The organism is Pseudomonas sp. RIT-PI-o (assembly GCF_001297215.1).
GTDB classification, from domain to species: domain Bacteria; phylum Pseudomonadota; class Gammaproteobacteria; order Pseudomonadales; family Pseudomonadaceae; genus Aquipseudomonas; species Aquipseudomonas moraviensis_A.
Genome location: NZ_LHPA01000012.1, coordinates 1 through 114,816, shown reverse-complemented (window position 1 = coordinate 114,816; position 114,816 = coordinate 1). Strand labels below are relative to the sequence as shown.

Sequence of the window (114,816 nt, the reverse complement as noted above, 5' to 3'; positions counted from 1 at the left end):
GAGTAGGCCAGGTGCGGTATGTCAGAGTACGCGGTGGGCGTAGCCGGGTGGTGGTGTGAAGGAAGCAGCGGACTGGGGCGGTCCCCCTCTTAAAAGGTAGACCACCTTAGCACCTCGGCGGGAGGGGGCATGCACCGGTGTGGGAGAGGAGCCCCCACAAAATCCTTGGGGCTGCTGCGCAACCCAGCGGGAGCAAGCTCCCTCGCCACAGGGGGCGTGTAGATCATGAGTCGAGTAAACGTATCTAAACCGCCGCCGAGCCGACTCGGCCCTTGCGCAGTGCATCGATGACCGCTTCTTTCGGGCCGTCAGCCACGACCCGGCCGTTGTCCAGCACCAGCAACCGGTCCACCAGGCTCAGCATCGAGGTGCGGTGAGTGACCAGCAGCAGGGTTTTGCCTTGCATCCAGCCATGCAGTTTCTGCCGCAGCGCATCTTCGCTGCTGTTGTCCATGGCGCTGGTGGGTTCGTCGAGCAGCATGATCGGCGGATCGAGCAGTAATGCCCGGGCCAGCAACACTGCCTGGCGCTGGCCGCCGGAAAGCAGTTGCCCGCGTTCGCCCACCGGCCGGTCGAAGCCTTGCGGATGTTGCCTGGCCAGTTCGGTGACGCCGGTCAGTTCGGCGACTTCGAGCATGCGTGAATCGCTGATGTAGCGCGCACCCAGGGTCAGGTTGTCGCGCAGGCTGCCGGCCAGCAGCGGCAGGTCGTGGGCGACATAACCGATCTGCTGGCGCAGGTCAGCCACGTCCAGTTGGCGCAGGTCGAGGCCGTCTAGCAAAAGTTGGCCTTCCTCCGCTTCGTAGAAGCCCATGACCAACCGCGCCAGGGTACTTTTGCCCGAGCCGCTGCGGCCGATGATGCCGACCCGCTCCCCGGGTTTCAGGCTGAAGCTGACCTCGCTCAGCGCTGGCGCATTCTGGCCGTGGTAATGAAAGGTCACGCCGCTGACATCCAGCGCACCCTGCAACTGCGTGCGCTCCAGTGGCCGGTGTTTGCCGTCGCGTTCCTGCGGCAGGGCCATCAGCGCATCGGTGCTTTTCATGGTCAGTTGCGCTTGCTGGTAACGGGTGATCAGCCCGGCGATCTGGCCGAGCGGGGCGAGCACACGGCTGCCGAGCATGTAGGTGGCGACCAGTGCGCCGACGCTGAGGTTGCCGGCGATGATGCTGTAGACCCCGGCGACAATCGTCGCCATCCCGGAAAACTGCTGAATGAACAGGGTGCCATTGGTGGCCAGCGCCGACAGGTTGCGCGCGTGGCTGTCGAGGCGGGTGAGGGCGCCGTGGGTGCTTTCCCATTTGTGCTGGCGCTCGCTTTCGGCACCGCAGGCCTTAAGGGTTTCCAGGCCGCCGAGGGTTTCGATCAGCAGCGCCTGACGCTCGGCGCCGAGGCTCAGGCTTTTCTGCACGGTGTCGCGCAGGCGCACCTGAATCGCCATGGCGAAGATGATCGTGATCGGAAACGCCAGCAGCGGAATCACCACCAGCCAGCCGCCGAGCAGGCCGATCACCACCAGCATCAACACCACGAAGGGCAAGTCGATCAGGCTGGTCAGAGTCACGGCGGTGAGGAATTCACGCAGGCCCTGAAAGTCATGAATGCTTTGGGCGAATCCGCCGATGGTCGCTGGCCGCGCTTTCATCGACATGCCGGTGATGCGCTCGAACAAAGTGGCCGAGAGGATCACATCGGTTTTTTTCCCGGCGGTGTCGAGCAGGTGTGCACGCACCACGCGCAGCACCAGTTCGAAACCGGTGCCGATCAGCAAGCCGATCGACAGCACCCACAAGGTCGAGGTCGCCTGATTCGGTACCACGCGGTCGTAGGTCTGCATGACGAACAACGGCACCATCAGGCCCAACAGGTTGATCAGGAAACTGGCGAGGATCGCATCGCTGTACAGCCATTTCGACAGTTTCAGGGTGTCGCGAAACCACGCATGCACCCGTGGCACGAGCGGCGCGCGCAGGTCTTCGAGTTCGTGGCGCGGGCGGGCGAACAACGCCTGGCCGCTGTAGTGCTCGTTGAGCTCTTCGTGGCTGACCCATTGCTCGCCGCCATCGGCTTCACTGGGCAGCAGCAGGGCTTTGCCGTCCTCGCCAAACCGGCGCAGCACGGCGGTGCGGCCATCGTTGAGCAGCAACAGGATCGGCAGGTTCAGCGGCGAAATGTCTTTCAAGTCACGCCGTAACAACCGCGCCTGCAACCCGGCCCGCGCCGCCGCACGGGGTAGCAGATCCAGGCTCAGGCGTTGTTTGTTCAACGGCAGCCCGGCACTCAGGCTCGCACGACTGACCGTGGCGCCGTGCAGCTTGCAGAGGATCAGCAGACCGTCGAGTAACGGATCATCGAAGCTCAAGCGCGGATCGACCCCGGTGGCGCCGGGTTCCATGCTGGTCATAGTGATTGCCTCTCCTGAAGACGACTCGATAACTCTGTGGCGAGGGAGCTTGCTCCCGCTGGGCTGCGCAGCAGCCCGAGACTTCAGTCATGCGCAAAGAATGAGCGCTGCGCACTCAAGCGGGAGCAAGCTCCCTCGCCACAATTGATCGTTTCCACGGTCTGCGTGGGAACGATCAGAGATCGCAGCCTTCGGCAGCTCCTGCACGGGGCTATTTCAACTCGGGCAGGCGCGCCTGGTTTTTCACTTCGGTGGTGGCAATCGCATCAGCCGGCAGCACTACGCGTTGTTTGCTCAGCAGTTGGCCCATGTTCGCCAAGACGCGGTACATCGAGTATTCCTCGGTGTAGCGGATTTCGGTGTAGCGACGGTTGGCGTTGTACAGCTCGTTTTCGCTGTCGAGCAGGTCGAGCAGGGTGCGTTGGCCGAGGCCGAACTGGTCCTGATAAGCGGCGCGTACGCGTTTGGTGGTCTCGGCGTATTCGCGGGCGGTCGGCGTCTGCTTCTTGGCGTTTTCCATGGCGTTCCAGGCCAGACGGATGTTCTCGTTGAGCTGACGCAGGGCGTTGTTGCGGATGTCCATCGCCTGGTTGATGTCGTGGGCATTCGCGGCCAGACGTGCCTTGTCGCTGCCGCCACGGAACAGGTTGTAGTTCATCACCACGCCGACCCGCCATTCGTTGTCGTGGCCTTCATCGCCCTGCACGTTGTTGTTGGCGCCGACTGCCGCCTCCGCGTCAAAGCGTGGATAGAACGGCGACTTGGCCACTTCGTACTGGCTCTCGGCGGACTGCACGTCAGCCTGGGCCGATTTCAGGTACGGGTTGTTGTCGACCATGCTCTGCTGCGCTTCACGCAGGTCCGGCGGCAGTTCGCCACGGGTCGAGGCCGGGGTTTCCAGCTCGTCGGGCATGCGTCCGACCACACTGTAGAAATTCGATTCGGCATCGGCCAGATCGACCTCGGCGGTGTCGAGGTTGTTCTGCGCCAGCGCACGACGGGCGACCGATTGATCGGAGTCTGCGGTGCTGCCAATGCCGCGCTCGGTGCGCAGGCCGATCTGATCGTTGACCCGCAAGTGCGCCTGCAGGTTGTTCTTGGCCAGCGTCACCAGCTCACGACGCTTGAGCACTTCGAGGTAGACCTCAATGGTGCGCAGGGCCAGATCCTGTGCGGTGCCTTGCGCGTAATAGGCGCGGGAGTTGGACACGCCCTTGGTGCGCTCGACCTCGTTGGCGGTGTTGAACCCGTCGAAGATCATCTGCCGCAAGCGCAGCTCCGATTGGGTGTAATTGAGAATTTCGGTGTTGTGATTACCGAAGGCGCGGGTGTTGGTGTTGTCGCTGTAGCCGCGACCGTAGGCAGCGTTCAAGTCGACCGACGGATAGAACCCGCCCTTGGCCACTTTCACCTGTTCATCTGCCGACAGGCGAGCGTCCACGCGCGAAGCCAGTTCCGGGTGGGTGGCGATAGTGCTTTGAATCGCCTCGGTGAGGTTCATCGCCTGGGCTTGGGAAGTGCAAGCCATGGCCAGCAAAACCGCGCTGCAGAGGGGGGTTAAAACGCGCATGGGTGCATCTCCCTGGATCTCAATGTTGTGTTACCGTCGCCAAATATTTGACGTAAATTTAGGGTGTAAGCGTTTCACTCTTGTAACAACAGAGCTAAGAACATCCTAGAGCGTAGCTAAGAAAAAATTTTCATAAGGCTTATTCCAAAAAAAACTTATGCGGTTTTTCAAAAGCAGCACATTGTTCAGCTCGAAAGCCTTTGTTTTATGCGCTTTAGGGAGCTCGATAAGGCTTGAGGAAAGTTCCATTCACTTTGCGAGACACTGCGAAGTACTGCTGAAGGGGAGGGACGCGTAGCGGCAAATGAGCGACAGATTTTTGTCACTTGGGTGAGTCACCGCCGTTACGTAGCGCTAGTGGGTCGATGAATTGAACAGGGTTGGCAAGTGCTTGATGGCGCTGGCAATTCTCTTCAAAACGGGCCTGCGAAACGAACTGTCGAGGGTGCGAGCGTCGCCCCCGGCAACCCGATTGAGCCATGGGCTGCTTCGCGAACGAGTGCCGACGGTGGTCGGCAGCGGAGGATTTCACATGGCAACGCTCATCGGTACGGTCACAAAAGTCATTGGTCAGGTGTTCGCTCAAGCGAGCGATGGCATCAAACGTCCGCTGTTCGAAGGCGATCGTTTGTACGCCGGCGATCAACTGATCACCGGCGCGGAAGGCGCGGTGGCGGTGAAACTGCAAAATGGCGAGGAATTGACCCTCGGCCGTGGCAGCAGCATCACCATGACCGGGCAACTGCTGGCCGATCAGGCTGTGCCGCTGAACGTCGACGAAGCGCAGACCCCGAGCCAGGCGCAACTGACCGATGTCGAGCAGATCCAGAAAGCCATCGCCGCCGGTGAAGACCCGAGTAAAACCGCCGAAGCCACCGCTGCCGGCCCCAACGCGCCCACCGGCAATACCGGTGAACTGGGCGGCGGGCACAGCTTCGTTCTGCTGACCGAAGTCGGCGGCCGGGTCGATCCGGTGATCGGTTTCCCAACTGCCGGTTTCAATGGCATCCCCGAATTTCCCGATTATCGCCGCGACGCGGACAACGACACTGGCGACGACACCCCAGCGCCGATCGTGGTGCCACCACCAGCGGTGAACAATCCGGTCATCCTCAATGGCCTTGACGCAGCGGGCGGCGAGCTGAACCTCAATGAAGCCAATCTGCCTGCCGGTACAGCGGCCAATCCGGGCGCTCTGACCCAGAGTGGCAGCTTCACCGTCTCGGCACCGGATGGCTTGAACAGCCTGAGCATCGGCGGCATCAACGTGATCGTTGGCGGCGTGCCGATAGCCTTTCCGCAATCGATCACTACGCAGCTCGGCAACACCCTGACCATCACCGGCTACAACCCGGCGACCGGCACGGTCAGCTACAGCTACACCCTCACCGGCAACGAAACCCATGCGGCCGGCGATGGCGTGAACAACCTCAGCGAACAGTTCACCGTGATCGCCACCGACAGCAATGGCGACAGCGCCACCGGCACGCTGGACGTGAACATCACTGACGATGTGCCCAAAGCTTTTGATGACGCCAACGGCGTTGCCTCGGAAACCTTGCTGACCCTGACCGGCAACGTCCTCATCAACGACATACAAGGCGCTGATCGCGTACCCACCGGCCCAGTCACGCCCGGCACCTTCACCGGTACTTACGGCACTTTGGTTCTGAACGCTGACGGCACCTACACCTACACCCTCAATACCAACGACGCCGATTTCAAAAACCTGCACGGCGGCGGCAACGGCACGGAAACTTTCGCCTACACCATCACCGATGCCGATGGCGATACCAGCAGCGCCAATCTGGTTCTGCAGATTCATAACAACGACGACCCGGTGATCATCGACGGCCTGAACGTCGCTGGCGGCGAGCTGACGGTTTACGAGAAAAACCTCAGCGACGGCAGCGCCCCGGAGGCTGGTGCGCTGACGCAAAACGGCACGTTCACCATCACCGCACTTGATGGTGTCACCACGCTGACCGTCGGCGGTATCGCCGTGGTTACCAACGGCGTGGCCGCAGGCTTTCCGCAATCGATCACCACGCCACTGGGCAGCACGCTGACCATAACCGGTTTCAACGCGGCAACCGGTGTGGTCAGTTACAGCTACACCCTGGCCGACAACGAAGCCCATCCGAATGCCAATGACGCCAACAATCTGCCTGAGCAGTTCGCGGTCACGGTAGTCGATGACAACGGCACGACGGCCACTGGCACCCTCGACGTCAACATCGTCGACGACCTGCCGAAAGCCATCGACGACAGCAACGGCACCGCTTCAGAAAGCCAACTGACCCTGACTGGCAACGTCCTGACCAATGACACACAAGGCGCTGACCGGGTGCCCACCGGCCCAGTCACGCCCGGCACCTTCACCGGTACTTACGGCACTTTGGTTCTGAACGCTGACGGCACCTACACCTACACCCTGAACACCAACGACGCCGATTTCAAAAACCTGCACGGCGGCGGCAATGGCACCGAAACCTTCGCCTACACCATCACCGATGCCGACGGCGATACCAGCAGCGCCAATCTGGTTCTGCAGATTCACAACAATGACGACCCGGTGACCATCGACGGCCTGAACGTCGCTGGCGGCGAGCTGACGATCTACGAGAAAAACCTCAGCGATGGCAGCACTCCGGATGCTGGTGCGCTGACACAAAACGGCACGTTCACCATCACCGCACTTGATGGCGTCACCACGCTGACCGTCGGCGGTATCGCCGTGGTCACCAATGGCGTGGCCGCAGGCTTTCCGCAGTCGATTACCACACCACTGGGCAGCACGCTGACCATCACCGGTTTCAACGCGGCAACCGGTGTGGTCAGTTACAGCTACACCCTGGCCGACAACGAAGCGCATCCGAATGCCAACGGCGCGAATAATCTGCCTGAGCAGTTCACGGTCACGGTAGTCGATGACAACGGCACGACGGCCACCGGCACCCTCGACGTCAACATCGTCGACGACCTGCCGAAAGCCATCGACGACAGCAACGGCACCGCGTCAGAAAGCCAATTGACCCTGACTGGCAATGTCCTGACCAATGACACACAAGGCGCTGACCGGGTGCCCACCGGCCCAGTCACGCCCGGCACCTTCACCGGTACTTACGGCACTTTGGTTCTGAACGCTGACGGCACCTACACCTACACCCTCAATACCAACGACGCCGATTTCAAAAACCTGCACGGCGGCGGCAATGGCACCGAGACTTTCGCCTACACCATCACCGATGCCGACGGCGATACCAGCACTGCCAATCTCGTATTGAACATCCACAACAACGACGACCCGGTGCTGCTCAATGGCCTCGACGTCAACGGTGGCGAGCTCACCGTCTACGAGAAAAACCTCGGCGACGGCACCAGCCCTGACACGCCCGCGCTGACCCAGAACGGCACCTTCACCGTCAGCGCCCTCGATGGTCTGCAGACCCTCACGGTCGGCGGCATCGCGGTGATTACTAATGGCGTGGCCGCAGGTTTTCCGCAATCGGTGATCACGCCGCTGGGCAGCACCTTGACCATCACCGGTTATGACCCGGCGACCGGCGTGGTCAGTTACAGCTACAGCCTGGCCGACAACGAAGCCCATCCAACCGCCAACGGCGCCAACAGCCTCACCGAAAACTTCGACGTCGTCGCGACCGACACCGATGGCAGCACCGCCAGTGGCCAGATCAACGTCAACATCGTCGACGATTTGCCGACCGCCCATGCAGACGCGGCTTCGGTGACGGAGGGCGGCACCGTCAGCGGCAATGTGCTCAACAACGATATCGGCGGCGCGGATGGCCCGGCGGTCACCGGTGCAGTGGTCGGCGTGCGCGCCGGTGCCGACACCTCGACGTCGGCCATCGGTGGACTCAATTCGCAGATCAACGGCACCTACGGCTACCTCACCCTGGATGCCAACGGCAACGCGGTTTATCACAGCAATCCCAACACGGTGAACGGCCCGGGCGCGGTGGACGTATTCACCTACACCGTGCGCGATGCCGATGGTGATGAAAGCACTACGACGATCACCATCGATGTCTACAACAGCTGCCTGAAAGCGGTCAGCGACACCGACGTCACCGTCTACGAAAAAGCCCTCGACCTGAACAGGGACGGCCAGGATCTGGCGGCGGGCAGTGTGGTCGGCAGCGATCCGAACAGTACTGGTGAAACCGCCGCCGGCACGCTGGTCGGTTCGGTCACTGGCGCGGTCGGCGCGATCAGCTATGCGCTGGTCGGCAGCGCCACCGGCAATTACGGACAGATCGTTCTCAATGCCAATGGCACTTACACCTACACCCTGACTTCACCCGCGACGACCACGCCGCATGCCGACGACGGCGCCAACAGCCTGAGCGAAACCTTCCCCTATCAGGCGACCGATTCGCTGGGTAACGTCGTCACCAGCAGCATCGTTGTGAGCATCGTCGATGACGTGCCGAAAGCGCTGAACGACAGCAACGCCAATAACGCGACCGAAGCCCAGTTGACCCTGACCGGCAACGTCCTCGACAACGACGTGCAAGGCGCCGACCGCGTCGCCAGTGGCCCGGTGACCGCCGGCACCTTCATCGGCACCTACGGCACGCTGGTACTCAACGGCAACGGCACTTACACCTACACGCTGGATGCCAACGACGCTGACTTCAAAAACCTCCACGGCGGCGGCAACGGCACGGAAACCTTCGCCTATACCATCACCGACTCCGACGGTGACACCAGCACCGCCAACCTGGTGCTGAACATCCACAACAACGACGATCCGGTGTGCCTCGACGGCCTCAACGTAAAGGGCGGCGAACTCAGCGTCTACGAGAAAAACCTCAGCGACGGCAGCACTCCCAATGCCTCGGCGCTGACCCAGAGCGGCAGCTTCACCGTGACCGCTCTCGATGGCCTGCAAACCCTGACGGTCGGCGGTATTGCCGTGATCAGCAATGGCGTCGCCGCCGGTTTGCCGCAGTCCGTGGTCTCGCCGCTGGGCAGCACCTTCACCATCACTGGTTACGACCCGGCTACCGGTGTGGTCAGTTACAGCTACACCCTGGCCGACAACGAAGCCCATCCGAACGCCAACGGTGCCAATAGCCTCAGCGAGAACTTCGACGTGGTCGCCACGGACACCGATGGCAGCACGTCCAGCGGTCAGATCAACGTCAATATCGTCGATGATCTACCGACCGCGCACGCGGATGCCGCTTCGGTGGCGGAGGGCGGCACCGTCAGCGGCAATGTGCTGGACAACGACATCGGCGGTGCTGACGGCCCGGCGGCCACAGGCGCAGTGGTCGGCGTGCGCGTCGGTGCCGACACCTCGACGTCGGCCATCGGCGGACTCAATTCGCAGATCAACGGCACCTACGGCTATCTGACCCTGGATGCCAACGGCAACGCGGTCTATCACAGCAATCCCAATGTGGTGAACGGCCCGGGTGCGGTGGATGTGTTCACCTACACCGTGCGCGATGCCGATGGCGACGAAAGCACCACGACGATCACCATCGACGTGCACAACAGTTGCCTGACCGCCGTCAGCGACACCGACGTCACCGTCTACGAAAAAGCCCTCGACCTGAGCAAGGATGGCCTGGATCTCGCCCCCGGCACAGTCACCGGCAGTGATCCGGGCAATACCGGCGAAACCGCCTCCGGCACGCTGGTCGGTTCGGTCAGCGGCGGCAGCGGCGCGATCACGTACACCTTGGTCGGCAACGCCACCGGCAGCTACGGACAACTGCAGCTCAACGCCGACGGTACCTACACCTATACGCTGACCTCGGCGCCGAAAACCGCGCCGAACGCCAACGACGGGCCGAACACCCTCAGCGAAACGTTCACCTACAAAGCCACCGATGCGCTGGGCAACGCCACCACCAGCACCCTCGTGGTGAACATCGTCGACGATGTGCCGAAAGCCGTTGTCTCGGATCGTTCGGTGACGGCGGTGGAGATCGATTCCAACGTGCTCATCGTCCTCGACATCTCCGGCAGCATGGCCGATGCCTCCGGTGTACCTGGTCTGTCGCGGCTGGCGCTGGCCAAGCAGGCCATTGGTGCCCTGCTCGACAAGTACGATGATCTGGGCGATGTGAAAGTGCAGTTGGTGACGTTCAGCAGCAATGCCGCCGACCGCACCACGGTGTGGGTCGATGTCGCCACCGCCAAGACACTGCTTGCGGGTCTGAATGCCGGCGGCGGCACCAACTACGACGCTGCCGTGGCGGTGATGCAGAACGCGTTCAACACCTCAGGCAAACTTACCGGGGCGCAGAACGTCGGCTACTTCTTCTCCGACGGCAAGCCCAACGAGGGCGACATCGGCAGCGCTGACGAAGCCGCGCTGAAAAACTTCCTCGATGCCAACAACATCAAGAACTACGCCATTGGCTTGGGCAACGGCGTGAGCAACGCCTACCTCGATCCACTGGCCTACGACGGTATCAGCCACACCAACACCAATGCGGTGGTGGTCACCGATCTCAACCAGCTCAACTCGGTATTGTCCGGCACCGTGCAGGGCGCGCCGGTCACCGGTTCGCTGCTGGGCGAGGGCGGTTCGTTCGGCGCCGATGGCGGTTTCATCAAATCCATCATGGTCGACGGCACCACCTACACCTACGATCCCAAAGCCCTCAGTGGCCAGGGTTCGTTGACCGCGAGCGGCGGCGCCAACCACGGCACCTTCAACACGGCGAACAACACCGTCAGCATCGCCACCAACAACAGCGGCACGCTGGTGATCAACCTGGATACCGGCGAATACAGCTACACCTCGCAGAAAACCACCGCCGTGGTGATCACCGAAAACATCGGCTTCACCGTCAGCGACAACGACGGCGACCTCGCCAGTTCCACGCTGACGGTGAAAGTGATTCCCAACGCGCCGCCCGTGGCGATGGACGATCACGTCATCACCAACGTGCTCTCGGGCAACATCGTGGTGCCGGGCGAGCTGTTGCTGGCCAACGACACCGATCCGAACGGCGACGCCCTCAGCGCCACGCCAACCAGTTTCAACACCGGGTGGGTGTCGAAAGCGGCGGACTTCACCGGCAGTGGCCTGATCGGCTTCACCGGGCAGACCAATAACTCGGCCAACCAGAACCTGGCCAATGTGCGCAGCGCCTTCAGCGCCAATGCCGCGACCATGACCGCCGTGCTGGTAGTCAGCGGTTATCTCGGCATGGTGAGCAACAGCAACGCCAACGATGAAGACCGCATCACCGTCCACCTGCGTCAGGGCGAAACCCTCAATCTGGATCACAACCTCGCTGCCGGTCATGTCGGCATGGAGTACTCGCTCAACGGCGGCGCCTGGATGGCACTGGCGGACGGGCAAACCCTGACCGCGTCGGCCGATGGTATCTATCAGATCCACATCACCAACATTGCCAATCCTACGGGCACCGGCAACCCGAACGCGGGGGAAAACTATCAACTGACCATGACCCTCAACTACGCCGGGGCCCATGACATTACGCCGGACTATCACGGCACTTACACCGCCAACGACAACCACGGCGGCAGCGACACGGCCAACGTCAGCATCAGCTATCAGGACGGCCACACCCTGACCGGCACGGCTGGCGACGATGTCTTGGTGGCGGGCAGCGGCAACAACGTGATCAATGCCGGCGATGGCAACGACGTACTCAGCGGCGGATCCGGCAACAACGAAATGCACGGCGGCGCCGGCAACGATTTGCTCTACAGCGGCGCCGGCAATGACCTGCTCGACGGTGGCACCGGCAGCGACACCGCCAGCTACGCCCACGCCACGGCTGCGGTCACCGTCAACCTCGGCCTGCTTGGTGCGCAAAACACCTTCGGCGCCGGTACCGATACGCTGACCGCCATCGAAAACCTGCTCGGCTCCAACTTCAACGACAGCCTCACCGGCGATGGCAACAACAACGTGATCAACGGTGGCCTCGGCAACGACTTCCTCAACGGTGGCGCTGGCGATGACTTGCTGATCGGTGGCATGGGCAACAATACACTGACGGGCGGGGCAGGGGCCGACACCTTCCAGTGGCTCAAGGGCAACAGCGGCCACGACCTGATCACCGACTTCACCCCCGGCACCGACAAACTCGACCTGTCGCAACTGCTGCAAGGCGAAAACACCAGCACCGCGTCCCTGGACGACTACCTGCACTTCACCGTCAGCGGCAGTGGTGCTTCGGTGATGACCAGCATCGACATCAGCGCCATGGCCGGCGCCACGCCGAACCAGACCATCGACCTCGCTGGCGTCAACCTCGCCAGCCACTACGGCGTGACGCCGGGGGCGGGTGGGATGGTGGCTGGCGGGCATGACACGGCGACGATCATCAGCGGGATGCTCAATGATCATTCGTTGAAGGTGGATACGGTGTAAGCGCAGTTTGAAACGACAAAACCCGCCGTCCCGGTTGATTCGGGACGGCGGGTTTTGTCTGTCTGCAGAGGTGTGTTGCCTGTGAATCAGCCTTCGCGAGCAGGCTCGCCCCTTGGAACACGGTCAGAAAGGTGGGAGCGAGCCTGCTCGCGAAGGGGGGCGGCCTGAACAGCGCATAATTCAGCCGACCTGCACCAACTCCGGATTATCTGACACCCGATCCACCGCCCAATACCCTTCCCATGCAAATCGCCTTCCGACAAACGGTAGCAATACCTGTAATTTCTGACAGTAGGCAGGTTCATCCCACCCGCATCTAATGAAGCCATTCCGACAGCGCTTGAACGGCGCTGTACCGCCGCTTATCGAGGAACGCTGGAATGGCCAAGCGAAAGAACCCAGTCGGTCAGCCTGATCAGAACACCCCGGTTTCCTGGGGCAGGTCGGTCGAAGTGAAGGTACCGGCCGTGCTTGATCCTGCCGACCCTAAAGGTCTTTTGCCGCTAAGGGCGTTGGGTGATGACCTTATCGTCACATTCATGGATTTTGAACAAGGAGATGCGCCGGACGAGTTGGATCTGGTCGAATTGGGCTTCATGTCCAAAGGTGGAACGTTCAGAAAGGTCGATGAACGCTGGTATCCGACCAATGATCCCATTGCGTTCCCGCAAACCCTGAAGGTGCCTCGCGATTTACTGTCAGAGGGTGTCTACGAAGTCGCAATCCAGATCTCGATCTACGGAAACAACCCGAATGAAGGCCCTCGCAAAACGCTGACCATCGATACCACCAAACCCAACTTCGGAAACAAGCCGGGCGCGGCCGGGTTTCCCCCCGAGCTGAATGGCACCATCACCGAAACCTTCCTGGCTCAGGAGGGGGAGGTCAGTGTGCTGGTGCCTTGGTACGACGATGCCGAGGCGCTGGATCGCGCGCCGTATTACTGGACCAGCGAAGCCATCCCGCCAGACTCTGAAACACCCATCCGCGAGCAGGAGTTCAGCGCTGAAGATATCCGCGACAAACGCTTGAGCATCACCGTGTACGCGGATGAAATTCGATCGTGGGGCTCTGGCACGCGTTATTTTTATTACCACCTGAGGGACAGGGCCGGAAACGAAGGACCGAACTCCTTTCTTTCGGCTATCGAAGTTGATCTGTCGCCTGCACCGGGGGCACTGCTGCCACCCCGAGTGCCGCTGTCATCCCGGGGGCTGGTCGATCGCCAACAAGCCCGTGACGGTGTCGCCGTGGAAGTCGATGAATATGACTTTGCCGATCCCGGCCATTGGCTGGCCGTTTTCTGGGACGATACGCCCCTGCCTGAAATCCCCATCGATCCCTCCGCTTTTCCGCTGTCGGTCCCTGTGCCGTGGTCGACCTTGCATGCAAAAGGCGATGGGCCTTTGCGGGCGAAGATCTATTACAAGATTCGCCAGGGAACAGCCTACGGGCCACCCTCGCCGACCATTTCGGTGGCAGTGAACCTGACGCTGGCAGGTCAGGATCATGCCAAGGCGCCGGCATTGATCAACGAAGATCTTGCACTGGTTGAGGTGTACGGCGAAGAAAGTCAAACCCGCAATACTTTGCTGACGGACGATTTTGGTCTGCCGGCCAGCGTGTTGCTGCCTCTGTACGATGCACCCGAACAGGGGCAGCTACTGGAACTGCACTGGGGAAGCTACCCCGGCGTCGTCGCGTTTTATGAAGTGAAACCAGGCGATGTTGCCGGCAAATCCGTCAGGTTTTCCGTGCCCTGGAATGTTATCGATACCGACAAGGAGAATCCGGCATTGCCGGTTTGGTACACCACCAGCAACGGTGTGAACCAGCAACAGTCGTTACCGACCCGGGTGGCGGTATCGATAGTGGTGATCGAGGGGTTGAAGGAGGTTGTGTTTCCGCATGCAAACAGGGATGGCGTATTGCACTGTTGCAGTCGGCCCAGGCTCTGGAAGGGCGTCACGGTAAGAGTCAAAGCTGACCCGTTTATCGAGCAGGGCGACACGCTGACGGTGTGCTGGCAGGGCAGCACCGGACTCAATGGCAGCGAGCCCATCAAAGGTACTTACGAGGAAATTGAAAAAGAGCTCACAACACTGCTGCCGGGTGAAGACATCGATATTGTCGTCGAGGATTACGACCGGTTGGTTGCGCCCATGGTCAACTACGGTTCTGCGCTGGTTTATTACCGGTTGAAAAAAAGCATGGGCGGTCGGGGGATATCCAAAAAGGAGATTGTGATCATCAATCGCACCCTGCCCAGTGGCGCAGTATGTTCACCTCTCAATGATTTGTGCGAAGAGAACTGAAGTATCAGCAAATTATGCAGTGTGGTTAATTGCCGGCATTTCTCTGGACGTTTGTATTGGGTTGGAGGGTCGGTGCGTTCATAAAACAGGAGAGCTTACAATGAGTAACTTGAAAGTACTGTCCAAGGCAGAGGCTGCCCGTAAAAAAGTTTTTGATTTGCGTCAAGCCCTGAGTACCCGTTCGGGTACTCCTCCTGAAGTTGAAGACTTGCTCCCGCCCCTGCCGGGTGACAATGTCAAGAAACTTCAGGCGGCGCGTCAGGGCACAGACTGCAAGGTGATAATTACCTCCATGGTAGTGCCGCCGGGGTCAACCCAAGGTGACACATATATCGCATTGCAGAAAGACTCAGTAGTGGTTACGGAGTGGATAGTGGTTCCCATCCCCCCGCCTGCAACTTTCGAAATGATTTTGCCTGCAAAGGAAACCGCAACGCCAGGTCCTTTTCGCTTGACTTATATAGTGGATTACGGTGGCAACAAAAATACTTCTGATACCTCTGAGTTCTTCATCGACATTGTCGCACCTAATCATGGTGCACCTGGAGGTAAAGCGGCACCGCCCGACGAAATCATTGATGGCGTGTTGACCCGAGAAATTCTTGATGCGCTGGGTGATATAAAGATGATCATCCCGGTGCCTGACGATGTCAAACAGGGGGATATCTATACGGCGTACTATGGGAAAAGTGATCCAGCGGCACCCGTGGACACTTTTATTGTCGATGAAGATTCGAGTGCGCCAATTGAACTGTTTATCAAGAAGACCCATATCGAAACGTTGGGAGAAGGACTGTTTATCTTTTACTGCAAATATGCAGATCGCGTCGGTAACGTCGGGCCTTCTTCCGACCCTTTTCATTTTGATGTTCGGCTGACACCGGCACCCAGCGGGTTGCTACCCCCTGAGGTGCCGGAAAACGCCGATGGTGTTGTCGACTTGAAAGATGCCTACCCTGATGTCGCCGTGGTCATTCCTGCATTCGCTAATGGTCAGCCGAACGATGTGGCCCGAGTCACCTTCAACGGAAAGTTGCAACCCGACAAGCCGACTGATGGCACCGCTCCGGTCATTGTCGACGTACCGTTCAGGGACGCCGCAGAAGGCGGTGATGGTCCGAAGGATGTGATGGTGAATTACGCGATCATTCGAAACGGCAACCCGTTTCCGGAAGCGACAGGGGCGACCATCAATGTCGATCTGTCGATCCCTGGTCCAACCAATCCTGAGCCTGATCCGGACAAAGGTAATCCGAACCTGGTTGCTTTGGTCGTCAAGGGTTCCACAGGCGATAACACTTTGGTGGTGGATGATGTTGGCAGCTTGATCGACATTGACTTGACTATTCCTGATCTCACGACATTGGATCCCGGTGATATTTTCGATTTGATGTACGACGGTAAAATAGTTTCGCCTCCAGAAGGTCGTTATGAGGTCGTCGGCGATGAGGCCGATGATTTCAAGATTCCATTCAAGCTACCGTCTGAGGTTTTTGTGGCCGCAAAAAACGGGATAAAGACAGCCCGCTACATCATCACCAATCCGGCAAATGGCAGCAACGCGAATCCATCATTGCCGACTCCGGTAGATGCTTATGTTATTGCAGTGACATTGCCAGAGCCCGTTATTCAGAATCTTTATACGAATCCGGGTAATTTGGTGTATCTGAACTGTTCTTCTCTACGCGATATTCCTGTGATAGGTAAGGCCGCAGTTGTGCGTGTCGCGGGAGGCGGGTCACTTGTTGCTGATTTGAAACTGGACTTCGTATGGAAAGGAACCCCGCTTTCAGGAGGGGATGATATTCCCGATTATACGTTCAGCAAGACGTTGCAGGGCAATGAACATACGGCGGGCTTTGAAGTTTACCTGCCCTTCAATGCTGCCCTCAGACCTATCAGGGACGGACGCGGAGTCATTTCATATACAACGGAGATTGATGGCCGTACTCATGACTCCGCGGATCACGACGTCAGAGTGGTTGTGGTTGATAATATAGGGACATTCTGTCCCGGAACTAACGATGCCTAATTAACGGTCAATGCAGGCGGGGACACATCCCCGCCTTCTTTTATTTGACATGCACGGTAAAAATATCCATCGAAGAAAGGGAACTTTCCTACAGAACGAGGTAAGTAATGTCTGTACGGTGCGTGCGGACGAAACTACTTTTGTTGAAATACATCCGCTAAATGTCGAAGGAGTACATATGGGTATCTGTACGGTTCTTTATCCATTGAAGGCATCAAAAACAAAACTGGCTTGGTTCGCCCTGGCGCCAGTCCTCTCCTCAAGCCCGCTGGCCTTTGCCCTCACTTCCATCGAAGCGGGTCAAACATTGACCATTGATAGCACAACCGAACAAGACAACTATCGCGCCCGCGATGGTGGTGTATTGAACGCCAATGCTGCGAATACCTATGAAGTCTTGATCACCACCGGGTCGCAATTGAATGTGGTGGGGGGGACTTATGCCGGGCGTTCGGGCAACGCGGGGATTACCCTCGTCAATGCCCGTGCCGATGTGAGCGACGCCATTGTGACCGGTACCCGAATGGGGATGTCGATCGCCCGGGCGACGGGTACGACCACAGGTTCGACTGCCGTGATCAGCGGCAGCCGGATTACCGGGCAGACGTCCGGAATCGAAACCGGTGGCGGCGCTGATATCCAATTGACTGATACGCATCTGACCGGTACGGGAGCAAACAGCTTTGGTTTGAATTCGTTCGGTGCAGAGGTCAGGGCCAAGGGCGGCAGCATGACCGGAGGCATGAACGGCATTCGCCTGCGTCCCGACGGCGAGGGCATCGGCAACGGTGCCAATGTGTCGCTGGACAACGTTGAGGTACGAGGGGTGGCGGGTGCAGCCATCCTTGCCAATGGCGGGGTTGTGGCACAGATCAACGTGCTGAATTTCACGCGCTTGCTTGCCGGCAACGGCGTACTCCTTGATGTGCAAGGCGCTTCCACCGCAACGATGACGGTGGCTGACAGTACGTTGGAAGGCAACATCAATGTCACCGATAACAGCCTCGCCAATCTGACTTTCAATCACGGCCACATGGTAGGTGATGTCATCGTCGATGGCAGCTCAACGGCGGGTGTCACATTGGAAAATCATTCGCAGTTCACCGGTCGTCTCGATCAGGTCGACAGCGTGAACGTCAACAGCAATTCCAATTGGACACTGACCGGCAATGATTCGATCGGTGCACTGGGCATGAACGGTGGCACTGTCACCTTTGGCGCCCAGGACGCCCCCGGTACGTATTACACGCTCAATGTCGGCTCACTTTCCGGCAATGGGACCTTTGCGATGAAGGGCGATTTCGCCAGCGGTGAGCATGACTTTCTCAATGTCGCCGGGGCTTCCTCGGGCGACTTCGCCCTGGCTGTCGCGGCCTCTGGTCTGAATGCAGCCTCGCCGCAGCAGTTGACGCTGGTACGTACCGGCACCACCGACGCTGCGAATTTTGCTCTGGCCGGCGAGCAGAGGGTTGACGTCGGCACCTGGTCTTACGCTCTGGCCAGCCGGGAAATCGGGGGGGGAGCGAAGGAGTGGTTTCTCGACCCGACCACCGAAGTCATCAGTCCTGGCGCGCGCTCGGTACTCGCCTTGTTCAACACTGCGCCAACCGTCTGGTATGGCGAGCTGTCGTCGTTGCGCAGCCGTATGGGTGAGTTGCGTTTGAACGGTGGCGAGGGCGGAGGGTGGAGTCGTGTTTACAGCAACAGACACGACGTCGCTGATGGGTCAGGTGTCGGTTATCAGCAAACACAACAGGGATTCTCCCTCGGCGCCGATGCGCGGGTGGGCGAAAGCCAGGTGCTGGTCGGGGTGCTCGCCGGCACGAGCGAATCCGATCTGGATCTGAATCGCGGAACCTCGGGTACGGTGAAAAGTTACTACGTCGGTCCCTATGTCACGTGGCTCGACAGTGACACCGGTTACTACTTCGACGGCGTGCTCAAGTTCAACCGGTTTCGTAACGAGTCCAAAGTCAACCTGAGCGATGGCAGCCGCACCAAAGGCGATTACGACAACTGGGGTGTAGGCGGTTCCGCCGAGTTCGGTCGGCATATCAAACTGGCCGACAACTACTTCGTCGAACCGTTCGCGCAACTGTCGGCCGTGCAGATCCAGGGCCAACACTACACGCTGGACAACGACATGGACGCCGACGGCGATCGCATGCGCTCACTGCTCGGCAAGGCCGGGGCCACGGTGGGGCGAAACTTCGGTTTCGCCGACGGCGCTGTTGCCCAGCCTTATGTACGTGCGGCGATTGCTCACGAGTTCGCTTCGAACAACGAAGTGAAGGTCAACAACAACGTGTTCAACAACGATTTGTCAGGCTCCCGGGCGGAGTTTGGGGCAGGGGTGGCTGTGGCGATGTCCGAGCGGTGGCAGATGCATGTCGATCTGGACTATGCCAAAGGGGAGCATATTGAGCAGCCTTACGGGGTGAATCTGGGGTTACGGTATTTTTGGTAAAGAGCCATCGGGATGACCCCAAGTGAAGGCGCCCCACGATTTCTGGGGCGTTTTTTTATCCCTAAGGGTCAATGCCCACTCCCAAGCCGGATCCGTAGTACTGAACGTGCGCTTCTGCACCATTGACCAGGTTTTTTAACCAGTACCGAGCTGGCCAGCCACCTGCGGAGTCAGCGGCCCAGTACCAATAGTCACCCATCGGCCAACGACCACCCCAAGCGTTATGGATTTCCCGCAACTCACCCATTGATGGTAATCGCTTTCCTCGGCCTGCTGCCCTGTCTCTGATCGTGTGCCAGTTTCCACCGTCCAGTCCCACAACGAATTTCACCCCTGTGACATGAACGTTGTAGCTTTTGGACTGGCTTGCGTTGTCGATGACAGTGATTGTTGCGTCTCCATTACCTCTGACAGTCACCAACCCTGAACCGTCTACCGCGGCGACGTTGTTGTTACTCGACGTGTAACGATAGGGAAGAACTCCGCCGCTTGCCGTGTGCTGTACATATGTGCCAGGACCGAAGTTTGGATATGCAGCCCAGTCAGGTATGAGGTAACACCTGCCACTCAATGTCACGCTGCCCGTGTTGAAATGCAACGGCGGAATCGGTGAGATCACAGTGAAGGTTCGCGTATTTGAATCCTGCCCGGTACTCAACGCTTTTACTCTCAGCGAATGCCCGCCCAAACCAACCGACAAGGTAGTGTTCCAGGCGCTGCCCACGGCAGTCACCGTGTGCCTTGGGTTGTTGTTGTCGTAAATCTGGACCTGACGATTCGGTGTGACCGTACCGCGCAGGGTCACCGAAGTGCTTTTGGTTTGCCCGCCATTGCCTATTTCACTGATGCCGTCATGCACAGACGTCAGCGTCGGCGCGATGTGGGCGGCGACGTTAAAGGCTCTCGCCGGGCTCTCTACCGGAACCACGTCATACATGGCCAAGGCAGTCAGGCTGTGCGAGCGGATGGCCAGACCGGTGACAGACGTTGTCCATTGTTTATCGGCATTGACGGTGACCGGCGTACCAACGGGGGCGCCATTGTCGTACATCTGGATCTGCTCGCGCGGGGTGGCTTCGCCCTTGACGGTAACTGAGGTGTCATAGGTCGTTTCGTTCGGTCCCACCGTGCCGACCGAGTCGGTGACCGCGGTAATCGTCGGTGAAATAAAGGCTGCAACTGTAAAGACCCGAGGGGGGCTGGACTCCGGATTGCTGCCGTAATCGCCTCGCGCGGTCAGGCGGTAAGTGCTCAGGTTCAGGCTGCTGAAAACATATTGCCAATCGCCGCTGTTGTTGACACTCACCGTTTCGACGGCCGCACCGGCATTGAGCAGAATGATCTTTTCGTTTGGACTGGCCTTGCCTGTCAGGGTGACGGTCCGGTAGTAGGTCGTACCATTGGCGGCGACTTCACCGCGCAGGTCACTCACACGGGAGATCGTCGGTGTGACCGCTTGCGCCACGACGAAATCCCGCGGCGGACTGGTCGCAGGGTCAATCTCGTACAACGCCTCGGCAGTGAGGCTGTAGCTGCGAACTTGCAGATCGTTGAGGCGGTGGTTCCAGTCACCCTTATCGTCGACGTCAAGGGTAATGAGCGGCTGTTTGTTCTCCAGCAGTTTGACCTGCAGGTTTGGCGTCGCGCTGCCGGCCACCAGCACGCTGTTGTCATAGGTCGTTGCCCCATGGGCAACGTCCCCCCGTGAATCGCTGACCGCAAGAATTTCCGGGGTCTGTGCGAATTTCACGGTGAATGTTCGCGGCTCGCTGGACACCGGGTCGGCGTCATAAAGAGCCTTGGCGCTGATGCGGTAAGACTTCTCGGTCAATGGGCCGATCTCGCAGCTCCAGGTGCTGTCGGCGTCCACTGGCGCCGTACCCATTGATGTCGTCGTTCCATCGAACAGCTCAACCGTTTCGCCACGCGTGGCCGTGCCGGTGACGGTGACTTTTTCGTCACGGGTTTTGCCGCCTTCTTCCACCTCGCCCCGCGAGTCTGTCACACCGGTGATGACCGGTTGCACGTAGTCGTAGCGGGTTCTGATGGTCAGGGGCAACTGTGGAAATACGCAGGCAGTGTCCTCGTTTTCACTGCCATCGAATGCCACTTTGCAAATCACCCTGGCGGGCGTGGAGTGGCCCAGTTTCATCAGATCGCTTCTGAGCAAGCTTTCGTTGAGTCCGCTGCTGACTTGGGTCGGGGTTATTTCCTGGCCGGTGATTAGCGGGATCGTATGGGACGCGCCTGAACTTGTTTGTCCTGTCAGGTAGAACCAGAGGCGCTGTTTCAGTGCAATGTACGGCCATATAGTGAGGACAGCTTTTGCATCGCCGCTGAATGTCATCAGATCCAGGACGTTGTTCTGTGCCTGAGGCACATGCGGGTGGGGCAGTTCGTTTTCTGGGTCCTGGAAGTCTGAAACATACAGGTCGAGCATTTGCGAGGGCGTTGTGAGGGTATAGCGGGTTACTTCGTATTCAACCGACACCGTTTTCGCAATATTGGCGCCAACCACTGAAGCGGGTAAATGGAATTGCACGGTGCCAGTGGGACTGCCCGGCAGCTCCAGATCATCAGAGGTTCCCGCGCCGGGCGCTCCTAACCACTTTAAACGGATCTTGTCCCGGTCCGGGTTCATGCTGGAGTAACTGGCGTTGATGTCTACGCCATTCAACCCATCCATTGGGTTGAGCGTCTTGTCGGGTGCCTGTACCACCTCGGGCGGCGGCAATTCGCCGACGAGTTCGCCTATGAGCAAATTGAGCGTGGCCGAGTGCTCGTATTGTTTGTTCGACGCCCGCAACACCGAGTAGCGCACTTTCACATACTGGCCAATGTTGGGCGTCACGAATTCAGCGTCCACCTGAAAACGTACAGGTTGACCTTCAGTCACTGTGGTGATGGGCAACCAGTCGCTGGTGCTGGCGAAGGGATTGGGACTGCGCCAGTAATACGTAAGAATATCGCCCCTGAGGGTCTTCGCCTCGCTGATATACACATGCACCTTATCGAACACCTTGGACGGGTCCAGCACATCCCCCGGCGGATCGGCCTCTTCGACTTCGGGGGCCGGCAGCGTCGCGCGGACCTTTTCAATCCTGGCCAGCAGCCGCTCCGACTCTCTTATGTCGAGGAGGCCAGGTGCATCGTTTGCCACCACGTAGAACAGGTCGAGCGTGCCGTTTTCAAGCACTTTGATGTGCTCCGCGTCGATGTAGAACGTCACCAGCCCGTCCTTGGCTTCGTTGGCGCTGACGATATGGGAAACCTCATGCAGATAGGTGTCGCCATCGGACTTGATGCCAGACCACCTCAGGCAGATCAGGTCGCCATTTTTCATCGCGTAGCGCACGTCGACCGTAGCGTAAGGCTCGTCCGGTTCGAGGGTATCGCCGATCAGCTCACGAATGTTTGGCTCGGGGAGCATGTTGACGTCGCCCTGTACCATTGCAAAGGCACGCTTTGAAGACAGCGGGTCGTCCCCGTTTTTTTTGTAGAGAATGTAAGACGCATCGGCGCGCCCTTGGGCGATGGCCCTGATCAACTCATAGGGCACGTTGATTTCCAGCACGGAAGGGATGTTGTCGATGTCCCGGGTTTCACTGCAGATGATCGGTTCACCGTTATCCGGCGGTGTGCCGATGAAGGTCATTTTCACGCTGTCGCCCAAGCTGAAGTACTGGCTGCTGACAAAGATCTGAATAGTCACCGGCTGCTTGTTCAAATCCCTGATGATAATGAAGCCGTTGACGGCTTCCTTGATGATCGGTGAATCCAGGCGCCAGCCCCCGGCGTCTACGTCGATGTAGGTGCGTTTGGAGGGGCGGTCGGCCCAGTTCCAGACTTCGTCATTGATGTCGTACCTGATTTCCCGTTTGAGCCCGTCGCCGGCGCCGAGAATGGCGTCCTGATCAATGTGGATCTCGATCGGCTGCAGACCTTCGGCTTGCTCCGGCGTGATGCGGTGCGCCGGAAGCCGGTATTCGCCCAGCTGTAAACGGACCTTGTCGTTGCGCGTGCAGTACACATAATGAGGGACCGTCGCCAGCACGCCCTTTTTGGCCCATTCGGCGTCTATGACGCCCTGTTCGACCAGCTCGGGCGGCAGTTGCACGATGTTCAACTCTGAGTGACCGTCGTCATTATTAGGTTCCCTGTCAAAGTTCCCCGGCCTGTACAGTTTGATCAGCACCCGCAAGGATGCCGACGGCGGGTCTGCTTCGGTTTCACCCACTCGGGTCAGCACATAATGGCAATTTTCGACCCAGCCGGACTTTTCAGGCGTCGGCAAGTAGAAGAACACCCGCTGATTGACCTCGTCGGCCATCACGAAGCGTTCGAGCACTTTCTCGTTGTTCCACCAGATATCCAGCCTGTCCCTCTCGCTCATGAGGCCCAGATAAGGATTGATGACGCACAGCACGCCATCGGGGTCGTCGGTGGCTACCTGGATACTGATCCCGCCATCGCCGTCCTGCACCGGCTCGACCATCCCCGGAATCAGCAGGGGGCGCAGCGCCAGTGTGTTAGAGCCTTCGGTGAGGGGGGGGAAGCGGAAGTTCTTGTGAGAAGGCATCAGGCAAGTCCTCTGTAAGCGAATTCAGGCGTTTTCTGGTGACGACCGGTGCAGTCGGACTCGGTGAGAATCAGGTGAGATTCAGGCTTGAGATGGTTAACGACACGGGAATGCACTCCAGCCGGGTGATGGAGTGATTGAACCTGCATTGACGGGTTAGCGCACCTGTCAGATCTGACAGGTGGATGGGGGTATCCGACGAGTGGTATTAACGGGGTGCCCTGTTTCGCTCTCGTTCAAACACGGTTCAAGGCTTGTGCAGCGTCTTCTGCCGCAAGATATAAACCGTCACCAGCACCGCACTGGTCAACATGAAGCCCCGCGCCCAGACCAGCGGCACCAGATAACAAGAAAACAGAATGCTCACCCACATCAGCCCGATCGCGTAGACCTTGCCTTTGAGTGGAATGCCGTTGCCTTCGAGGTAGTCGCGAATCCATGGACCCAGCCGTGGATGTTCGACCAGCCAGCGATAGAAGCGCGGAGAGCTGCGCGCGAAGCAGGCCGCGGCGAGCAGGAGGAAGGGGGTGGTGGGCAGGACCGGCAGGAAAATGCCGATCACCCCCAATGCCACGCTGAGCCAGCCGATGGCCAGCAGGACGTAACGCAACATCAGGGGGCGGTTGCCTATGGGGTTGTCCATAGGCCAGGTCTTAGTGGTGGCGTGGCTTGAGGATCGCCGGTTTTTCGTCGGGCGCCTGGCACAGCAGGTACAGCGCGGTCAGGGCTTCCGGAATCTGAACGATCATGTCGTCCATCAGGTTGGCATCCTTGGCGATGTCTTCAAACTCCGGTTGTTCGTCGAACAGGCCGGAACCGACCATGATCGGCAGGAGCATCTCGCTGACTTCTTCTTCGGCGGTTTCGAACCAGGCCGCTTCGCGCAGGAACACGCCTTCCATGAAGCCGATGCACCAGCCGCGCAGTTCGGAATCGTCCGGCTCTTCGCCCAGATCCAGTTCGCACGGCAATTCGAATTCTTCATCCGAGGCCAGTTGACGAGCGATGTGGGCCTTGAGACCGATCAGCGTGGCTTCGATTTCGGCACGCTGGGCTTCGTCGCTGTAATGCGGCTCTTCGGCGAACAGCGCATCGATCCACTCGCGCTCGGGGACGTCTTCGGAGCAGATCGACAGTGCGGTCAGGTAACCGTGGGCGGCGACGTAATCCAGCGCCTCTTCGTGCAGCTCGTCGGCGTCGAGGAAGACTTGCAGGCGGGGCAGTTGCTCAGCGTAGGTCATTACGGGGCTACCTTGGGGAATAAACAATGCGGGAATTCTAGGCCTTCTTGCGCGCTCTAGCCAGCCGCTTGGCAGATTTGCCGGTCGCAACACAAAACCCTGTAGGAGTGAGCCTGCTCGCGATGCGGTATACCAGTCACTTCAATGTCCGATGTGCTGACGCGATCGCGAGCAGGCTCACTCCTACAGGGGGCATATGTTGCAAGTCGGGCGATGTCTTCTCAGCGGCACCCTCTGCGGCGAAGGCCTCGGGTATACTGCCGCGTTTTGCGATCCCTGCCGGCGCTGCGCTGGTCATGCAATGTGTTCTTACGTTTTGTTTAAGCAGCCGAGGCTGCTCTGAACCAGCCTGAGCAGGGATGTATCGGTAGATTTTTGGAGTTTTTATGCTCGAACAGGCTCAACGCGTCCTCAAGGACATCTTCGGCTACGACAGTTTCCGTGGCCGTCAGGGTGCGATCATTGAGCGCGTGGCCAGCGGCGGTGATGCGCTGGTGCTGATGCCTACCGGTGGCGGCAAGTCGTTGTGCTTTCAGGTACCGGCGCTGCTGCGCGAAGGCCTGGCCGTAGTGGTATCGCCGTTGATCGCACTGATGGACGATCAGGTCGCAACCCTTGAAGAGCTGGGCGTCGCCGCTGCTGCTCTGAACTCCACGCTGAGCGCCGAGCAACAGCGTGATCTCGCCCTGCGGATCAAGCGCGGCGAAGTGAAAATGCTCTATCTCGCCCCTGAACGCCTGGTGCAGCCGCGCATGCTGGCGTTCCTGCAAAGCCTGGAAATTGCCCTGTTCGCCATCGACGAAGCGCATTGCGTGTCGCAATGGGGCCACGATTTCCGCCGCGAATACCTGCAACTGGGCCAGTTGGCAGAGCTGTTCCCCCACGTTCCGCGCATTGCCCTCACCGCGACCGCCGACAAGCGCACCCGTGAAGAGATCGTCGATCGCCTGCACCTGCAGAACGCCGAACGCTTCCTGTCGAGCTTCGACCGTCCGAATATTTTCTACCGCATCGTCCCGAAGGAGCAGCCGCGCAAACAGTTGCTGGCGTTCCTCGCCGAACGGCGCAGCGACGCCGGCATCGTGTATTGCCTGTCGCGCAAAAAGGTCGAGGAGGTCGCGGCGTTCCTTAGCGAACAGGGCTTCCCGGCGCTGCCGTACCACGCCGGTCTGCCCAACGATCTGCGCGCCTATCACCAGAAGCGCTTCCTCAATGAGGAAGGGCTGATCATGGTCGCCACAGTGGCGTTCGGCATGGGCATCGACAAACCCAACGTGCGCTTTGTCGCGCACCTCGATCTGCCGAAATCCCTTGAGGCGTATTACCAGGAAACCGGGCGTGGCGGCCGTGATGGTCTGCCGGCGGATGCGTGGATGGCCTACGGTCTGCAAGACGTGGTGATGCTCAAGCAAATGCTGCAGAACTCCGAAGGCGACGAACGGCATAAACGTCTGGAGCAGCACAAGCTCGACGCCATGCTCTCGCTGTGTGAAGAGACCCGCTGCCGGCGTCAGGCGTTGCTGGCCTATTTCGATGAGGACATGCCCGAGCCGTGCGGCCATTGCGACAACTGTGTCGACGGTGTGCAGACGTGGGATGCAACAGAGCCAGCGCGCCAGGCCTTGTCGGCGATTTTCCGCACCGGTCAGCGATATGGCGTCGGTCATCTGGTCGACGTGTTGCTGGGCAAGGACAACGAAAAGGTGCGCAGCTTCGGCCATCAGCATTTGTCGGTGTTTGGCGTTGGCAAGGCGTTGAGCGAGAGCGAATGGCGTTCCCTGTTCCGCCAGTTGGTGGCGCGCGGGCTGGCTGATGTCGATCACGAGGGGTATGGCGGTCTGCGCTTGAATGACAGTTGCCGACCATTGCTCAAAGGCGAAGTGAAACTGGAGCTGCGCCGCGACCTGAAACCGCAAGTCACCGCCAAGACCGGCAGCAAGAGCCAGGCCAGCCAACTGGTGCGCGGCGAGGAGCGCGAACAGTGGGAAGCCTTGCGCGCACTACGGCGCAAGCTCGCCGAAGAACACGGCGTACCGCCGTACGTCATCTTTCCCGACTCCACGCTTTTGGAAATGCTCCGCAGCCAGCCGACCTCGCTGGCGGAAATGGCCCGGGTCAGCGGCGTCGGCGCACGCAAGCTGGAACGTTATGGCGAAGCGTTCCTCGAGGTGCTCGGCGGCGAGGCCGAGGCGCCGAAGGTGGTGGCCGATGTCCGTCACGAGCTGATCACCCTGGCCCGCGCCGGCATGACGCCGCTGCAGATCGCCGGGCAGCTGCAGTGCTCGGAGAAGAACGTCTACGCGATGCTCGCCGAAGCCATCGGCAAGCAGCAATTGTCGCTGGAGCAAGCGCTGGACTTGCCTGAGGAGTTGATGGGTGAAGTGCAGGACGCGTTTCTCGATGGCGAGGGCGAGTTGCCGTCCGTCGCCGAAGTCGCCGAATTGTTCGCCGGGCGAGTTCCTGAAGGCGTGCTTTATTGTGTGCGGGCGGCGTTGCAGTCTGAATTCGAGATGTAATCTGGCCCGACCCCTCACCCCAGCCCTCTCCCCGAGGAGAGGGCTGGGGTGAGGGGTCTGGTGTCATATGTCGACCCGCAAAATCGAGTCGATTATGGATTCAGCACAGCGCTTTGACGTTGGCGAATCTCAAAAGCATCCCCCACTCAGTTCCCTCTCCCTCTGGGAAAGGGCTAGGGTGAGGGGCTTTTGATCTTTGCGCAGTTGTAACGATTCAGTACAGAGCGACTCTTGCCTATAACTGCCACCCATGCTTAGCTGACTAATAATTAGATTTTCCGTATTTTCAGTCTGACCGTGAGTGTTTTATGCCGTTAACCGATCAACATCGCTTTGGTATGCAACTGGCCCAGATGTCCCGTGGCTGGCGTGCCGAACTGGATCGCCGCCTCGCCGGGCTGGGCCTGTCGCAGGCACGCTGGCTGGTATTGCTGCATCTGGCGCGCTTTGAAGAAGCGCCGACCCAGCGCGAACTGGCGCAGAGTGTCGGCGTCGAAGGCCCGACTCTGGCGCGCTTGCTCGATAGTCTGGAAAACCAGGGACTGGTGCAACGCCAGTCGGTGATGGAAGACCGTCGGGCGAAAAAAATCGTTCTCTGCGCACCTGCGCTGCCGCTGATCGAACAAATCGAAACCATTGCCACACAACTGCGCCACGAATTGTTCGAAGGCGTCGACGAGGCGGATTTGAAGGTGTGCATGCGCGTTCACGGGCACATTCTGGCCAATCTGGAAAAATCTTGAGGCACATCCCGACGGCGATTTTTTGAGAGATCGCGCTGAGCCGACTATAAGAACTACTGGGCAATATCGTGTTCGTACCGGATGTGCGAACGCATAGAAACCGGTTTTGCTTATTTAAGGGATGCTCATGCTCGCAAGTCGGCACATGCTGCGCGGGGGCGCCAAATGGCTGCTCGCTGCCGGTGTATTCAGCTACTCGACCTGGTCGATGGCATTGGGGTTGGGCGAAATCACTGTTCACTCAGCCCTCAATCAGCCGTTCAAGGCCGACATCGCACTGGTCGATGTCGGCACGTTGACGCAAAACGATCTCTCGGCCAGCCTGGCCTCGGCGGATGAATTCGGCCGCGCCGGCGTCGAGCGGGTGTTCTTTCTCAACGACCTCAAGTTCACCCCGATCCTGCGTGGCAATCGCCAGATGATCCGGGTGACGTCGGGCAAACCGGTCAACGAACCCTTCCTGAATTTCCTCGTGCAGCTCGATCAGCCCAACGGCCGTCTGCTGCGTGAATACACGGTGCTGATCGACCCGCCGGGTTCGCCGGGCATCGTGCCGGCCATCGACGAGCCGGATCCGCGCCCGCAATCCTCCGCCTTTCCGACCGTCGAGCCTGTCACCGCAACTGCCCAGGCGCCTCAGGGCAAACGTGCTGAGGCGTCCTTGCCGCCAGCGCCGGCCGCGCCTGCGAATGACGCGCAGGCCGAACAATTGGCGGCCAGCGTGCTGCTGACCCAGCAACTGCAAAAGACCCTCGACGAACAGAACCTCAGACTGCAAGAACAGCAAGTGCAAATAGCCGACGGCAGGAAGCAGGTGGAAGATTTGCAAACCCGTCTGGCCGAATTGCAGAAAGCGCCGCCGCCGGTGGTCGCGCCGGCCCCGACCCCTGTTTCAGCCCCGGTCGAGTCAACCGACGACGGCCTGAACTGGCCACTGCTCGGCGGGCTGATAGTGCTGCTGGGCGCGCTGGCCGCTTTGTTCATACGCCGCCGTCAGCAGCGTTCGACCGTCGATGGCACGCCGCTGCCGCTGTTGCCTGTGAGTGCCGACGACGTCGATGAACCCGAACTGCAACATGCCGTTGGTTCGCACGCGGCCGCCGATCATCGCGACGAACCCGCTGCCGGCGACGTGCTGGAGGCCGTGGGGATCTATCTGGCCTACGGCCGACTCAGCGAAGCTGCGGGGTTGCTGCGTGATGCGTTGCACAAGGAACCCGAGCGTACCGATCTTGGTTTGCAGCTCCTTGAAGTACTGGGGCGGCAGGGTGACAGCGCCGCTTTTGAGCAGCAGGAAAACCATCTGCGCGCGCTCGGCGTTGATGATCACGCACTGGTTGAAGCCCGCGCTCGCCACCCAAAACTGGCAGGCGTTGCACCGGCGGCGTTTGCAGCAACGGTAAACGCGCCCGAGCTGCCCGCGGCCCCGGCAGCGATTCTGGCCGCGCCGCTCGCGTCGACGCTCAGCGCTCCCGAGGATGATTTCGAATTGAATCTGGGCGAGCTGTCGATGGATTCGAACTGGGATCTCAACGACAGCCGCACTGATTCCGCAGCACCGCCGATCGATGATCCGCAGCTGGGCACCAGCCTGTCAGTGCTGCCGGTCGATTTCGAACTGCCACAGGCTGCGTCTGCCGAAGAAGCCGAGCTTGAATGGATTCCCGAACCCGACGCTCAGCCGCTCGACGATGACTTCCTCAACGAGTTCGGCGATCCCGAGCCGTCACTGGTGTTGCAGCCTCTGGATCTGCAATTGCCCGAGTCCAGCGAAACGGAGGCCGCCGGCAAGCTCGAACAGGCGCAAACCTGCATCGACGACGGCGACATCGACAGTGCGATCGCGCTGCTCAATGAATTGCTCAAGGAAGGGGATGAACCGTTGAAGCAGACAGCACGGACGTTGTTGGCAGGGATTCGCTGAGTGTCGACGAATACCGGTTCATCCAAGAGCGCTTTCGCGAGCAGGCTCGCTCCCACAATGAAATTCGCTGTACCTGTGGGAGCGAGCCTGCTCTCTAAGGCGTCAGATCGGCCAACGCCGGTTTCAGGTCAGAACGTCTGCCCCAGATTCAGATAAACCGCCTGCTCATCCGCATCATTCAACCCATAAGTGAAATTCAACGGCCCCAGCGGCGTATCGAAGCCGATGAACACACTCGCGGCATTGATGTAGCCGCTGTCGAACTCATTGTCGTTGTTCCACGCCCGACCGCGTTCCAGTGAAGCGCCGGCGTACAGCGGGAAGTCCAATGGCAGATAGGAGCGTGGTGTCAGGCGCCGGTAATACACAGCGCGCATCAGGCTGACGTTCTGCCCGGACAGCGCGTCCTCACGAAACCCCGACAACTGCCGCGCGCCGCCGAGCAGGAAGCTTGAAGTGACTACGTTGGCATCGTCCAGTGTGCGGCCATAGCGCCCGCCCAGAATCAGTGTGTCGGGACCGTGGCTCATGGCCTTGTCGAACTTCGCTTCCCATTGGCGATAGCGGTTGTCTGAACCCAGACCTGGCTCGAACTGGGCGAACGTCAGGCTGACGTCCTTGCCCTCGTGCGGAAAGTACACGTTGTCCAGCGAGTCGTAGGAATACTTCACGGTATAGAAACCTTCGTTGAAGCTCTCGCTCGGCAGATCCTGATCACCGATGCGCACGTCAGCCTTGCCCCAGGCCTGGCCGACACCGAAGCGCACTTCGCCGTTGTTGCCGATCTGCCGGCCGAGGTTGAGGCCGAAACCGTAACGCTCGACGCGATACTGCGCGATCGGATCGTTATCCAGCACCGAGTCAACGTTCTGCGCCTCGAACGACGCGTAGGGCGCGACGAAGTAGCGCGAGCCGACGTCCAGCGGCTGATAGAACTCGCTGTACAGCTCCTGTTTGTCGCCGATCTGCGCGCGGGTCAGCCATTCCGCGCCGAGGCGATTGATGCCGTTGACGCGGTAACTGGCGCCGAGGTTGAAAGCACTGTCGCCGCGCATGTCGTCCGACAGATTGAGGCCGACCCGCAAGTAATCGGTACCGCTGCGCTTGCCGCTGGCGCTGATGACCAGGGTGTGATCCTGGCCTTTGTGCACCACGCGGTAACGCACTTGGTCGAAGTAATCGAGGCCGTACAACGTGCCCATGTCCGAGTGCAGGCGCCCCAGATCCAGCGGTTCGCCGATCGGCTGGCGGATGTAATAGCGAATCACGTCATCATCGACTTTCGAATCGTTCTCGACGCGGATTGCGGTAATGATCGGCGTGCGCTGACCAGGCTGGCGGGCGGCGTTGAGTTCGGCGTCCTGGGTTTGCGCCGGCTTCAGTTGCGCCAGCCGCGCGTCGAGGATTCGCGTGGCGCGGTAGCCGGCATCGATCATCTCCTGAGCCTTGCCGAAATCGGTCCCGCCAAACGCTGCCAGCGCAGGTTGAATCAACACGTCATCGGCATGCAGAGTCGCCAGTTGCTCTTCGGAATTGCGCCGGGTCATCAGGGTGATCGACTGGTTGAGCACATCCACCACCGTGGTCAGCTGCTTGCGGTTGCGCAGCGGCGTGCCGATGTCGACGACGATGGCGATGTCGACGCCCATTTCTCGTGCGACATCCAGCGGGATGTTGTCGGTCATGCCGCCGTCGACCAGCAGGCGCCCGTCGAGCTCGACCGGGGCGAACACCGCCGGGATCGACATGCTGGCGCGGATCACCTGCGGCAGGTGACCTTTACGAAACACCACTTTTTCGCCATTGGCGATGTCGGTGGTCACGGCGCGAAACGGGATCGGCAGCTTGTCGAAGTCGCGGGTGTCGCTGGTGTGGGCCAGCAGGCTTTCCAGCAACAGCGCGAGGTTCTGGCCCTGAATCACGCCCAACGGCAGGCCGAGGCTGCCGTCGTCGCGAAAGCTGAGTTTCTGCTTCACCAGAAAGTCGCGGTCATCCTGCTTGCGCCGAAACGGCACGTCCTCACGCGGCGGCGCGTCGGACAGTGCCGCCTGCCAGTCGATGCTCAGGGCGAGTTTTTCCAGCTCGTCGATCTTGTAACCCGAGGCGTACAGGCCGCCGACCACCGCGCCCATGCTGGTGCCGGCAATCGCATCGATCCTGATGCCTTGTTCTTCCAGCGCCTTGAGCACGCCGATGTGCGCCAGCCCGCGCGCCGCGCCACCGGACAGCACCAGGCCGACTTTCGGTCGTGGCGCGTCACTGGCGTGAACCAGCAGGGGAAGGAAACCAAGCAGCAGGCAGAACAGCAAACGGCGCATTGTGAGTCTCGGGGCAAGCGGTAAAGCCGGCTATTATAGCGGCGCCCTCTGTCTCAGGAGTTTCAGCGATCATGACCGTTGCCAAAGCCGAAGTTGTCATCACTTACTGCACCCAATGCCAGTGGCTGCTGCGCGCGGCGTGGCTGGCCCAGGAACTGCTCAGCACTTTCGCTGACGACCTGGGCAAAGTGTCATTGGTGCCGGGCACCGGCGGGGTGTTTCACATCACCTGCGCGGGCGTGCAGATCTGGGAGCGCAAGGCCGACGGCGGTTTCCCGGAGGCCAAGGTATTGAAGCAGCGGGTGCGCGATCAGATCGATCCTGACCGCGAACTCGGCCACAACGATCGCATTCAGTGAGAGGCTGCCTCGGCAGCGACGGTTTTCCTGTCGCTGCCGCCTGACATTCGCGCCGACACCACGATCGCCACGATGATCAGCGCGCCACCGATGAGCATGCGCAGGGTCGGGGTTTCACTGAACAGCAGCCAGGCAATGGTGATGCCGTAGACCGGCTCCATGGCGAACACCACCGCCGCCGTGCGCGCCTTGATCACTGCCAGGCTGGCGACGAACAGGCTGTGCGCCACGCCCGGGCAGAACACCCCGAGCAGGGCGATCCACAGCCAGTCCAGCGCGCGCACTGCACTTAACTGCGGCGCCGCGACCGGCAACAGACACAAGGCCACGACGACGTTCTGACACAACGCTGCCTGCACCGCCGGGATTCGCCCGGAGCTGGCGCGGTTGGTCAACGATAATAGGGAAAACAGCAGGCCGGACAGCACGGCCCAGAGCAAGCCGATGGTCGCGCCGCTGCCCAGATCGAACGCCGGGGTCACCAGTACCAGACCGACGCTGACCAAGACCACCAGCACGATTTCATTGGCGCGGATGCGTTCGCGGAAGATCAGCCCTTCGAGAATCACCGTGAACGCCGGGAAACTGGCAAAGCCCAAGGTCGCGATGGCTACCCCGGCGACTTTCACCGATACGAAAAAGCTCACCCAGTGCCCGGCCAGCAACACGCCGCTCAGCGCCAGGCGTCGCCAGTCCACCGCTTGCAGCTTTTGCCAGCCGCTCTGGCTGGCGAATCGAGCAAAAAAGGCCAGGGCAAGCACGGCGAAAGCGGCGCGGCCGAACACGATGACCGCCGGCGACGCGGCAGCGAGTTTGCCGAACACACCGGTCAGGCCGAACATCAAAGCGCCGATATGCAGGGCGCCGAGGGCGGTACGCGGAGTCATTGCAATCCTTAATCCAGACACAATTTTCTGTAATCGATCGTTCCCACGCAGGAGCGTGGGAACGATCATCAAAAGAGCGCCAGTCTAAAGGGCTGGCGCCGTCGCGTCTGTCGTCCGATTCGTCAATCAGCTGAAGACAACGGCTGTCACACGACTGACGCGCATCTGTCACGGTCGATTAACGGTGCGCGCGCAAGCTGGCGAAAACATCGCAGAGGGTTGCCCATGACCAGCGCCGAGCTCGCCAGACCCAGTCGCAAACAACGGGTGCGAACCCTGTGGATCTCCGATGTGCACCTGGGCACGCGGGATTGTCAGGCCGAGCATTTGTCGCAATTCCTCAAGGGCTACCATGCCGACAAGATCTATCTGGTCGGGGACATTATCGACGGCTGGAAACTGCGCGGTGGCATGTACTGGCCGCAAGCGCACACCAACGTCATCCGCCGGCTGCTGACCATGAGCAAGCGCGGCACCGAGGTGATTTACGTCACCGGCAACCATGACGAATTTCTGCGGCGCTATTCGAAGCTGATTCTGGGCAATATCCAGTTGGTCGACGAGGCGGTGCATGTCACCGCCGATGGCCGGCATTTGCTGGTGATCCACGGCGATCAGTTCGATGTGATCACTCGCTATCACCGCTGGCTGGCCTTTCTCGGTGACTCGGCCTACGAATTCACCCTGACCCTCAACCGTTGGCTCAATCACTGGCGCGCCCGTTACGGCTACGGTTACTGGTCGCTGTCGGCGTATCTGAAGCACAAGGTGAAGACCGCCGTCAGTTTCATCAGCGACTTTGAAGAAGCCATTGCGCACGAATGTGTGAAGCGCGAATTGCATGGCGTGGTCTGCGGACATATCCATCATGCCGAGATCCGCAAGGTCGGCGAGGTGGATTACCTCAATTGCGGCGATTGGGTCGAATCGTGCACGGCGTTGATCGAGCATTGGGACGGCACGATCGAGCTGTATCGGCTGGCGGATGCCCAGGCGCGGGAGGCGGAATTGAAAGCTGCCAAAGTTGCCGAGATCGCCTGAGCGAAAGAGATACCCTGTGGGAGCGAGCCTGCTCGCGAAGGCGTAGTGTCAGACAAAACTTCTGTGCCTGATACAGCGCTTTCGCGAGCAGGCTCGCTCCCACAGGTGTTTTCAGGCTGGGCTATGTTCTTGCATCGCAGCTTTGTAAATCGAGTTCTTTGGCTGCGCAAACAGCCTTTCCATCATCGGCTCGAAGAAACTCAGCGGCAACGTGTCATACCCCGGATCAAACGCCGCCGCGTCGTATTTAGCGCAGAATTCGGCGGTGGCGTGGAACTGCGGATGGTCCTTGAACTGCTCGCGCAGGTGTCGATCCATGCCCAGGTGATGAAAGAAGTAATAGCCCTGAAAGATCCCGTGTTTCTCCACCATCCACAGGTTTTCCGCACTGACGAACGGCTTCAGAATCGCTGCGGCGATGTCTGGATGGTTGTACGAGCCGAGGGTGTCGCCAATGTCATGCAACAGTGCACAGACCACGTATTCCTCATCACGCCCGTCGCGAAAGGCACGGGTCGCGGTTTGCAGCGAGTGGGTCAGGCGATCCACCGGGAAACCGCCGAAGTCGCCTTCGAGCAGTTGCAAATGTGCGAGGATCCGCGACGGCAGCTGCTTGGCATAGGCACTGAAATCGGCGGCGATGATCGCCCAGTCTTCCTCGGTGCCGTCCTGCATATGGGTGAAGCGAGCATGGGCATTCATTGGTAGACCCTTATTCAAAACGCCACGCGACCGAGAATCATGTCGCGGTACATGACGAAATCGCCGAGCAGGCTGTACAGCGGGTGCTGAAAGGTCGCCGGGCGGTTCTTCTCGAAAAAGAAATGGCCGATCCAGGCAAAGCTGTAACCGGCCAGCGGCAACGCCAGCAACAGCAGCCACGCGCCCTTGGCGATGCTCAGGGCGAGAATGAAGATGACCAGAGAGGTGCCGATGAAATGCAGGCGACGGCAGGTGCTGTTGCTGTGCTCGGCGAGGTAATACGGGTAGAACTCGGCGAAGCTGTTGAACCGCTTGATGTTTTCCACGACCGCTATCTCTGTGGTGATTATTCTGGCGACAAGTTGTTCGGCGGGGAGCTTATTTGAGTCTAGAGTGATCATTGGCGTGGGCCAGTGACAATCGGCGCCACTTTAGTATCCTTCGCAAATAGGGCGGTCACCTGCAGCCCGTCATGTAAAAGAATAACAACCATGAGCGAACGAACGACCTCTGCAAGCTGGGCGATGGGGATAGTCAAAGCACTGGAAATGGACGGCCTGGATTGCCGGGTTCTGTTCAAGCAACTGGGGCTGGATTTCAGTGCCCTCGACGATCCGGATGCGCGTTTCCCGCAGGACTCCATGACCCGGCTCTGGCAGCGCGCGGTGGAGGTCTCCGGCAACCCGGCGATCGGCCTGAACATGGGCAAAGTGGTGCGCCCGGCCTCGTTTCATGTCGCCGGCTACGCACTGATGTCGAGCAATACGCTGGCGGAAGGCTTCCAGCGTCTGGTGCGCTATCAACGCATCATTGCCGAAAGCGCCGACCTGAGTTTTCGCCTGCTCGATGAGGGGTACGCGCTGATCCTCACCGTGCACGGCGATCATCTGCCGCCGACCCGGCAGAGTGCCGAAGCGTCACTGGCCTGCGCACTGGCGCTGTGCGGCTGGCTGACCGGGCGCCCGCTGCATCCGCTCAAAGTGCTGATCCAGGGCAATGAGCCTGCCAATCTGCAACCTTACAAAGAAGCCTTCCACGCGCCATTGGTGTTCGGTGCGCCTTACGATGCGTTGATCTTCGAACGTGCCGATATGGAGGCGCCGCTGCCAACCGCCAACGAAGCCATGGCGCTGTTGCATGACCGGTTTGCCGGGGAGTATCTGGCGCGTTTTTCCGAGAGTCGCGTGACACATCGGGCGCGGCAGGTGCTGTGCCGCTTGCTGCCTCAGGGCGAGCCCAAACGCGACACCGTGGCGCAGACCTTGCACCTGTCGCAGCGTACTTTGCAGCGTCGTTTGCAGGAGGAGGGCACCAGTTTCCAGCAGTTGCTCGATGACACTCGCCGCGAACTCGCCGAGCAGTATCTGGCGCAACCGAGCATGACCCTGTTGGAGATTGCTTACCTGTTGGGCTTTGCCGATCCGAGCAATTTCTTCCGCGCTTTCCGTCGCTGGTTCGACACCACGCCCGGCGACTACCGGGCGCGGTTGCTACAGGCACCGAGCCCGGTCAGTGACGCCAGAACGCCGGAATACACAGCACAAACACAGTAATGATCTCCAGTCGGCCGAGCAGCATGCCGAACGACAGGATCCACTTGGCCGCATCCGGCAGGGTGGCGAAGTTGCCCGCCGGGCCGATGGTTTCGCCCAGGCCCGGACCGACGCCAGACACGGTGCTGGCGGCACCGGTCAGCGCGGTCATCCAGTCGACACCCAAGAGCGACAGCAGCAGGGCGATCACGCAGATGGTGATAGCGAAGAAAAACGAGAAGGTCAGGATCGAGCGGACGATTTCTTCGTCGAGGCGGTGACCGTTGTACTTCTGCTTGATCACTGCGCGCGGGTGGATCAGCTGATTAAGGTTGGCCTTGAGCAGGATGTAGGCGACCTGGAAACGGAAAATCTTGATCCCGCCTGCCGTCGAGCCGGAACAGCCGCCGACAAAGCCCAGATAGAAAAACAGCATCAGCGAGAAGTTGCCCCACAGGCTGTAGTCACCCAGGGCAAAACCGGTGGTGGTGACCACCGAGGTCACGTTCAGCGCCACATGCCGCAGTGCTTCCAGCCAATGCAGCTTGGTGGTCCACCAGTACCAGGTGCCGAGCACCAGCCAGGTCACCAGCAACATCGCCAGTAAACCCTGCACCTGTTGATCACGGATCAACGCCTTGCGATTGCCGCGCAGCGTGGCGACGTACAGGGTGAACGGCAGGCTGCCGAGAATCATGATGACGATCGCCACCCAGTGCACCGCCGGTTGCGTCCACTTCGCCAGCGACTGGTCGGAGGTCGAAAAACCACCGGTGGAAATCGCCGACATTGCGTGGTTGATTGCATCGAACGGACTCATCCCGGCCCACCAGAACGCCAGGCTGCCGAGAATGGTGATGCCGACATAGGCCGCCACGATCAGCCGCGCCACCATGTGCGAACGCGGCATGACCTTTTCCGAGCGGTCGGAAGATTCGGTCTGGAACAGGCGCATGCCACCGATGCGCAGCAGCGGCAGAATCGCCACCGCCATACCGATAAAGCCGATGCCGCCGATCCAGTGCAGCATCGAACGCCACATCAGGATGCCCGGGGACATGCTGTCCAGATGATTGAGCACGGTGGAACCGGTGGCGGTAATGCCGGACATGCTTTCGAAAAACGAGTCGGTGTAGCTGATGTGCTGGGTCAGCAGAAACGGCAGCGCAGCGAAAATGCACACCACCAACCAGCTGCTGACCGTCAGCAGATACATGTCCCGCGGGCGCAGATGCACGTGTTCCGGTCGACCGGGAATCACCAGCGCGAGGCCGGCGACGAAGGTGATCATGCTCGCCCAGAGAAAGGACGGCAGGTCGCTGGTGCGCTCGAAAATCACCAGCGTGGCCATCGGCACGACCATCGCCACAGCCAGGGTGATCAGGAAAATGCCGATGATGAAACCAATGGTCCGTAAGGTCGGCAACGCCATGAAATCCGCTCGGGCTGGTGGAAGAAGGGCGCCATTCTACCTGCGGGGCAAGGCATGTAAACCGGCAGGCGTTGTGCAGTTGCAGCTAGAATAGCCGCACATTTTTCAAAGGAGGTGGCCGATGCAGGCTCTCGACGCGTTGCTCAACCGTGTTTCCGTACCCCGACTGGTCGAACCGGCCCCCACTGCCGAGCAGCGCGAAGCCCTGTTCGGCGCAGCGTTGCGCGCCCCGGATCACGGGCATCTGCAGCCGTACCGCTTTTTGACCGTCGAAGGCGCGGCACGTGAACAAATGGGCGAGCTGCTGGCCGAGGCGGCCCGCCAGCAGGGCGGCGAAGTCACTGAAGCGATGATCGACAAGGCCCGCAATGGCCCGTTGCGCGCGCCGCTGGTGGTTGTGGTGATCGCGAAACTGCAGGAACACGTGAAATATCCGAAGGCTGAGCAATTGCTCACGGCGGGCTGCGCGGCCCACGGCATTCTGCTGGCGGCGTATGCGCAGGGGATTGGTGCGGTGTGGCGCACCGGGGATCTGGCGTATTCGAAGCATGTCGCCGAAGGGTTGGGGCTGGTGGAAGGCGAGGAAGTCATTGCGTTCCTCTACCTTGGTACGCCGCAGAAAGAGCCGCGCGTGGCAGAGAAGGTCGATCTGGCTGAGTTCGTCAGCGCCTGGCCCGGTAAGGCTTGAAGATCAAAAGCCCCTCACCCTAGCCCTCTCCCGGAGGGAGAGGGAACTGATTGGGGGATGCTTTGGAATTACACCGACCTGAGCCGCCTTCGCTGGATCCAGATTCGCCTCAAATGCCGGACGTGGTGTTTCTGCGAATCCATAATCGACCCGGTCTTTCACGTCGATGCATCACGCCAGACACCTCGGTCAGCTCCCTCTCCCTCGGGGAGAGGGCTGGGGTGAGGGGCTTTTCAGGGCTGGACCACGACTCCCGGTACGAGGGGCAATTCCAGACTCGCCACAAACCCGCCCTGCGCATGATTGGCCAGCGTCAGCGTGCCGCCATGCCGTTCCGCCGCCCGTTTGGCGATCGCCAGTCCCAAGCCATGCCCGGCGGCCGTCTGCCCCGGCGCTCGGTAGAACGGCTCGCCCAGCTGACTCAGATGCTCCGCCTGCACGCCCTGCCCGTGGTCGCGCACGCTGATGACAATCCGTTCACCCTGCCGCGAGGCCTGCAGTTCGATCGGCTGATCGCTGGGGTTGAAGCGCTGGGCGTTGCGCAGCAGATTATCCACGGCGCGTTCGATCATCGTTGGCCAGCCTTTGAGATTCAGCTGCGGCTCGGCTTGCAGGCGCACGGTCTGTTCAGGCGAGCTCAACTGCGCATCCTTTTGCAGCGTGGCGAGCAGTGCATTGAGGTCCACGTCTTCAGCACTGGCGTTGTCGGCATCGACTCGCGCGAGCACCAGGATTTCACTGATCAACGCCTCCAGCCGATCGCATTCACGGGTCAGCCGTGGCCACAGTTTCTCGCGTTCTTCAGGATTGGCGCGCTCGGCCAAGGCCAAGGCAATACGCAGGCGCGCCAAAGGTGAGCGCAATTCATGGGAGACATCGCGCAGCAACTGCCGCTGACTGCCAATGAGACTTTGCAGACGTGCGCCCATGCGGTTGAAATCGGTGGCGAGCACGCCGAATTCGTCGCGTCGGTTGGCCAGTTTTGCCAGGCTGTTCTGCTGATAAGTGGTCTGTCCCAGATCATGCACCGCGCCGCGCAAGCGACTGAGCGGGCGGGTGATGGAGAAGGTCACGAGCAAACTGAACAGGGTCAGCACCACCAGTGCAATGCCCAGCGCACTCAGCGGCCAGAGCAGGCTTTCGCGGTGCCAGGCGTCGAGTTCCGGGTGCGGGATGCGGTAGATGAACAGGTAGGTGTCACCGGTTTTCTCACTGGTGATCTCGTCAGTCAGACGCCGCCACGGCAGACGGCGATCGTCGTTGTTCTGCCGCGCTTCGAACGCGGCGGCGCGACGCGGGAAGGTGCCACGCACCACCGGGTCGCCGGTTTCGTTGAGCACCTGAACGTCGATGTGATACTGGCGTTTGCGTTGTTCGAGGATGTCCTGCGCCGCTTCTTCGCCCTGGGCCTCGTAGGTCTGGGTCCATTCTGCCGCCAGTGTGTTGAGGCCGGGATGGCGGCTGAGTATCCACGCGTCCTGATTGAGCATGTGCCCAAGCAGGATCGACAGCCCGGCTACCAGAGCGATGGCCAGCCAGAAGCTCGCAAGAATCCGCCAGAACAGTGAACGCACAGAAACTCCTCAAAAAACACAAAACCCTGTAGGAGTGAGCCTGCTCGCGATAGCGGTGGGTCAGACAAAAATCTGTCAACTGACACACCGCTATCGCGAGCAGGCTCACTCCTGCATTTGGATCGATGAAAACAGGCCCGACGATTTGAGTCGTCGGGCCCAGGGTCAAGCCATTATTGCGCCTTTTGTGCCTGCTGCGCTTTCCAGGCCTTGAACTCGGCCCATTCGGCGCGGCGTTCGGCGCGTTTTTTCTGGATCTCGTCGAACTGCTTCTGTTGCTCGGGTTTCAGCAGTGCGCGGACATCGGATTCGGCTTTCTTGTGGTTGGCCGCGATCTCGTCCTTCATGGCTTTCTGGTCGGCCGGCGAGAGTTTTTCCAGGTACTTGTCGACCACCTGCTTACGCTCATGCATCTGCTCGCCCATGATCTTGCGGATCTGCTCGCGCTGTTCGCGGGTCAGGTCGAGCTGGCTGTACGGGCCTTTGCCGTGCATGCCGCCGTGCATCTGACCACCGTGGCGCGGGCCATCAAGCGGACCACCCAGCGGACCGCCATCCTGCGGCATGGCCATGGCCACGGTTGGCAGAGCGGCAGCGAACATCAGAGCGATAAGAGTCTTGCGCATGGTGTATCTCCTTTTCTCGTTCCCGGTACGTTCCGGATGAGTGCAGATTACGCAGATCAAGGTCAGCGGCGGTCAGCGCAGCGTAAAGCTTCGGTAAAGACGCTTCGTACCCGAACTGACAAACACTGATGTGAATGACCCGCGTAGCAATGTGGGAGGAGCTGAAGGCTGCGATCTTTCTGATTTGCAGTTGAGGAAGATACGCATTGAATTGAGAGTCGCCCTGCAGGGTGTTGATGCGAAAGGACGGGAACAGTGATCGTTGAGCAGTCATCAAAGTGAGGTAACATCTGCTCATCGTGAAGTTCAAAGGAGAAAAACGATGGCAGGAAAGCCGGTCGCAAGGCTCGGAGATCCAGGGAGTCACGGCGGAAATATCACGACTGGATCAAGTCCTATTTTTGTGAATTCGATGCCCGTGGCTTTGGTTGGGGATATTTACTCTTGCCCAATTCACGGCAGCAATCCCATCACGACTGGCGCTCCCCATGTTTTCGGTTTGGGGAAAGAAGTTGCCCATGTTGGCTCCCTGACGGCATGCGGAGCGACGATTACTGCTGGATCGCCCGACACCTTCGTAGGTGAGTCTGGTGGTGGCGCTCCAATTAGCTTCTTCTCGGAATTTTTGAAAGAAAAGACTTTCGTTGAGTTTCAGTTGCTCAACGAAAGAGGTGAGCCTATCGCCAACGAGGCGTATGAATTGACGCTCCCCGATGGCACCTTGTTGACAGGCTTGCTTGACGAAAATGGCTTTGTGCATGTTGCAAATGTTCCTAGGGGAAATTGCAGCATAAAGTTTCCGAAACTTGAAGATACGGAACATCTTTAATGGTTCAGCCCACTCAATCTACTAGCACAACACAGTCAGCAAAGAACACAGGTGTGTCAGGGAAAACAACGAAGACCAACCAGGTAGTCGTATCCGGTGCCTATATGGAAATACTGGTGGGAGGCCCTTACACTCGCGATAAAGAAGAGCATCCTTTCGGACACGCAGCTTTACATGTAGTGGTGGGTAGCAAAGATATCACTTACGACTTTGGCCGTTATGGTAAGACATGGGGTACGTTTGATAGCGAGGGTGAGGGCGTTCTGAATGTCTGGACTTCTTTCAAGGCTTATATCTCTGGTGAAAATAGCTTAGGACGTACGACGACAGGTTTTGTTTATTTTTTGGATAACGCAAAGGCTGAGGCTGTGATCGCTCATTTCGATGCTGTTATCGCTCAGCAAAAAGAGCAGAGGAGAAAAACAGCTTCGTCAGCACGTTATGTCCTTCCTTCAAACTATCACCCGACCACGAATAACTGCACAACAGTGACGATTGCAGGAGCAAAGGTTTCAGGTAAGTCTATTTTGTACAACCCTTCGAAATATAACGAAATGCGAGGTCTTTCTTTCATCGAACGGCAGGCCGCGCGTACGCAAAATAGTCCGCAGGATGGGATCTTCATGCCTGCGGACTTGCAAGCCATGCTCGAAGCAAATGCCGAGGCACCCTATGATAAGAAAAACGTTTACAAATAAGCGACTCGGCCTATGCCTGGCGGCAGTAGCTTTAACCGTCAATGCGATTTTTTTGGCTTTTCTGATTTTTGATGATAATGCGAAGGGGCACGATATGAAGATGATCAAAACTAAAGAACCGTTGCTGATCGAGGGTCCAAACGGCGACGAGAATTACTACGTGCTGCCGCAGGGTACTACGCTATATCACGATAAAAGCTTTCCTGAAGGGCATGATCGTTATGTGGTGTATCTCAACCATAAGGGTACGATTGCCCACGAAGAAGTACCGATGAAGCCTGAGTATGGCGGTTCTTTCATTGATCCGCTCTGGCTGGCAAATGTTGATGCGAATACTTTGCAAGAAATTTTCAAGCGTTTTCCACTTTCCAAAAAAGACATTGCCGCTGCCATTAAGGCCAACGAGATAACCAAGGACGATTTGGCCGACATTATTCGTTCGATGCCCGATTAACCACTGCAAAGTCACCGACGGCTGCATTCCCTACAGAGCGTGGAAACGATCAGATACCCCTCTGTAGGAGTGAGCCTGCTCGCGATGGCGGCGCGCTATACAAGAATGTGTTGACTGACACACCGCCATCGCGTGCGGCTCACTCCTACAAGGCGCAGGTCTTATAGGCTGTAGTAATAACCCCGACTACGCAGCGCAACGATGCGCGGGCGGCCGTCGGGGTGGGGGCCGATTTTTTTGCGCAGGTTGCTGACGTGCATGTCGAGGCTGCGGTCGTACAGGGTCAGCTTGCGGCCAAGGGCCAGTTGCGCCAGTTCCTGTTTGTCCAGCGGCTCGCCGGGCTGCTTGAGCAGGGCTTCGAGCAGGCGGCTCTCGGAGACGGTGAGGGTCAGTTCTTTTTCGTCGATGCTGACCACGCCGCGCACCGGGCTGAAACTCAGATCACCCAGCTCAAGCTGCGTCGATACGGCCGCCGGGTGGCTGCGGCGCAACACGGCGCGCAGGCGTGCAGTGAGTTCGCGTGGGTCACAGGGTTTGGCCAGATAATCGTCGGCACCCAGTTCGAGGCCGAGGATGCGGTCCAGCGGTTCGCCACGCGCCGACAGCATCAGCACCGGCAGGTCCGCATGGTCGTTGCGCAATTGCTTGAGCAGTTCCAGACCGCTGCCGTCGGGCAGCATAACGTCCAGCACCACCGCCGCCGGGGCGGTTTCGGCCAACGCCTTGTGGGCGCTCTGGCCATCGTGGCAGGCGCGCACCTGGAAGCCTTCCTGGCTCAACCAGCTACTCAGGAGTTCGCACAACTCCTGGTCATCATCAATCAGTAACAGCTCGCTCATGACTCACTCAATTTAGCCATTGCCGACGTTTTCGGCTTGCACCACTGGCAAAGATACCGCAGAGCAGCGCCAATAGCGCTACCCCGGCGCCAGTGACGAACCACTGCTGTTGATCGGTCAGCAAACGCGGCAACGGGCTGGCCTGGGCTTCCTTGAGTTGCAGCTTCAGACGCTGGTTCTCCTGGCGCAACCGGGCAAGCTGGGCGCTTTCGCGAGTGTTGTCGGCATTCTGCAGTTGTTTGTTCAGTTCTTCGCGCTGCTGTTCACTGGCCTTGAGCCGCTGTTGCAGCTCGGTGATCTGGCTGCCGGCGCTCAGTGACAATGGCGTGGAGCTGCCGCTTTCGGTGGTTTCCTCACCATGGGCGGGCGCCATGATCGACAACGTGAGCAACATCAGACACAACGGACCCTTGCGCATCGCGACACCTGTTTCCAAATGGATATTGGGCAGGTTGTCGGCAGGCAAACGAGAATAATGAGCGATTGAGAGCGTGATGAACCGAGAAGGTTCAGTGCCGCGAGCAGTGCCGAGGGATGGCACATGTTGAAACTGTGGCGAGGGAGCTTGCTCCCTTGCCACAGGTTTTCTCTTGCTTCTTAAGGCAGGACTTGCTTGAACGGTTTGACGGTCACGTTGGCATAGACGCCAGCGGCGATGTACGGATCGGCGTCGGCCCAGGCCTGGGCAGCGCTGAGGGAGTCGAACTCGGCGACGATCAGGCTGCCGGTGAAACCCGCTGCGCCCGGATCATTGCTGTCGACCGCCGGATGCGGGCCGGCCAGCACGATCCGGCCTTCGCCCTTGAGCGCTTGCAGGCGTTCCAGATGCGCCGGGCGCGCGGACAGACGGGCTTCGAGCGAGTTGGCAACGTCGGTGGCAATGATGGCGTAGAGCATGTCAGTCCTCGGTTTTTGGCGTTGTGGTATCGGTGTCATGCAGATGACGCGACAGGTAGATGCCCTGTGCAACCAGGAACAGCACGGTCATGCCCAGGCTGCCGAACACCTTGAAGTCGACCCAGATGCTCTGGAAGGTGAAGGCGACGAACAGGTTGGCGGCGCCGCAGAACAGAAAGAAGGCGATCCAGGCGATGTTCAGACGGGTCCACACAGGATCCGGCAGCGTCAGCGCGTGGCCCATGATGCGCTTGATCAGCAGGCGATCACCGATGAAGTGGCTGCCGATGAAAGCCGCAGCGAACAGCCAGTTGACCACCGGCGCTTTCCATTTCAGGAAGGTTTCGCTGTGGAAGGCCAGCGTCAGGCTACCGAATACCAGGCAGGCGATGAGCGTCAGCCATTGGCTCTTTTCCAGCTTGCGCTGCTTGATGAACAGCGCGCCGTACACCACCAGGGAGCTGATGATCAGCATCGCCGTGGCGCTGTAGATACCGCCTACGGTCACTTGCTGGCCGGCAATGTCGACGACCCGTGGATCAAGTTTGTAAACGATGAAGAACAGCAGAAGCGGGATGAAATCGATGAATTGTTTCACAGTGAGAGCCAGAAGCTGGATGTGGCGGCATAATAACAAACATACGGGCGCGCGATAGCGCCAGCTGATTTGAGGTTACAACTCCCAGTGAATGTTGATTTGCACTGCCACAGCACGGCCTCCGACGGCGCCCTGGCGCCTGCGGTTCTGGTTGCGCGTGCGTTCGAGAACGGCGTGCGGGTCCTGGCGTTGACCGACCACGACACCCTCGAAGGCCTCGCCGAAGCGCGGACGGCGGCCACCGCGCTGGGCATGCAGCTGGTCAACGGCGTCGAATTGTCCTGCACCTGGGGCGGGGCGACCATTCATGTGTTGGGCTACGGTTTCGACGTCAACGCCGCGCCGTTGGTCGAGGCGATCGCGAAACTGCACGATGGCCGCTGGCTGCGGTCGGAAGAAATAAGCCGCAAGCTCGCCCTCAAGGGCATGCCCGGCGCCATTGAGGGCGCCCGGCAGATCCAGCAGGAGCTGGGCGGCAGCGGCAACGCGCCGGCCCGTCCGCATTTCGCCGACTGGATGGTGCGTGAAGGTTTTGTGAAGGATCGCGCCGAGGCGTTTCGCAAATGGCTCGGCGCCGGCAAGCTCGGCGACGTCAAGCTGCACTGGCCGACCCTGGAAGACACCGTCGGCACCCTGCGCGCCGCCGGTGCCTGGGTCAGTCTGGCGCATCCCTGGCACTACGATTTCACCCGCAGCAAACGCCGAAAGCTGATTGCCGACTATATTCAAGCAGGCGGGCATGCAATCGAGGTGGTCAATGGCCACCAGCCTGCGGAACAGGTGGGCAGCCTGGCGATCCTTGCCCGTGAGTTCGGTCTGCTGGTCAGCGCCGGCAGTGACTTCCATGGCCCTGGCGGCTGGTCCGAGATCGGCCAGTACCGGCCGGTTCCCGAGGACCTTCCACCCCTGTGGTGTCGGTTCAAACATGACACAGATATTGCCGCCGTCTGAACAGGTAGAGAATGTGAGTCAATTTTTCCAGATACATCCGGAAAACCCGCAAGCGCGCCTGATCAAACAGGCGGTCGAGATCATCCGCAAGGGCGGGGTGGTGATTTATCCCACGGACTCGTCCTACGCCATCGGTTGCCAGATCGGCGACAAGACCGCCATCGAGCGTGTGCGACGTCTGCGCCAGCTCGATGAAAAGCATAACTTCGCGCTGATCTGCAGCGACCTGTCGCAACTGGGCAACTACGCCAAGATCGACACCGGCACCTTCCGCATTCTCAAGGCGCATCTGCCGGGGCCTTACACCTTCATTCTCAACGCCACCCGCGAAGTACCGCGCCTGTTGCTGCATCCGAAGAAACGCACCATCGGCCTGCGCGTGCCCAGCCATCCGATTGCGCTGGCGCTGCTGGCCGAACTCGGCGAGCCGCTGATGAGCGTGACGCTGATCATGCCCGGCGACGAAGACCCACTGAGCGATCCGTACGAAATGCGCCAGTTGCTTGAGCATCAGGTCGATCTGATCATCGACGGCGGTTTCGGCGGCATCAAAGCGTCGACGGTGATTGACCTGACCGGCGACGACCCGGAAGTGGTCCGCGTCGGTTGCGGCGATCCGACGCCGTTCATGGTCGAGGCCTGAATGTCCGCAGTGGAAACCGTGGTCGATCCCCAGGCCGGCGCTCAGCAGGAACTGCCGTTTGCCATGGTCTATGGCCAGGCGGTCATGGAAATGCCGCTGGACCTGTACATCCCGCCGGATGCGCTGGAAGTCTTTCTTGAAGCCTTCGAAGGCCCGCTCGACCTGCTGCTGTACCTGATCCGCAAACAGAACATCAACATCCTCGACATCCCGGTGGCGGAAATCACCCGCCAGTACATGGGCTACGTCGAGTTGATGCAGTCGGTGCGTCTGGAACTGGCCGCCGAGTATCTGGTGATGGCGGCGATGCTCGCCGAGATCAAGTCGCGCATGCTCCTGCCGCGCGCGGAAACCGTCGAAGACGAAGAAGACGACCCGCGCGCCGAACTGATCCGCCGCTTGCAGGAATACGAACGCTTCAAGGCTGCCGCTGAAGGTATCGATGGCCTGAGCCGGGTCGGTCGCGATGTGATCGTGCCCAAGCTCGATGCCCCGGAAGCACGGGCGCGTAAACTGCTGCCGGACGTGGCGCTGGAAGAAATCCTGATGTGCATGGCCGAAGTGCTGCGCCGTGGCGACATGTTCGAAAGCCACCAGGTCAGTCGCGAGGCGCTGTCCACCCGCGAGCGCATGAGCGATGTGCTGGAACGGCTCAAAGGTGGCGGCTTCGTGCCGTTTGTCGAGCTGTTCACCGCTGAAGAAGGTCGCCTGGGTGTGGTGGTGACCTTTATGGCGATCCTTGAACTGGTCAAGGAATCCTTGGTCGAGCTGGTGCAGAATGAGCCGTTCGCCGCGATCCACGTGCGAGCCCGAGCCGAATAACGAGTCCCTACATGAACCTGACTGAACCCCGCGAGCTGGCGCCCCTGCTTGAAGCCTTTCTGTTGGCCTCGGGAAAGCCGCAATCCCTTGAGCGCCTGTTTGAACTGTTCGAAGAAGGCGAGCGGCCGGAGCCGGCGGTCTTCAAGAAAGCCCTGACCCTGCTCGGCAAGTCCTGCGAGGGCCGAGCGTTTGAGCTCAAGGAAGTCTCGTCGGGCTATCGCTTGCAGATCCGCGAGAAGTTTTCGCCGTGGGTCGGGCGGCTGTGGGAAGAGCGCCCGCAGCGCTATTCTCGTGCTTTGCTGGAAACCATTGCGCTGATCGCCTATCGCCAACCGATCACCCGGGGCGAAATCGAAGACGTGCGTGGCGTCGCGGTCAACAGCAACATCGTCAAGACCTTGCTTGAGCGTGAGTGGATCCGCGTCGTCGGCTATCGCGACGTGCCGGGCAAACCGGCGATGTTCGCCACGACCAAGGCGTTTCTCGATCACTTCAACCTGAAAAACCTCGAGGACCTGCCGCCGCTGGCCGAACTGCGCGAAATGGAAGCCGAGCCGGTGCTCGATTTCGACGACGCGCCGGTGCCGCAAAGTCTGCAGGAACTGGCCGACGCCAGCGCCGAGCCCGAGGAGGAAAAGGAAGAAACCAGCTTCCATTCCCTGCTGCTGGAACTGGACAGCATGGAGGAGGGGATCAAGACCGACTTCGACGATTTGCTGCGCGATGCGGCGGATGGCGAAGCGCCGGTGCCCGAGCCTGAGATCATCGAACACGCGATTGATGTGGAACTTGAGACCGCGCCTGACGCCGAACCGGAAGACGACATTCTCGGTGTCGCCGAGGCCCGCGAAAAACTTCTGGCCGCTGTCGCCGCCCTCGAGCAGCCGGAACCCGAACTCAGCGAAGAAGAAGCCGAAGCCCGCGCCCTGGCCGAAGCCATCGAAGCCGAACGGCGCGAATTCGACGATTGACCCGATTCCCGGAACACCGCCATTCCCTGTAGGAGTGAGCCTGCTCGCGATAGCGGTGTAACTGACAAGATGATGTCGACTGACCCACCGCTATCGCGAGCAGGCTCACTCCTACAATGGATTCGTGTTTTTCCGGAGACCTCGATGAGCTCAACCAAAGACCCCTGCATCAGCCTCTGCAAATTCAGCGACGACATCTGCCTCGGCTGTGGCCGCAGCAAGCGCGAGATCAAGGCCTGGAAAAAGCTCGACAAGGACGACAAGCGCACTGTGCTGGCCGAAGCCGCGCTGCGCCTGATCAAACTCGGCGGTGCCGGTCGGCGGAAAAAGAAATAACTGGCAATCGATCAGCTAGTCTCTGATGCGCGACGGCGCACATCCGCGTATGATTCGCGACCCTTCGCCGATCCCTTCGGCCGAATACCCAGATTTCAATGCTTCAGGCGTCGCCTGAACAGACCACACCGGGAGGTGCCCAGATGAGTGACATCAATCAGAAAGACGACCAGGAAATCGGCCCAGCAGGCGAAAAGCTGCAGAAAGTCCTCGCCCGTATCGGCGTCGGCTCGCGCCGTGACGTCGAAGCCTGGATCAGCCAAGGCCGGATCAAGGTCAATGGCAAAGACGCCACCCTTGGCCTGCGTGTCGACATGCACGACGCCATCACCATCGATGGCAAGGTGATCAAGCGCGAAGAGGCCGCCGAATCGGTGCGCCGCGTGATCATGTACAACAAGCCCGATGGCGAGATCTGCACCCGTGACGACCCGGAAGGCCGTCCAACCGTGTTCGACAAGCTGCCGCGCCCGAAAGAAGGTCGCTGGATCAACATCGGCCGTCTCGACATCAACACCACCGGTCTGCTGATGTTCACCACCGACGGTGAGCTGGCCAACCGTCTGATGCACCCGTCCTACGAGATGGACCGTGAGTACGCTGTGCGTGTACGCGGTGAAGTCGACGACGAGATGATTGAACGCCTGAAAGCTGGCGTGGTGCTCGAAGACGGTCCGGCGCGTTTCACCGACATTCAACAGGCCCCGGGCGGTGAGGGCTTCAACCACTGGTACCACTGCGTGGTCATGGAAGGGCGTAACCGCGAGGTTCGGCGTCTGTGGGAATCGCAGGGTCTGGTGGTCAGCCGTTTGAAGCGCGTGCGTTTCGGTCCGGTGTTCCTCAACTCCGACCTGCCGATGGGCCGCTGGCGCGAAATGAGCCAGTACGAAGTCGACGTACTCAGCGCCGAAGTCGGCCTGACGCCGGTAGCAATGCCGCAGCTGAACGCCAAGAGCAAGGACAAGCTCGAGCGCATGCAGCGCAAATCGTCGCGACCAATGGCCAAGACCGAGCGCGTGCGCACCCTGCGCCCAGCCGCTGGCGCACCGACCGGGCCACGCCCGGGCCGCGAGCCGCAGATCGAAGGCGAGCGTCCAGGTCGCAAGCCGGTTGCCCGAGACGGCGAGCGCGCACCGCGTCCAGCCAATGGCCGTACTGAGCGTGGCGAACGCGGCGCTCCTGCCGGTCGCGGTACGCCAGTAGCGGATCGCCCGGCCGATACCACCAACAAGCGCCCGGCCAAGCCTGCGCCAAAGCGCCCGGGGATCAAACTGGTCGACGGCGACAAGCCATCGGGCAAGCGCCGCGGCGCACCGGCCGGCTCGGGCCAGCGCCCGGGTTTCGGACGCAAGAAGCCGGAGTGAGGCAGCTGTGAGTTTCTAGCTGCAACCTGCAAGCTGAAGAAAAAACGCCAACCTCAGGGTTGGCGTTTTTTTTTCTGGCTCTCATATGCGGTGCGCTCACCCGTAGGAGCTGACGAGTGAAACGAGGCTGCGATCTTTTGATGTTGATTTTCAAGATCAAAAGATCGCAGCCTCGTTTCACTCGTCAGCTCCTACAGGGCTCATGCGGAGGCTGGAACACGAATCGTCCGTCGAACACCGGCCGATAGCAAGCTAGCTACCGTCAAGACGCAGACATCCTTCAGAAATTTCTGATTCGGAAAATTTACGTTACGGGTTGTAAAGAAAAGCTGACGGTTCGGTGCGATCTATACGGTGGTTTCACGCGTTGCGTGCGGTTGTAAGGAAAAGCTTCCGTACGCCATTCGATCTGGTGCTGCGTGAGGCTCCGGGGCGCTTGTTTCCGTTGTTCAGGCGAGGTGTGATGCGCGGCATGCCTGTTGTGCAGGCCAATAACAAGAAGGAGGCGCAATGAACGCCGCGACTGATTTCCACTTCTCCCCGTGGGACGGTTTTTTCCTCGTCCCCGTCGATGGCCCGCAAAGGCCTGACTCATATTTTGCAGCCGCTCGAGACGATCGAGGCGGACACACGCAATCCCGGCAACCGACACGCTGATCAGGCGGGTCTGGCAGCAGGGGGTTAGCGGTGTACAATGCGCCGCGTTTTAACTGTGACCCTCTGCGTAATCGCAAAAATATCGAGGCTACCCGCCTTGTTCACTCCGCCGCGCCACAAGCGTGCCGGGTTCGATTTCGTCACAGATAAAAACAAACAGGTGACGCATGACCGTTGTAAATGAGCTGAACTCCTGGTGCCTGCGCTGGGGTTTGATCGGGGCTGCCTGAAATCGCAACCTTGCAGCAACGTCTACTGAACATCATCAAACCTTGCGTGAGACCTTTTTCATGAGTGGACAACCCTCGCAATCAGGCGAGCTTAAACGCGGCCTGAAAAATCGCCATATTCAACTGATCGCCCTCGGTGGCGCGATCGGTACCGGATTGTTCCTTGGTTCTGCCGGGGTCCTGAAATCCGCCGGCCCGTCGATGATCCTCGGCTACGCCATCTGCGGCTTCATCGCCTTCATGATCATGCGCCAGCTCGGCGAGATGATCGTTGAAGAGCCGGTGGCCGGTTCCTTCAGCCACTTCGCGCACAAATACTGGGGCGGTTTCGCCGGTTTCCTCTCGGGCTGGAACTGCTGGATTCTGTACATTCTGGTGGGCATGTCCGAGCTGACAGCGGTCGGCAAATACATCCATTACTGGGCGCCGGACATCCCGACCTGGGTCTCCGCTGCGGCGTTTTTCGTACTGATCAACGCGATCAACCTGGCCAACGTCAAAGTTTTCGGTGAAGCCGAGTTCTGGTTCGCGATCATCAAGGTTGTGGCCATTGTCGGCATGATCGCCCTTGGCAGCTACCTGCTGGTCAGCGGCCACGGCGGCCCGCAGGCCTCGGTGAGCAACCTGTGGTCCCACGGCGGTTTCTTCCCCAACGGGGTGAGCGGTCTGGTCATGGCCATGGCGATCATCATGTTCTCCTTCGGTGGTCTGGAAATGCTCGGTTTTACCGCGGCTGAAGCCGACAAGCCGAAAACCGTGATCCCGAAAGCGATCAACCAGGTGATCTACCGCATCCTGATTTTCTACATCGGCGCACTGGTGATCCTGCTGTCGCTGACCCCATGGGACAGCCTGCTGGCAACCCTTAACGCGTCCGGCGATTCGTACAGCGGCAGCCCGTTCGTGCAGGTGTTCTCGATGCTCGGGAGCGACACCGCTGCGCACATCCTCAACTTCGTCGTGCTGACCGCCGCGTTGTCGGTGTACAACAGCGGCACCTACTGCAACAGCCGCATGCTGCTGGGCATGGCCGAGCAGGGCGATGCGCCGAAAGCGCTGGCGAAAATCGACAAGCGCGGCGTGCCGGTGCGTTCGATTCTGGCTTCGGCGGCAGTGACCCTGGTTGCGGTGCTGCTCAATTACCTGATCCCGCAGCATGCGCTGGAACTGCTGATGTCGCTGGTGGTTGCAACGCTGGTGATCAACTGGGCGATGATCAGCTACTCCCACGTCAAATTCCGTCAGCACATGAACCAAAGCAAACAGACGCCGCTGTTCAAGGCGTTGTGGTATCCGTACGGCAACTTCGTCTGCCTGGCGTTCGTGGTGTTCATCCTCGGCGTGATGCTGCTGATCCCGGGGATTCAGATCTCGGTGTACGCGATTCCGGTGTGGGTGGTGTTCATGTGGGTCTGCTACCTGATCAAGAACAAGCGCAGTGTGCAGCCGGTGGTGGCTGCAACGGCGAAATAACAGCGCATGCAGAAACGACAAACCCGGCCAGAGTGCCGGGTTTGTTGTTTCCAGGGTTCATGCAAATCCCTTGTAGGAGTGAGCCTGCTCGCGATAGCGGAATGTCAGGAACATATTTGTCGACTGACACCCCGCTATCGCGAGCAGGCTCACTCCTACAGGGGGTCTCCAGCAGGATTGCGATGATTTTCAGGTTATCCTGCACGCTCTGATTACGGACGCTTTTCCATGCTGGTGATTTCCAACAATGTGCATCTGCCGGATGCCGAGATCGAGTTGACCGCCATCCGCGCGCAAGGCGCCGGTGGGCAGAACGTCAACAAGGTTTCCAGCGCCATGCACCTGCGCTTCGACATTCCCAATTCGTCCTTGCCGGAGTTCTACAAGGAACGCCTGCTCGCACTGCGCGACAGTCGCATCACCAGCGACGGCGTGCTGATCATCAAGGCGCAGCAATATCGCACCCAAGAAGCCAACCGCGCCGATGCGCTGGAGCGGCTGGTCGAGCTGATTCTCAGCGCCACCAAAGTCGAAAAGAAACGCCGCCCGACCAAGCCGACCCTCGGTTCGAAGAAGCGTCGGCTGGAGTCGAAAACCAAGCGCGGCAGCATCAAGGCCGGACGCGGCAAAGTGGATTTTTAAGCCTCGCGGTATTTCGCCGTGTGCTTGTACAGATAGACGCTCAAGCCAAGTCCGCTCAACGCCGCAAATGCGGCAAACAGGAAGATCGAAGCAAAGCCGAACCCGGCGGCAATCGCCCCGGCCAATGGCCCGGTGATCCCCAGCGACAAGTCGATGAACAGTGAATAGGCACCGACCGCCGCACCACGGCTGGAGGCCGGCACCAGATTCACTGCTTCGACGCCCAACGCCGGGAACACCAGCGAAAAGCCAAAGCCGCTGAGCGCCGCACCGGCCAGGGCCCAGTGCGCATCCGGCGCGATCCAGAGCAGCAACAATCCCAACGTTTCCACCGACAGGCAGGCGATCGCTACTCGGAAACCGCCGAGGCGGTTGATCAGGTTGCCGAACAGCAGCCGCGCGCCGATGAAGCTGGCGCCGAACAGGCTCAGGCACAGCACGGCGTTATCCCAATGCTGGGTCGCGTAGTACAGGGTGATGAAGGTGGCGATGGTGCCGAAGCCGATCGAGCCCAGCGCCAGTCCGCAGCCGTGAGGGAAGACTTTGCCCAGCACATGCATGAACGGCAAACGCTCACCAGCGACAATCGGCGCCGCGGTCTTCGGCCATGCCAGCGCCAGACCGAGCAAGGCGAGGAGGATGATGCTCACGCCCATGCTCCACAAACCCAGGCGGCTCACCAGCCACACGCCGAATGGCGCGCCGATCGCCAGAGCGCCGTAACTGGCGATGCCGTTCCAGGAAATCACTTTCGCGGTATTCGCCGCGCCGACGCGACCGATGCCCCAGCCAATCGAACCGGAACCGACCAGACTCTCGGCGCTGCCCAGTACCAGGCGGCCGATCAACAGGCTGATCAGGCTGAGCAGCGGCAGGTTCGGTGTCCATGCGGAAATCAGCATGAACACACCGCTCACGCCACAACCCGCGAGGCCAATCATTACCGCGCGCTTGCTGCCCTGATTGTCGATGATCTTGCCGGCATACGGACGGCTGAGCAGGGTGGCGAGGTATTGCACGCTGATCACCAGCCCGGCGATCACCGCGCCGAAACCGAGGTCACTGTGAACGTAACCCGGCAACACGGCGAGCGGGATGCCGATGTTCAGGTAACCGATGAAGGTGAAGAGGACGATGGAAACCACTTGCAGCGTAACCGCCAGCGGGCGCTGGGGCTCGGATATAGACGACATGGGTAACGATCCACGGGAGCAGCAGATTGGATAGGCTGCTCATGATACCGGCGTGAACCGTTCAGGGGCGGGGAAAAGTAAAACTATTTGCCGGGCGGCGCTTTCAGGATTTTGCCGGGGCGACCAGTTGCGTGGTGACGAGGGCGGCGAGGGCGTTCTCTTCGCTGCCGAAACGCTCGAGCAGGGCAGCTTGCTTCTCGGGCGACAGGCGATTCCAGATCTCGATCATTTTCTCGGTGGCGCCGATCAGTACGGCAGCTTGGCTTTCGGAGAATTCGTCGGTCATGGCGGGCTCGGGTTCAGGCAGTGTGGAAAGCGCATGTTAGCGCTTTCCACACGGTCTGTACGGCGGGTCTTACTCTTCGCTGTCGGCTTTGCGGCTGTCAGCGGCTTCTTGCGGCTCGGGCTTATCAGCGCCGGTGTGTTGCGGGGTCGTCTGCTCAGGTACGTGCAGGCTCGGGAAGGGGAGATTGGGAATCTCGTGCATGGTTGCGCTCCTCGCTAAGTCTGTTGATAGATCAGGTGCTCCGCGCTTTACAAAGCCTGCGCAGGATACAGCAGGAAAAATGACAATCAGACTTTTAATTCAAATTAATGCGACAGATGGCCGCAGGGGAGGGCAACCCCCAAAGGTCACCACAAAACAAATGTGGGAGCGAGCCTGCTCGCGAAGGCAGTGTGTCAGGCAACATTTTCGTTGAATGACACGCCGCTTTCGCGAGCAGGCTCGCTCCCACAGGGTTTTGTGTTGCAGTAACTATTTGCAAACGCTGGCGATGGCTTCGGCCAGCGAGGTGATGCGGGTAGCGTCGATGCCAGCGACGTTGGCCCGGCCGGAGCTGACCATGTACACGCTGTGCCGTTCGCGCAGGTGCTTCACCTGTTCCGGCGACAGGCCGGTGTAGGAGAACATCCCGCGTTGCACGCCAATATGCGCGAAACGCTCGCGCAAACCGTGCGGTTCCAGCGCTTCGACCAGACCGCTGCGCAGCTGCGCGATCCGCAGACGCATGGCTTCCACTTCATCGGCCCAGCGCGCTTTCAGCTCTGGATCGGCAAGGATGGTCGCGACCACTGCTGCGCCGTGATCCGGCGGCGTCGACCACAGATTGCGGGCGATGTTGGCCAGTTGGCTGCGGATGTCGGTGAGCTTGTCGGCGCTGGTCGCGCAGACGATCAGCGCACCGGTGCGGTCGCGGTACAGGCCGAAGTTCTTCGAGCAGGAACTGGTAATCAACAGCTCCGGCACCTGTGACGCGAACAGCCGGGTCGACCACGCGTCCTGTTCGAGGCCATCACCAAAACCCTGATAAGCGAAGTCGATCAGCGGCAGCAGATCGCGGCTGCGCACCACTTCAAGCACGCGCTTCCAGTCGTCATGGTTCAGGTCGAAACCGGTCGGATTGTGGCAGCAGGCATGCAGCAGCACCACGTCGCCCTTCGGCACTTCCCTGAGCACGGCGAGCATCGCTTCGACGTCTAGGCGGTTGTCGCTACCGACGTACGGGTAGTGGCTGACCTTGACCTTGGCTGCGGCGAAAATCGTTTCGTGGATCGGCCAGGTCGGGTTGCTCAACCACACACCTTTGCCCGGCAGGCATTGCGCGATGAAGTCGGCAGCCAGACGCAGGGCTCCGGTGCCGCCCGGGGTCTGGGTGGCGCCGGCGCGTTGTTCGGCGATCAACGGCGAGTCGGCACCCAGTACCAGCTCATTGATGACCTTGCCGAACAGCGGGTTGCCGTGGCCACCGATGTAGGTCTTGGTGTCCTGGCTTTCGACCATCCGCGCTTCGGCGATCTTCACCGCTTCCGGGATCGGCGTCAGACCCTGGGCATCCTTGTAGACACCAACGCCGAGGTCGAATTTGCGCGGATTGGCATCCTGCGCATAAGCCTCCATCAAACCGAGGATCGGGTCGCCGGGGACCCGGCCGATGGCGTCGAAGTGCATTACTTGCGTCCTTCTGCGGTCTTCGCCACTTCGTCAGTGCGCGCAGCCATGATGAAGTCGTTGCGGTGCAGGCCTTTGATCGAGTGGCTCCACCAGGTCACGGTGACTTTGCCCCACTCGGTCAGGAGGCCCGGGTGGTGACCTTCGGCCTCGGAGATCTCGCCCACGGCGTTGGTGAACGCCAGCGCATGTTTGAAGTTCTTGAACAGGAAAACCTTCTCCAGCTGCATGATGCCGTCGCGTACTTCGATGTTCCAGTCAGGGATCTGCTTGATCAGGATCGGCAGTTCTTCATCGCTGACTTGTGGCGCATCGGCGCGGCAGGCTTCGCAGTGGGCTTGGTTCAAAGTCGACATGGTGTATTCCTGAAATCGAGTGTGTTTTTTATTAAAGCGCATGTGCCGTCATTGCCGTCACGCTAAAGCAAAGCGGCGGCGACGCACAGACGCAATTGTCAGCAAAAGTCGCGGTTCAGGCGGCTTTCGGTTTCGGCGGAAATTTTGGCGCGTGCAAGCCCAACTGCATGCCCTGGCGAACCATGGCCATGATGTCTTCATGGGCGACATCGAACAGGCGCTTGAGATTCGGCAAGACGAAGTACAGCGGTTGCAGGATGTCGATGCGATACGGCGTGCGCATGGCTTCCAGCGGATCGAACAACTGATGCTCAGGCTCGTCCGACAAGCAGTAAACGCTTTCTTTCGGCGAGGACAGAATCCCGCCACCGTAAATGCGCTTGCCCTGCGGGGTGTCAACCAGACCGAATTCGATCGTCATCCAGTACAACCGCGCCAGATACACGCGCTCTTCCTTGGTCGCCTGCAGACCGAGCTTGCCGTAGGTGTGGGTGAATTCGGCGAAATACGGGTTGGTCAGCAGCGGGCAGTGGCCAAAGATCTCGTGAAAGATGTCCGGCTCCTGCAGATAGTCGAGTTCTTCGCGGGTACGAATGAAGGTAGCGACGGGGAATTGCTTGCTGGCGAGCAATTCGAAAAAAGTCTGGAAAGGAATCAGCGCCGGCACCCGGGCGACCTGCCAGCCTGTGGTCTCGCCAAGGACTTTGTTGATCTCGGCCAGTTGCGGAATGCGGTCGTGGGGCAGACCGAGTTTTTCGATACCGTCCAGGTATTCCTGGCACGCACGACCTTCAATCACCTTCAACTGGCGAGTGATCAGCGTGTTCCACACCGCATGTTCTTCGGCGGGGTAGTCGATAAAACCTTGCGCATCGGGCTCGCGAGCCACGTATTGCGTCTGCTTCATGCTGCTCTCCTGCTAGGGGAATCTGGTTTTTGTTATGTCCAGCGATGGCTACAGGAATACCCGAGAGCGTGATGGCGTGCAGCATGTTGACCCGCAGGTGCGTAGGAAAATTCTGCTTGTTTCGTAAAGTTATCGTTACGGTTTGTCGGCTAGAGCGCATTTACGGCGATTGGTGGGTTTGAAAAGGGCAGGGGCTGTCACATAATCTTGACAACTATCTGCGTGCCTCGACAGAAAATCGGGCGCCGTTCCCCTGTAGGAGTGAGCCTGCTCGCGATAGCGGTGTGTCAGTCGATGAATATGAACTTGATAGACCGCTATCGCGAGCAGGCTCACTCCTACAGGTTTCTCTTCGTTCAACCGGGCCTTTTTTTATGCGCATCAAAGTCCACTGCCAGAACCGCATCGGCATCCTGCGCGACATTCTCAATCTGCTGGTGGCGTACGGAATCAACGTTGCCCGCGGTGAGGTGGGTGGTGAGCATGGCAATGCGATCTATCTGCACTGTCCGAACCTGATCAACATCCAGTTCCAGGCGCTGCGGCCGAAGTTCGAGGCGATTGGTGGAGTGTTCGGGGTCAAGCGTGTCGGGCTGATGCCCAGCGAACGCCGGCATATGGAATTGAATGCGTTGCTCGGCGCGCTGGAGTTTCCGGTGCTGTCGATCGACATGGGCGGCTCGATCGTTGCGGCCAACCGCGCGGCAGCGCAATTGCTCGGGGTGCGCGTCGATGAAGTGCCGGGGATTCCGCTGTCGCGTTATGCCGAGGATTTCGACCTGCCGGAACTGGTGCGCGCCAACAAGTCGCGGATCAACGGCATGCGGGTCAAGGTCAAGGGCGACATCTTTCTCGCCGACATCGCGCCGCTGCAATCGGAGCACGACGACAGCGAGGCCATGGCCGGCGCGGTACTGACCCTGCACCGCGCCGATCGCGTCGGCGAGCGTATCTACAATGTGCGCAAACAGGAACTGCGGGGCTTCGACAGTATCTTCCAGAGCTCGAAAGTCATGGCCGCCGTGGTCCGCGAAGCGCGACGCATGGCGCCGCTGGATGCGCCGCTATTAATAGAAGGCGAAACCGGCACCGGCAAGGAACTGCTCGCGCGCGCCTGCCACCTCGCGAGTCCGCGTGGGCAGTCGCCTTTGATGGCGCTCAACTGCGCCGGGTTGCCGGAGTCGATGGCCGAGACCGAACTGTTCGGCTACGGCCCAGGCGCCTTCGAAGGTGCGCGGGCCGAAGGCAAGCTCGGCCTGCTGGAGTTGACCGCTGGCGGCACGCTGTTTCTCGATGGCGTTGGCGAGATGAGCCCGCGCTTGCAGGTCAAGCTGTTGCGCTTTCTCCAGGACGGTTGCTTCCGCCGTGTCGGCAGCGATGAAGAGGTCTATCTCGACGTGCGGGTAATCTGCGCGACGCAGGTGGATTTGTCCGAACTGTGCGCGCGCGGCGAGTTTCGCCAGGATCTCTACCACCGCTTGAATGTGCTGTCGCTGCACATCCCGCCGCTGCGCGAGTGCCTCGACGGTTTGACACCGCTGGTCGAGCACTTCCTCGATCAGGCCAGTCGGCAGATCGGCTGCCCGCTGCCGAAACTCGCCCCGGCGGCGATGGAACGGCTCAGCCATTACCACTGGCCGGGCAACGTGCGGCAACTGGAGAACGTGCTGTTCCAGGCGGTTTCGTTGTGCGACGGCGGTAAGGTCAAGGCCGAACATATCCGCCTGCCGGATTACGGCGTGCGTCAGCCGCTTGGCGATTTTTCCCTCGACGGAAATCTCGACGAGATCGTCGGGCGCTTCGAGAAAGCGGTACTGGAGCGGTTGTATTCCGAACACCCGAGCAGTCGACAACTGGGCAAGCGGCTGGGTGTTTCGCACACCACGATTGCCAACAAGCTGCGTGAATATGAGGTGGGCAAAGACGCGGCCGAATAACCTTGTGGCGAGGGAGCTTGCTCCCGCTGGGTTGCGCAGCAGCCCCAAATCCATTCAGCCGGGTGAGTCAGGCACACCGCACTCACCGGGTTTACGACTGCTTCGCAGCCGAGCGGGAGCAAGCTCCCTCGCCACAGGGACTGATTTCACTCGTAATCAGGGATTGCCGCGAAGCGGCATGACACCGCCGGTTTTTCGTCTTCTGCACATTTCAAATTCCCCCTCCATCCCCCTCAAGTCCCTTGTTTACCGGGCCTTCGTCCGCCAATAAAAAGTTGGTCTGCAAATTGCTTATGGCTGAGCAGTACAGCGGTGGGCGGCAAACGTCCGGCATGCAGAGGAAACACAGTGGACAAGTACCTTTATGTGGCAATGACCGGCGCCAGCCAGAACGCACTGGCGCAGCGGGCGCATGCCAACAACCTGGCGAACATCTCCACCAACGGCTTTCAGCGCGACCTTGAGCAGGCGCGGTCGATGCCGGTGTTTGGTGACAGCTTTCCGGCGCGCGCGTTTGCCATGAGCGAGCGTCCCGCCACCGATTTCACCCCGGGCTCGCTGGTGCAGACCGGTCGTGAACTCGACGTCGCGGTATCCGGCAACGGTTTCATCGCCGTGCAGAACCCCGGTGGCGGTGAAAGCTACGTGCGCACCGGCAGCCTGAACATCGACGCCCTCGGCGTGCTGCGCGCCGGCAACGGCATGCCGGTAATCGGTAACGGCGGCCCGATCGCTGTGCCGCCCGAGCAGCAGGTCGAAGTCGGTGAAGACGGCACCATCAGCATCCGCGCCATGGGTGAAGGCCCGCGCGTGATGGCCGAAGTCGACCGCATCAAGCTGGTCAACCCGGACATCAAGAACATGAACAAAGGTCTCGACGGTTCGATTTACACCAAGGACGGCCAGCCGGCGCAAGCCGACGCCAACGTCAAACTGGTCTCGGGTTTCCTCGAGTCGAGCAACGTCAATGCCGTGGAAGAAATGACCTCGGTGCTGGCCCTGGCCAAGCAGTTCGAGTTGCACGTCAAGATGATGAACACCGCCAAAGACGACGACCAGGCCATGGCTCGGGTCTTGCAGATCAGCTAATTATCAGAACGTCGCGCCGTAAAACAGGCGCACGAGGAGAATCGAATGCTTCCGGCTCTATGGGTTGCCAAAACCGGTCTGTCCGCCCAGGACACCAACCTGACCACCATTTCCAACAACCTGGCGAACGTTTCGACCACGGGTTTCAAACGTGACCGTGCCGAGTTCCAGGACCTGCTGTACCAGATCAAGCGTCAGCCAGGTGCTCAGTCGACCCAGGACAGCGAACTGCCGTCGGGTCTGCAAGTGGGTACCGGTGTGCGCATTGTCGGCACCCAGAAGAACTTCACCGCCGGCAGCCTGCAAACCACCGAGCAGCCGCTGGACATGGCCATCGACGGTCGCGGTTTCTTCCAGATCCTGCAGCCGGATGGCACCACGTCCTACACCCGTGACGGTACGTTCCACCTCGACTCCAATGGCCAGATCGTCAACGCCAGCGGTTTCGCTCTGGAGCCGGCGATCATCATCCCGAACGATGCGCAGACCTTCACCGTCGGCCGTGACGGCACCGTGTCGATCACCATCGCCGGCAACCCGGCTTCGCAAGTGATCGGCAACCTGCAGACCGCCGACTTCATCAACCCGGCCGGCCTGCAAGCCGTGGGCAACAACCTGTTCCTCGAAACCGCTGCTTCCGGCGCACCGCAAATCGGCACTCCGGGCCTGAACGGTTTCGGTACCACGCTGCAGAACACCCTGGAAACCTCGAACGTCAGCACCGTTGAAGAGATGGTCAACATGATCACCACTCAGCGCGCCTACGAGATGAACTCCAAGGTGATCTCCACCGCCGACCAGATGCTCTCGTTCGTAACGCAGAATCTGTAATCCAGTCTATGGGGCGGCCTGAGGTCGCCAGCAACACCGTGAGGTAGGGTCATGAAGCGCTTTGTATCTGTTCTGGCATTGGGTGGGGTCGTCTCGCTCGCGGGCTGCGTCGCTCCGGCGCCCAAGCCCAATGACCCTTACTACGCCCCGGTGTTGCCGCGCACACCGTTGCCGGCGGCCGCCAATAACGGCTCGATCTATCAGGCCGGCTTCGAGCAGAACCTGTACAGCGACCGCAAGGCGTTCCGGGTCGGTGACATCATCACCATCACCCTCAACGAGCGTACCCAGGCGAGCAAGAACGCCAACTCGCAGATGGACAAGAACAGCGACAACAAGATCGGTCTGACCTCGTTGTTCGGCTCCAGCCTGACGACCAACAACCCGATCGGTGGCAACGACCTGAGCCTCAACGCCGGCTACAGCGCCGACCGTTCGACCAAGGGCGACGCCAAGTCCGGGCAGAGCAACAGCCTGACCGGCTCGATCACCGTGACCGTGGCCGACGTGCTGCCCAACGGCATCATCGCCGTGCGTGGCGAGAAGTGGCTGACGCTCAACACCGGTGACGAACTGGTGCGCATTGCCGGCATGGTCCGCGCCGATGACATCGCGACCGACAACACCGTGTCGTCGACCCGCGTCGCCGATGCGCGCATCACCTACTCGGGTACCGGCGCGTTTGCCGATACGAGTCAGCCAGGCTGGTTCGACCGTTTCTTCCTCAGCCCGCTGTTCCCTTTCTAGGTGGCTACGTTGAATCTGAAAAGCCTTATGGTGGCCGCATTATTGATGTCTGCGGCTTTCACCGCACACGCCGAGCGGCTGAAAGACATCGCCAGCATTTCCGGCGTGCGCTCCAACCAGTTGATCGGTTACGGCCTGGTGGTCGGGCTTAACGGCACCGGTGACCAGACGACGCAGACTCCGTTCACCCTGCAGACCTTCAACAACATGCTTTCGCAGTTCGGCATCAAGGTACCGCCGGGCTCGGGCAACGTGCAGTTGAAGAACGTCGCGGCGGTGTCGGTGAGTGCCGATCTGCCGGCGTTTGCCAAACCGGGTCAGCAGGTCGATATCACCGTGTCCTCGATCGGTAACTCCAAGAGCCTGCGTGGCGGCACCTTGTTGCTGACGCCGCTCAAAGGTATCGACGGCAACGTCTATGCGATTGCTCAGGGCAACCTCGTGGTCGGCGGTTTCGATGCCGAAGGTCGTGACGGTTCGAAGATCACCGTCAACGTTCCGTCGGCCGGCCGCATCCCTGGCGGTGCGTCGGTGGAGCGTGCAGTGCCGAGCGGTTTCAACCAGGGCAACAGCCTGACGCTGAACCTCAACCGCTCCGACTTCACCACCGCCAAGCGCATCGTCGACAAGGTCAACGACATGCTCGGTCCTGGCGTCGCCCAAGCCATCGACGGCGGTTCGGTGCGCGTGACTGCGCCACTGGATCCGAGCCAGCGCGTCGACTACCTGTCGATCCTGGAAAACCTCGAAATCGATCCGGGTCAGGCGGTGGCGAAGGTCATCATCAACTCGCGCACCGGCACCATCGTCATCGGCCAGAACGTGAAAGTGTCGCCAGCCGCCGTAACCCACGGCAGCCTGACCGTGACCATCACCGAAGACCCGATCGTCAGCCAGCCGGGGCCGCTGTCCAACGGCCAGACCGCCGTCGTGCCGCGCTCGCGGGTGAATGCTGAACAGGAAGCCAAACCGATGTTCAAGTTCGGCCCGGGCACCACCCTCGACGAGATCGTCCGTGCGGTGAACCAGGTCGGCGCAGCACCGGGTGACCTGATGGCGATTCTCGAAGCTCTGAAGCAGGCCGGCGCATTGCAAGCCGACCTGATCGTGATCTGAGGCCGACCACCATGGATATGCGCAAAAGCGGTCTGGTCAGCAGCAGCGATTCGGGTTCCTACTCGGACCTCAATCGTCTGAACCAGCTCAAGGTCGGCGACAAGAACAGCGACGAAAACATGCGCAAGGTGGCGCAGGAGTTCGAGTCGCTGTTCCTTGGCGAAATGCTCAAGTCGATGCGTTCGGCCACCGAAGCGCTCGGCCAGGACAACCCGCTCAACACGCCAGCGGCCAAGCAGTACCAGGAAATGTACGACCAGCAACTGGCGGTTTCCATGTCCCGCGAGGGCGGTGGTATCGGCCTGGCTGACGTGCTGATCCGGCAGATGTCGAAGAACAAACCGATGGCGCCGGGCGAGGCTGCGGCTGCGTCCGCCGCCAAGCAACAGGAAGCGCTGGCCAAGGCCGCCGCCGTGCCGACACCGATTGCCGCCGGCACCGTCGCCACCGGTCCACTGTCCCGCGTCAACGGCGAGCGTCCGTTGTGGGCATCGCGCTCGGTGCATGCGCCGAATACCGATATTTCCCATCGCAACGACATGGCGCTGATCAATCAGCGGCGTCTGGCGCTGCCGCCGAAACTGGCCGATCGCTTGCTCGCGGGCCTGGTACCGTCGGCGCCGAGCGCTGCCACTGCGACCACCACGACGGCCGCGACCAACGCCTTGCCGCAACGTGCTGCGACCACCGCCATCAGCGGTTCCGGCGCGTTGTACAACGGCGACTGGCTGGCCCGTGCCGAAGAACAGAAAGCCGCCGGCGGGCAGATGCAGGTCTACGGCCGCGCCATGGCGCAGATTCCGCTGGCACCGGCGAAGAAGGCCTTCAGTTCGGCCGACGAATTCGTCAACACCATGCTGCCGATGGCCAAGGAGGCCGCCGACCGCATCGGCGTCGATCCGCGTTATCTGGTGGCGCAAGCGGCACTGGAAACCGGCTGGGGCAAATCGGTCATGCGCGCCCAGGACGGCAGCAGCAGCCACAACCTGTTCGGCATCAAGGCGAGCAGCAACTGGAAGGGCGATTCGGCCCGCGCGATCACCAGCGAGTTCCGCAATGGCGCGATGGTCAAGGAGACCGCGGAGTTCCGTTCCTATGCCTCGTACAAGGACAGCTTCCACGATCTGGTGACGTTGCTGCAGAGCAACAATCGCTATCAAGAAGTGCTGAAGTCGGCCGATAACCCAGAACAGTTTGTACGCGAGTTGCAGAAGGCCGGTTACGCCACCGACCCGAACTACGCGACGAAGATTTCGCAAATTGCCAAGCAGATGAACAGTTTTGAAAACTACGCTGCGGCGGGTGTCTCCACCACGCCTTTATAAGGCACCAGGTAATAAGGTCTGAACCATGAGTTTGCTCAATATCGGGATGTCGGGACTGTCGGCCAGCCAGTCCTCTCTGGCTACGACAGGCAACAACATTGCCAACGTCGACACCGCCGGTTATTCACGTCAGCAAACCGTGCAGGGCACCAAGTCCTCGCAGCAGTACGGCAGCGTTTTCATCGGCACGGGCACGACCCTGGCCGACGTGCGTCGGGTGTACAACTCGTACCTGGAGTCGCAGCTGCACACCGCGACTTCCCTGGACAGCGAATCGGCCGCGTTCCTCAAGCAGGCGACGCCGCTGGATTCCATTCTGTCGGACACCAACACCGGCCTGACCGGTGTGCTGCAGAAATTCTTCACCTCGATGCAGGGCGTATCGACGTCGGCCACCGATGACACTTCGCGTCAGTCGGTGTTGACCGGTGCGCAGGCGCTGACCAGCCGCTTCAATACCCTGGCCAAACAGCTCAACGATCAGAACACCACGATCAACGGCAGCCTCGGCGACATGACCGCCCAGGTGAACAAACTCGCCACGTCGATCGCCAATCTCAACCAGAAGATCGGCGAAATCTCCACCAGTGGCGGGGCGCCGAACGACCTGCTCGACAGCCGTAACGAAGCGGTGCGTCAGCTGTCCGAGCTGACCGGTGCCCAGGTCGTCGAGCGCGGCACCAGCTTCGACATTTATGTCGGCAGCGGTCAGCCACTGGTCATCGGCAACACCACCAACAGCCTGAGCATGGTCGCGAGCAAGACCGACCCGTCGCGCATGGCGATCCAGATGGATCGCGGTTCGAGCACCATCGACATCACCTCGGTGATCAGCGGTGGCGAAATCGGTGGCCTGCTGACCTATCGCAAGGAAGTCCTCGACCCGTCGCTCAACGAGCTCGGTCGCGTGGCCCTGGTGATTGCCGATCAGATCAACAGCCAGCAAGCCCAGGGCATCGACAAGAACGGTGACTTCGGCGCGGCGATTTTCAACAACATCAACAGTGCCGCACTGATCAGTCAGCGCAGCATTGCGAAGGATGGCAACAGCGCCGGTTCGGGCAACCTCGATGTGACCATCAAGGACACCGGCAAGCTGACCACCAGCGATTATCAGGTGACCTTCACCAGCGCCACCGATTACACCGTCAAGCGTTCCGACGGCACCGATCTGGGCGCGTTCAGCACCACGACCAACCCGCCGCCAGTGATTGACGGCTTTACCCTGGCCTTGAATGGCGGCGCGCTGAGCGCGGGTGACTCGTTCAAGATCACGCCGACCCGCAACGCGGCGGCGAGCATTCAGACCGTGCTCAGCGATCCGAAGAAAATCGCTGCGGCAGGTCCCTTGACCGGCGTCGCCAGCGCCAACGGCCTGGGCAATTACACCCAGCCGACGCTCAGCGACAAGATCGACATCTACAACCCGACCGCCCAGGCCGACATGCAGGCGGCGTTGAAGAACTCGACACCGGTCAAACTGGTGTTCGGCGCAGCCAGCGGTGGCAGTCAATCGTACAATTTGGTCGACGCCAAGGGCGCGACCATCGGCACCGGCACCATCGTGCCTGGCCAGTCGAACACGCTGAATCTGAAAGTCGGCATCGTCGATGCCAGCGGCAACCCGGTGATGGACACTACCGTCACGCCGAACGTACAGAAGACCTTCACCGTGCAGACCACCGTGGGCGGCACGCCGAAATCCGGCGAGACCTTCACCATGAACCTGACCGGCGCGGCGTCTTCGGACAACCGCAACGCTCAGGCACTGGTCGCGTTGCAAACCAAACAGACCGTGGACACCGGTTCGGCGAGCAAGGGCATCAGCCTGACCGACGCCTACAACACCCTGGTGACCAACGTCGGTACCAAGACCGCCCAAGGCAAATCCGACAGCGCCGCGACCACGGCGATTCTGGAGAACGCCAAGGGTGCCCGCGATTCGCTGTCCGGGGTCAACCTGGATGAAGAAACCGGCAACCTGGTCAAGTACCAGCAGTACTACACAGCGTCTTCGCAGATCATCAAAGCTGCGCAGGAAACTTTCGCCACGCTGATCAACAGCCTTTAAGGAGTCGTAATTCATGCGCATTTCCACCGCCCAGTATTACGGAACGCAAGCTTCGGATTATCAGCGTAACTTCAACAAGGCCGTCGCCACCGCGAGCGAGGCGAGCAGCCTGCAGCGCATCAACACCGCCGCCGATGATCCGATCGGTGCCGGACGTCTGCTGCAGCTGGGTCAGCAGGCAGCGATGCTGGATCAGTACAAGACCAACGTCGATACCACCAAAAGCGCGTTGAATGTGCAGGAGTCCACGCTGGACTCGATCACCACGGCGTTGGCCCGTGCCAAGGAACTCGCGCTGGCCGCGAACAACGGCACGATCACCGACAAGGATCGCCAGGCTTACGCCTCGGAGATGGGCGAGATCCAGCAACAAGTGCTGGGCCTGATGAACGCCAAGGACGCCAACGGTAATTACCTGTTCTCCGGTTCGAAAACCGATACCGCGCCTTACTCGAAGAATTCTGACGGCACATTCACCTACAACGGCGACCAGACCACCATCAATCTGGGCATCGGCGACGGCATGACCGTGGGCACCAATACCACCGGTTGGGACGCGTTCCAGCAGACCATCAACACCGGCCGCACCAACACCAAAATGACTGCGCCAGCCGTCGATGACGGCCGTGTCGTGCTGTCCAACGGCACCGTCGGCACTGTTGCCACCTACGATGCCAAGTTCACTGCCGGGCAGCCGTACACCGTCGATTTCGTCAGCAGCACCCAGCTGAAGATCACCGATGCCTTGGGCAACGACGTGACCGCCGAGGCCAGCCAGAATGGCCTGATCAGCAACAGCAGCGGCGCCAACCAGACTGTCAGCTTCCGTGGCGTAGACCTCAAGCTGAACGTCAACCTGAAGGCCGGCGATACCAATCCGGACGCGGTTATCGCAGGGCACAGCTTCCAGCTGTCGGCCTCGCCGGACTCGTTCACCACCACGCGCAATCCGGGTAACCCGTCGACCAGCGTGATCACTGGTTCGACCATCACCGATCAGGCGGCCTATAACGCAGCGTTCCCGCAGGGCGGCGCGGTGCTCAAGTTCACCAGTGCCACCGATTTCGATCTGTATGCCGCGCCGGTGACGGCCGACAGCAAGCCGGTTTCCTCGGGCACGGTAGTGGGCGGTAACGCGACGGCTGCCGGTGTGACTTTCGCCCTGGGCAACACGCCGGCAACGGGTGATCAGTTCTCGATCCAGCCAAACAATCACCAGACCCAGAACGTGCTCGACACCCTGGGCCAGATGATCTCCGCGCTGAACACGCCGGTCGATGGCGATCCGGTTGCCAAGCAGAAGTTGCAGGGCGCGATGGAGGCAGGCCTCGGCAACATCGACGCCGCCGCCAATCAGATCGGCACCGCAGTCACCACCATTGGTGCGCGCGGCCAGGCGCTGGACATGCAGGCCATCACCAACGACAGCCTGACCACGGCGAACAGCACGACCCAGGGTTCGATCCGTGATTCCGATCCGGCTGAAGTCATGACCCGTCTGACGCTGCAACAGACCATGCTGCAAGCCGCGCAACTGGCGTTCAGCAAGATCAGTCAGTTGGGTCTGTTCAACAAGATCTGATGCCTGGCGGGCGCGTGAGCGCCCGCTAACGTTGTCCCTCTGTTAATGATTTTTTGCGGTATCAAGGGCTCGTTTTTCCGAGCGGGCTCGTACCGCCTGTGAGCCCGCCGTGAATTCTCTTCCTCTCGTCAGCATCGCTATTCCTGCCTTCAATCCGCGCTTCTTCGAGCGGACGCTGAGCAGCGCCGTCAGTCAGACTTACGGCCATCTGGATATCGTCGTGTGCGATGACAGCTGTGGCGACCAGATCGAGTCCATCGTCAACGCGGTCGTGGAGCAGACGGGCGTGATGGTGCGTTATGTGCGCAATCCTCTGACGCTCGGGCTGGTAGGCAATCTGAAGGTCTGCCTCGAGCAGGCGCGTGGCGAGTTCATCAAGTTTCTGTGTGACGATGACTTGCTTTATTCGGCCTGTATCGAACAGCAAGCCCATGAGCTGCAACGCGAAGAAGTCAGTCTGGTAATCGCGCAGCGGCTGTTGTGGGACGCCAACGACATCATTCTGCCGGGGCGTCTGGAAAACAGTTCGTTGTCGCCGGTCAGTGGGTTGCTCAAGGGGGACGATCTCCTGAGCATCTTCGAAAAATTTCCGGTCAACGTCCTCGGCGGCTTCAGCAGCGCGTTGTTCCGCCGTTCCGACGTTGCCGAGCTGTTGCCGGCCCTGACGGAAGAGGGCGCGTGCTTCGTCGCCACTCTGGATTTTGCCTTGTATGTCTGCCTGCTGCGGCGCGGCAACATGGTCACCTCCAACAATGTACTGAGCGCCGAGCGACTTTATCCTGAGCGTCTGAGTGCGCAGCAGGCGATGAAGGACGCGGCGGAAACCGAGCGCGAGTGGATTTCGCAAATGCTCAAGGTCCGCAGCGGTGAGTCGGCACCCGCACCAGGCTGGGTTCGCTTTGTGCGACTGACCAGGGCGGACGAGTCACCGCGCATTTGGGAAGAGTTGCCGCTGAGCCGTACCCTTGGCACCAAGCAGAGCCGTCAGGAGTTGGGCGTGGGTGTCGACAGCTTCAGTTTCGGCGAGCTCTATGCGCAGTGGCTGGCGTGTCGGGTGCTCACCGAGGCGCAGCGCAAATGGCTGCCAGAAACCCTCGCCGGCTGGCCGCATCAACCCCGAATCGTACCGATCATTATCGACGTGCAGGGCAGTCGCGATGCTCTGGAGCGCACCTTGGCCGCGCTCGCCGCCCAGGACTATCCGCCGGAACTGGTGCTGGTGTTGTCCGCGGCCTGTAGCGAAGCGCAGTTGCAGGAAAGGGTGTTCCATATGCCGTTGCAGGATGACGGTCTGGAACAGATCAACACGCTGCTGCCGCAACTCGAAGGCGCCGACTGGTTCTATCTGCTGCAACCGGGTGATTGCCCGGTGGCGCCGGCGTTGCTGGTGATGGCCGACCGCATTGCGCATTCGCGGTCGCTGACCTGCCTGTACAGCGACGAAGGCAGTCTGCGCGACGGCGAATCGGCGGAGCCGGCGTTCAAGCCGGATTTCAACCTCGACCTGATGCGCAGCTATCCGTACGTCGGCCGTGCACTGGCATTCCAGCGTGAACGCTTTCTGGCGCTCGGCGGTTTTGCTCCGGCGTTCGCCGAACTGGCACCCCACGATGTGCTCTGGCGGATGGTCGAAAGCGATGGCCTGCAAGTCGTCGGGCATATCGCCGAGGTGTTGCTGGAATCGAAATTCGACCTGTCGCAATGGCTCACTGAGCCGGGCGTCGTCGAACAGAGTCCGCGCATTCTCGAGGCGCATCTGCAGCGTCTGGGAATTGCTCACGACATCCGCCGCGGCAGCCGGGAACTGCTCAACCGTGTCGACTACCATCACCCACGGCGCCCCTTGGTTTCGGTGATCATCGTCACCCAGGATCAGACCGCAGCCTTGCAGCGTTGCGTCGAGACGTTGCTGGAAAAGACCGCTTACAGCGAGTACGAATTACTGCTGGTCGACAACGGCAGCGAAAGCGCCGAAGCGTTGGCCTGGCTGGATGGCATGGCGCAATTGGGTGGTGAGCGCATTCGCGTGCTGAGGTATCGGCAAAAGGGCAATGCTGCTGCCGTGCACAATTTTGCCGTGCAACAGGCGCGCGGTGAGTACGTGCTGATGCTCAATGCCTTCGCTGTGATCACCCAGGCTGACTGGCTCGATGAATTGCTCAATCATGGGCAACGACCGGAAGTCGGTGTGGTCGGTGCCAAGCTGTTCAACCCGGACGGCGGTATATTGCACGCCGGCCTGATTCTCGGATTGAACGGGCCGGTCGGGCTGCCGTTCTATGGCCAGCCGATGCAGTCGGAAGGTTACATGTACCGCTTACAGGCAGTGCATGACCTGAGTGCCGTGGGCGGTGATTGCCTGATGATTCGAAAGTCGGTGTTCGACGCCGCTGGTGGCCTGGATGAGCAGGATCTCAAACAAACGCTGAATGTCGCAGACTTGTGTCTGCGCGTCGGCCGCGACGGTTATCTGGTGGTGATGAATCCGCACGCCGTGCTGGCCGTTGGCGCACGGCCAAGTGCGGCGACCACCCCGCAAGAGGAAGCGCAGCACGCCGAGGAAAAAGACACGTTTTATCAGCGCTGGTTGCCACTGGTTGCCCGTGACCCGGCTTACAATGTCAACCTAACGTTGCAGGGTGTGGGCGCCACCAATTTCAGTCTGGAACCGGGTCTGCGCACCGGCTGGAACGCTTTCTCCACGGCCCTGCTGCCTAACGTGCTCGCGGTGCCGATCAACGCTTCTGCCATCGGCCACTACCGGATCAGCCAGCCGATGATCGAGCTGGAAGCAGCCAATCGGGTAGAAGGGCGCATCTGCTATGGCTTGCCGTCGATCATCGATATCGAACGGCAGTCACCCGATGTGATCGTTCTGCAGGGGCGTTACTCGGAGCACACCATCGATGAAATCCCGCCGCTGAAAAAGTTTTTCAACGCGCGACGGATCTTCGAACTCGACGATTATGTCATCGACGTTCCCCATCGCAACGCACACATCCGCAATATGCCGGGCAAGGCGGACATGGAGCGCATGGTGCGCCGGGCGATCGGCCTGTGTGATCGCGTGGTGGTCTCGACTGCGCCGCTGGCCAACGCATTGGCGGATATGCACCAGGACATTCGTGTGGTGCCGAACATGCTGGCCAAGGATTTGTGGGGGCACCTGCGCAGCCAGCGTCGCACCTCGAAAAAACCGCGCGTCGGCTGGGGCGGCGGCACCAGTCACCATGGTGACCTGGCGGTGATCGCCGACGTAGTGCGGGAATTGGCCAACGAGGTGGACTGGGTGTTCTTCGGTATGTGCCCGGATGATTTGCTGCCGTACATGCATGAGTTTCATGGCGTTATTGCGCTGGATGTCTATCCGGCAAAACTGGCCAGTCTGAATCTGGACCTGGCGTTGGCGCCGTTGGAGTTCCACATCTTCAACGACTGCAAAAGCAACCTGAGGCTGCTCGAGTACGGCGCCTGCGGGTTTCCGGTGGTCTGTACCGATACCGAGGCTTATCGCGGCTACCTGCCGTGTACGCGGGTCAAGACAAACACGACCGATGAATGGCTACAGGCTATCCGCATGCATTTGGCTGACCCGGATGCCAGTTATCGCATGGGCGATGAATTGCGTGAGGTGGTGCTGCGCGACTATGTCTTGCGGGGGGATAACTTGCGGCATTGGGAATATGGGTGGTTGGCGGATTGATTGGAATGCAGTCGTGACCATACGAACAGGCGCCTTTGACAAAAGCCGCCTGTTTTTTCTAGCTTGTTATTTACGCTTCTCTCGAAAGAATTTCTGTTCACGGCTAAAGCTTTAATCATTTGCTGTCGGTATTTACCTAATCGTCTGTCTTCAACGTTCGCTGCAATGACCTGTGATCACCACACGAACCTGTACCGATTCACAACAAGGCAAGGAAGAAAAATTGGCGGTCATAAACGGAACAAACGGCGCGGATACGCTGGTGGGTACTGCCATGTCATTGCAAAGGACGAGGGTGGGCGATGACCTGATCCTTAATGACTCCGGCAGAACCGATCAGGGAGTCAAGCTGCAGGACTGGTTCGCAGGCCAAAACACTATCGAGTAATTCGAGGCGGCCAACGGCGATGTTCTGCCAATCAATGATGGGTTCAGTATGTTTGGCTAGTTTTCCGACTCGTCTGAGTAATTGAATGAAAGGGATGAATCCGCCAAAGGATTCATCCCTTTTTTTGCTCTACGGCCCATCCAATACGGAAGCCATCGAGCTGGCGCGTTTCCTGCAGGCTCCCCTCAAATCGCCATAAAACGAGCGCTCGCGGTCATTCCTCCTGCGCCCGGATCGGCAGAAGGTTCAGCGAGAAGGCCCGCAACGCTCAACAAAGCAGTGCGCAGCGCGGTGAACGTACGAGAGGGGAGATGATGAAGGCAGTTATTTTGGCGGGTGGCCTCGGCACGCGCATCAGTGAAGAGTCGCACCTCAAGCCCAAGCCGATGATCGAGATCGGCGGCAAGCCAATTCTCTGGCACATCATGAAGCAGTATTCCGCCCACGGGATCCACGACTTCGTCATCTGCCTGGGCTACAAGGGCTACGCAATCAAGGACTTCTTCGCCAATTATTTTCTGCACACCTCCGATGTCACTTTCAACATGCGTGAAAACCGCATGGACGTGCACCAGAACTACAGCGAGCCGTGGAGCGTGACCCTCATCGACACCGGCGAGGAGACCATGACCGGTGGACGCCTGTTGCGTGCCGGCCGTTACCTCAAGGATGAAGAGGCGTTCTGCTTCACCTACGGCGATGGCGTTTCCGATTTGAACATCCGTGAATTGGTCGATTACCACAAGGGCCATGGTCGTTTGGCTACCGTCACCGCCGTGCAGCCACCGGGGCGCTACGGTGCACTTGAGCGTCAAGGCGATCAGGTCCTCGGCTTCACTGAAAAACCCCGTGGCGACGGCGGCTGGATCAATGGCGGCTTCTTCGTCCTGTCGCCGAAAGTCTTGCCCTACATCGCTGGCGATGAAACTACCTGGGAAGCCGAGCCATTGGCGCGTCTAGCCCGCGAGGAGCAATTGAAAGCGTTTGAACACGACGGCTTCTGGCAACCGATGGACACCCTGCGCGACAAGAACCATCTCGAAGCGCTGTGGCAAAGCGGGGAGGCCCCATGGAAGCAATGGGCCTGAATGCGGATTTCTGGCGTGGCAAACGCGTGCTGGTCACCGGACACACCGGTTTCAAGGGCAGTTGGCTGACCCTGTGGCTGCAAAGCCTCGGCGCGCAGGTCAGCGGTTTTTCGCTAGACCCATCAACCGAACCGAGCCTGTTCGAACTGGCGCGCGTACACGAAGGCATCAACGACCAGCGCGGCGATTTGCGTGACCTCGGTGCCTTGCTCGAGATCATCGCCGAGACCGAGCCGGAGATCGTTCTGCATCTGGCGGCGCAGCCCTTGGTGCGCGAGGGCTATCGCGATCCGCTCGGCACCTATTCCAGCAACGTCATGGGCACGCTGAATCTGCTCGAAGCGATCCGTCAGGTCGGCGGCGTGCGGGCATGCGTGCTGGTGACCACCGACAAGGTCTACGCCAACAAGGAATGGCTGTGGCCGTACCGCGAAGACGAAGCCCTCGGTGGCCACGATCCTTACAGCAGCAGCAAGGCCTGCTGCGAATTGCTCGCGCAGTCCTATGCCGCGTCGTTTTTCCCGGCGGACAAACATGCCGAACACGGTCTGGCCCTGGCTACCGCACGCGCCGGCAATGTGCTGGGCGGTGGTGATTTTGCGCCGGAGCGACTGATCCCCGACGTACTGAAAGCCTGGACCGCCGACGAGCCGGTGACCCTGCGTTACCCGCAAGCCGTGCGCCCGTGGCAGCACGCGCTGGAGCCGCTGGCCGGATATCTGCAACTGGCTGCCGCGCTGTACGAATACGGCCCGGAATACGCCGGTGCGTGGAACTTCGGCCCCGGTGAGGCAGACATGTGCAGCGTCGGTGAAGTGGTTGAACTGCTCGCCAATCGCTGGCCGCTGGCCCGTGGCTTGCGCATCGAACCGAGTGAACTGCACGAAGCCGGTCTGCTGCGTCTGGACAGCAGTCGCGCGCGGCAGGTGCTCGGCTGGCAGCCGCGCTGGTCGTTGCAGGCTTGCCTGGCGCAGACCCTCGATTGGCACTTGGCGTGGCAGAACGGCGATGACATGCGCGCCGTAACTCTGGGTCAATTGAATTTGTACCGAGGCGCGCTGTGAGCGAGTTTTCCCTGAAAGCGTTGCCGCTGGCCGGTCTGTTCTGCGTTCAACACAAGCGCTTCGAAGATCAGCGCGGGCACTTTGCCCGGTTGTTCTGCGAGGGCAGCCTGAGTGCGTTTGGCAGCGCTTTCCACATCCGCCAGATCAACCATTCCTGCACTCGCGAGAAGGGCAGTGTGCGTGGCCTGCACTATCAGAATGCCGACGCCCAGGAAGCCAAACTGATCACGTGCCTGCGCGGTGAAGTCTGGGATGTCGCGGTGGATCTGCGTCCTGACTCGGAAACCTTTTTACACTGGCACGCCGAGCACTTGAAGGCGGGCGATGGCCGCAGCCTGTTGATTCCGGCCGGTTTCGCTCATGGCTTTCAGACGCTCACCGACGACGCCGAATTGCTCTATCTGCACAGCGCCGATTACGCGCCGGAACACGAGGGCGGCTTGTCGGTAAACGATCCTCGACTGGCGATTGCCTGGCCGTTGCCTGTCAATAATTTGTCAGCGCGTGATTCCAGCCATCCCGCGCTCGATCAACACTTTGCTGGAGTGCGTCTATGAACTGCCGTGGGTGCGCCGCACCGCTGAGCCTGCCGCTGATCGACCTCGGAACTTCGCCGCCGTCCAACGCCTACGTGCATGCCGATCGCCTGGAGCAGGCCGAGCAATGGGTGCCGTTGAAGGTTGCCGTGTGCGAGCAATGCTGGCTGGTGCAGACCGAGGACTACACCAGTGCCGACAGCCTTTTCGACGCCGAATATGCCTATTTCAGCTCGTTCTCCAGCACTTGGCTGAATCACGCCGAGCGCTATGTCGCCGAGATGAGCGAGCGCTTCGGTCTCAGCGCCGACAGTCGCGTGGTCGAAGTCGCCGCCAACGATGGTTACCTGCTGCAATACGTCGCCGCGCGCGGCATCCCGTGCCTGGGTGTCGAGCCGACCCGCAGCACCGCGCAAGCGGCACGGGAAAAAGGCCTGGAAATTCGCGAGCTGTTCTTCGGCCGCGACACCGCCACGCAATTGCGCAGCGAAGGCTGGAGCGCTGACCTGATGGCGGCCAACAACGTGCTCGCCCATGTGCCGGACATCAACGATTTCCTCGCCGGCTTCGCGACGTTGCTCAAGCCGACCGGTGTCGCCACTTTCGAGTTTCCGCAACTGCTGACGCTGATGGCCGGCGCGCAGTTCGACACGCTGTATCACGAACACTATTCCTACCTATCACTGACCGCCGTGCAGACCTTGTGCGAGCGCAATGGCCTGGAAGTGTTCGACGTCAGCCAGTTGAGCACTCACGGTGGCTCGTTGCGTGTATTCGTACAACGCAAGGACGGCCAGCGCCGTGCTGTTCTCCCGGCAGTGCAGCAACAACTGCAGGCCGAACTCGTTGCCGGGGTGAAAACCGCCGAGTACTACGCGACCCTCGCGCCGGCTGCCGAACGCATCAAACATGACCTGCTGCGCTTCCTGTTGCGGGCCAAAGCCGACGGTAAACGTGTGGTCGGATACGGCGCGGCGGCCAAGGGCAATACCTTGCTCAATTACGCCGGCGTCAAAGCGGATCTGCTGGCCTGGGTGGCCGATGCCAATCCGCACAAGCAGGGCAAATTCTTGCCGGGCAGTCGCATTCCGATCGTGGCGCCGGCGCAGATCGAAATCGACAAACCGGACTACGTGCTGGTGCTGCCGTGGAACCTGCTGCAAGAAGTCAGTCAGCAACTGGCGCAGGTGCGTCAGTGGGACGGGCGCTTCGTCATCGCCGTGCCTGAGTTGAAAGTACTGTGAAGGTTCTGGTTACCGGCGCTACCGGTTTTGTCGGTCGGCATCTGGTTGCTGTATTGCTTGAACGCGGCTGCGAAATTCGTGCGGTGGCGCGCAACCCAGAAAGGGCGCGAAGCATGCCGTGGATCGATGACGTGGAGTTCGTCAGCGCGGATATTCACGCTGTTGATCTGAATGTCGTCGCGCTGACCGAAGGCATCGACGCACTCGTGCATCTGGCCTGGCCGGGGCTGCCGAACTATCGGGCGCTGTTTCATTTCGAGCACAACCTGATGGCCGATTACCGCTTTATCAAAAGGGCGGTCGAGGCGGGCGTGCAGCAGGTTCTGGTGACCGGCACCTGCTTCGAATACGGCATGCAAAGCGGCCCGCTCAGCGAGTCAACCGAGCCACGGCCGAGCAATCCTTACGGTCTGGCCAAGCACACGCTGCACCTGTTTTTGCAGAACCTGCAGCAGGAGCGGCCGTTCACTTTGCAGTGGGCGCGGTTGTTCTATCTGCATGGCGAAGGGCAGAACCCCAACAGCCTGTTGGCCGCGCTTGACCGGGCGATCGATAGCGGTGAGCCGACCTTCAACATGTCGGCCGGTGAGCAGTTGCGCGATTTTCTCGCAATTGAAACCGCTGCGAGTCATCTCGCCGCGATCCTCCATCAGCGCGACTTCGCTGGCGTAGTCAACTGCGCCAGCGGTCAACCGGTGTCGGTGCGTGCGTTGGTCGAACAGCGCTTGCGTGAGCGTGGCGCAGCGCTGGATTTGAACCTCGGCCATTACCCCTATCCGACCCATGAGCCCATGGCGTTCTGGGCTGTGGTGGAGCGGTTACAACAATTACTCGAGGCCCAGCGCAGCAACTGATGCGCCTGCCGCGAAGGCCTTTTGGCCATGTGCAAACCCAATGAATTTTCAGTGAGACCGGACAATGAGCGATAACCTGATCAAGACCTTCGAAGCAGAGTGCCAGGCTGAAGTGGTTGCCCAAGGCCAGAACCAGGAACTCAAGGCGTTGGCCCAGCAGTTTTATAACGAGTCGGCCAAGCACAAGTACACCTATCACTTCTCGTGGATGGGCCGACCGATCATTCAGTTGCCGCAAGACATGATGGCGATGCAGGAACTGATCTGGCGGATCAAACCGGACTTGGTCATCGAGTGCGGTATCGCCCACGGCGGTTCGATCATTTACTACGCTTCGTTGCTGGAGCTGCAGGGCCATGGCGAAGTGCTCGGCATTGATCGCGATATCCGCGCGCACAACCGTGAGGCCATCGAAAGCCATCCGATGATCAAGCGCATCAGCATGATCGAAGGTTCCAGCCTCGACCCGGCGGTGGTCGAGCAGGTGCGTCAGGCGGCGGCCGGCAAGAAAGTCATTGTGGTACTCGACTCCAACCACACCCACGAGCATGTCCTCGAAGAGTTGCGTCTCTACGCACCATTGGTGTCGGTCGACAGCTATTGCGTGGTCATGGACACCGTCGTCGAGGACATGCCGGCCGATGCTTTCCCGGATCGTCCGTGGGGCCCGGGTGACAACCCGAAGACTGCGGTGTGGGCTTATCTCAAGGAAAACGCTGATTTTGAGATCGATCAGCAGATGCAGGACAAGTTGCTGATCACCGTTGCTTCGGACGGTTATCTGCGTCGGGTTCGTTGACAGTTTTTTCATTACAGCGTTTTCGCACGGTTTGATCGCGGCAGGAGAAGTTATGCAAGGCAAGTACGGTTCTGAAAACACGCTGCCATTGAGCGAGTTGCTGACAGTGGTACTGATCACCCACAACCGCCCGGCTTTTTTGCGCCGAGCGCTGCAGTACTACAGCAGCCTGCCTTGCAAGGTGCTGGTGCTGGACTCTTCCCCCGAGCGCCCGGAAGGTGATTTTTCGGCGGTCGATTATCAGCACTTGCCGCAATTTGCCTACTGGGGCATGCAGGCCAAACTGACTTACGGCGTTGCGCAGTTGACCACGCCGTACATGGTGTTTGCCGCCGACGACGACTTCATCCTGCATGAGTCGCTGGCCGAATCGGTCAGGTTCCTCGAAGCGAACCGTGACTACGGCCTGTGCCACGGTTACTGCCTGATGTACCTGGCGCTGGCGGGCAGCGTCAGCTACTACCGTCGCGACAAGAAGATCTGTGAAGACTACGCGTCCGAGCGCGCCGAGGATCGCGTCCTCGATTTCATGCATCAGTACGTACCGCCCTTTTACGGCGTGTGCCGTACTTCGATCATTCAGGACTGGTACGCCGCTTTGCCGGCGGGCACCAGTTTCCAGTGGCAGGAAATCGGCCATACCTATTATCTGCTGGCGAACGCCAAGGCGCGGATCCTGCCGATCCCGTACGTCGTACGCGAAATCAACGTCGGCTTCTCCGATCACAACACCGATGTCTACCACTCGCTGTCTTATACCGACGCCAAGTCGGTGGCCGAGCGGGAGGCCTTCGCCGAATTCCTCGCGTCCTTGCCGACCGCTATTACCGGCCTTGATCAGGCGCAGCGCAAGGCATTTGTCCTGAAAAGCTTCGAAGCCATGACCGACAGTCTGGTCTCCGGGCGGGCATTGACCAACGAGCTGATTTTCGAGTCGACCTGGAATCAGGTCACCAAAGAGCCAGAACGCAAATTCGGCCCACGGCAATACGTCGAGATGCCGTTTTACAACCAGCACTTCTTCGACTTGCTCACCCAGTTCGAATTCCTCCTGCATGCGATGCCCGCCGGGCGTATTCAGCTTGAGAAGCTTGAAGGCGTCTGGGCCCGGCAGGAGTATCTGTTGCAGGCGCGAAATAACGACACTCCGCAAAGCGTCATCGACCGGCTGTGGCAAGCCCATGACAGCAACGCGTTCAACCGTCGCGTGGTCAAGCGTCTGGCCGAGCAACTGCAGTCGGCTGGCGAGGAAGCTCCAGCGCAGGAAATGCTTGAGTGGGGCGCGCGTCTTCAAGCCGTGTCGAACCTTGATCACTACCCGGTCTTTGGCAAGATGCGCTCGGGGCGTTTGCTCGATTGGCTGGCGGCGCGCAAGCCTGACGCCGAACAATCTGCTTCAATCGCTGCCCGTCTGGCCGCCAGCAACGGCGGACCGCAGTTCGGTATTTTCCTGCTTGACCTGGATGACAGCGTCGAGAAGCTGCAAATTACCCTCGACAGCCTCGTCGAAGGTGTCAGCAAAGCGTTCAAGATCGTGGTCTTCACCACTGGCGAACCGCAGACCGCGACCACCGCGCAAAACACCTTGCACTTTGTTCGGGTTACCCCGGGCAATCTCGTCGACAAGCTCAACCAGAGCGCTGCGCAGTCGCCTTGCGACTGGTTGCTGCTGGCGAACGTGGGCGACGAATTCACACCGGCCGGCCTGGCGCGCGCCGGTTTGGAACTGATGGCGGCCAGCGGTGTTCGCGCAGTAGCGACTGATGAAATTCAGCGCACTGCCGAAGGCGCACTGGTCGACGTATTCCGCCCCGGTTTCAATCTTGATCTGCTGCACAGCGTGCCGTCGCTGATGGCGCGGCACTGGCTGATCCGCCGCGAAGTCCTGCTTGAAGCCGGCGGTTATCAGGCCGACTTCAGCAAGGCGCTGGAATTCGATCTGTTGCTGCGCATCATCGAACAGGGCGGCCTCGACGGCCTGGCGCATCTTGATGAGCCGCTGCTGATCACCGAGCAGGCGCCTCTGGAAGAAAACGCCCATGAGCGTCTGGCGCTGCTGCGTCACTTGGGCAATCGCGGTTACAAAGCCAAGGTCACCTCGGCGCTGCCGGGTACCTGGCAGATCGATTATCGCCATACCGAACAACCGCTGGTGTCGATCATTGTGCCGGTCATTGATGATCTGCCGGCACTGCGTCGCTGCCTCGAAGGCGTGCTGCTGCGCACCCGTTACAGCCGCTACGAAGTGCTGCTGGCCGCCAACGGCAATCAGTCGGCCGAGGTCAACGATTGGCTGGGCACGCTGCGCCACGCCAAGGTCAACGTACTGCGTGCCGATCAGCCGCTCGGCGAAATCGCGTTGTATAACGCCGCCAGCGAGCAGGCGCAGGGTGAATACCTGGTGCTGCTGGCCGCCGACAGCGAAGTGGTCAACCCGAACTGGATCGATTCGCTGCTCAACCATGCCCAGCGTCCGGAAGTCGGCGTCGTCGGCGCCAAACTCGTCGATCGTGACGGCAAGGTTGCCCAGGCCGGTCTGATTCTCGGCCTCAACGATGGCGTGTGTTCGCCCTTCATCGGCGAGAAACACAAGGCCGAGGGTTACATGCAGCGTCTGGCTGTCGAGCAGAATTACTCGGCGGTTTCCAAGGTGTGCCTGATGATTGGCAAGGACATGTTCAATGCCCTTGGCGGCCTGGACGAGGTGACCTTCGCTGCGGGCTATGCCGATGTCGATCTGTGCCTCAAGGCCGGTCAGGCCGGTTACCTCACCGTGTGGACGCCACTGGTGCAGGTGCTGCACACCGGCGAGCTGCCACAGGCGCCAGCGGCATTGGCGGCATTGCGTGAAAAATGGCCCGACGCCTTTGCCCAGGATCCGGCGTACAACGCGAACCTGGCCCTGAGTGGCAAAGGTTTCACTCTTGGCGAAAACGCCTCGATCAATTGGGCGCAGTTGCTCGCCTGAGCAGGCCGGACAGGAATCACCACATGTTCAACGGACAATCGATTTTCATCTCCGGCGGCACTGGCTCGTTCGGCCGTAACTTCATTCGCCGCTTGCTCGAGCAATACCAGCCCAAGCGCGTCGTGGTGTTCTCTCGCGACGAGCTGAAGCAGTACGAGATGCAGCAGACGTTCAACGCGCCATGCATGCGTTATTTCATCGGTGACGTGCGTGACGCCGAGCGCTTGCGTCAGGCCATGCGCGGCATCGATTACGTCGTCCATGCCGCTGCGTTGAAGCAGGTGCCGGCGGCGGAATACAACCCGACCGAATGCATCCGCACCAACGTCAATGGCGCGGAGAACATCATCGCCGCCGCCATCGACAATGGCGTGAAGAAGGTCGTCGCGCTGTCCACCGACAAGGCGGCCAGCCCGATCAATCTGTACGGTGCGACCAAGTTGCTCTCGGACAAATTGTTTGTCGCCGCCAACAACATTGCTGGCGAGCAGCAGACCCGTTTCGCTGTGGTGCGCTACGGCAACGTCGCTGGCTCGCGCGGTTCGGTGGTGCCGTTTTTCAGCAAGCTGATCGCTGACGGCGCGCAGGAGCTGCCGATCACCGACGAGCGCATGACGCGGTTCTGGATCACCCTCGATCACGGCGTGCAGTTCGTCCTCGACAGCTTCGCGCGCATGCACGGCGGTGAAGTGTTCGTACCGAAGATTCCGTCGATCCGCATCGTCGATCTGGCGCGGGGCATGGCCGAGCATTTGCCGCACAAGAACGTCGGCATCCGTCCCGGCGAGAAGCTGCATGAGCTGATGGTGCCGCTGGACGATGCGCGGATGACCCTTGAGTTTGACGACCACTACACGATTCAGCCGTCGATTCGTTTTACCAGCGTCGATGTCGATTTCGCCGTCGATAAACTTGGCGAACGCGGCCGTGCCGTGGGCGAGGATTTCGAGTATCGCTCGGATACCAACCCGCATTTTCTTTCGGTCGGGCAGATCGCCGATCTGCACGCGAAGCTGTCGGTATGATCCCTTACGGTCGGCAGAGCCTCGATCAGGCAGACATCAATGCGGTGGTCGAGGTGTTGCAATCGGACTGGCTGACTCAGGGGCCGACCATCGAACGCTTCGAGCAGGCCATGGCCGAGCGCTGTCAGGCGGATTTTGCCGTAGCGGTGTGCAATGCCACGGCGGCGCTGCACATTGCCTGTCTGGCGGCGGGTCTGGGGCCGGGCGATCGCTTGTGGACTTCGCCTAATACCTTTCTCGCCTCGGCCAATTGCGGGCGCTATTGCGGCGCCGAGGTGGATTTCGTCGACATCGATCCGCTGACCTGGAACCTCGATGCGTTCGCGCTTGAAGCAAAGCTCGAACAGGCGGAGCGCGACGGCACGCTGCCGAAAGTCCTCGTCGCCGTTGCCTTCTCCGGGCAGAGCTGTGACCTGCGCAAGATTGCCGATCTGGCGGTGCGCTACAACTTCACCGTGATCGAAGACGCCTCCCACGCAGTGGGCGCGAGCTACGCCGGGCGTCCGGTCGGTTGTGGTGAATTCGCGGCGATGACGGTGTTCAGTTTTCATCCGGTGAAAATCATCACCAGCGCCGAGGGCGGCATGGCCCTGACCAATCGCCCGGCGCTGGCCGAACGTCTGCGACGCCTGCGCAGCCATGGTATGACCCGGGATGCAGAACAGATGACCGAGCCCAGTCACGGGCCGTGGTATTACCAGCAGGTCGAGCTGGGTTTCAACTATCGGATTACCGATCTGCAAGCGGCGCTGGGTCTGTCACAACTGCGCAAGCTCGACGAATTTGTCGCGCGGCGCCGCGAACTCGCAGCGCGTTACGATCAGTTGCTCGCCTACCTGCCGCTGACCTTGCCGAGTGCGCAGCCGGAGGCCGAATCGGCGTGGCACTTGTACGTGGTGCGTTTGCAGGCCGAGCGCTGCAACCTCAGTCATCGCCAGGTGTTCGAAGGTTTGCGCGCCGCCGGCATCGGCGTAAATCTGCACTATATTCCGGTGCATCTGCAGCCGTACTATCGCGAGCTGGGTTTTGCCGAGGGCGATTTCCCCGAGGCCGAGCGCTATTACGCCGAGGCGATCAGCTTGCCGCTGTTCCCTTTGCTCAGCGAAGAACAACAGGATCAGGTGGTCGAGCAACTGCGTCGGCTGCTGCTTGAGGAGTAAGGCACCGTGAGCTGCGTCGCGATCATCCCCGCCCGTGGTGGCAGCAAGCGCATCCCGCGCAAGAATCTCAAACCGTTCGACGGCGTACCGATGATCGTCCGCTCGATTCGCACGGCGCTGGAATCAGCGCTGTTCGACGCCGTGGTGGTCAGTACCGACGATGTGGAAATTGCCGACGTCGCACGGGCGCACGGCGCCGAAGTGCCGTTCATGCGACCGGCCGATCTGGCCGATGACTTCACCGGCACCGCTGCGGTGATCGTGCATGCCCTGCAGCACTTGCCGACGTTCGATTACGCCTGTTGCGTGTATGCGACGGCACCGCTGTTGCAAGTGCGCTACCTGCGTCAGGGCCTGGAATTGCTCAAGCAGCATCCGCACAAGGCGTTTGCCTTTTCGGTGTGCGGCTTCGGTTTCCCCGTGCAGCGCGCCCTGACCCTCAACGAGGAGGGCGCCCTGATGTCGCTTTATCCGGAGTTTCGCACCACCCGTTCGCAGGATCTGCCCGAAGCGTTTCAGGATGCCGGGCAGTTTTACTGGGGGCGCAGCGAAGCGTGGTTGCGCGGCGAGACGCTGTTCTCGCCAGCCAGCCTGCCGGTGATCCTGCCGCGCCATCTGGTCCAGGACATCGACTCCCCCGAAGACTGGCAACGCGCCGAATACCTCTACGCCGCGCTCAAGGCCGGCGGAGAACTGCCATGAGAGTGCTGATCCGTGCCGACGCTTCGCCGGCCATCGGCAGCGGCCATATCGCCCGCTGCCTGACGCTGGCGCGAGTGTTGCGCGGGCAGGGCAGTCATGTTGCGTTTGCCTGTCGGCGCTTGCCGGGACATCGACTCGAAGCCTTGAATGCCGAAGGCTTCGAGACCTTCGCGCTGCCCGAGCGCTATCGTGATGAAGACCCGCTGCAGGCCATCGAATCGATGTTGCCGTGGCAGTTCGACATTGATGCACTGGGCCTGCTGCTGGACGGGCAGGCGCCGTTCGACTGGATCATCGCCGACCACTACGGCCTCGATCATCACTGGCAAACCGCTGCCCGGCGCTGGGCGCATCGAATCGCCGCGGTGGATGATCTGGCGACGCGGCGCTACAGCGTCGATCTGCTGCTCAATCAGAACCTGTCCGGCTTAAGTGAAAACTACGCGCCGCTGCTGCCGCCGGGCTGTCGCACCTTGCTCGGCCCGCGCTACGCCATGCTCCGTGAAGAATTCAACTGCGAAGCCATCGAGATCAAACCGAAGGCGCGGCGGGTGCTGGTGAATTTCGGCGGTTTCGACGCGGCGATGCAGACTCATCACGCGATGTTGGCGCTGGCTGATTTCACTGAGTTGCAGGTTGATTTCGTCGCGGGCGCCGACAACCCGGCGTGGGCGCAGATGCAGGCCTTGGCCGAGACACGGCCGAACTGGCGCCTGCACAGTTTCGTCAGCGATTTCCATCAACGCATGACTGAAGCCGATCTGTTTATCGGCGCCGGCGGCGGCACCAGTTGGGAGCGTGCGGCGCTCGGCTTGCCGACCATCTGCATCGCTGTGGCGAACAATCAGCAGGCCAACGGTGAAGTCATGGCGGCGGCCGGCGCGCATGTGTTCATGGGGGCGCGCGAGCAGGTCAGCGTCGAGCAACTGCGCGATGCGGTCGGCTTTGTGATGGACAATCATTTTCTGCGCCAGAGCCTCGCCGAGCGCTCGCGGCAACTGGTCGACGGACGCGGTGCCGAACGCGTGGCGGCGGCGCTGGCCGGCGCGGTGCTGAAACTGCGCCCGGCGACGCTGGACGATGCGCAGTTGCTGTTCGATGGGCGCAATGCCGAGCCGGTGCGGCGCTGGTCGCTGGAATCCGGCGTGATCGATTGGGCGCAGCACCTGAACTGGCTGATGGCAAGTTTGCGCAATCCGCAGCGGCTGCTGTTGATCGCCGAGGCGGATGACGGCCCGGTCGGGGTGCTGCGCTACGACTTGCGCGGATTCGAAGCGGAAGTGTCGATCTATCTGCTGGAAGGGCGTTTCGGCCTCGGTTGGGGCAGGGCAGTGCTCAGCCGTGGCGAAGCGTTCGTCGCTGCGCACTGGCCGCAATTGACGCGCATCAATGCCCGGGTCATGCCCGCCAATCAGTCTTCATTGAAAGTCTTCCGCGACGCCGGGTTCATCCAGGAAACCTGCGCGTTCAGCCGTGTTTTGAAGGATCACTCGCATGTCTAGTTTCAAGATTGGCCACCGCACGATTGGTGCCGACGCGCCGCCGTTCATCATTGCCGAGATGAGTGGCAATCATAACCAGTCTCTCGATGTCGCCCTGCAAATCGTCGAGGCGGCTGCGAGGGCTGGTGCGCATGCCTTGAAGCTGCAAACCTACACCGCCGAAACCATGACCCTGGATCTGGCTGAAGGCGAATTCTTCATCAAGGATCCCGGCAGTCTGTGGGCCGGCACTTCGCTCTACGATTTGTATGAAAAAGCCCACACACCGTGGGAATGGCACGCGCCGATTTTTGCTCGAGCCAAGGAGTTGGGGATGCTCGCGTTCTCGACGCCGTTCGACGACAGCGCGGTGGATTTTCTCGAAAGCCTCGAGGTGCCGGCGTACAAGATCGCCAGTTTTGAAAACACCGATCTGCCGTTGATCCGCCGTGTCGCCGCCACCGGTAAACCGCTGATCATCTCCACCGGCATGGCCAGCATCGCCGAACTGGATGAAACCGTGCGCGCCGCACGCGAGGCCGGCTGCAAGGATCTGGTCCTGCTCAAGTGCACCAGCACTTATCCGGCCACGCCACTCAACAGCAACGTGCGCACGATCCCGCATCTGCGTGAGCTGTTTGGCTGCGAGGTGGGGCTGTCGGATCACTCGATGGGCGTTGGCGTATCGGTGGCGGCGGTGGCGCTGGGAGCGACGGTGGTGGAAAAGCACTTCACCCTCGATCGTTCGGCCGGTGGCGTCGACGCGAGCTTTTCCCTGGAACCGGCGGAACTGGCCAGTCTGGTCGTCGAAACCGAACGTGCCTGGCAGGCCATGGGGCAGGTGCATTACGGCGTGACCGAGGCTGAGCGCAAGTCGCTGGTCTATCGCCGTTCGCTGTACGTCACTGCTGACATGGCCGCCGGTGAAGCCTTTACCGGGGACAATCTGCGCGCCATCCGTCCTGGCCTCGGTCTGCCGCCCAAGCACACCGATGCCGTTCTCGGACGCCGCGCGCGCACCGCGATCAAGCGTGGTACGCCACTGGATTGGTCGCTGATCGAATAAGCCAATCTGCCATCGATTCGGCAAAATAGCGTGACCTGCGAGTCATAACGCGCATCTTCACTGTATTGTATTGACCGGGGAGATGGCGCCTGGCCCGTTTTGCGGTTCCAGTGATAGCCCTTTGCGCTTCCCGTGGCTGCCCGTTGTGGCGGCCGTTTTCTGTTTGTCGGCGCCCCTCGAATCCTTGCGAGCGGTGGTTTTGGGCTGTTTTTTATTGGGAAGCCGTAATGATTGGCATAAAAAGCATTGCGAGCTACGTTCCTGTAGCCGGCGTGGACAATTACGCACAAGGTGCAAAATTCGAGAAGGATGAAGAATTCATCCTTGGCAAGATCGGTTCGGCGTTCCTGCCGCGCAAAGACGCTGAGCAGGAAACCTCCGATCTGTGCGTGGAAGCGGCCAATGCGCTGTTTGCCAGCAACCCTGAACTGAAACGTGAATCCATCGATGCTCTGATCGTCGTCACCCAGAACGGTGACGAAGAAGGTCTGCCGCACACCGCTGCCATCGTCCAGGACAAACTCGGCCTGCCGACCAATGTTGCAGCGTTCGACATTTCTCTGGGCTGCTCCGGTTATGTCTACGGCATTTACGCGATCAAGGGCTTCATGGAAGCCGCCGGCCTGAAGAACGGCCTGCTGATCACCGCGGACCCGTATTCGAAAATCGTTGACCCGGAAGACCGCAACACCACCATGCTGTTTGGCGATGCCGCCACCGCTACGTGGATGGGCGAAAACCCGACCTGGGCGCTGGGCAAGGCCAAGTTCGGCACCGACGGTTCCGGGGCACCGCACCTGAAAGTCAGCAACGGCGTGTTCTTCATGAACGGTCGTCAGGTCTTCAATTTCGCATTGCTGAAAGTCCCGGCGCACTTGCATGAACTGCTTGACGATTCGGGGCTGAAAGCCGATGACATCGATGCATTCTGCATTCACCAGGGCAGCGCGGCGATTGTCGACGCCGTGGCGCGACGCTTCGAAGGCGAGCCGGAGAAATTCATCAAGGACATGGTCGAGACCGGCAACACCGTGTCGTCGAGCATTCCGCTGCTGTTGGAAAAGCACGTGCTCGACTCCGACTGGCAGCGCGTTGCGCTGAGCGGTTTTGGTGTTGGCCTGTCGTGGGGCTCGGCGATCATCTATCGTCCGTAAACTGCAGCAAAAACCACTGATACAAAAATAGCGTTCAAGGTTAACCTTGAACGCTATTTTTTTGCCCGAGAAGGAGCGCGAGGCGCCATGAGCGAGTTTTTCCAAGCCAATGCCGAGGTGTTGCAACGGCGCTGGCCGGCGCTGTTCGAGCGATTGATGGCTGAAGACAGCGCGTCCGTGCAGGCCGAACTCGTGCAAGGGCTGGGCTCGACGCTGAGCGTCGACGGCATTCAGCTCACCAGCCGCCATGATCGCCTGCATGAGGCGAAGATTCAGGCGGCGAGCCTGCCGGAAAAACCGCAACTGCACGTCTATGGCACTGGCTTGGGCGACTTGCCCGGTGTGCTGCTCGAGCGCGCGGGGCTCGAGCGCCTGTACGTACACATCCTCAATGGCGCGCTGTTCGCGCTGGTGCTGCAACTGCTCGATCAGCGCCAGTGGCTGCAGGACCCTCGGGTCGAACTGTTTTACGCCGGCGATCACCCGGACTTCTTCACGCCGTTCTTTGCCCTGCCGGCCGAGATGCTGCTGGCCGATGACTTCAATGCGAAGATTCGCGACCGGCTGATCAATGAAGTGCACCTGACATTCAATAACCGCGATTTCGATCCGCAGTCGCCGGAAATCCAGCAGCGCTTGCAGGAATGTCTGCCGGTGTTGCTTGGCGATGCCGATGTGGCGCAATTGTTCGGCAGCTGCGCTGGCCGCGAAGTCTACGTAATCGCCACCGGGCCGACACTGGAGCAGCATTTCGAACATCTCGCGGCGATCCGTCAGCTTGCCGAGCGACCGGTGTTCATCTGCGTTGATACGGCCTACCGACCATTGCGCGAACACGGCATCGTGCCTGATCTGGTGGTAAGCATCGATCAACGCATCGGCTTTCGGCATTTGCCCTTCGAGAAGTCTGACGGCATTACGCTGGTGTACCTGCCGATGAGCGATCCGCAAATATTGAAGGCATGGAAGGGCAAGCGCTATGGCGGCTATTCGGCCAGCCCGATCTATGCCGAGCTGAAAGAACAGTATCCACGCGGCGAGCTGCACGTCGGCGGCAGCGTGATCCATCCGGCGGTGGACCTCGCGGTAAAAATGGGCGCGCCCCGAATCACTTTGTTTGGCGCCGACTTCGCCTTCCCGATGAACAAGACCCACGCCGGGTGGGGCGATGGCGATCTGGGTCCGCCGCTGGCCCAGGCGCGGCATTGGGTGCGCGATGGCCATGGTCAGCGCGTCAGTACCCAGCTGAATTTTCGCGGCTATCTGTGTGTGTTGGAGCGCTACATCGCCGCGCATCCACAGGTCGAATTTCTCAACAGCAGCCGCGCCGGCGCGCTGATCGCCGGCACCGCTTTCAATCCGGAGTTCGTGCAATGAGTGCGCTGAATCACAGTCAGGATCAGTGTCGCCAATGCGCTGCATTGTTTCGTCTGGGGCGTGACGTAGAAGCGGCGTTGACCATGGTCGATGTGTTCGAACAGGCCCAGCAATGTCTGTCGTCTGCCCCAATAGAGATCCAGCAGGCGTGGGCGCAGGTGCTCATGCAAATGCTCGATTGCCAGGAGCGCCAGGACTGGTTGGGACTGGCCGACTCTATGGAATACGAACTGGTTGAATTGCTGGAAAGTGCCAGGCGCTGAACTGCTGCGCAGCACTGGCCCGCGGCTTTGCGTGACAGGCAGTTTTATGACGTCATTTTTATGCGGTTGAAGTACAGCTAAGTCATTGTTTTCTCGGGGGTGGCGTGGTGATGGCAAAATTTTTTCAAAAAGCCCTCAAGCAACCTGCAAACCCGACGATAACTATTACGAAGGTTCTCTAGGCCATACCCGGCGGTTGCCAGGGCCGGAAGCCGCAGTACCCAACCAACGAGGAATTCGTCATGGCTTTAACAGTAAACACCAACACCACATCGTTGAACGTTCAGAAAAACCTGAACCGCGCTTCCGACGCTCTGTCCACCTCGATGCAGCGCCTGTCTTCCGGCCTGAAAATCAACAGCGCCAAAGACGACGCCGCTGGCCTGCAGATCTCCAACCGTATGTCTTCGCAGATCCGCGGTAACACCCAGGCCATCCAGAACGCCAACGACGGTATCTCCGTTGCCCAGACCGCTGAAGGCGCTCTGCAAGCCACTACCGACATCCTGCAGCGTATGCGTGAACTGGCTGTTAAAGCCCGTAACGGTACCAACGGCACCGCTGACCAGACCGCTACCAACTCTGAATTCGCTCAGATGTCGGACGAGATCACCCGTATCTCCGCTTCGACCAACCTGAACGGCAAGAACCTGCTGGACGGTTCGGCTGGTACTGTGACTCTGCAAGTGGGCGCAAACACTGGTTCGGCTAACCACATCGACCTGGTACTGAGCTCCAAGTTCGACGCCGTCAGCCTGTCGGTTGGTAGCGGTACTCTGGCCCTGACCGGCGCCAGCCCGTCTGACGCAGCCGTTGCCATCGACAGCGCGATCACTGCAATCGACGCCGCTATCGCTGCAATCGGTGCAACCCGTGCCAGCCTCGGTGCTTCGCAGAACCGTCTGACCAGCACCATCTCCAACCTGCAGAACATCACTGAAAACACCACCGCTGCTCAGGGTCGTGTACAGGACACCGACTTCGCCGCAGAAACTGCTAACCTGACCAAGCAGCAAACTCTGCAGCAAGCTTCCACTTCGGTTCTGGCCCAGGCCAACCAACTGCCTTCCGCTGTACTGAAACTGCTTCAGTAATTCGGAACAGGTTTGAGCGGGGGAGTGCGCTGGTCGTGCTCTCTCGCTTTTTTTCGTTAAGAGGTGATGGGCATGGACATGAGCGTGAAGCTTAACGTGTCTTATCCGGCTCCCAAGCCAGTGCCACCGGTTGCTGACAAAACGTCAGAGCTGCCTAAAGTCCAAAAGACTGAAGCGCCGGTCGCTGCCAAGGATCAGGATTCGGACGGCGCCAAGTTGAAACTGGCGGTGCAAGAGATCGAAAAATTCGTCCAGTCGATCAAGCGTAATCTGGAGTTCTCGATTGACGAGCATTCCGGCAAGGTCATCGTCAAGGTGATTGCGAGCGAGACGGGTGAAGTTGTTCGACAGATTCCTTCCGCTGAAGCCCTCAAACTGGCGGACAGCCTCGCCAACGCAAGCCACGTGTTGTTCGACGCCAAAGTCTGATAAATGGCATGAATAGTGTTTGTTCGTTCTCAAGACGCCTGTAACGGCCAAAAGAATGGCAACAATCTGAAGGGAGATGCACATGGCAAGTCCAATTCTACCGGGTTCCGGACTGGGTTCCGGCCTGGACATCGGCGCGATCGTGACCGCGCTGGTCAACGCCGACAAATCGCCGAAGCAGACGCAAATCGATTCTGCGACCAAAACCAACAGCCTGAAAATTTCTGGTGTCGGGTCGTTGAAGAGTGCGCTGACCGCATTCCAGACCGCGATGACCAATCTGAGCAGCAAAACCAATCCTGCGTTTGCCGGCTTCACGGCGACTTCGGGTAACGCGGATATCCTCAGCGCCACGTCCGACAGCACCGCAGTTTCGGGAAAATATAATGTTGTTGTGAGCAAACTGGCCACGGGTTCGAAAATAGCCAGTGCTTCTTTCGCCGGCGGTGCCGCCAGTGCCATTCCGAGTGGTACCCTGAAAATCAGTCAGAATGGCACTGATTACAACGTCGACATCCCGGCTGGCGCGACCTTGCAGAGCACGCGTGACGCGATCAACAAAGCTCAAGGCGCTAACGGAATCTCTGCGAACATTGTTACCGACAGCAGCGGGTCCTCGCGCCTGGTGATCAGCTCAAGCAAGACCGGCGCCGGTTCTGACCTTACCGTCAGCGGCATTGCCGGTCTGGAAATCGATGGCACTCAGCCGCTGGGAACCAGTCCGGCGGCAGGCGCTTCGGGTGCTGTCAACGGCGTAGCACAAGACGCCCAGCTGACCATCGACGGGCTGACAGTAACCAGCAAGAGTAATACGGTGAGCGGCGCAATCAGCGGGCTGACCCTGAATCTCACTTCGGTCACGCCAGCCAATGGCGCGCCTACTGTCGTCAGTGTTGATGCCAACACCAAAGGGTTGCAGACATCGATCCAGTCGTTTGTCGACGCTTACAACACGCTGAAGAAAACCATCGATACCCTGTCCAAGGCGACGCCGGACGAAGACGGCAAGCTGACCGTGCAGGCTGCATTCACGGGCGATTCGCTGCCGCGTACACTGATAGCCGATATTCGTGCTGAACTGACGGCTCCGGGTGCAGGCGGCCCCCTGTCTGTGCTGTCGCAATTGGGTGTAATGACCGACCGCACCAGCGGTAACCTGACCTTCGATACCGCTGCCTTCAACAAGACTATGGACCAGCCCGGAATGACGGGTCAGGTTCAGCAGTTGTTTACCGGGACCAACGATACCAACGGTCTGTTGGCGCGCATGAGCAAGGCGGTTGATCCGTACCTCAAGGCGCCTGTGGGCGGCAAGGTCACAACCGGTTTGCTGGATCAGCGCCTCGCCATTCTGAATAACAACACACGCAATCTGACCAACCAGCAGTTGGCGCTGGATCTGCGTGTCGCCAACCTGACCAAGACATTGACCGCCAAGTACAATGCCATGGACTTGCTGGTCGGGCAGATGAAGGCAACGGCGAGCAACATCACCTCGTTCTTCAGCTCGCTGAACGCGCAGCAGTCGGCGAAGTAACAGTCAGTCACGACAAAAACCCGGCTACGCTTTATCGGCGTGCGCCGGGTTTTTGTCTTTTGATCTAAAGTTTTCGGACCGGTTGGCGATACACTGGTTATACGAGTCAACGTGGCAATGAGGTAGAACATGAACCCGATGTTAGCCCTTCGGCAGTACCAGAAAGTCGGCGCCCATGCGCAGACGTCCGAAGCGAGCCCGCACCGCCTGGTGCAAATGTTGATGGAAGGTGGCCTGGCCCGTATTGCTCAGGCCAAAGGCGCCATCGAGCGCAAGGACATCCCCGGCAAATGCACGGCGATCAGCAAGGCTATCGGCATCGTCAGTGGCCTGCGCGAAGGTCTCGATCTCGAAAATAATGCAGAGGCGCTGGCCGATCTGGATGGCCTGTACATCTACATGATGAAGCGCCTTGCCGAAGCAAATATCAGCAGCGATCCACGTGTCCTCGACGAAGTGGCCGGCCTGCTGACAACGGTCAAAGAAGGCTGGGACGCCATCGCGCCTGTGCCGGCTCCGCAGTTCTGAAGGAGATCACCATGAGTCTTGTATTGCAGCGAATAGCCGATACCCGTGAAGCGTTGGTCGGTGCTCTGGCCGAGCGAAACTGGGAAGCCATTGGCGAGCTGGATCTGGCTTGCCGTTCCTGCATGGAAGACGTCATGGCGGAAGCTTCGCTGGACGAAGTTGCGTTGCGCGATAATCTTGAAGAGCTGCTATTCGTGTACAAAGAGCTTCTTGAGGTGGCAATGGGCGAGCGGCAGGCGATAGCCAACGAGATGTCGCAGATCACCCAAGCGCAAAAGGCTGCAAAGGTTTACCATCTGTTTGGTTGATTAACCGTCAGTTGAACCAGAGATGTGCGCCATAAATTTGACTGTGCACGGTTTTTTGACTTAACTAGTGGCTATTATCAGGTTTAGGGCGTCTACAGGCACATGGTGTCCTGCAAGCGTCTCGCTTGCCTTATTTTTCGGGCATTGAGTTGACTAGGGAAGTTGCTATTGCATGTGGCGTGAAACCAAAATTCTGCTGATCGATGACGATAGCGTCCGCCGCCGCGACCTGGCGGTGATTTTGAATTTTCTTGGCGAAGAAAATTTACCCTGCGGCAGCCATGACTGGCAGCAGGCAGTCGGCTCTTTGTCGTCTAGTCGTGAGGTCATTTGCGTACTGATCGGGACCGTCAATGCTCCTGGCGCGCTTTTGGGCTTGCTAAAGACACTCGCAACCTGGGATGAGTTCCTTCCGGTTTTGTTAATGGGCGATAATTCTTCCGTTGACCTGCCTGAAGACCAGCGTCGCCGCGTCCTTTCGACCCTGGAAATGCCGCCCAGCTACAGCAAATTGCTCGATTCGCTGCACCGCGCCCAGGTCTATCGCGAGATGTACGACCAGGCCCGTGAACGCGGCCGTCATCGCGAACCCAATCTTTTCCGCAGCCTCGTCGGCACCAGTCGTGCGATCCAGCACGTCCGTCAGATGATGCAGCAGGTGGCCGACACCGACGCCAGCGTGCTGATCCTCGGCGAGTCCGGCACTGGCAAGGAAGTGGTCGCGCGCAACCTGCACTACCACTCCAAGCGCCGCGACGCGCCGTTCGTGCCGGTCAACTGCGGGGCGATCCCTGCTGAGCTGCTGGAAAGCGAACTGTTCGGCCACGAGAAGGGCGCCTTCACCGGTGCGATCACCAGCCGTGCCGGACGCTTTGAACTGGCCAACGGCGGCACGCTGTTCCTCGACGAAATCGGCGACATGCCGCTGCCTATGCAGGTCAAGCTGCTGCGCGTGCTGCAGGAACGCACCTTCGAGCGCGTGGGCAGCAACAAGACCCAGAGCGTCGACGTGCGCATCATTGCCGCGACCCACAAGAATCTCGAAAGCATGATCGAGATCGGCTCGTTCCGCGAAGACCTCTACTATCGCCTGAACGTGTTCCCGATCGAGATGGCGCCGCTGCGCGAGCGTGTCGAAGATATCCCGCTGTTGATGAACGAACTGATCTCGCGCATGGAGCACGAGAAGCGTGGTTCGATCCGTTTCAACTCCGCGGCGATCATGTCGCTGTGCCGTCACGGCTGGCCGGGCAACGTCCGCGAACTGGCCAACCTCGTTGAGCGTATGGCGATCATGCACCCGTACGGGGTAATCGGCGTGGTCGAGCTGCCGAAGAAATTCCGCTACGTCGACGACGAAGACGAGCAAATGGTCGACAGTCTGCGTAGCGATCTTGAAGAGCGCGTGGCGATCAATGGTCATACTCCGGACTTCAGCGCCAACGCACTGCTGCCGCCGGAAGGTCTGGACCTCAAGGACTACCTCGGTGGCCTGGAGCAGGGCCTGATTCAGCAGGCGCTGGACGATGCCAATGGCATTGTCGCCCGTGCTGCTGAGCGTCTGCGTATTCGTCGCACCACGCTGGTCGAGAAGATGCGCAAGTACGGCATGAGCCGCGCTGGAGGAGATGAACAGGCGGATGATTGACGCCTGTTTTTCAACCGCTTCATTTATAAGCGGTTTTTTTTAGGCACGGGTATTGCTATAGCCCTCGCAACGTTCCGTTTCACTGACGGTCAGCCAAGCGAGAGAGCCCAATGCCCCAAGCCGCCCAGATCTCTTCTGCCTCCAATATCGTGGGGCAACCCTCGTCCGTAGAGCAGGCAAGTCGTCAGGGACTTGAGCAGGCCTTTCAGCTGTTCAACCAGATGTCGAGCCAGCTGACTGACTCTTACAGTCTGCTCGAAGCGCGCGTCACCGAGCTCAAGGGTGAGCTGGCGGTGGTCAGCGCCCAGCGCATGCAGGAGCTGGCGGAAAAAGAACGCCTGGCCAATCGCCTGCAAAACCTCCTCGACCTGTTGCCCGGCGGCGTGATCGTTATCGACGGCCACGGTCTGGTGCGCGAAGCCAACCCGGCCGCCATCGACCTGCTTGGCTCGCCACTCGAAGGCGAGCTCTGGCGCCATGTGATCGCACGCTGCTTCGCTCCGCGTGAAGACGACGGTCATGAAATCTCTCTAAAAAACGGTCGACGCCTGTCGATCTCCACCCGCTCGCTGGACGCCGAGCCGGGGCAGTTGGTGCTGCTCAATGACTTGACGGAAACCCGTCATCTGCAAGATCAACTGGCACGGCACGAGCGGTTGTCTTCGCTGGGGCGCATGGTTGCGTCCCTGGCGCATCAGATTCGCACGCCGCTGTCCGCCGCTTTGCTTTACGCCAGTCATTTGACTGAGCAGCAATTGCCGGTGGAAACCCAGCAGCGCTTTGCCGGACGCCTGAAAGAGCGTCTGCACGAACTCGAGCATCAAGTGCGCGACATGCTGGTGTTCGCCCGTGGTGAATTGCCCCTGACCGATCGCCTGACCCCCGATGCATTGATGCAATCGCTGCAGGCCGCGGCGCTGACCCACGTGCAGGATCTGCCGATTCGCTGGCAGTGCGACAGCCATGCCGGTGAGCTGCTGTGCAACCGTGACACGCTGGTCGGCGCACTGCTGAATCTGATTGAAAACGCCATCCAGGCCAGCGCCGGCGAGGCGCGCTTGAAAGTGCATTGCTACACCAGAGGCAACACCCTGCGCGTGTGTGTCAGCGACAGCGGCAGCGGCATTGAGCCGACAGTTTTGGCGCGCCTCGGCGAGCCTTTTTTTACTACCAAAGTCACCGGGACCGGTCTTGGCCTGACCGTGGTCAAAGCGGTGGCGCGTGCCCATCAGGGAGAATTGACCCTGCGTTCGCGGGTCGGGCGCGGTACCTGCGCGCAGGTCAGCCTGCCGCTGTTTTCCGCTGCACAGGGAGTTGAATGATCGTCATGGGCATCAAGGTGTTGCTGGTCGAGGATGACCGTTCGTTGCGCGAAGCGCTGGCCGATACGCTGTTGCTCGCCGGCCACGACTATCACGCCGTCGGCAGCGCCGAAGAAGCACTGACGGCCGTCGCGCAGCAAGCCTTCAGTCTGGTGGTCAGCGACGTCAACATGCCGGGCATGGACGGCCATCAATTGCTTGCCCTGCTGCGCGCGCGCCAACCGCAATTGCCGGTGCTGCTGATGACCGCCCACGGCGCAGTCGAGCGTGCGGTCGATGCCATGCGCCAGGGCGCGGCGGATTATCTGGTCAAGCCGTTCGAACCCAAAGCGTTGCTTGATCTGGTGGCCCGGCACGCGTTGGGCAGCATTGATGCTGGCGAAGCGGAGGGCCCCGTTGCTGTCGAGCCGGCCAGTGCGCAGTTGCTTGAACTGGCCGCACGAGTCGCGCGCAGTGATTCGACTGTCCTGATCTCCGGCGAGTCCGGCACCGGTAAAGAAGTATTGGCGCGCTACATTCACCAGCAATCGCGGCGGGCCAGTCAGCCATTTATTGCGATCAACTGTGCGGCGATTCCCGACAACATGCTCGAAGCGACACTGTTCGGGCATGAAAAGGGTTCGTTCACCGGCGCTATCGCCTCGCAAGCCGGCAAGTTCGAGCAAGCGGACGGTGGCACCATTCTGCTCGATGAAATTTCCGAAATGCCGCTGGGTCTGCAAGCCAAACTGTTGCGGGTCCTGCAGGAGCGCGAAGTCGAGCGCGTGGGCGCACGCAAGCCGATCAGTCTGGATATCCGCGTGGTCGCCACGACCAACCGTGATCTGGCTGGCGAAGTGGCAGCGGGGCGCTTCCGTGAAGACCTGTTTTACCGCTTGTCGGTTTTTCCTCTGGCCTGGCGTCCACTTCGCGAGCGCACTGCCGATATCCTGCCGCTGGCGGAAAAGTTGTTGGCCAAACACGTCAATAAAATGAAGCACGCTGCGGCGAAGCTTTCCCCCGAAGCACAAGCCTGCCTGACCGAGTACCCGTGGCCGGGCAACGTGCGTGAGCTGGATAACGCCATTCAGCGCGCGCTGATTCTGCAGCAGGGCGGCTTGATCCAGCCGCAGGATTTCTGCCTGAGCGGTGCGGTGACATTTGCGCCGTTGCCGGTCGCGGCACCGGTGATGCGCGAGGTGGAAATCGAGGCGGATTCCACCGGAGCCCTGGGCGACGACCTGCGCCGCCGGGAGTTTCAGATGATCATCGACACCCTGCGCGCCGAGCGTGGCCGCCGCAAGGAAGCTGCCGAAAAGCTCGGCATCAGCCCCCGCACCCTGCGCTACAAACTGGCGCAAATGCGCGACGCCGGGATGGACGTCGAAGGCTATCTGTTCGCCACCTGACGGAAGCTGCAAAACATTCCAGATGCTTTTCTCAGAAGGGTGCCCATGAGCTGGCACCCTTGTTGCTAATACCTGTGTACCCGCCGAGTGAGTGTCAAAAAATTGCGGGCCGCCCAAGAGAGTAGACCATGAGCCAAGGTATTGAATTTAATCGGTTGATGATGGACATGCAGGCCATGAAAGTGGATGCCATGTCTGCGCGTAAATCGACTGCCGCTGTCCCTGAAATTGCCGGCAGCAGCTTTTCCGACATGCTCGGTCAGGCGATCAATAAAGTCAGCGATACCCAGCAGGCGTCGACTCAACTGGCCAATGCGTTCGAGATCGGCAAGAGCGGTGTCGACCTGACCGACGTGATGATCGCATCGCAAAAAGCCAGCGTGTCGTTCCAGGCTCTGACCCAGGTGCGCAACAAGCTGGTCCAGGCTTACCAAGACATCATGCAGATGCCGGTTTAAGGGCGAAATAAGTCATGGCAGAAGCAGTCGCTGATAACGTTCCGGCCAAGGCCACCCCGATCGACGGCAAACCGCCGCTGTTCGGCCTGTCCTTTCTGGAAAACCTTTCCCAGATGACCGTGCTGCGTCAGGTCGGCCTGTTGGTCGGCCTGGCTGCGAGCGTGGCGATTGGCTTTGCCGTGGTGCTGTGGTCGCAGCAGCCGGATTACCGTCCACTGTACGGCAGCCTTGCCGGCCTGGACGCCAAGCAGGTCATGGAAACCCTGGCCGCCGCTGACATTCCCTACAACGTAGAACCCAATTCCGGCGCCTTGCTGGTCAAGGCCGACGACCTGTCCCGTGCGCGGATGAAACTCGCCGCCGCTGGTGTCACTCCCAGCGACGGCAATATCGGTTTCGAAATCCTCGACAAGGAACAGGGTCTGGGCACTAGTCAGTTCATGGAAGCGACCCGTTATCGTCGCGGCCTCGAAGGCGAACTGGCGCGCACCATCTCCAGCCTCAACAACGTCAAGGGTGCCCGCGTGCACCTGGCAATTCCGAAGAGCTCGGTGTTCGTCCGTGACGAGCGCAAGCCGAGCGCTTCGGTACTGGTCGAGCTGTATAGCGGGCGTTCGCTGGAGCCGGGTCAGGTGGTAGCGATCATCAACCTGGTCGCGACGTCTGTGCCGGAGTTGAGCAAATCGCAGATCACCGTCGTCGATCAGAAGGGCAATCTGCTCTCCGATCAGGCGGAGAACTCGGAAATGACCATGGCCGGCAAGCAGTTCGATTACAGCCGCCGCATGGAAAGCATGCTCACCCAACGCGTGCACAACATTCTGCAGCCGGTATTGGGCAATGATCGATACAAAGCGGAAGTTTCCGCCGACATCGATTTCAATGCCGTCGAATCGACTGCCGAGCAGTTCAACCCGGACCAACCGGCGTTGCGCAGCGAGCAGTCGGTCAACGAACAACGCACCGCCAGCAATGGCCCGCAAGGTGTGCCGGGTGCCCTGAGCAACCAGCCACCGTCGCCAGCGTCGGCGCCGCAGACCACCGGTGGCACCGCCGCACCGGCCGGCATGATCCAGCCGGGTCAGCCACTGGTTGACGCCAACGGTCAGCAGATCATGGACCCGGCCACCGGCCAGCCGATGCTCGCGCCGTATCCGGCCGACAAGCGTCAACAATCGACGAAGAACTTCGAACTCGACCGTTCGATCAGCCACACCAAACAGCAGCAGGGCCGTCTCAATCGCCTGTCGGTGTCGGTGGTGGTCGATGATCAGGTCAAGATCAACCCGGCCAACGGTGAAACCAGCCGTGCGCCGTGGAGCGCCGACGAATTGGCGCGCTTCACGCGTCTGGTGCAGGACGCCGTCGGTTTCGACGCCAGCCGTGGTGACAGCGTCAGCGTGATCAACATGCCGTTCTCCGCCGAGCGCGGTGAAGTGATTGCCGATATTCCGTTCTACTCCCAGCCATGGTTCTGGGACATCGTCAAACAAGTGCTGGGTGTGCTGTTCATCCTCGTACTGGTGTTTGGTGTGCTGCGTCCGGTGCTCAACAACATCACCGGCGGCGGCAAAGGCAAGGAGCTGGCCGGTCTGGGCAGCGACGTGGAACTCGGTGGCATGGGCGGCCTGGACGGCGACCTGGCCAACGACCGCGTGAGCCTCGGTGGTCCGCAGAGCATTCTGTTGCCGAGCCCGAGCGAGGGTTATGACGCGCAGCTGAATGCAATCAAGAGTCTGGTAGCTGAAGACCCGGGTCGCGTGGCTCAGGTCGTAAAAGAGTGGATTAACGCAGATGAGTGATAACCGAGCCGCCGCCGTCAAACTGACCAAGGTCGACAAAGCCGCGATTCTGCTGCTGTCCCTGGGTTCGACCGATGCCGCGCAAGTGCTGCGCCACATGGGCCCCAAAGAGGTTCAGCGCGTTGGCGTGGCCATGGCGCAGATGGGCAACGTGCACCGCGAGCAGGTCGAGCAGGTGATGAGCGAGTTCGTCGACATCGTCGGCGATCAGACCAGCCTCGGCGTCGGTTCCGACGACTACGTGCGCAAGATGCTCACCCAGGCCCTGGGCGAAGACAAGGCCAACGGCCTGATCGACCGCATCCTGCTCGGTGGCAACACCAGCGGCCTCGACAGTCTGAAATGGATGGAGCCGCGCGCCGTCGCCGACGTCATTCGTTACGAACACCCGCAGATCCAAGCAATCGTGGTCGCGTACCTCGACCCGGATCAGGCCGGTGAAGTGCTCGGCAACTTCGACCATAAGGTGCGTCTGGACATCATCCTGCGCGTTTCGTCGTTGAACACCGTGCAGCCGGCAGCCTTGAAAGAACTCAACCAGATTCTCGAGAAACAGTTCTCCGGCAACTCGAATGCCTCGCGCACCACCTTGGGTGGCATCAAGCGTGCGGCCGACATCATGAACTTCCTCGACAGCTCGATCGAAGGCCAGCTCATGGACTCGATCCGCGAAGTCGACGAAGACCTGTCCGGTCAGATCGAAGACCTCATGTTCGTCTTCAACAACCTTGCCGACGTCGATGACCGTGGCATTCAGGCGCTGTTGCGCGAAGTCTCTTCCGATGTGCTGGTACTGGCCCTCAAGGGCTCGGACGAAGGCGTCAAGGAAAAGATCTTCAAGAACATGTCCAAGCGTGCCGCCGAACTGTTGCGCGACGACCTCGAGGCCAAAGGCCCGGTGCGCGTCAGCGATGTCGAAACCGCGCAGAAGGAAATCCTCACCATCGCCCGTCGTATGGCCGAAGCCGGCGAGATCGTGCTCGGTGGCAAGGGCGGCGAGGAAATGATCTAAGCCCATGGATAAGCCTGACGAGTCTGTGACGGATCTGATCCGCGCCCGCGATGTTCGCGGCTTCGAATCCTGGGCGATGCCCAGCTTCGATCCGCCAAAACCGGAACCCGAGCCTGAGCCGGAACCCGAACCGCCGGAAATGGAAGAAGTGCCGCTGGAAGAAGTCCAGCCACTGACTCTGGAAGAACTCGAAAGCATCCGTCAGGAGGCTTACAACGAGGGTTTCGCCATTGGCGAAAAGGAAGGTTTTCACAGCACCACGCTGAAGGTGCGTCAGGAAGCCGAAACAGCGCTGGCGGCGAAAATCGCCAGCCTTGAGCTTTTGATGGGCAACCTGTTCGAGCCGATCGCCGAGCAAGACACACAGATTGAAAAGTCGCTGGTCGACCTCGTGCAGCACATCACCAGACAGGTGATCAAGCGCGAACTGGCCATCGATTCGACGCAGATCGAACACGTCATGCGCGATGCCCTCAAGCTGTTGCCGCTGGGCGTGGAAAACGTGCGCCTGTACGTCAATCCGCAGGACTTCGCCCAGGTCAAAGCCCTGCGCGAACGCCACGAAGAAACCTGGCGCATCGTCGAAGACGAGTCGCTGTTGCCGGGCGGCTGCCGGGTTGAAACCGAGCACAGTCGCATCGATGCCAGCGTCGAATCGCGGGTGACTCAGGTCATGGCCAAACTGTTCGACCAGTTGCACGAACAAGCGTTGCACCCGGCAACGCCTGACCTGAGCCTGGAAATTCCTCAAGACACCCCAGCGCCTGTCGACTCCGACGAGCCGCGCGCGGACGCCAGCGATGCGCCTTGAACGCACCAGCTTCGCCAAGCGCCTGAGCACCTACGCCGAGGCCACCGAGATTGCGGGCGCGCCGATCCTTGAAGGTCGGCTGCTGCGCATGGTCGGTCTGACCCTGGAAGCCGAAGGGCTGCGCGCCGCCATGGGCACCCGCTGCATGGTGATCAATGACGACAGCTATCACCCGTCCCAGGTGGAAGCGGAAGTCATGGGTTTTTCCGGCAGCAAAGTATTTTTGATGCCGGTGGGCAGCGTCGCCGGCATCGCCCCGGGCGCCCGCGTGGTGCCGCTGGCCGACACCGGTCGGCTGCCGATGGGCATGAGCATGCTCGGCCGAGTGCTCGACGGCGCCGGCCGCGCGCTGGACGGCAAGGGCGGCATGAAAGCCGAAGACTGGGTGCCGATGGACGGCCCGACAATCAACCCGCTCAACCGTGACCCGATCAGCGTGCCGCTGGACGTCGGCATCCGTTGCATCAACGGTTTGCTGACCGTCGGCCGTGGCCAGCGTCTGGGTCTGTTCGCCGGTACCGGTGTCGGTAAATCGGTGCTGTTGGGCATGATGACCCGCTTCACCGAGGCCGACATCATCGTCGTCGGCCTGATCGGTGAACGTGGACGCGAAGTTAAAGAATTCATCGAGCACATCCTCGGTGAAGAAGGCCTCAAGCGTTCGGTGGTAGTCGCCTCACCAGCGGACGATGCACCGCTGATGCGTATGCGTGCGGCGATGTATTGCACGCGCATCGCCGAATATTTCCGCGACAAGGGCAAGAACGTTCTGCTGCTGATGGACTCGCTGACCCGTTTCGCCCAGGCCCAGCGGGAAATCGCTTTGGCCATCGGCGAACCGCCGGCGACCAAAGGCTATCCGCCCTCGGTGTTCGCCAAACTGCCGAAACTGGTGGAGCGCGCCGGTAACGCGGAGAAGGGCGGCGGTTCGATCACGGCGTTCTACACCGTTCTGTCCGAAGGCGATGACCAGCAGGATCCGATTGCCGACTCGGCGCGGGGCGTGCTCGACGGCCACATCGTGCTGTCGCGGCGCCTGGCTGAGGAAGGTCACTATCCGGCGATCGACATCGAAGCCTCGATCAGCCGGGTCATGCCGGCGGTGGTTTCGCCGGATCACATGCAGCGTGCGCAGTACTTCAAGCAGTTGTGGTCGCGCTATCAGCAGAGCCGCGATCTGATCAGCGTCGGCGCTTACGTCGCCGGCGGTGATCGCGAGACCGATCTGGCGATTTCCCTGCAACCGCAACTGGTCAGGTATCAGCGCCAGGGCCTCAACGACAAAATCACCATGGGTGAAAGCCAGGCCTACCTGGAAACCCTGTTCGCCCCAGCGGCGGGCGGGTAACCGGCCATGGCCGTCAGCCGAGCAGCGCGCCTGGCGCCGGTGGTGGAAATGGCCGAGAAGGCCGAAAAAGCCGCCGTGCAACGACTGGGCTATTTCCAGGGTCAGGTCAAAGTTGCGGAAAGCAAACTGGCCGACCTCAATGCCTTTCGTCTGGATTACTCGCAGCAATGGATCGTGCGCGGCAGCACCGGCGTGACCGGGCAGTGGCTGCTGGGTTTTCAGGGCTTTCTGGCGCAACTCGACACCGCCGTCGATCAGCAACGGCAGAGCCTGGTCTGGCACCAGAACAAGCTCGACAAAGCGCGTGAGGAATGGCAACAGGCGTTCGCCCGCGTCGAAGGTTTGCGCAAACTGGTGCAGCGCTATCGCGAAGAAGCGCAACGCCTCGAAGACAAACGCGAGCAGAAGCTGCTGGATGAACTGTCGCAGCGTTTGCCGCGGCGTGATGCCTTCTAAACCTCACCGCCAAACCCCTGTGGGAGTGAGCCTGCTCGCGAAAGCGCCGTGTCAGTCAACCCTGTAGTCAATAGACAGAATGCATTCGCGAGCAGGCTCGCTCCCACACCTGTTCCAGCGTTGCGCCTTGCCCCAACCCTATCCAGCTGCTAAACCTTGTACAGGTTCGTCAATGACAAGGAAGCCAGTCAATGTCAGTCGTTACAGAAGTCTCTCAAGATGGGAAAAAACTCACGATTTCGATCGAGGGTCGGTTCGATTTCGGTCGGCATCAGGAATTTCGCGAGTCCTATGAGCGACTCAACGAGAAGCCTGAATCCATAGTGGTGGATCTGAAGAAGGCCACTTACCTCGACAGCTCCGCGCTGGGCATGCTGCTTCTGCTGCGTGATCACGCGGGGGGCGACGAGTCGGATATCCGCGTCGTCAACAGCAGCACCGATGTGAAGAAAATCCTCGCGATTTCCAACTTCGACAAACTCTTCGACATCAGTTGACGCCCATGCAGGCGCAAGAGCCGCTGACCATTCTCATCGCCGAAGACAGCGCCGCCGACCGGTTGCTGCTGTCGACCATCGTCCGTCGTCAGGGCCATCAGGTACTGACGGCCGCCAACGGTGCTGAAGCGGTCGATACGTTCCAAAAGCAGCAACCCGATCTGGTGCTGATGGATGCGCTGATGCCGGTGATGGACGGCTTTGAAGCGGCGCGGCAGATCAAGGCGCTGGCGGGCGAGGCGCTGGTGCCAATCATTTTTCTTACCTCGCTGACCGAGAGCGAAGCGCTGGCCCGTTGTCTTGAGGCCGGCGGCGACGATTTTCTGGCGAAGCCGTACAACCAGGTGATCCTCGCCGCCAAAATCAAGGCGATGGATCGCTTGCGCCGGCTGCAGGCGACGGTTCTGCAGCAGCGCGACTTGATCGCCAGACATCACGACTATTTGCTCAACGAACAGCGCGTGGCCAAAGCGGTGTTCGACAAGGTTGCGCATTCTGGCTGCCTGAGTGCGCCGAACATCCGTTACCTGCAATCGCCGTACGCACTGTTCAACGGCGATTTGTTGCTGGCGGCCTACACGCCGGCCGGTGACATGCACGTCATGCTCGGCGATTTCACCGGGCATGGCTTGCCGGCGGCAGTCGGCGCGATGCCTCTGGCCGAAGTGTTCTACGGCATGACCGCCAAGGGCTACGGTCTGGCCGAAACCCTGCGCGAGATGAACGCCAAGCTCAAGCGCATCCTGCCGGTGGACATGTTCTGCTGCGCCACGTTGCTCTGTCTGAGTTTCCAGAGCCGCTCGGTGGAGGTGTGGAACGGCGGCATGCCCGACGGTTACTTGCACCGCATGGCGAGTGGCGAGCGCGTGCCGCTGCCAGCGCGGCATTTACCGTTGGGAATTCTCAGTGCGCAGGCCTTCGATGACCGTACGGATGTGTATCCGATGGCCGTTGATGATCGGGTGTTTCTGTTATCGGACGGGGTGATCGATACCTGCGATGCCAATGACCAGTTGTTCGGTGTCGAGCGTTTGCAGCAGGTCTTTGCCGCCAATAGCGAGCCGGATCGGCTGTTCGAGGACATCGAGCAGGCGTTGCGCGATTTTCGCGGACAGGCCCGTGATGACGTGAGCATGGTCGAGGTCAGCCTGCTCGAGTCGACGCAGGCCCACGGCGCGGCACCGGTGTATTCGGACAGCGGCCAGTCGTGCCCGCTGGACTGGTCGGCCAGTTTCGAGTTTCGCGGTGCCACGCTCAGGCGCTTCAATCCGCTGCCATTTCTCTTGCAGTTGTTGCTTGAGGTGCACGGCCTGCGCTCGCAAAGCGGGGCCATGTACAGCGTACTCGCCGAGTTGTATTCCAATGCGCTGGAGCATGGCGTGCTCGGGCTCGATTCCAGCCTCAAGCGCGATGCGGCCGGGTTTGCCCGCTACTACGAAATGCGTGCGGCACGCCTGGAGGCGCTGCAGGAGGGTTTCGTGCGGGTGCATCTGCAGGTGCAACCGCGAGGCGAGGGCGGGCGTCTGGTCATCCGGGTCGAGGACAGTGGCAAGGGTTTCGATGTGGCGCGGGTCATGCAGCGGCCTCTGGACAATGTCCGCCTGTCGGGACGCGGCATCAGCCTGGTCCGGCAACTGTGCCACAACGCCAGCTGGTCGGACCAAGGTCGTAGTGCCAGCGTGGAGTTTTTCTGGGAGATTGAGGCATAATCCGCCCATTCTTGATCAAGGAGTGAGCAAGTGACTGTCCCAAATGTAGATCGCGACGTTCTCGATATCTTGCGCGAGGTAATGGAGGGCGATTATCCAGAGCTTCTGGATACTTTTCTGAATGACTCTGAGGAGCGCTTGAGCAACTTGCGCGCAACCAAAGACGCCGATCAGCTAATGAGTTGTGCCCACAGTTTCAAAGGCAGCGCCTGCAACATGGGCGCGGTTCGACTCGCTGAGTTGTGCCAGGACCTGGAGTCGAATGCCAAGGACAAAAGCCCGGAAGCACTCGCTCAGCTGGTTGCCGACATCCATTCCGAGTTCGCCGACGTACGCCCCGTGTACGAAGACGAAAAGCACCACGCCCATACCCACTGAAGCCGCCTTCCGGCGTTTTTCGCAAGTGTCTGGCCAAACTGGCCCGGCACTTGCAGTCATCTTGCTCAACTGTACCTACGATCCCAGTGCAGCGGAGACCGTGTCATGCCTGCGACCCCCAACATTCTTCTTCAGACCGCCGCCCAGGCCAAGGCGCAAGCCGCCTCTGCCAAATCGTCGGCAATGGCCGCAGACGCCGGGGACAAGGCTTCGAGCTTCGCCAAAGTGTTCGCCAATCAAGCGCCGGCCAAGCCTGCCGCCAGCGCCGATAATTCAGTCAAACCGGCACGCGACAAGGTCGCTGACAACAGCGGCAAAAAGGATATCGGCAAAGATCAGTCTGCCGCGCCCGAGCCAGCAGTTGCCGATAGCGGCAAAGCGTTGCCTGCGGACAAAGCGGCGGCGAGTGACGACGCAGCTGCCACTGCCGATGACACCGCTGAAACCGTACAAACCCCTGTGGTCGATACCGCGCCTGTAGACCCGGCGCTGGATCCAGCCCTGGCTCAAGTCGTCCAGCCATTGGTCGCAGCGCCTGTCGTGCAAACCCCGGTAGTCGCGGCGCCAGCCCAGCCGGAAACTGAGACACCTGCATTGGCTGCTGTGCCGGGCATGGTCAAAGATCCGGCGGCTACCGACAGCGATTTCGATCCCTCGGCCGACCCGCTCGACTCGATGCCGGCCGTGCGCATGGCGATGGAGCAGGGCGGGCATATTTCTGCCGCCAGTCAGGCACAACCGAAAGCCTCTCCCGCTCAGGCTCAGGCCGACGGCGAACTGACCGCTGCGCAGAACTTTGCCGCCGGCATGGCCAGCATGCTCGACGTCCAGGCCGACAAGGACAGCACCAGCCAAGGTGGCGAAAAAGCCTTCAGCGGGCTGATCGATGATGGTCTGAAGGATCTGAAATCAGCCACCAGCGATACCCGCGTCGACGACTTCGCCAACCGTCTGGCGGCACTGACCCAGGCCGCTACGCCAAAAACCGCGAATGCGCTGCCGGTGAATCAGCCGATCGCCATGCACCAGAGCGGCTGGACTGAAGAAGTGGTCAACCGCGTCATGTATCTGTCCAGCGTCAACCTGAAGGCCGCCGATATTCAGTTGCAACCGGCTGAACTGGGGCGTCTGGATATCCGCGTGAACATGGTTCCCGATCAGCAGACCCAGGTGACCTTCATGAGCGCGCACCCGAGCGTGCGTGAAGCGCTCGACAGCCAGATGCATCGCCTGCGCGACATGTTCAATCAGCAGGGCATGGGCCAGGTCGACGTCAACGTCTCCGACCAGAACCGTGGCTGGCAGGGCCAGCAAGGCCAGGAACAGGCGCAGCAGGGCCACACCGGACGCACCAGCGCCGCCGGCGGGCGTCTGGATTCGGCGGATGAAGATTTGGCACCGGCCACTGTGGCTGAAGTGGCGGCGCAGCCCACCAGCGTCATCGGCACCAGCGCGGTCGACTATTACGCCTGATAAAGCACAGCCCCCCCCGTAGGAGTGAGCCTGCTCGCGATTGCGGTGTGTCAGTTAGCGGACTCGTTGACTGACACACCGCAATCGCGAGCAGGCTCACTCCTACATTTGTTTTATGTCGCCCTCCCTTCAGCCTCCGACACTTCTGGCATAACACTTGCTCTTGCCTTGCCGTGCGACTGTGAAACCCCCGATTAGTGACGGATTATTGGCATGGCGAAGAGCGAAGCTGCAGCAGTAAAAGACCCCGCAACCAAAGGCAAACTCAAGCTGATCATCGTGATCGTGCTGGCGTTGCTGGTGGCCATTGGTGCATCCGTCGGGGCGACCTGGTTCTTCATGCACGGCGCCCAGAGCAAGCCTGCCGAGGCCGCTGAAGCAGCGCCGGTCGGCAAGCAGGCAGCGATTTTCGAGCCGATGGCGCCAGCCTTCGTTGCCAACTACAACCAGAACGGCCGTCAGCGCTACATGCAGGTGAGCATCACCATGCTGGCGCGTAACCAGGCCGATCTGGACGCGCTCAAAGTGCACATGCCGGTTATCCGCAACAACCTGGTGATGCTCTTCTCCGGTCAGGATTTCGCCACACTGGCGACCCCGGTCGGCCAGGAGATGTTGCGCCAGAAGGCCACCGCCAGCGTCCAGGAAGTGGCGCAGAAAGAGCTGGGCAAAGTGGTCATCGAACAGTTGCTTTTCACTAATTTCGTACTGCAGTAGGAACACGACATGGCCGTGCAGGATCTGCTGTCCCAGGATGAAATCGATGCGCTGTTGCATGGCGTCGATGATGGTCTGGTACAGACCGATAATGCTGCCGAACCCGGCAGTGTCAAAAGCTACGACCTGACCAGCCAGGATCGCATCGTCCGTGGACGCATGCCGACGCTGGAAATGATCAACGAGCGTTTCGCCCGCTACACCCGCATCAGCATGTTCAACATGCTGCGCCGCTCGGCGGACGTTGCCGTCGGTGGCGTGCAGGTGATGAAGTTCGGCGAATACGTGCACTCGCTGTACGTGCCGACCAGCCTCAATCTGGTCAAGATCAAACCGCTGCGCGGCACTGCGCTGTTCATCCTCGACGCCAAACTGGTGTTCAAACTGGTGGACAACTTCTTCGGCGGCGACGGCCGTCACGCCAAAATCGAAGGGCGTGAATTCACCCCGACCGAACTGCGCGTGGTGCGCATGGTGCTCGAGCAGGCCTTCGTCGATCTGAAGGAAGCCTGGCAGGCGATCATGGAAGTCAATTTCGAGTACATCAACTCGGAAGTGAACCCGGCCATGGCCAACATCGTCGGCCCGAGCGAAGCAATTGTCGTCTCCACCTTCCACATCGAACTCGATGGCGGTGGCGGCGACCTGCACGTGACCATGCCGTACTCGATGATCGAGCCGGTGCGGGAAATGCTCGACGCCGGTTTCCAGTCCGACCTCGACGATCAGGACGAGCGCTGGGTCAATGCCCTGCGCCAGGATGTGCTCGATGTCGACGTGCCCATCGGTGCCACCGTGGCCCGCCGCCAGTTGAAGCTGCGCGACATCCTGCACATGCAACCGGGCGATGTGATCCCGGTCGAGATGCCGGAAGACATGATCATGCGCGCCAACGGCGTGCCGGCCTTCAAGGTCAAGATGGGCTCGCACAAAGGCAACCTCGCGTTGCAAGTGATCGAGCCGATCGAGCGTCGCTGAGGCGGCGCCTTTCACCCCCGTATTTAACCGAATTGTTGCCCGCCGAGGACACATGATGAACGACGATATGAACGCGCAGGACGATCAGGCACTGGCCGATGAATGGGCTGCGGCCCTGGAAGAAACCGGTGACGCTGGCCAGGCTGACATCGATGCACTGCTGGCCGCCGACGCCGGCACTTCCAGCTCCAACCGTCTGCCGATGGAAGAGTTCGGCAGCGTGCCGAAGAACAACGATCCGGTGACCCTCGACGGTCCGAACCTGGACGTGATCCTCGACATTCCGGTGTCGATTTCCATGGAAGTCGGCAGTACCGACATCAACATCCGCAACCTGCTGCAACTCAACCAGGGTTCGGTGATCGAGCTCGATCGTCTGGCCGGTGAGCCGCTCGACGTGCTGGTCAATGGCACGCTGATCGCTCACGGCGAAGTGGTGGTGGTCAACGAGAAGTTCGGCATCCGCCTGACCGACGTGATCAGCCCAAGCGAACGCATCAAGAAGCTGCGCTGAGTGAAAAGGTTTCTCTGGGTTCTGCTGGCATTGCCGTTGAGCGTGCTGGCGGTCGAGCCGAGTGCAACCACGGCTGCGCCTGCCGCCACCGCGCCAATGGTCAACAGCGGCGTGGCCGGGCAGTTGACGCAACTGGTGTTCGGTTTGCTGCTGGTGCTGGGCTTGATCTTCTTCCTCGCCTGGCTGCTGCGCCGCGTGCAGCAGGCAGGACCGGTGGGCAAGGGCCAGGTGATCGAGTTGATCGGCTCACGCGCGCTCGGCCCGCGTGACCGATTGATGCTGGTACAGGTCGGCAACGAGCAGATCCTGCTCGGCCTCAGCCCCGGCACCATCACCGCGCTGCATGTGCTCAAGGAACCGGTCGAAGTCCCCTCCGCCAGTGAAAAAGCGACGCCGGAATTTGCTCAGCATCTGCTGAAAATTCTCGGCAAGGATCAGAAGGATACGAAGTAATGGGTGCGCTCCGCATCGTCTTGACGCTGGTCCTGTTGCTGGCCGCGCCGCTGGCGTTGGCCGCCGATCCATTGTCGATCCCGGCGATTACGCTGGGCACCAATGCCGACGGCGCGCAGGAATATTCGGTCAGTCTGCAGATCCTGCTGATCATGACCGCGCTGAGCTTTATTCCGGCGGCGGTCATTCTGATGACCAGTTTCACGCGGATCATCATCGTCTTCTCGATCCTGCGTCAGGCCCTCGGTCTGCAACAGACGCCGTCGAACCAGATCCTCACCGGCATGGCGCTGTTCCTGACGCTGTTCATCATGGCGCCGGTGTTCGACCGGGTGAATAACGACGCATTGCAACCGTATCTGGCGGAAACCCTCACTGCGCAGCAAGCGGTGGAAAAAGCTCAGGTGCCGATCAAGGATTTCATGCTCGCGCAGACCCGCACCAGCGATCTGGAGCTGTTCATGCGCCTGTCCAAGCGCACCGACATCGCCACCCCGGATCAGGCGCCGCTGACCATCCTGGTGCCGGCGTTCGTGACTTCCGAACTTAAAACCGCGTTCCAGATCGGCTTCATGATCTTCATCCCGTTCCTGATCATCGACCTCGTCGTGGCGAGCGTGCTGATGGCCATGGGTATGATGATGCTCTCGCCGCTGATCATCTCGTTGCCGTTCAAGATCATGCTGTTCGTGCTGGTGGATGGCTGGGCGCTGATCATCGGCACCCTGGCCAGCAGTTTTGGAGGTGTTTCGCCATGACGCCGGAAGTCGCGGTCGATATCTTTCGTGAAGCGCTGTGGCTGACCACCATGATGGTCGCCATCCTGGTGGTGCCGAGCCTGCTGGTCGGCCTGCTGGTGTCGATGTTCCAGGCCGCCACGCAGATCAACGAACAGACCCTGAGCTTCCTGCCGCGCCTTCTGGTGATGCTGGTGACCCTGATCATCGGCGGTCCGTGGATCGTGCAGACGTTCATGGAATACATCATCCAGCTGTACAAAAACATCCCGATGGTCATCGGCTAAGCCATGCAATCGCTGCTTCAGTTGACCGACACCCAGATCAGCACCTGGGTGGCGTCGTTCATGTTGCCGCTGTTTCGCGTGGCGTCGATGCTGATGGTCATGCCGGTGTTCGGCACCACCCTGATCCCGCGCCGCGTGCGCCTGTATTTCGCCGTGGCGATCACCGTGGTCATCACCCCGGCGCTACCGCCGATGCCCGCCGTCAGCCCGCTTGACCTCAGCGGTCTGCTGTTGATCGGCGAGCAGATTCTGGTCGGCGCCGTGCTCGGATTTTCCCTGCAACTGTTTTTCCAGGCCTTTGCCGTCGCCGGGCAGATTGTCGCGGTGCAGATGGGTATGGGCTTCGCTTCGATGATCGACCCTACCAACGGCGTTTCGGTGGCGGTGATCGGTCAGTTCTTCACCATGCTTGTGACGCTGCTCTTCCTGTCGATGAACGGCCACCTGGTGGTGTTCGAAGTCCTGACTGAAAGCTTCACCACGCTGCCGGTCGGCGGCGGTCTGATGGTTGAGCATTACTGGGAGCTGGCCGGCAAACTCGGCTGGGTGCTTGGCGCCGCGTTGCTGCTGGTGCTGCCAGCGATCACCGCGTTGCTTGTGGTCAACATCGCCTTCGGCGTGATGACCCGCGCCGCGCCGCAACTGAACATCTTCTCGATCGGTTTTCCGCTGACCATGGTGCTCGGCCTGTTCATCGTCTGGGTGGGTCTGGCGGACATTCTCAACCAGTATCAACCGCTGGCCAGCGAGGCCTTGCAGTTGCTACGCGAACTGGCACGGGCGCGCTGAGTCATGGCAGAGAGCGAAAGCGGTCAGGACAAAACAGAAGACCCCACGGACAAACGTAAAAAGGATGCCCGAGAGAAGGGTGAAATCGCCCGTTCCAAAGAGCTCAACACCCTTGCGGTGATGATGGCCGGTGCCGCTGCGCTGCTGATTTTTGGCGGCATGCTCGCGCAAGAACTGATGGACGTGATGCGCCTGAACTTCACCCTGTCCCGCGAAGTGGTCATGGACCAGGGCGCCATGGGCCGTTTTCTGTTGGAGTCAGGGTTGATTGCCTTGCTGGCGATTCAGCCAGTCATGATCACCCTGTTGCTCGCCGCCGTGATCGGCCCGATCTCGCTCGGTGGCTGGCTGTTCGCCGCAAGCTCCCTGGCGCCCAAATTCAGCCGGATGAACCCGGCCGCCGGCCTCAAGCGCATGTTTTCGTTCAAGGCTGTGGTCGAACTGCTCAAGGCACTGGCGAAGTTCCTGATTACCCTGGGCGTGGCGTTGGTGGTGTTGTCCGCCGACGTCGATGACTTTCTGCGCATCGCCCACGAGCCACTGGACATGGCGATCATCCACAGTGTTTTGCTGGTGGGCTGGAGCACGCTGTGGCTGGCCTGCGGCCTGATCATCATCGCCGCCGTCGACGTGCCGGTGCAGCTTTGGGAAGCGCACAAGAAACTGCTGATGACCAAGCAGGAAGTGCGCGACGAACACAAGGACCAGGAAGGCCGCCCCGAGGTCAAGCAGCGCATCCGCCAGACCCAGCGCGAAATGTCCCAGCGGCGGATGATGGCGGCGATCCCCGAAGCCGATGTGGTCATCACCAACCCGACCCACTACGCCGTCGCCCTCAAGTACGACTCGGAGAAGGGCGGCGCGCCGGTGCTGCTGGCCAAGGGCAGCGACTTCATCGCTCTGAAAATCCGCGAAATCGCCGTCGCCAACAACGTCATGCTCCTCGAGTCGCCGGCGTTGGCGCGGTCGATCTACTACTCCACCGAACTGGAGCAGGAAATCCCCGGCGGGCTGTATCTGGCCGTAGCGCAGGTATTGGCTTACGTCTACCAGATCCGCCAACACCAGGCGGGCAAGGGTAAACGGCCGGATCCGCTCAAGGATGATTTGCCGATTCCGCCGAATCTGCGGCGCGATTCCTGACGGTTACCGTCTGTCTGGAAAACCTCTCAACCTGTCAAGTCTGACAGTAGACGGCCGCGCCCGCCGGCGCTCTCATTGCCATGGGAATTCTCCCGGCATTTCCCTGCATTGGTCGCTCTGATCATTTGATGCGAGTACCAGGGAGCGGCGCCTGCATCGGGTTTCAGAGGAAGCAATCATGGCAGACCAGCCCTATATAAAGTTGCAAGGTATGGAGGTTGAATTCGTCTCGGGAGTGTTGGAACAACGTACAGCCGATCGCGCAATCGGTTACACCGTGACTTTCAAGTTGATGCTGGACTTCACCCATTTCAAGCAGATGGCCAACGCCTACAGCGCCAATTACCTGGAGGTGTCGAGCAACGCGATTCGGCCGGAGCTGGAGGGTTTGGCGTACCACAATCACTACAGTGTGATTGGTGGTTCTGCAGGAAAAATCGTCAACAGTGCGATGCTTTTCGAACTCTTCACCGATCCGGATTTGTACTTGGATGGCTGGATCAACGATGAAATGGAGAGGCGATTTGGCAAGCCGGAATTCGTCATTGAGGGAAGTGCGCTTTTGATGACGGCGCGGCAGGACTTTCGTTGGGAAGATCCGGAGCGCGAAATCAGGATCGAAGACCTCCCCATCATTTGGTTTGATTGGGCACTGACCCTCATAGAGCAGCGGACAAAAGTGTCTTGGGGGCTGCCGGAGCGTACGACGCCGGTATCGGTGGTGACGTTTATGTACACGCAGGACGCGGTCGTCGTTATCGAGGGTACGGAGCTGCTCAAGGGCGCGCGCTATATCAACGGCAAGAATCTCGGTTTCGGCCCGATTACACCTGAACAGGTTTTAACGGCGTAGTGATCTGCAACCCGCCGCCCCGACTGAAAGGGGGCGGCGGGCTTTTTCTGCCTCAAGGTTTTGTGTTGCGCCTTAGCCAGTATTCGCGCTCCCACGTTGGAAGCCGTTCAACGGTGGGAGCGAGCCTGCTCGCGAAGGCGTCAGAATTGACGCTGGATCAATCAACTGGTGTCCCCAATGCCTGCGTCAACCCGGCAACTCCAGATTATCCAGCACCCGATTCACCGCCAATTCGCCGAGCATGATCAGCTGCGCGATGCCCATCAGCGTCCGGCGCTGCGACGGTTTCACCAATCCGGCGAATTCCTGGGCGATGGTTTTGGCCGAGGCGAGGGTTTCGCAGGCGTTGGCCAGCAGGTCTTCGTTTTTGGTGTCGGCGGTGACGGCGTACATGGCGCGAGGGCTGAAGGGTGGTGGCGTG

At 60.2% G+C, this 114,816-nt stretch carries 96 protein-coding genes; 73 read left to right on the top strand and 23 right to left on the bottom strand.

Annotated elements, in window-relative coordinates; translation table 11 throughout:
* Positions 1–244: 244 nt before the first annotated feature.
* Together AEQ63_RS05670 and AEQ63_RS05665 are read right to left on the bottom strand one after the other, a co-directional pair.
* The gene (locus tag AEQ63_RS05670) at positions 245–2,404 is read right to left on the bottom strand and encodes a type I secretion system permease/ATPase (RefSeq protein ID WP_064362093.1); all 2,160 of its coding nucleotides are present in this window, start codon (positions 2,402–2,404) and stop codon (positions 245–247) included.
* 211 nt (positions 2,405–2,615) lie between these two features.
* On the bottom strand, positions 2,616–3,974 hold the full coding sequence (locus AEQ63_RS05665; protein ID WP_039761048.1) for a TolC family outer membrane protein: 1,359 nt from the start codon (positions 3,972–3,974) through the stop codon (positions 2,616–2,618).
* Positions 3,975–4,506: 532 nt separating this feature from the next.
* Between AEQ63_RS05665 and AEQ63_RS05660 the strand changes: the two genes are divergently transcribed.
* The 4 genes from AEQ63_RS05660 to AEQ63_RS05645 all read left to right on the top strand — a co-directional run bounded on the left by AEQ63_RS05660 (position 4,507) and on the right by AEQ63_RS05645 (position 19,183).
* Entirely contained in the window at positions 4,507–12,369 is a 7,863-nt protein-coding gene (locus AEQ63_RS05660) for a retention module-containing protein (RefSeq protein ID WP_064362092.1), read from the top strand.
* Between the two features lie 380 nt (positions 12,370–12,749).
* Positions 12,750–14,684 (top strand): hypothetical protein, encoded by a 1,935-nt coding sequence (locus AEQ63_RS05655; protein ID WP_064362091.1) that lies wholly within the window; start codon positions 12,750–12,752, stop codon positions 14,682–14,684.
* A gap of 100 nt (positions 14,685–14,784) precedes the next feature.
* Positions 14,785–16,716 carry a hypothetical protein gene (locus AEQ63_RS05650; RefSeq protein ID WP_064362090.1) on the top strand — a complete coding sequence of 644 codons (1,932 nt, stop codon included), beginning with the start codon at positions 14,785–14,787 and terminating at the stop codon, positions 16,714–16,716.
* 178 nt (positions 16,717–16,894) lie between these two features.
* Positions 16,895–19,183: an autotransporter family protein gene (locus AEQ63_RS05645; RefSeq protein ID WP_082367728.1), complete on the top strand. Its 2,289-nt coding sequence runs from the start codon at positions 16,895–16,897 to the stop codon at positions 19,181–19,183.
* Positions 19,184–19,244: 61 nt separating this feature from the next.
* Here AEQ63_RS05645 and AEQ63_RS28920 read toward each other — a convergent pair whose 3' ends face one another.
* From AEQ63_RS28920 to AEQ63_RS05630, 3 genes are all read right to left on the bottom strand, one after another.
* Positions 19,245–23,762, bottom strand: a complete 4,518-nt coding sequence (locus tag AEQ63_RS28920; protein ID WP_236705239.1) for an Ig-like domain-containing protein — start codon at positions 23,760–23,762, stop codon at positions 19,245–19,247.
* 247 nt (positions 23,763–24,009) lie between these two features.
* Positions 24,010–24,405 carry a YbaN family protein gene (locus tag AEQ63_RS05635; protein ID WP_042607481.1) on the bottom strand — a complete coding sequence of 132 codons (396 nt, stop codon included), beginning with the start codon at positions 24,403–24,405 and terminating at the stop codon, positions 24,010–24,012.
* A gap of 10 nt (positions 24,406–24,415) precedes the next feature.
* Entirely contained in the window at positions 24,416–25,003 is a 588-nt protein-coding gene (locus tag AEQ63_RS05630) for a UPF0149 family protein (RefSeq protein WP_064362089.1), read from the bottom strand.
* Positions 25,004–25,389: 386 nt separating this feature from the next.
* Between AEQ63_RS05630 and recQ the strand changes: the two genes are divergently transcribed.
* The 3 genes from recQ to AEQ63_RS05615 all read left to right on the top strand — a co-directional run bounded on the left by recQ (position 25,390) and on the right by AEQ63_RS05615 (position 30,186).
* A complete protein-coding gene (gene recQ, locus AEQ63_RS05625; RefSeq protein ID WP_064362088.1) occupies positions 25,390–27,519 on the top strand; it encodes a DNA helicase RecQ in 2,130 nt (709 codons plus the stop codon).
* Between the two features lie 308 nt (positions 27,520–27,827).
* Positions 27,828–28,262 carry a MarR family transcriptional regulator gene (locus tag AEQ63_RS05620; protein ID WP_016771142.1) on the top strand — a complete coding sequence of 145 codons (435 nt, stop codon included), beginning with the start codon at positions 27,828–27,830 and terminating at the stop codon, positions 28,260–28,262.
* A gap of 127 nt (positions 28,263–28,389) precedes the next feature.
* Positions 28,390–30,186 (top strand): FimV/HubP family polar landmark protein, encoded by a 1,797-nt coding sequence (locus AEQ63_RS05615; protein WP_064362096.1) that lies wholly within the window; start codon positions 28,390–28,392, stop codon positions 30,184–30,186.
* A 128-nt stretch (positions 30,187–30,314) separates the two neighbouring features.
* Here AEQ63_RS05615 and AEQ63_RS05610 read toward each other — a convergent pair whose 3' ends face one another.
* A complete protein-coding gene (locus tag AEQ63_RS05610) occupies positions 30,315–32,504 on the bottom strand; it encodes a patatin-like phospholipase family protein (RefSeq protein ID WP_064362087.1) in 2,190 nt (729 codons plus the stop codon).
* A gap of 71 nt (positions 32,505–32,575) precedes the next feature.
* Here AEQ63_RS05610 and AEQ63_RS05605 point away from each other — a divergent pair, with 71 nt between their 5' ends.
* Complete coding sequence (locus AEQ63_RS05605) at positions 32,576–32,863, top strand: SelT/SelW/SelH family protein (protein WP_064362086.1); 288 nt, start codon at positions 32,576–32,578, stop codon at positions 32,861–32,863.
* On the opposite strand, the gene AEQ63_RS05600 is transcribed toward AEQ63_RS05605, so the two are convergent.
* Positions 32,857–33,750 (bottom strand): DMT family transporter, encoded by an 894-nt coding sequence (locus tag AEQ63_RS05600; RefSeq protein WP_064362085.1) that lies wholly within the window; start codon positions 33,748–33,750, stop codon positions 32,857–32,859. The genes AEQ63_RS05605 and AEQ63_RS05600 overlap by 7 nt on opposite strands.
* A gap of 225 nt (positions 33,751–33,975) precedes the next feature.
* Between AEQ63_RS05600 and AEQ63_RS05595 the strand changes: the two genes are divergently transcribed.
* Positions 33,976–34,791 (top strand): UDP-2,3-diacylglucosamine diphosphatase, encoded by an 816-nt coding sequence (locus AEQ63_RS05595; RefSeq protein ID WP_025110572.1) that lies wholly within the window; start codon positions 33,976–33,978, stop codon positions 34,789–34,791.
* A 111-nt stretch (positions 34,792–34,902) separates the two neighbouring features.
* On the opposite strand, the gene AEQ63_RS05590 is transcribed toward AEQ63_RS05595, so the two are convergent.
* On the bottom strand, positions 34,903–35,493 hold the full coding sequence (locus AEQ63_RS05590) for an HD domain-containing protein (RefSeq protein WP_042607488.1): 591 nt from the start codon (positions 35,491–35,493) through the stop codon (positions 34,903–34,905).
* A 14-nt stretch (positions 35,494–35,507) separates the two neighbouring features.
* Positions 35,508–35,819, bottom strand: a complete 312-nt coding sequence (locus AEQ63_RS05585; RefSeq protein ID WP_042607489.1) for a DUF962 domain-containing protein — start codon at positions 35,817–35,819, stop codon at positions 35,508–35,510.
* A 165-nt stretch (positions 35,820–35,984) separates the two neighbouring features.
* On the opposite strand from AEQ63_RS05585, the gene AEQ63_RS05580 reads away from it, so the two are divergent.
* Positions 35,985–37,046, top strand: coding sequence for an AraC family transcriptional regulator (locus tag AEQ63_RS05580; RefSeq protein ID WP_201784914.1), 1,062 nt, complete (start codon positions 35,985–35,987; stop codon positions 37,044–37,046).
* On the opposite strand, the gene AEQ63_RS05575 is transcribed toward AEQ63_RS05580, so the two are convergent.
* Positions 37,003–38,457, bottom strand: a complete 1,455-nt coding sequence (locus AEQ63_RS05575; protein ID WP_042607491.1) for a TrkH family potassium uptake protein — start codon at positions 38,455–38,457, stop codon at positions 37,003–37,005. The genes AEQ63_RS05580 and AEQ63_RS05575 overlap by 44 nt on opposite strands.
* Before the next feature lie 121 nt (positions 38,458–38,578).
* Between AEQ63_RS05575 and AEQ63_RS05570 the strand changes: the two genes are divergently transcribed.
* The gene (locus AEQ63_RS05570) at positions 38,579–39,145 is read left to right on the top strand and encodes a nitroreductase family protein (protein ID WP_064362083.1); all 567 of its coding nucleotides are present in this window, start codon (positions 38,579–38,581) and stop codon (positions 39,143–39,145) included.
* A gap of 233 nt (positions 39,146–39,378) precedes the next feature.
* Here the strand turns inward: AEQ63_RS05570 and AEQ63_RS05565 are convergent, their stop codons facing one another.
* Together AEQ63_RS05565 and AEQ63_RS05560 are read right to left on the bottom strand one after the other, a co-directional pair.
* A complete protein-coding gene (locus tag AEQ63_RS05565) occupies positions 39,379–40,719 on the bottom strand; it encodes a sensor histidine kinase (RefSeq protein WP_064362082.1) in 1,341 nt (446 codons plus the stop codon).
* Between the two features lie 173 nt (positions 40,720–40,892).
* A complete protein-coding gene (locus tag AEQ63_RS05560; RefSeq protein WP_042607494.1) occupies positions 40,893–41,345 on the bottom strand; it encodes a Spy/CpxP family protein refolding chaperone in 453 nt (150 codons plus the stop codon).
* Positions 41,346–41,667: 322 nt separating this feature from the next.
* Between AEQ63_RS05560 and AEQ63_RS27070 the strand changes: the two genes are divergently transcribed.
* The 3 genes from AEQ63_RS27070 (at position 41,668) to AEQ63_RS05550 (ending at position 43,326) form a co-directional block, all read left to right on the top strand.
* The gene (locus AEQ63_RS27070) at positions 41,668–42,174 is read left to right on the top strand and encodes a PAAR domain-containing protein (RefSeq protein WP_065617423.1); all 507 of its coding nucleotides are present in this window, start codon (positions 41,668–41,670) and stop codon (positions 42,172–42,174) included.
* Positions 42,174–42,872: a hypothetical protein gene (locus AEQ63_RS27745; RefSeq protein ID WP_116659053.1), complete on the top strand. Its 699-nt coding sequence runs from the start codon at positions 42,174–42,176 to the stop codon at positions 42,870–42,872. The genes AEQ63_RS27070 and AEQ63_RS27745 overlap by 1 nt, the downstream gene beginning before the upstream one ends.
* A 94-nt stretch (positions 42,873–42,966) precedes the next feature.
* Entirely contained in the window at positions 42,967–43,326 is a 360-nt protein-coding gene (locus tag AEQ63_RS05550; RefSeq protein ID WP_223259156.1) for a hypothetical protein, read from the top strand.
* Between the two features lie 161 nt (positions 43,327–43,487).
* Here AEQ63_RS05550 and AEQ63_RS05545 read toward each other — a convergent pair whose 3' ends face one another.
* The 4 genes from AEQ63_RS05545 to AEQ63_RS05530 all read right to left on the bottom strand — a co-directional run bounded on the left by AEQ63_RS05545 (position 43,488) and on the right by AEQ63_RS05530 (position 45,660).
* Positions 43,488–44,165 carry a response regulator transcription factor gene (locus AEQ63_RS05545; RefSeq protein ID WP_064362080.1) on the bottom strand — a complete coding sequence of 226 codons (678 nt, stop codon included), beginning with the start codon at positions 44,163–44,165 and terminating at the stop codon, positions 43,488–43,490.
* Between the two features lie 7 nt (positions 44,166–44,172).
* Positions 44,173–44,583, bottom strand: coding sequence for a translation initiation factor 2 (locus AEQ63_RS05540; protein ID WP_016771128.1), 411 nt, complete (start codon positions 44,581–44,583; stop codon positions 44,173–44,175).
* 179 nt (positions 44,584–44,762) lie between these two features.
* Complete coding sequence (locus tag AEQ63_RS05535; protein ID WP_064362079.1) at positions 44,763–45,062, bottom strand: YciI family protein; 300 nt, start codon at positions 45,060–45,062, stop codon at positions 44,763–44,765.
* Position 45,063: 1 nt separating this feature from the next.
* Complete coding sequence (locus AEQ63_RS05530; protein WP_042607495.1) at positions 45,064–45,660, bottom strand: septation protein A; 597 nt, start codon at positions 45,658–45,660, stop codon at positions 45,064–45,066.
* Between the two features lie 87 nt (positions 45,661–45,747).
* Here AEQ63_RS05530 and AEQ63_RS05525 point away from each other — a divergent pair, with 87 nt between their 5' ends.
* The 8 genes from AEQ63_RS05525 (at position 45,748) to arfB (ending at position 53,749) form a co-directional block, all read left to right on the top strand.
* On the top strand, positions 45,748–46,611 hold the full coding sequence (locus AEQ63_RS05525) for a PHP domain-containing protein (RefSeq protein WP_064362078.1): 864 nt from the start codon (positions 45,748–45,750) through the stop codon (positions 46,609–46,611).
* 13 nt (positions 46,612–46,624) lie between these two features.
* Positions 46,625–47,254 (top strand): L-threonylcarbamoyladenylate synthase, encoded by a 630-nt coding sequence (locus tag AEQ63_RS05520; RefSeq protein WP_016771124.1) that lies wholly within the window; start codon positions 46,625–46,627, stop codon positions 47,252–47,254.
* 123 nt (positions 47,255–47,377) lie between these two features.
* Positions 47,378–48,076: a segregation and condensation protein A gene (locus tag AEQ63_RS05515; protein WP_172828192.1), complete on the top strand. Its 699-nt coding sequence runs from the start codon at positions 47,378–47,380 to the stop codon at positions 48,074–48,076.
* An 11-nt stretch (positions 48,077–48,087) separates the two neighbouring features.
* The gene (gene scpB / locus AEQ63_RS05510; protein ID WP_064362077.1) at positions 48,088–49,047 is read left to right on the top strand and encodes an SMC-Scp complex subunit ScpB; all 960 of its coding nucleotides are present in this window, start codon (positions 48,088–48,090) and stop codon (positions 49,045–49,047) included.
* Between the two features lie 144 nt (positions 49,048–49,191).
* Complete coding sequence (locus AEQ63_RS05505) at positions 49,192–49,383, top strand: DUF1289 domain-containing protein (RefSeq protein ID WP_016771121.1); 192 nt, start codon at positions 49,192–49,194, stop codon at positions 49,381–49,383.
* Between the two features lie 143 nt (positions 49,384–49,526).
* The gene (gene rluB / locus AEQ63_RS05500; protein ID WP_039761212.1) at positions 49,527–50,747 is read left to right on the top strand and encodes a 23S rRNA pseudouridine(2605) synthase RluB; all 1,221 of its coding nucleotides are present in this window, start codon (positions 49,527–49,529) and stop codon (positions 50,745–50,747) included.
* Between the two features lie 947 nt (positions 50,748–51,694).
* Positions 51,695–53,107, top strand: coding sequence for an amino acid permease (locus AEQ63_RS05495; RefSeq protein ID WP_042607500.1), 1,413 nt, complete (start codon positions 51,695–51,697; stop codon positions 53,105–53,107).
* Positions 53,108–53,335: 228 nt separating this feature from the next.
* Positions 53,336–53,749 (top strand): alternative ribosome rescue aminoacyl-tRNA hydrolase ArfB, encoded by a 414-nt coding sequence (gene arfB / locus AEQ63_RS05490; protein ID WP_016771119.1) that lies wholly within the window; start codon positions 53,336–53,338, stop codon positions 53,747–53,749.
* Here arfB and AEQ63_RS05485 read toward each other — a convergent pair.
* The 6 genes from AEQ63_RS05485 to phhA form a co-directional block, all read right to left on the bottom strand.
* Positions 53,746–54,933: an MFS transporter gene (locus AEQ63_RS05485; protein WP_042607636.1), complete on the bottom strand. Its 1,188-nt coding sequence runs from the start codon at positions 54,931–54,933 to the stop codon at positions 53,746–53,748. The two genes, arfB and AEQ63_RS05485, sit on opposite strands and share 4 nt — an antisense overlap.
* Positions 54,934–55,045: 112 nt before the next feature.
* Positions 55,046–55,228 (bottom strand): hypothetical protein, encoded by a 183-nt coding sequence (locus AEQ63_RS05480; protein WP_039761215.1) that lies wholly within the window; start codon positions 55,226–55,228, stop codon positions 55,046–55,048.
* Positions 55,229–55,297: 69 nt separating this feature from the next.
* Positions 55,298–55,429, bottom strand: a complete 132-nt coding sequence (locus AEQ63_RS29075) for a hypothetical protein (RefSeq protein WP_268893344.1) — start codon at positions 55,427–55,429, stop codon at positions 55,298–55,300.
* A gap of 270 nt (positions 55,430–55,699) precedes the next feature.
* Positions 55,700–56,893, bottom strand: coding sequence for an amino acid aminotransferase (locus tag AEQ63_RS05475; protein WP_064362076.1), 1,194 nt, complete (start codon positions 56,891–56,893; stop codon positions 55,700–55,702).
* Entirely contained in the window at positions 56,893–57,249 is a 357-nt protein-coding gene (locus tag AEQ63_RS05470; protein WP_016771115.1) for a 4a-hydroxytetrahydrobiopterin dehydratase, read from the bottom strand. Before AEQ63_RS05470 ends, AEQ63_RS05475 begins: the two co-directional genes overlap by 1 nt.
* A gap of 115 nt (positions 57,250–57,364) precedes the next feature.
* Positions 57,365–58,156: a phenylalanine 4-monooxygenase gene (phhA, locus tag AEQ63_RS05465; protein WP_042607502.1), complete on the bottom strand. Its 792-nt coding sequence runs from the start codon at positions 58,154–58,156 to the stop codon at positions 57,365–57,367.
* Positions 58,157–58,530: 374 nt separating this feature from the next.
* On the opposite strand from phhA, the gene AEQ63_RS05460 reads away from it, so the two are divergent.
* The 51 genes from AEQ63_RS05460 (at position 58,531) to AEQ63_RS05210 (ending at position 114,395) form a co-directional block, all read left to right on the top strand.
* Positions 58,531–60,093, top strand: a complete 1,563-nt coding sequence (locus AEQ63_RS05460) for a sigma-54-dependent phenylalanine hydroxylase transcriptional regulator PhhR (RefSeq protein ID WP_042607503.1) — start codon at positions 58,531–58,533, stop codon at positions 60,091–60,093.
* 348 nt (positions 60,094–60,441) lie between these two features.
* On the top strand, positions 60,442–61,182 hold the full coding sequence (locus AEQ63_RS05455) for a flagellar basal body rod protein FlgF (protein WP_042607504.1): 741 nt from the start codon (positions 60,442–60,444) through the stop codon (positions 61,180–61,182).
* A gap of 45 nt (positions 61,183–61,227) precedes the next feature.
* On the top strand, positions 61,228–62,013 hold the full coding sequence (flgG, locus tag AEQ63_RS05450) for a flagellar basal-body rod protein FlgG (protein WP_016771111.1): 786 nt from the start codon (positions 61,228–61,230) through the stop codon (positions 62,011–62,013).
* A 51-nt stretch (positions 62,014–62,064) separates the two neighbouring features.
* Positions 62,065–62,760 (top strand): flagellar basal body L-ring protein FlgH, encoded by a 696-nt coding sequence (gene flgH / locus AEQ63_RS05445; protein WP_042607505.1) that lies wholly within the window; start codon positions 62,065–62,067, stop codon positions 62,758–62,760.
* 27 nt (positions 62,761–62,787) lie between these two features.
* Positions 62,788–63,876: a flagellar basal body P-ring protein FlgI gene (locus AEQ63_RS05440; RefSeq protein WP_024012083.1), complete on the top strand. Its 1,089-nt coding sequence runs from the start codon at positions 62,788–62,790 to the stop codon at positions 63,874–63,876.
* Between the two features lie 11 nt (positions 63,877–63,887).
* Positions 63,888–65,201: a flagellar assembly peptidoglycan hydrolase FlgJ gene (gene flgJ / locus AEQ63_RS05435; protein WP_042607506.1), complete on the top strand. Its 1,314-nt coding sequence runs from the start codon at positions 63,888–63,890 to the stop codon at positions 65,199–65,201.
* Between the two features lie 25 nt (positions 65,202–65,226).
* Complete coding sequence (gene flgK / locus AEQ63_RS05430; protein ID WP_064362075.1) at positions 65,227–67,272, top strand: flagellar hook-associated protein FlgK; 2,046 nt, start codon at positions 65,227–65,229, stop codon at positions 67,270–67,272.
* Between the two features lie 13 nt (positions 67,273–67,285).
* Positions 67,286–68,854: a flagellar hook-associated protein 3 gene (locus AEQ63_RS05425; protein ID WP_042607508.1), complete on the top strand. Its 1,569-nt coding sequence runs from the start codon at positions 67,286–67,288 to the stop codon at positions 68,852–68,854.
* Positions 68,855–68,963: 109 nt separating this feature from the next.
* Positions 68,964–72,557, top strand: coding sequence for a glycosyltransferase (locus AEQ63_RS05420; RefSeq protein ID WP_064362074.1), 3,594 nt, complete (start codon positions 68,964–68,966; stop codon positions 72,555–72,557).
* Between the two features lie 702 nt (positions 72,558–73,259).
* Positions 73,260–74,033 (top strand): glucose-1-phosphate cytidylyltransferase, encoded by a 774-nt coding sequence (rfbF, locus tag AEQ63_RS05415; RefSeq protein ID WP_064362095.1) that lies wholly within the window; start codon positions 73,260–73,262, stop codon positions 74,031–74,033.
* Complete coding sequence (gene rfbG / locus AEQ63_RS05410) at positions 74,015–75,097, top strand: CDP-glucose 4,6-dehydratase (protein ID WP_042607511.1); 1,083 nt, start codon at positions 74,015–74,017, stop codon at positions 75,095–75,097. The genes rfbF and rfbG overlap by 19 nt, the downstream gene beginning before the upstream one ends.
* Positions 75,094–75,654 (top strand): dTDP-4-dehydrorhamnose 3,5-epimerase, encoded by a 561-nt coding sequence (gene rfbC / locus AEQ63_RS05405; protein WP_064362073.1) that lies wholly within the window; start codon positions 75,094–75,096, stop codon positions 75,652–75,654. Before rfbG ends, rfbC begins: the two co-directional genes overlap by 4 nt.
* Positions 75,651–76,877, top strand: coding sequence for a class I SAM-dependent methyltransferase (locus tag AEQ63_RS05400; RefSeq protein ID WP_064362072.1), 1,227 nt, complete (start codon positions 75,651–75,653; stop codon positions 76,875–76,877). Before rfbC ends, AEQ63_RS05400 begins: the two co-directional genes overlap by 4 nt.
* Complete coding sequence (locus AEQ63_RS05395) at positions 76,874–77,731, top strand: NAD-dependent epimerase/dehydratase family protein (RefSeq protein WP_064362071.1); 858 nt, start codon at positions 76,874–76,876, stop codon at positions 77,729–77,731. Before AEQ63_RS05400 ends, AEQ63_RS05395 begins: the two co-directional genes overlap by 4 nt.
* Positions 77,732–77,795: 64 nt before the next feature.
* Positions 77,796–78,530 carry a cephalosporin hydroxylase family protein gene (locus AEQ63_RS05390; RefSeq protein WP_042607515.1) on the top strand — a complete coding sequence of 245 codons (735 nt, stop codon included), beginning with the start codon at positions 77,796–77,798 and terminating at the stop codon, positions 78,528–78,530.
* A gap of 52 nt (positions 78,531–78,582) precedes the next feature.
* Positions 78,583–81,498 carry a glycosyltransferase family 2 protein gene (locus AEQ63_RS05385; protein ID WP_064362070.1) on the top strand — a complete coding sequence of 972 codons (2,916 nt, stop codon included), beginning with the start codon at positions 78,583–78,585 and terminating at the stop codon, positions 81,496–81,498.
* A gap of 23 nt (positions 81,499–81,521) precedes the next feature.
* Positions 81,522–82,523, top strand: coding sequence for a UDP-N-acetylglucosamine 4,6-dehydratase (inverting) (gene pseB / locus AEQ63_RS05380; protein WP_064362069.1), 1,002 nt, complete (start codon positions 81,522–81,524; stop codon positions 82,521–82,523).
* Entirely contained in the window at positions 82,520–83,683 is a 1,164-nt protein-coding gene (gene pseC, locus AEQ63_RS05375; protein WP_064362068.1) for a UDP-4-amino-4,6-dideoxy-N-acetyl-beta-L-altrosamine transaminase, read from the top strand. The genes pseB and pseC overlap by 4 nt, the downstream gene beginning before the upstream one ends.
* 6 nt (positions 83,684–83,689) lie before the next feature.
* Positions 83,690–84,385, top strand: coding sequence for a pseudaminic acid cytidylyltransferase (gene pseF / locus AEQ63_RS05370; RefSeq protein WP_064362067.1), 696 nt, complete (start codon positions 83,690–83,692; stop codon positions 84,383–84,385).
* Positions 84,382–85,887, top strand: a complete 1,506-nt coding sequence (gene pseG, locus AEQ63_RS05365; RefSeq protein ID WP_042607520.1) for a UDP-2,4-diacetamido-2,4,6-trideoxy-beta-L-altropyranose hydrolase — start codon at positions 84,382–84,384, stop codon at positions 85,885–85,887. Before pseF ends, pseG begins: the two co-directional genes overlap by 4 nt.
* The gene (gene pseI / locus AEQ63_RS05360; RefSeq protein WP_042607521.1) at positions 85,880–86,932 is read left to right on the top strand and encodes a pseudaminic acid synthase; all 1,053 of its coding nucleotides are present in this window, start codon (positions 85,880–85,882) and stop codon (positions 86,930–86,932) included. The genes pseG and pseI overlap by 8 nt, the downstream gene beginning before the upstream one ends.
* A gap of 227 nt (positions 86,933–87,159) precedes the next feature.
* The gene (locus tag AEQ63_RS05355; RefSeq protein WP_042607522.1) at positions 87,160–88,086 is read left to right on the top strand and encodes a ketoacyl-ACP synthase III; all 927 of its coding nucleotides are present in this window, start codon (positions 87,160–87,162) and stop codon (positions 88,084–88,086) included.
* Between the two features lie 87 nt (positions 88,087–88,173).
* Entirely contained in the window at positions 88,174–89,463 is a 1,290-nt protein-coding gene (locus tag AEQ63_RS05350; protein ID WP_064362066.1) for a motility associated factor glycosyltransferase family protein, read from the top strand.
* Complete coding sequence (locus AEQ63_RS05345) at positions 89,460–89,726, top strand: hypothetical protein (protein WP_042607524.1); 267 nt, start codon at positions 89,460–89,462, stop codon at positions 89,724–89,726. The genes AEQ63_RS05350 and AEQ63_RS05345 overlap by 4 nt, the downstream gene beginning before the upstream one ends.
* Before the next feature lie 242 nt (positions 89,727–89,968).
* A complete protein-coding gene (locus AEQ63_RS05340; protein WP_042607525.1) occupies positions 89,969–90,820 on the top strand; it encodes a flagellin domain-containing protein in 852 nt (283 codons plus the stop codon).
* Positions 90,821–90,892: 72 nt separating this feature from the next.
* Positions 90,893–91,249, top strand: coding sequence for a flagellar protein FlaG (locus AEQ63_RS05335; protein ID WP_042607526.1), 357 nt, complete (start codon positions 90,893–90,895; stop codon positions 91,247–91,249).
* Positions 91,250–91,331: 82 nt separating this feature from the next.
* Positions 91,332–92,786, top strand: coding sequence for a flagellar filament capping protein FliD (gene fliD, locus AEQ63_RS05330; protein ID WP_042607527.1), 1,455 nt, complete (start codon positions 91,332–91,334; stop codon positions 92,784–92,786).
* A gap of 129 nt (positions 92,787–92,915) precedes the next feature.
* On the top strand, positions 92,916–93,314 hold the full coding sequence (gene fliS / locus AEQ63_RS05325; RefSeq protein WP_041479013.1) for a flagellar export chaperone FliS: 399 nt from the start codon (positions 92,916–92,918) through the stop codon (positions 93,312–93,314).
* Between the two features lie 11 nt (positions 93,315–93,325).
* Positions 93,326–93,622 (top strand): hypothetical protein, encoded by a 297-nt coding sequence (locus tag AEQ63_RS05320; protein WP_016771085.1) that lies wholly within the window; start codon positions 93,326–93,328, stop codon positions 93,620–93,622.
* Between the two features lie 172 nt (positions 93,623–93,794).
* Complete coding sequence (locus AEQ63_RS05315) at positions 93,795–95,270, top strand: sigma-54 dependent transcriptional regulator (protein WP_041479014.1); 1,476 nt, start codon at positions 93,795–93,797, stop codon at positions 95,268–95,270.
* A 110-nt stretch (positions 95,271–95,380) separates the two neighbouring features.
* Complete coding sequence (locus AEQ63_RS05310; RefSeq protein ID WP_042607529.1) at positions 95,381–96,592, top strand: sensor histidine kinase; 1,212 nt, start codon at positions 95,381–95,383, stop codon at positions 96,590–96,592.
* A 5-nt stretch (positions 96,593–96,597) separates the two neighbouring features.
* A complete protein-coding gene (locus AEQ63_RS05305; protein WP_064362094.1) occupies positions 96,598–97,980 on the top strand; it encodes a sigma-54-dependent transcriptional regulator in 1,383 nt (460 codons plus the stop codon).
* A gap of 128 nt (positions 97,981–98,108) precedes the next feature.
* Positions 98,109–98,438, top strand: a complete 330-nt coding sequence (gene fliE, locus AEQ63_RS05300; protein WP_016771081.1) for a flagellar hook-basal body complex protein FliE — start codon at positions 98,109–98,111, stop codon at positions 98,436–98,438.
* A 14-nt stretch (positions 98,439–98,452) separates the two neighbouring features.
* Positions 98,453–100,240, top strand: coding sequence for a flagellar basal-body MS-ring/collar protein FliF (gene fliF / locus AEQ63_RS05295; RefSeq protein WP_042607530.1), 1,788 nt, complete (start codon positions 98,453–98,455; stop codon positions 100,238–100,240).
* Positions 100,233–101,252, top strand: a complete 1,020-nt coding sequence (fliG, locus tag AEQ63_RS05290) for a flagellar motor switch protein FliG (protein WP_039761172.1) — start codon at positions 100,233–100,235, stop codon at positions 101,250–101,252. Before fliF ends, fliG begins: the two co-directional genes overlap by 8 nt.
* Before the next feature lie 4 nt (positions 101,253–101,256).
* Complete coding sequence (fliH, locus tag AEQ63_RS05285; RefSeq protein WP_064362065.1) at positions 101,257–102,063, top strand: flagellar assembly protein FliH; 807 nt, start codon at positions 101,257–101,259, stop codon at positions 102,061–102,063.
* Positions 102,053–103,411, top strand: coding sequence for a flagellar protein export ATPase FliI (gene fliI, locus AEQ63_RS05280; RefSeq protein ID WP_039761176.1), 1,359 nt, complete (start codon positions 102,053–102,055; stop codon positions 103,409–103,411). The genes fliH and fliI overlap by 11 nt, the downstream gene beginning before the upstream one ends.
* 6 nt (positions 103,412–103,417) lie before the next feature.
* Positions 103,418–103,867 carry a flagellar export protein FliJ gene (fliJ, locus tag AEQ63_RS05275; protein WP_064362064.1) on the top strand — a complete coding sequence of 150 codons (450 nt, stop codon included), beginning with the start codon at positions 103,418–103,420 and terminating at the stop codon, positions 103,865–103,867.
* 191 nt (positions 103,868–104,058) lie between these two features.
* Complete coding sequence (locus AEQ63_RS05270) at positions 104,059–104,364, top strand: STAS domain-containing protein (RefSeq protein ID WP_064362063.1); 306 nt, start codon at positions 104,059–104,061, stop codon at positions 104,362–104,364.
* A gap of 5 nt (positions 104,365–104,369) precedes the next feature.
* Positions 104,370–106,073 carry an ATP-binding SpoIIE family protein phosphatase gene (locus AEQ63_RS05265; RefSeq protein WP_064362062.1) on the top strand — a complete coding sequence of 568 codons (1,704 nt, stop codon included), beginning with the start codon at positions 104,370–104,372 and terminating at the stop codon, positions 106,071–106,073.
* A gap of 30 nt (positions 106,074–106,103) precedes the next feature.
* Positions 106,104–106,451: an Hpt domain-containing protein gene (locus AEQ63_RS05260; protein WP_152972330.1), complete on the top strand. Its 348-nt coding sequence runs from the start codon at positions 106,104–106,106 to the stop codon at positions 106,449–106,451.
* A 105-nt stretch (positions 106,452–106,556) separates the two neighbouring features.
* Positions 106,557–107,924, top strand: coding sequence for a flagellar hook-length control protein FliK (locus tag AEQ63_RS05255; protein ID WP_064362061.1), 1,368 nt, complete (start codon positions 106,557–106,559; stop codon positions 107,922–107,924).
* A gap of 213 nt (positions 107,925–108,137) precedes the next feature.
* Complete coding sequence (fliL, locus tag AEQ63_RS05250; protein ID WP_016771071.1) at positions 108,138–108,641, top strand: flagellar basal body-associated protein FliL; 504 nt, start codon at positions 108,138–108,140, stop codon at positions 108,639–108,641.
* A 9-nt stretch (positions 108,642–108,650) separates the two neighbouring features.
* Positions 108,651–109,619, top strand: coding sequence for a flagellar motor switch protein FliM (fliM, locus tag AEQ63_RS05245; RefSeq protein ID WP_003222890.1), 969 nt, complete (start codon positions 108,651–108,653; stop codon positions 109,617–109,619).
* 55 nt (positions 109,620–109,674) lie between these two features.
* Positions 109,675–110,133, top strand: coding sequence for a flagellar motor switch protein FliN (gene fliN, locus AEQ63_RS05240; RefSeq protein WP_016771070.1), 459 nt, complete (start codon positions 109,675–109,677; stop codon positions 110,131–110,133).
* Positions 110,134–110,586: a flagellar biosynthetic protein FliO gene (gene fliO / locus AEQ63_RS05235; RefSeq protein ID WP_064362060.1), complete on the top strand. Its 453-nt coding sequence runs from the start codon at positions 110,134–110,136 to the stop codon at positions 110,584–110,586.
* On the top strand, positions 110,586–111,344 hold the full coding sequence (gene fliP / locus AEQ63_RS05230) for a flagellar type III secretion system pore protein FliP (protein WP_042607538.1): 759 nt from the start codon (positions 110,586–110,588) through the stop codon (positions 111,342–111,344). The genes fliO and fliP overlap by 1 nt, the downstream gene beginning before the upstream one ends.
* Positions 111,341–111,610, top strand: coding sequence for a flagellar biosynthesis protein FliQ (gene fliQ / locus AEQ63_RS05225; protein ID WP_016771067.1), 270 nt, complete (start codon positions 111,341–111,343; stop codon positions 111,608–111,610). Before fliP ends, fliQ begins: the two co-directional genes overlap by 4 nt.
* 3 nt (positions 111,611–111,613) lie before the next feature.
* Positions 111,614–112,399, top strand: coding sequence for a flagellar biosynthetic protein FliR (gene fliR / locus AEQ63_RS05220; RefSeq protein WP_064362059.1), 786 nt, complete (start codon positions 111,614–111,616; stop codon positions 112,397–112,399).
* A 3-nt stretch (positions 112,400–112,402) separates the two neighbouring features.
* Positions 112,403–113,542: a flagellar biosynthesis protein FlhB gene (gene flhB, locus AEQ63_RS05215; RefSeq protein WP_064362058.1), complete on the top strand. Its 1,140-nt coding sequence runs from the start codon at positions 112,403–112,405 to the stop codon at positions 113,540–113,542.
* 178 nt (positions 113,543–113,720) lie between these two features.
* Positions 113,721–114,395: a hypothetical protein gene (locus AEQ63_RS05210; protein ID WP_064362057.1), complete on the top strand. Its 675-nt coding sequence runs from the start codon at positions 113,721–113,723 to the stop codon at positions 114,393–114,395.
* 186 nt (positions 114,396–114,581) lie between these two features.
* On the opposite strand, the gene AEQ63_RS05205 is transcribed toward AEQ63_RS05210, so the two are convergent.
* A partial coding sequence (locus AEQ63_RS05205; RefSeq protein ID WP_236705238.1) for a DUF6124 family protein occupies positions 114,582–114,816 on the bottom strand: 235 nt, incomplete at its 5' end.

Bases quoted from the DNA above. Each gene is read 5' to 3' on its own strand.
- AEQ63_RS05670 (WP_064362093.1), bottom strand. From the start codon at position 2,404: ATGACCAGCATGGAACCCGGCGCCACCGGGGTCGATCCGCGCTTGAGC.
- AEQ63_RS05665 (WP_039761048.1), bottom strand. From the start codon at position 3,974: ATGCGCGTTTTAACCCCCCTCTGCAGCGCGGTTTTGCTGGCCATGGCT.
- AEQ63_RS05660 (WP_064362092.1), top strand. From the start codon at position 4,507: ATGGCAACGCTCATCGGTACGGTCACAAAAGTCATTGGTCAGGTGTTC.
- AEQ63_RS05655 (WP_064362091.1), top strand. From the start codon at position 12,750: ATGGCCAAGCGAAAGAACCCAGTCGGTCAGCCTGATCAGAACACCCCG.
- AEQ63_RS05650 (WP_064362090.1), top strand. From the start codon at position 14,785: ATGAGTAACTTGAAAGTACTGTCCAAGGCAGAGGCTGCCCGTAAAAAA.
- AEQ63_RS05645 (WP_082367728.1), top strand. From the start codon at position 16,895: ATGGGTATCTGTACGGTTCTTTATCCATTGAAGGCATCAAAAACAAAA.
- AEQ63_RS28920 (WP_236705239.1), bottom strand. From the start codon at position 23,762: ATGCCTTCTCACAAGAACTTCCGCTTCCCCCCCCTCACCGAAGGCTCT.
- AEQ63_RS05635 (WP_042607481.1), bottom strand. From the start codon at position 24,405: ATGGACAACCCCATAGGCAACCGCCCCCTGATGTTGCGTTACGTCCTG.
- AEQ63_RS05630 (WP_064362089.1), bottom strand. From the start codon at position 25,003: ATGACCTACGCTGAGCAACTGCCCCGCCTGCAAGTCTTCCTCGACGCC.
- recQ (WP_064362088.1), top strand. From the start codon at position 25,390: ATGCTCGAACAGGCTCAACGCGTCCTCAAGGACATCTTCGGCTACGAC.
- AEQ63_RS05620 (WP_016771142.1), top strand. From the start codon at position 27,828: ATGCCGTTAACCGATCAACATCGCTTTGGTATGCAACTGGCCCAGATG.
- AEQ63_RS05615 (WP_064362096.1), top strand. From the start codon at position 28,390: ATGCTCGCAAGTCGGCACATGCTGCGCGGGGGCGCCAAATGGCTGCTC.
- AEQ63_RS05610 (WP_064362087.1), bottom strand. From the start codon at position 32,504: ATGCGCCGTTTGCTGTTCTGCCTGCTGCTTGGTTTCCTTCCCCTGCTG.
- AEQ63_RS05605 (WP_064362086.1), top strand. From the start codon at position 32,576: ATGACCGTTGCCAAAGCCGAAGTTGTCATCACTTACTGCACCCAATGC.
- AEQ63_RS05600 (WP_064362085.1), bottom strand. From the start codon at position 33,750: ATGACTCCGCGTACCGCCCTCGGCGCCCTGCATATCGGCGCTTTGATG.
- AEQ63_RS05595 (WP_025110572.1), top strand. From the start codon at position 33,976: ATGACCAGCGCCGAGCTCGCCAGACCCAGTCGCAAACAACGGGTGCGA.
- AEQ63_RS05590 (WP_042607488.1), bottom strand. From the start codon at position 35,493: ATGAATGCCCATGCTCGCTTCACCCATATGCAGGACGGCACCGAGGAA.
- AEQ63_RS05580 (WP_201784914.1), top strand. From the start codon at position 35,985: ATGAGCGAACGAACGACCTCTGCAAGCTGGGCGATGGGGATAGTCAAA.
- AEQ63_RS05575 (WP_042607491.1), bottom strand. From the start codon at position 38,457: ATGGCGTTGCCGACCTTACGGACCATTGGTTTCATCATCGGCATTTTC.
- AEQ63_RS05570 (WP_064362083.1), top strand. From the start codon at position 38,579: ATGCAGGCTCTCGACGCGTTGCTCAACCGTGTTTCCGTACCCCGACTG.
- AEQ63_RS05560 (WP_042607494.1), bottom strand. From the start codon at position 41,345: ATGCGCAAGACTCTTATCGCTCTGATGTTCGCTGCCGCTCTGCCAACC.
- AEQ63_RS27070 (WP_065617423.1), top strand. From the start codon at position 41,668: ATGGCAGGAAAGCCGGTCGCAAGGCTCGGAGATCCAGGGAGTCACGGC.
- AEQ63_RS27745 (WP_116659053.1), top strand. From the start codon at position 42,174: ATGGTTCAGCCCACTCAATCTACTAGCACAACACAGTCAGCAAAGAAC.
- AEQ63_RS05550 (WP_223259156.1), top strand. From the start codon at position 42,967: ATGAAGATGATCAAAACTAAAGAACCGTTGCTGATCGAGGGTCCAAAC.
- AEQ63_RS05545 (WP_064362080.1), bottom strand. From the start codon at position 44,165: ATGAGCGAGCTGTTACTGATTGATGATGACCAGGAGTTGTGCGAACTC.
- AEQ63_RS05540 (WP_016771128.1), bottom strand. From the start codon at position 44,583: ATGCGCAAGGGTCCGTTGTGTCTGATGTTGCTCACGTTGTCGATCATG.
- AEQ63_RS05535 (WP_064362079.1), bottom strand. From the start codon at position 45,062: ATGCTCTACGCCATCATTGCCACCGACGTTGCCAACTCGCTCGAAGCC.
- scpB (WP_064362077.1), top strand. From the start codon at position 48,088: ATGAACCTGACTGAACCCCGCGAGCTGGCGCCCCTGCTTGAAGCCTTT.
- AEQ63_RS05505 (WP_016771121.1), top strand. From the start codon at position 49,192: ATGAGCTCAACCAAAGACCCCTGCATCAGCCTCTGCAAATTCAGCGAC.
- rluB (WP_039761212.1), top strand. From the start codon at position 49,527: ATGAGTGACATCAATCAGAAAGACGACCAGGAAATCGGCCCAGCAGGC.
- AEQ63_RS05495 (WP_042607500.1), top strand. From the start codon at position 51,695: ATGAGTGGACAACCCTCGCAATCAGGCGAGCTTAAACGCGGCCTGAAA.
- arfB (WP_016771119.1), top strand. From the start codon at position 53,336: ATGCTGGTGATTTCCAACAATGTGCATCTGCCGGATGCCGAGATCGAG.
- AEQ63_RS05480 (WP_039761215.1), bottom strand. From the start codon at position 55,228: ATGACCGACGAATTCTCCGAAAGCCAAGCTGCCGTACTGATCGGCGCC.
- AEQ63_RS29075 (WP_268893344.1), bottom strand. From the start codon at position 55,429: ATGCACGAGATTCCCAATCTCCCCTTCCCGAGCCTGCACGTACCTGAG.
- AEQ63_RS05475 (WP_064362076.1), bottom strand. From the start codon at position 56,893: ATGCACTTCGACGCCATCGGCCGGGTCCCCGGCGACCCGATCCTCGGT.
- AEQ63_RS05470 (WP_016771115.1), bottom strand. From the start codon at position 57,249: ATGTCGACTTTGAACCAAGCCCACTGCGAAGCCTGCCGCGCCGATGCG.
- phhA (WP_042607502.1), bottom strand. From the start codon at position 58,156: ATGAAGCAGACGCAATACGTGGCTCGCGAGCCCGATGCGCAAGGTTTT.
- AEQ63_RS05460 (WP_042607503.1), top strand. From the start codon at position 58,531: ATGCGCATCAAAGTCCACTGCCAGAACCGCATCGGCATCCTGCGCGAC.
- flgG (WP_016771111.1), top strand. From the start codon at position 61,228: ATGCTTCCGGCTCTATGGGTTGCCAAAACCGGTCTGTCCGCCCAGGAC.
- flgH (WP_042607505.1), top strand. From the start codon at position 62,065: ATGAAGCGCTTTGTATCTGTTCTGGCATTGGGTGGGGTCGTCTCGCTC.
- AEQ63_RS05440 (WP_024012083.1), top strand. From the start codon at position 62,788: ATGGTGGCCGCATTATTGATGTCTGCGGCTTTCACCGCACACGCCGAG.
- flgJ (WP_042607506.1), top strand. From the start codon at position 63,888: ATGGATATGCGCAAAAGCGGTCTGGTCAGCAGCAGCGATTCGGGTTCC.
- flgK (WP_064362075.1), top strand. From the start codon at position 65,227: ATGAGTTTGCTCAATATCGGGATGTCGGGACTGTCGGCCAGCCAGTCC.
- AEQ63_RS05425 (WP_042607508.1), top strand. From the start codon at position 67,286: ATGCGCATTTCCACCGCCCAGTATTACGGAACGCAAGCTTCGGATTAT.
- rfbF (WP_064362095.1), top strand. From the start codon at position 73,260: ATGAAGGCAGTTATTTTGGCGGGTGGCCTCGGCACGCGCATCAGTGAA.
- rfbG (WP_042607511.1), top strand. From the start codon at position 74,015: ATGGAAGCAATGGGCCTGAATGCGGATTTCTGGCGTGGCAAACGCGTG.
- AEQ63_RS05400 (WP_064362072.1), top strand. From the start codon at position 75,651: ATGAACTGCCGTGGGTGCGCCGCACCGCTGAGCCTGCCGCTGATCGAC.
- AEQ63_RS05390 (WP_042607515.1), top strand. From the start codon at position 77,796: ATGAGCGATAACCTGATCAAGACCTTCGAAGCAGAGTGCCAGGCTGAA.
- AEQ63_RS05385 (WP_064362070.1), top strand. From the start codon at position 78,583: ATGCAAGGCAAGTACGGTTCTGAAAACACGCTGCCATTGAGCGAGTTG.
- pseB (WP_064362069.1), top strand. From the start codon at position 81,522: ATGTTCAACGGACAATCGATTTTCATCTCCGGCGGCACTGGCTCGTTC.
- pseC (WP_064362068.1), top strand. From the start codon at position 82,520: ATGATCCCTTACGGTCGGCAGAGCCTCGATCAGGCAGACATCAATGCG.
- pseG (WP_042607520.1), top strand. From the start codon at position 84,382: ATGAGAGTGCTGATCCGTGCCGACGCTTCGCCGGCCATCGGCAGCGGC.
- pseI (WP_042607521.1), top strand. From the start codon at position 85,880: ATGTCTAGTTTCAAGATTGGCCACCGCACGATTGGTGCCGACGCGCCG.
- AEQ63_RS05355 (WP_042607522.1), top strand. From the start codon at position 87,160: ATGATTGGCATAAAAAGCATTGCGAGCTACGTTCCTGTAGCCGGCGTG.
- AEQ63_RS05350 (WP_064362066.1), top strand. From the start codon at position 88,174: ATGAGCGAGTTTTTCCAAGCCAATGCCGAGGTGTTGCAACGGCGCTGG.
- AEQ63_RS05345 (WP_042607524.1), top strand. From the start codon at position 89,460: ATGAGTGCGCTGAATCACAGTCAGGATCAGTGTCGCCAATGCGCTGCA.
- AEQ63_RS05340 (WP_042607525.1), top strand. From the start codon at position 89,969: ATGGCTTTAACAGTAAACACCAACACCACATCGTTGAACGTTCAGAAA.
- AEQ63_RS05335 (WP_042607526.1), top strand. From the start codon at position 90,893: ATGGACATGAGCGTGAAGCTTAACGTGTCTTATCCGGCTCCCAAGCCA.
- fliD (WP_042607527.1), top strand. From the start codon at position 91,332: ATGGCAAGTCCAATTCTACCGGGTTCCGGACTGGGTTCCGGCCTGGAC.
- fliS (WP_041479013.1), top strand. From the start codon at position 92,916: ATGAACCCGATGTTAGCCCTTCGGCAGTACCAGAAAGTCGGCGCCCAT.
- AEQ63_RS05320 (WP_016771085.1), top strand. From the start codon at position 93,326: ATGAGTCTTGTATTGCAGCGAATAGCCGATACCCGTGAAGCGTTGGTC.
- AEQ63_RS05315 (WP_041479014.1), top strand. From the start codon at position 93,795: ATGTGGCGTGAAACCAAAATTCTGCTGATCGATGACGATAGCGTCCGC.
- AEQ63_RS05310 (WP_042607529.1), top strand. From the start codon at position 95,381: ATGCCCCAAGCCGCCCAGATCTCTTCTGCCTCCAATATCGTGGGGCAA.
- AEQ63_RS05305 (WP_064362094.1), top strand. From the start codon at position 96,598: ATGGGCATCAAGGTGTTGCTGGTCGAGGATGACCGTTCGTTGCGCGAA.
- fliE (WP_016771081.1), top strand. From the start codon at position 98,109: ATGAGCCAAGGTATTGAATTTAATCGGTTGATGATGGACATGCAGGCC.
- fliF (WP_042607530.1), top strand. From the start codon at position 98,453: ATGGCAGAAGCAGTCGCTGATAACGTTCCGGCCAAGGCCACCCCGATC.
- fliG (WP_039761172.1), top strand. From the start codon at position 100,233: ATGAGTGATAACCGAGCCGCCGCCGTCAAACTGACCAAGGTCGACAAA.
- fliH (WP_064362065.1), top strand. From the start codon at position 101,257: ATGGATAAGCCTGACGAGTCTGTGACGGATCTGATCCGCGCCCGCGAT.
- fliI (WP_039761176.1), top strand. From the start codon at position 102,053: ATGCGCCTTGAACGCACCAGCTTCGCCAAGCGCCTGAGCACCTACGCC.
- fliJ (WP_064362064.1), top strand. From the start codon at position 103,418: ATGGCCGTCAGCCGAGCAGCGCGCCTGGCGCCGGTGGTGGAAATGGCC.
- AEQ63_RS05270 (WP_064362063.1), top strand. From the start codon at position 104,059: ATGTCAGTCGTTACAGAAGTCTCTCAAGATGGGAAAAAACTCACGATT.
- AEQ63_RS05265 (WP_064362062.1), top strand. From the start codon at position 104,370: ATGCAGGCGCAAGAGCCGCTGACCATTCTCATCGCCGAAGACAGCGCC.
- AEQ63_RS05255 (WP_064362061.1), top strand. From the start codon at position 106,557: ATGCCTGCGACCCCCAACATTCTTCTTCAGACCGCCGCCCAGGCCAAG.
- fliL (WP_016771071.1), top strand. From the start codon at position 108,138: ATGGCGAAGAGCGAAGCTGCAGCAGTAAAAGACCCCGCAACCAAAGGC.
- fliM (WP_003222890.1), top strand. From the start codon at position 108,651: ATGGCCGTGCAGGATCTGCTGTCCCAGGATGAAATCGATGCGCTGTTG.
- fliN (WP_016771070.1), top strand. From the start codon at position 109,675: ATGAACGACGATATGAACGCGCAGGACGATCAGGCACTGGCCGATGAA.
- fliP (WP_042607538.1), top strand. From the start codon at position 110,586: ATGGGTGCGCTCCGCATCGTCTTGACGCTGGTCCTGTTGCTGGCCGCG.
- fliQ (WP_016771067.1), top strand. From the start codon at position 111,341: ATGACGCCGGAAGTCGCGGTCGATATCTTTCGTGAAGCGCTGTGGCTG.
- fliR (WP_064362059.1), top strand. From the start codon at position 111,614: ATGCAATCGCTGCTTCAGTTGACCGACACCCAGATCAGCACCTGGGTG.
- flhB (WP_064362058.1), top strand. From the start codon at position 112,403: ATGGCAGAGAGCGAAAGCGGTCAGGACAAAACAGAAGACCCCACGGAC.
- AEQ63_RS05210 (WP_064362057.1), top strand. From the start codon at position 113,721: ATGGCAGACCAGCCCTATATAAAGTTGCAAGGTATGGAGGTTGAATTC.